Raw genomic sequence first — 114184 nt, 5'->3', positions numbered from 1 at the left:
CTAGACTGGAGTGGCCGGCAAAGCCAAGCGGGTAAATCCGGGGGTGATAAATGGCACACACGGCGGATTGTTGATGGCGGCGCGCGGCACTACACTGGCGCATCGCTCGATACCCGACAGTACAGTAAATAAAATTTGATCAAGGATTGCCCTATGCTGCGCAAACTCTCACTGGCAATTGCCGTGTCTTGTGCGTCCCACGGAGTGGCCTGGGCAGTGGATACGCCCACGACGGTGAAGACCGACCTGGTCAGCGTCTACCAGGAAGCGGTCGACAACAACGCCGACCTGGCCGCCGCCCGCGCCGATTACGGCGCCCGCCGCGAAGTGGTGCCCCAGGCCCGCGCCGGCCTGCTGCCGAACCTTTCGGCCGGCGCCGAGATGATGAGCACCCGCACCAAGCTCGACGAACCGTCGGTCACCTCCAACCGCAGCGGCAATGCCTGGAGCGCCACCCTGGCGCAGCCGATCTTCCGCGCCGACCGCTGGTTCCAGCTACAAGCCGCCGAGTCGGTCAACGAACAGGCCGCCCTGGAACTGTCGGCCACCGAGCAGAACCTGATCCTGCAGAGCGCCGAGAACTACTTCGCGGTGCTGCGTGCGCAGGACAACCTGGCCTCGACCAAGGCCGAAGAAGCGGCCTTCAAGCGCCAGCTCGACCAATCCAACGAGCGCTTCGACGTCGGTCTCTCGGACAAGACCGACGTGCTGCAGTCCCAGGCCAGCTACGACACCGCCCGGGCCAACCGGATCATCGCCGAGCGCCAGGTGCAGGATGCCTTCGAAGCCTTGATCACCTTGACCAACCGCCAGTACTCGGCGATCCAGGGCGTGGTCCACACCCTGCCGGTGCAGGTGCCCACGCCCAACGACGCCAAGGCCTGGGTCGAAACCGCCGGGCGGCAGAACCTCAACCTGCTGGCGACCAATCACGCCGTGGCGGCGGCCGAGGAGACCGTGCGCCAGCGCAAGGCCGGCCATGCGCCGACCCTCGACGCGGTGGCCAAGTACCAGAAGGGCGACAACGACAACCTCGGTTTCACCAATTCTCAGCTGCAACCGAACGTGCGCTATGGCGGTGACGTGGAGCAGACCAGCATCGGCCTGCAACTGAACATCCCGATCTACAGTGGCGGCCTGACCAGCTCCCAGGTGCGCGAGGCCTACGCCCGCCTGACCCAGAGCGAGCAGCAGCGCGAAAGCCTGCGTCGCCAGGTGGTGGAGAACACCCGCAACCTGCACCGCGCGGTGAACACCGACGTGGAGCAGGTACAGGCGCGCAAGCAGTCGATCATCTCCAACCAGAGCGCGCTGGAAGCCACCGAGATCGGCTACCAGGTCGGTACCCGCAACATCGTCGATGTGCTCGACGCGCAGCGCCAGCTGTACACCTCGGTGCGTGACTACAACAACAGCCGCTATGACTACATTCTCGACAACCTGCGTCTGAAGCAAGCCGCCGGCACCCTGAGCCCGCAGGACCTGCAGGACCTGGGACGCTACCTGAAGGCCGACTACAACCCGGACAAGGATTTCCTGCCACCGGACCTGGCGGCGGCAGCGGCGAAGAACTTCGAACGCCGGCCTTGAGCGCTGGGGCCGCTTCGCGCCCCATTCGCGGCACAAGGCCGCTCCTACAGGAGAGCGCAACCCCCTGTAGGAGCGGCCTTGTGCCGCGAAAGGAGCGCAAAGCGCTCCCTGGGACGCTTATTTCAGCAAACCTGCCAACCCATCCAACAACCGCTGCAACGCGCCCTGGTTGGCCTGCATCACCGCCCTGCCCGCCTCGCCCATGCGCCGCGCATCCTGCGGCAGCTCGACCAACCGGCGCACCGCCCCGGCCAGCCCTTCGGCATCGTCCACCTGTTGCAACGCCCCCGCCTCGCGCAGCATCGCGCTGATCTCGAGGAAGTTGAACACATGCGGCCCCATGAGCACCGGCAGCGCCAGCGCCGCCGGCTCCAGCGGGTTGTGCCCGCCGGTGGCCACCAGGCTGCCACCGACGAAGGCGATGTCGGCCAGGGCATAGAGGAACAGCAGCTCACCCATGGTGTCGCCCAGCAGTACCTGGGTCTGCGCCGTGACCGCATCTGCGCTCGAGCGGCGCACCGTGGAGAACTGCCCGGCGCACAGGTCATGCACCGCCGCAAAACGCTCGGGATGGCGCGGCACCAGGATCAGCAACGCATCGCTGTGGACCTTCAGCAGCTCACGATGAGCCTGGAGAATCAACGCGTCTTCGCCATCGTGGGTACTGGCAGCGATCCATACCGGACGTTGCTGGGCAGCCCACTGCTCGCGCAATGCACCGGCCCGTGGCAGCAGTTGATCGTCGATCTTCAGGTCGAACTTGATCGAACCGGTTACCTGCACGCATTCGTGGCGCGCACCGAGCGCTAGGAAACGCTCGGCCTCGGCTTCGGTCTGCACGGCGATCAGGCTCATCTCCTCGAGCATCGGCCGGGTCAGGCCGGCGAAGCGGGCATAGCCACGGGCCGAGCGCTCGGACAGCCGGGCATTGGCCAGCGCCACCGGAATGCCGCGCCTGGCGCACTGGTGGATATGGTTCGGCCACAGCTCGGTTTCCATGATGATGCCCAGGCGCGGGCGCACATGATCGAGGAACCGCCCGGCCGCCCACGGCAGGTCGTAAGGCAGGTAGCAGTGTTGCACCCGTGGCTCACCCTCGAACATTGCGCGGATGCGCTCGGAGCCGGTCGGGGTCATGCAGGTAAGCGTGATCGGCAGGTCCGGGTATTGCTTGAGCAGGGCCCGGACCATCGGCGCGGCGGCGATGCTCTCGCCCACCGAGACCGCATGCACCCAGATGCCGCCCTGGCGCATCGGCGGCAGCTGGCAGGCGAAGCGCTCGGCGATCCGCGCACGGTACGCAGGCGCCTTGCGCCCGCGCAGGAACAGGCGCAGCGCGACCAGCGGCAGGCCCAGGTGAAACAGCAGGGAATAGAGGGTTCTGTTCATGGCGGCGGAGTTTACTAGGAACTGGATGAAAAGGCCTGTCAGCCAATCGCCCGCAAGTGCACGGCGAAGCGCTCGGCCAGCCACTGCGCGGCCGGACCCAACGGTTCGTCGCGCCGCCAGGCCAGTTCCGCCACCAGCGCCGGCGGGCGCCACTCGCTGTCCAACTCAACCATCTGCGTCTGGTAGGTGGGGTACTGCACCACATGCCGGGGCAGCCAGGCCCAGCCCAGGCCACGCATCAGCAACTCGGCCATGGCGTAGAAACTGTCGGCGCGCCAGACCTGCGGACTGATCGCCTCACCGCCCGGGTAGCCGCTCTGCTGCGGAGTGATCAACAACTGGCGGTGGCGGGCCAGTTGCTGGCGGCTGACCTTGGCCAGGTGTGCCAACGGATGATCGATGGCACACACCGTGACCATCTCGACGCTGCCCAGGGCGCGCCGCTCCAACGAGGCGGGAATGCTTTCATGGTGGAAGAACAAGCCCAGGTCGGCGCGCCGCTCCACCAGCTTGCGCGCCACATCGCCCTGGGCGCCGCTGGCCAGTTGCACTTCCAGGTAGGGGTAGCGCGCCGCCAGCTCGTCGAGGCTGTCGATCACCGGCTGGTAGGGCATGGCCTCGTCCTGGGCCACCCGCAGCAACGCCTCCTGCCCACGCATCAAGGCCAGCGCCCGGCCATCCAGGCGCTCGCACTGGCGCAACAGCTCACGGGCGTCCTCCAGCAAGGCGGCGCCGCTTTCGGTCAGGCGCGGCTGCCGGCCGCTGCTGCGTTCAAACAGGGTCACCCCCAGATCCGCCTCGAGCAAGGCGATGGCGCTGCTGATCGCCGACTGGGCCTTGCGCTGCTCGCGGGCCACGGCGGAAAACGACCGCAGCTCGGCGGCCCGCACGAACAGACGTAGCTGCTCGAGACTCCAGTGTTCAGTCATTGCCACCCTATCTCAAAAGTAGATAGGTAATGACTTTACCGCATCCGGGGATTCCCTAGAATGCCCATCCAGCAACGGAGGACCCGCACCATGAACGCCTACACCTATCTCGCCATCGCCATCTGCGCCGAAGTCATCGCCACCGCCTCCATGAAAGCGGTCAAGGGGCTGAACACGCCGCTGCCGCTGCTACTGATGGTCTGCGGCTACGGCGTGGCGTTCTGGATGCTGACCCTGGTGGTGCGCAGCATTCCGGTGGGCATCGCCTATGCGATCTGGTCGGGGCTGGGGATCGTGCTGATCAGCATCGCGGCGCTGGTGATCTACGGGCAGAAGCTGGATGTGCCGGCGATGCTGGGCATGGCCATGATCGTCGGCGGGGTGGTGGTGATCCAGGTGTTTTCCAATACTGCCGGGCATTGATGCTTCCCTGAGGATTTTGGGGCTGCTTTGCGGCCCTTTCGCGGCACAAGGCCGCTCCTACAGGGGACCGCGTAAATCCTGGGTCTGCGCGGCCCCTGTAGGAGCGGCCTTGTGCCGCGAAAGGGCTGCACAGCAGCCCCAGGATCGCAAAGCCCACGCCGCCCCGACGCTGTATACTGCGCACCTGTCCCAGTTTTCGAGGTGCCCGCATGCCATCCGCCATTACCACTGACGTGCTGATCGTCGGCGCCGGGGTCGCAGGCCTCTGGCTCAATGCCCGGCTGCGCCGCCTGGGCTATTCGACGGTGCTGGTGGAGCGCGCCAGCCTGGGCGGCGAGCAGACCATCAAGTCGCAAGGCATCATCCATGGTGGCACCAAATACGCCCTGCACGGCGCCCTCAGCGGCGCCTCCGAGGCCATCGCCGACATGCCGCGGCGCTGGCGCGAAGCGCTGGCCGGCAACGGCGAGCTGGACCTGACCGGTACCCGCCTGCTTTCCGACGCCCACTACCTGTGGTCCCCCGGCACCCTGGCCGGCAACCTCACCAGTTTCTTCGCCAGCAAGGCCGTGCGTGGCCGGGTCGACCAGGTCAAGGGCGAGCAACTGCCGCCGGCCCTGCAGGACCGCGCCTTCAAGGGCAAGGTCTACCGCCTGGCCGAACTGGTCATCGACGTGCCCAGCCTGCTGGCCAACCTGGCGCAACTGGCGGGCGACAGCCTGCTGGCCGGCGAGCGGATCGAGCCACTGCGCGACGGCGATGAACTGGCCGGGCTGGTGGTCGATGGCCGCGAAATCCGCGCCCAACGCATCGTCCTCAGCGCCGGCGGCGGCACCGAAGCGCTGCTGCACGCCCTGGGGCTGAGCCAACCGGCCATGCAGCGCCGTCCGCTGCACATGGTCCTGGCCAAGGGCCCCAATCTCAAGCCGCTGTACGCCCACTGCCTGGGCGGCGGGCCCAAGCCGCGCATTACCGTGACCACCCACCCGGCCGCCGATGGCCAATGGGTGTGGTACCTGGGTGGCGACATCGCCGAGGCCGATGGCGTGGCCCGCGAGCCCGCCGCGCAGATCGCCGCGGCGCAAAAGGAAGTCGCCAGCCTGTTGCCGTGGGTCGACCAGGCCCAGGTGCGCTGGGCCACCCTGCGGGTCGACCGCGCCGAACCGGCGCAATCAGGCCTGGTGCGTCCGGACAACGCCTTCCTCGCCGACCAGCAGCGCCTGCTGGTCGGCTGGCCGACCAAGCTCGCCCTGGCGCCGGACTTCGCCGATCGCGTACTGGCCAGCTTCGAACGTGACGGCATCCGCCCGGCAAGCCGGCCGGACCTTGCCGACCTGCCTCGTCCACCGCTGGCGTTGCCGGCCTGGGAGCAACTGCTGCCATGACGCTACCGACCCTGCACGATCATCACCGCCCCCTGGGCAGCACGGGCCTGCGGGTATCGCCGCTGGGCCTGGGCACGGTCAAGCTTGGCCGCGACCAGGGCGTGAAATACCCCAACGGTTTCACTATCCCCGATGACGAGGCCGCCCGCCTGCTGCTCGCCCAAGCCCGCGAGCTGGGTATCAACCTGATTGATACCGCGCCAGCCTACGGCCGCAGCGAGGAGCGCCTCGGCCCGCTGCTGCGCGGTCAGCGCGAGCAGTGGGTGATCGTCAGCAAGGTCGGCGAAGAGTTCGAGGCCGGCCAGTCGCACTTCGACTTCAGCGCCGCCCACACCCGCCGCTCGGTCGAGCGTAGCCTCCAGCGCCTGGAGACCGACCGCATCGAGCTGGTGCTGGTGCATTCCGACGGCAACGACCTGGCGATCCTCGAGCAGCAGGGCGTGTACGAAACCCTCGCCGCGCTCAAGCAGGAAGGCAAGATTCTCGGCTATGGTTTGTCCGGCAAGACTGTCGCCGGCGGCCTGAAGGCGCTGGAGCAAGGTGATTGCGCCATGGTCACCTACAACCTCAACGAGCAGGCGGAGCGACCCGTGCTGGACTACGCTGCCGAACACGGCAAGGCCATCCTGGTGAAGAAGGCCCTGGCCAGCGGGCATATCTGCCTGGCGCCCGGGGTCGATCCGGTGCAGGCCAGTTTCGAGTTGCTGTTCGCCCACCCGGGCGTGAGCAGTGCCATCGTTGGCACCATCAACCCGCTGCACCTGGCCCACAACGTGGCCACCGTCGCCCGCATCCTGGGCCGGCCCTGAGCCGCCCGGGCGGGGGCCCAACGCAAGGAGGAGCCTCGTGCCGCGTACGCTGATCCGCAAGAATCCGAGCAACTTCAAGACCCTGCCGCTGCATGTCGAGGCCACGCCCGAAGGCCTGGCCTACCAGAGCATCGGCATGCCGCTGAACTTCGCCCAAACCCTGCAGCGGCGCAAGGCCATCCAGGTCGCCGACCCCGAGCACTTCGTGGCGGAACTTGCCAACCTCGGCGTGTCGGTGCGACTGACCCTGCACTGGCAGGACCGCGACTACTGGGTACTGGTCCGCCAGCGCCGCCAGGACCGTGGCGATGTGGTGCTCAAGCTGATTTCCGGCTATGTCCCGGCCCACGAGCTGAACCTGCCGCTGCACACGGCGATCCAGGAAGTGGCCGAGGAATGCCTGCTGGAAACCCCGGAGGGCTGGCTGGGCGGACGCTTCAACGACACCTGGTTGCCAGCGCCCTATGCCGACGCCCTGCACTATCGCGAGGCCCTGCCGTTCGTGCTCTCACCCGAGTCCGGTGCCGCCCGCCCGGTGCATTGCGCCAAGCTGATGCTGCTGGAACGGCCACGCGCTTATGTGCACTTGCCCACCGCATCGTTGCAGTTGATCTACGACCTGCGCCTGCAGGTGCCCAGGGAGGCCAAGTCGCTGAGCCTGTTCCATGTCGACGAGCGCCTGGAGGGCGATCAGTTGGTGGCCAGGCTCAATCGCAAGCGGCCGGACCTCTACCTGATGCCGCTCAAGGACGGCCAGCCAGTGGCCGAGCTGTACACCTTGAAGAAGGACCAACTGACACCCGCAAGCACGCGCGGACTGTGGCTGGCGGAGAGCTTCGCCCGCCAGGATGGCTGGGTGGTGCGGGATGAGCGGGTACGCTGGAAGGACTGGCTGAAGCAGCAGGGGCTGGTCGAAAGCAAGCCCGCGCCGGCGTCGCACCTGGAACGATTCGGGGACAAGGCACGGGAACTGCTGGCCCGGGCGCGGACCTCACTGCATAAATGAACGCGGGGCAAGCCCGCTCCCAGCATTTCGTGGGAGCGGGCTTGCCCCGCGATCTACAACGTATCAGTGCTTGCGGATCTTCTCGACGATCGCCGTGGTCGAGCTATTCTCCACCAGGCCCAGCACCTTCACCGTGCCGCCGTAGGCCTTGACGATATCGGCGCCGACCACCTGCTCGATACCGTAGTCCCCCCCCTTGACCAGTACATCCGGCTTGACCTGGCGCAGCAGGTTCTCCGGCGTGTCCTCGGGGAAGCTGATGACCCAGTCCACCGCACCGAGGCCGGCCAGCACGGCCATGCGTCGGTCGACGCTGTTGATCGGCCGGCCCGGGCCCTTCAGGCGGCTGACCGAGGCATCGTCGTTGATGGCAACGATCAGCCGGTCGCCCTGGGCGCGAGCCTGTTCCAGGTAGGTCACGTGACCCGCGTGAAGGATATCGAAACAGCCGTTGGTGAAGACGATCTTCTCGTTGTGCGCACGGGCATCATCGATGGCCAGCAGCAGTTGCTCCAGCCCCAGCACACCCCGCTCCGAGCCCTCTTCACGCTGGATGGCGCGACGCAGCTCGGGGGCGCTGATGGCAGCGGTACCCAGCTTGCCGACCACGATACCGGCGGCCAGGTTGGCCAGGGCGACGGCATGCGGCAGGTCTTCGCCTGCGGCAATGGCTGCGGCGAGCGTGGAGATCACCGTATCACCGGCACCAGTGACATCGAACACCTCGCGAGCGCGGGCCGGCAGGTGCAAAGCCGGGTGGCCGGTGCGCAGCAGGGTCATGCCGTGCTCGCCACGGGTCACCAGCAGTGCGCCCAGGTCCAGCTCTTCGAGCAGCTTCAGGCCTTTGGCGACCAGCTCGGTTTCATCGGCGCAACGGCCAACGATGGTCTCGAATTCGCTGAGGTTCGGGGTGATCAGGCTGGCACCGCGGTAGATCGAGAAATCCTTGCCCTTGGGGTCGGCCAGCACCGGGATGCCCTTGCTGCGGGCAGCCTGGATCAGCGCCTGATGGTTCTGCAGTGCACCCTTGCCGTAGTCGGACAGCACCAGCACCTTGATACCTTCGAGCAAGGCATCGACCTCCGCGCCCAGCGACAGCGGGTCGGTGGCGAACGGCTCTTCGAAGTCGATACGCAGCAGTTGCTGGTGACGGCTCATCACCCGCAGCTTGACGATGGTCGGCTGGTGAGCGATGCGCTGGAAGATCGAGCGTACACCGGCAGCGTGCAGGCTGTTGGCGAGGCTATCGGCGGCCTCGTCCTGGCCGGTGACCCCGACCAGCGCGGCCGGCGCGCCAAGGGCGGCGATGTTCAAGGCCACGTTGGCCGCGCCGCCGGGGCGATCCTCGATCTGATCGACCTTGACCACCGGCACCGGCGCTTCAGGCGAAATACGCGAAGTACCGCCATGCCAGTAGCGGTCGAGCATGACATCGCCGACCACCAGTACCGGGGCTTGATCGAAACGCGGCATGGACAACTTCATGGGCAACCCATTTTTGGAAAAGTGAACAGGGGCAGGATATTAGCACAGGGATGCGCAGGGCTTTATGGCCAACCGCAGCGATGCTGTATCGATTGACCGGCGAGGCCTGCCAGGCCTCGCCGTGACGCGGACTCAGGTGATGTTGGCCTTTTCGGCCTCGTCCAGCCCCATGGCGTGCAGACGGGCGTAATGGCCATTGGCCTGGAGCAGTTCGGCGTGTGTGCCGCGCTCCACCAGACGCCCCTGGTCCATGACCAGGATCAGGTCGGCCTTCTCGATGGTCGACAGACGGTGCGCGATCACCAGGGTGGTGCGCCCCTCCATCACATGATCCAGCGCCGCCTGGATATGCCGTTCAGACTCGGTATCCAGGGCCGAGGTGGCCTCGTCGAGAATCAGCAGCGGCGCATTCTTGAGCAAGGCCCGGGCAATCGCCAGGCGCTGGCGCTGGCCGCCGGAAAGCAGCACACCGTTCTCGCCGACTTCGGTATCGAAGCCCTTGGGCAACTGGTCGACGAACTCCTTGGCATAGGCATCGGCGGCGGCGGCCTCGATATCCGCGCGCGGCGCGCCGGCCAGATCGCCGTAGGCGATGTTGTTGGCCACGGTGTCGTTGAACAAGGTGACATGCTGGGTCACCTGGGAAACGTGGCGGCGCAGGTTGCGCAGGCGGTATTCCTCGATCTCCACGCCGTCGAGCAGGATCTGCCCTTCCGTATGGTGGTAGAAGCGCGGGATCAACGCCGCCAGCGTCGACTTGCCACTGCCCGAGCGACCTACCAGGGCGATCATCTGCCCGGGCTCGGCGGTGAAGCTGATATTGCTGAGCACCTGACGTTCGGTACCCGGGTAGGTGAAGCTGAGGTTGCGCACGTCCAGGCGCCCCTCGACCCGCTCTTTCTCGATGGTGCCGTTGTCGACTTCGGGCTTCTCGTCCAGTTGCTCGAAAATGCTCTCGGCGCCGGCAAGGCCCTTCTGGATGGTCGAACTGACTTCGGAGAGCTGGCGAATCGGCTTGGGCAGAAGGCCTGCCGCAGTGATGTAGGCCACCAGGTCACCCGCAGAAGCCTCGCCACGCAGGAACAGCACCAGGAACATCAGCGCGGCCATGGCGGTGTAGATCACCAGTTGCAGCATCGGCGTGTACAGCGCGCCGGTCTTGGTCATGCGCAGTTGCTTGTCGGTGTTGCTCTGGCTGGCCTTCTCGAAGCGGCGCTCCTCGTAGCTTTCGCCACCGAAGCTGCGCACCACGCGGTAACCCTGGATGGTCTCGGAGGCCACGTGGGTAACGTCGCCCATGGCCACCTGGATCTTCTTGCTCTGCTTGCGGAATTTCTTGCTGGCGGTGCTCACCATCACCGCGATCAGCGGCAGGATCGCCACCATCACCAGGGTCAGCTTCCAGTTCATCCACAACAGGTAGGCAAACAGGAACACCACCGTCAGGCCCTCACGAATGACTACCTTGATGGCATCGGTGGCGGCGCCGGTGACCATGGTCACGTTGAAGGTGATGCGCGAGATCAGGTGCCCGGAATTGTGGTTGTCGAAGTAGCGGTTGGGCAGGACCAGCAACTTGTTGAACAGCTCGACCCGCAGGTCGTGCACCAGGCACAGCGAGACCTTGGACAGGTAGTAGTTGCCGAGGAACGAACCCAGGCCCTGCCAGGCGGCAATCAGGATGATCAGCAGCGGCACCGCCTGCAGCAACTGCAGGTCGCGCAGGTAGGGCACGTCGGGGAACAGCACCGCCTGCGGATTGCTCAGCCCATCGACGAAATACTTGAGGATCCCGGCCAGCATCGGCTGGGTCGAGGCGAAGATCACGAAGCCGACGATGCTCAGCAGGAAGATGCCGATGTAGGGTTTGACATAGCCCAGCAGGCGCAGATAGATCTTCAGGCTTGCGGGGGAAGACGATTCGGGAACTGTCATGAGAATCCGTCGGGTCAAAAAGAGTCGGGATTATACCACACACGGTGTCTTGCACCGCCCGCCACAGGTTAAGATAGACGGCTGTTCCGAACCCTGGCCCCGGAGGCTTGATGCACGCACTTGACCACGCCCGTTACCTTGCCCTGCGCGAGGGCGCCCACGTCCTCGAGGCCGACGGGACTGGCGACAAGGTCCTGCGCCTGAGCGACGGTTCGATGCTCAAGCTGTTCCGCCGCAAGCGCCTGATCAGCTCGGCGGCCTGGTATCCCTACGCCCGGCGTTTCGCCGACAACTGCCAGGCCCTGGCCGAACGCGGCATCCCCTGCCCGCAGGTCAAGGCGGTTTACCGTATCGCCGAGATTGCCCGCGATGCCGTGCACTATGACCCGCTACCCGGTCATACGCTGCGCCAACTGCTGGAGCAACCCGGCAACCACCCAGGCTTGCGCGACCAGCTCGGACGTTTCATCGCGGCGCTTCATGAAGCGGGGGTGTACTTCCGCTCCGCGCACCTGGGCAACGTGGTGCTGACGCCCGAAGGCAAGCTGGGGTTGATCGACGTCGCCGACCTGCGCATGTACCGCAAGCCACTTCGCCGCTCACAACGCCAGCGCAACTTCCGTCATATGCTGCGTTACCGGGAAGATCGGGCGTGGTTGCTGGGTGACGGCGACAACGCCTTCATCGAAGCCTATCTCGCCAGCCAGCAGGTCTGCCGCCGCCAGGACCTGGCCAACGCACTGGCCTGAACGATAATGGCCGCCCGGAGGCGGCCATCTTCATCATCAGCTCGAACGTCGCTGCTGCAACCCACGGCCCAGCACCATGGCTGCCGGCAACAGGACCAATGGCCACAGCTCGTCAGGGTTGCCGATCAGCTTGCTGCCATCGAAGTTGAGCATCACCAGGGCACAGGCCAGGTACATGCCCCAAGGGTCACGAAGGCGCAAGGCCTGGACCAGGGTCATCACCACGATGACCAGGAACAGGACCAGCGAGACGCCACCGGTGTAGAGGCCCAGGGCAACGAAGATATTGTGTGGATGCTGGATCGGCATGAAGCCGCTCAGCAGCTTGTCGGTATGGAACTCGACGCCGCAGCCGACTATCCAGCCACAGTTTTGCCACTCGCCGACCATCACGTGGAACAACTCGCCACGATAGGAATCACCGCGCTCGAACAGCGAATGGAACCAGGCCATGTCCTTGACCAACCAGAGGGCGATGCCGCCAAGTACCGCGAATACCAGCAGCCAACTGCCGGCCACGCGCGGGAAGCGCCACAGCGCCCAGCACGCCCAGGCGGCAAACAGGAACGCCGCGCCGACCATCGCGGTACGCGTCTGCAGGACGAAGGTAATCGCCACCACCGACAGCGCCACGGCGGCAAACGCTTCGACCCAGCGACGACGGTGCAACCACCCCGGCATGGCCAGCGCCAGCGCACAGAGCAGCCATATACTGGTGTAGATCACGTTCTGCATGCGCGCGGGCATCAGGCTGACCCGCTCACCCAAGGCGTAGATGCCGGTCAGGTAGGCAAACGCCGAATAGCCGAAAATGTAAAGGCAGATGATCCAGAACAGCGCACGCGCGAACACTTCAGAGCGGAAGAAGCCCTGATTCGTCAGCCCTGCCACGGCAAAGACAAAGAGCGCAACATAAGCAATGTGCTTGTAGAACTGCCCATCGCCAGCAATCGCTGCGGGTACCAGGAACCACAGCAGGAATACCAGCCACACCAGCCCAAGCTTGTCGCCAAACAGCCCCGCGCCACGCTCCTTGACCAGGAACACCAGGCCAGGCAACGCGATGAAGGCGTAGAAAATGTTGTTGGTCCATTTCGATGAGGCCATCAACACGAAGCTGGCCAGGAACATGATCAGCGCAGCGCTGAAGTAACGCCTGCTCGTGCGGTTGTCGTTACCAATCCCTTCAAACATCCTTCAACACCCATCCCAGCAATAGTCCGATAACCAGCACGCCCAACAGACGAATGCGATCCATGCGCTTGCGCCGTGCCTTCTTGATTTTCTCTTCCGCCATTTCCACATGCTCGCCGAAACCGGTATGCAGCACGGCGTCGTTCTCCAGAATCAACGCATAGCGGTCGCGCTCGGCGTACAACCGCGACAAGCTCTTCTCGCCGGAATGCGAGGCGTACGGTGCATGTGCCTGGTAGTCGGCCAGCCTGCGCAGGCCCGGGTTGAACGAGAACCCCTGCCATTCCGCCTTGTGCGAGCCCAGCTTGTGGAAAGCGATGCCCTGCAGCACCTGGCGCTCCTCCAGGAACACATAGGGGCTGTGCACCTGCAGGTCATGATTGAAGCTGCGCAGCCAGACCTGCAACGCTTGCGGGTCGGCCTCCAGCAGTGCCTGGGATTCCTCGATGAAGCCCGGGCGATAGAAGGCCCAGTCATCCTCGCAATGGAACACCCAGAAGGTCTTGATCTGCGAATAGGCGGCGTCCACCGAGCGCAACTGCCCAAGCTTGGGATTGTTGACGATGAAGGTGGTGTGCTCGCGCCAGTGTTCCGGGATGCAGCCACGCACTGCCTCGTCACCGGAGTCTTCGGTGATGAAGACTTCACGGATGGGCGCCGTGTTGTAGCGGTCGAAACTTTCGAGCGTGCGCTTGAGCAGTTCGAATCGACCACAGCTGGTCACCACCAGTGTGATCTCGCTGTTTTCACTGAAGATCATGGCTTCCTCGATGTGTGTAGGGCTTAACGCGACAGGCCGATGGCCAGCAGCACACGCTCCAGCAGGCCAGGCTTCGCGGCCGGGCGCAGCGGCGCGCGCATGGCCTCGGTGATCGCCTGCCCGAGCGCGTGGAAGGTATAGCGCTGCTCGGCCAACTGCTGGCCATTGCGCGAGATACGCTCGGCCAGGGCGAGATCGCCACGCAGCCGGGCGAGCTTCTCGCGCAACTGCTCGAGGTCGCGGTAGAGCACGATATTGTGCATGTCGACGAAGCCCAGCGCCTGGTTCTCTTCCTCGCCCTGGTCATAGGCGAACAGGACGCAGCCACAGGCCATGGCTTCGAAGTTCTTGATCATGTACTCGCCCATGCCGACGTCGGCACTGACGAAAAAGCGGATGCGGCTGAGAGTCCGGCTGTACTCCTCGCCGGATTTGGTACGGGTGATCAGCAGGTTTTCCACCGCCGCAATCGACTCGAGCATCTGCTTGCGCCCGGAGTAGGCCACGCTGCGCAGGCTGCCGACGAACGCCAACTCGATATCACGCTCATGGTTTTCATTGCGCAGCAGCGCCTGGTCGTAACCCTTGGGCACGAAGATCGCGTCGAAGCCTTCGTCGCGCAGGCGTCGGGTGACCACTGCGCCGGAGGTGATGATGCGCGCCCATGGCAGCTGGCGGTAGTACTCGCTGAATTTGCCGGTGTACTTGCAGGGAATGTAATTCTGGTAGGCGTCGTGCTCGAGGATCACCAGGTTCGGGATCGTCCGAATGAAGCGTGCCTGGCGGATCTCTTTCTTGAACCGCAGGAAGAACAGGATGCGGTCGTACTGCTCGACCTGCACATGCTCGCGGAAATAGCTGCGCAGATCGGCCTGCTCGTCACCGGTCAACCAACGGATATCGCACTCGCAGTCGGCCGCGATGCCTTCGTACAGACGGTCCAGGATGGCGCGTTGCTCTTTCTGGACCAGGAACAGGACTTTCACCGTGGTTCTCTCTTGTCGATCATTGTGCCGACCCACAGCAGTTCGTGGCGCCGTACGGCCTTGCGGAAGAATTCATTTTCACCGAATGCGGGCCAGCGCCGGGCGGCGAGGCAGCGCTGCAGGAAGCGACGGATTCGGCGCTTGAGCGGGGCCGCAGGCTGCAGGTCGTGCATCATACCCAAAGCGATGGCCTTTTGCCTCTGCTCTTGCGCATCCACCCCAAGCACCCAAGGGCGCATGGGCATGCCGGCATCGAAGAAGGGTGGCAAAGGTACACCGGTACCGGCATCACCCATCGGCCAACGGTCATTGTCGTGCAGGTGGTTGGCGTAGAACAGCAGGGTTTCAGGCCGCCAGTCGGCGCTCTGCAACGCCTGCTGCAAGGCGTCATGGGCACACACATGGTCCGGGTGCGGATCGAGGGTCGGATGCGGCATCACGATGGTTGCCGGACGCGCGCGCTCGATGAGTTCGCGCAGGTCCTGGACCAGGTTGGTCCAGCTCGGCCGGCCATCGGCATCGCTTTGCAACGCGACTTCGTTGAAACGACGGAATGGCCGGGTGTCGGCCAGGTCCGCCTCGCGCGACGGGATCGATGCCTCGGGCTCGGCCTGCATGGCAGGCAACTGCATGCAGAAATAGCCCAACTGCACGGATTGACTGGAAGGCACGCCGGCCCAACGCGGCACGGCGACGCTGTCCCAGCTGCGCAATTGGCCCTTGAGCCGGGCCGCCTCGACCAGGTCGAGGCCGAAGGTGTCGCGGTAGTACTCGTTCTCGATCTCGCCAGCGGTGAGGGTCACGATCCAGCTGCTCTTCGCCTGGGAATAGGCAGCGAACGCCGCCAGCTCGGCATCGTCGGCATGAGGGGCGATAACCATCAGGGTGCCAGCCAGGTAGTCGGGGTGACGCAGCACCAGCAACTCCATCTCGGGTGCTACGCGACAATGGCGACCACTCAGGCGCAACTGTCCGGCGTTCAGCGCCTCGGCCTGCCCGCTCAGGTTCAGGTAGCGCACACCTCTCACACCCCGCTCGAAGGCCTGGTAATCGGCGACACCACCGTCGATACGTACTGCCGGATCGAACAGCCGCCCCAACCAGCCGGCGCGCAGGCTCACCCGCAACAACAGGGTCTCGCTACCGTCCAGCGTGCAATCGCCCGGCAAGGCCAGCACCCCACCCTGGCTGCGCAGCGCATGACGCTCGCTGGCTTGCAGGTCGTACTGGTAGTCGCTGCCCGGCACATAGAAGAGGTGGTCGGAAAACCAGGCCTCATGAGCCACCCACAGCAGCACCGCGAGCACGGGCGGCAGCCACAGCGCCCACAGCGCCGAGAACAGCAGCACGACCAGCGCCAGCAGCAGGATCACCCGTTTGCGCTTGCGATGGCGTTTGAGCAGTTGCTGTTTGTTGGCGCTCATGTTCAGACCTGGAAGACGTTGACGGGGTTGCACCAACGATCCTTGTACTCCCGGTCGGACCGACCGAACGAGAACCGCAGCGCCTTGCCGCGGGTATTGGCATCCTCCCAGGCGGCCTGGGTATTGAGGAAGCTCAATACGCTACCAGGGCTGAAAGCCTTGGTCTCTGGATCGACACCGCCGTTTACATATTCGACGCTGATCCATTGCGGCGCCTCGACGCGATACACCAGTTGAATGGCGATGGGCGCCCCTTCAAGGAACAGCACCGAACCGATCAGCAGCTCGCGCAGGCGCTCGACCACCTCTGCCATGCGGGCCGCGCCGGTGGCCGGGAAGCCCCAGCGACGCTGGAACAAGTCACAGTACATCGCGGCGGTCTCGGCTGCAGTGAAATCGCCGATCGGTCGCACCTGGCCACCCGCCTCTTCCAGCAGGCGCAGCTCACGACGCTGGTTGTAGCGGAATTTCTTCGACAGATCTTCATGGGGCCGCGCCATGGCCAACTGCTCAGGTTGTGCCTTCAGGCCGGCGAAACGGCCCTGGTTCAACTCCGACAGGTAGCGACCGGCGTGGCGCAGTGGCGCCCCGGCATCGGCGGCGGCTGGCAGGATGATCTCGGCATTGCCCAGGTCGAACAGGCCTTTCTTGCCTTCACGCTTGAGCACGTCCTTGGACAGCGCCAGGTGGCGCCCCCAGGTTGGCAGCGCGGCCTTGAGCTCGGCGCCCTGGAACCAGCCCAGGTAACGCACCGGGATCCCGGCCAGGTCCGCCAGTTGCTCGATCACCAACGGGTGCGTGGCGACACTGCCGCCAAAACGCTGCCAGGCTTCGTTGTAGGCGGCCGCATCGATCACTTGCCAGCCGCGTTCACGCCAGGCCTTGAGATGATTGAGCATCAGGCCTCCGCCATCAGCGCGCGGACGTGCGGCAGTTGCCAGAAGGCATCCCGCACTGCCGAGTCACTGAAGCGCTGCTGCAGGCGCTGCAGCATATGCCCGGCGCATGCCTCGCGCTGCTGCGCGTCCAGTCCGGCCATGTGCTTCAAGCCCTGGGCCAGCTGCGCGGCATCGCCCAGCGGGAACAGCACACCCACACCCTCGACCACTTCCCGGGCGCCGCCACAGGCGGTGGCCAGCACCGGCACGCCAGCGACCATGGCTTCGAGCAGGACCATGCCGAACGGCTCATGGTCGGAGCTCAGGGCGAACACGTCGAAAGCGCGGAAATAGCGGCGTGCATCCGGCACCTGGCCGAGGAAGTCGACCTGCCCGGCGATGCCCAACTCGGCAGCCAGGGCCTTGAGTTTCGCCTCGAGGCGCCCCTTGCCCAGGATCGCCAGGCGTGCACCGGCCGGCAACCCCGGCAAGGCTTCGGCGAAACCACGCAGCAGCGTGGCCTGGTCCTTGTCCGGATGCAGGCGACCGACGTTACCGACCACCCAGGCACGTTCATCCAGGCCCAAGGCCCGGCGCGCCTCGTCACGCGGCACCAGGCTGGCCTGCAGTGCCTCGACATCGATGCGGTTGTACAAAGTCTGGATACGCTCGGCCGGCCACTGGCCCAGGCAGCGTCGCATGTCGTCGCGCACCGCATCCGACACACCGAGCAGGCTCAGGCGCTTGCGGAACAGGTTGGCGAACAGCCGCCGCCCCTTGCGCTCATAATCACCGAAGGCATGGTGCACGCCGATTACCGGCAAGCCGGTCCCCAGCAGCGCAACATAGATCGGCTTGAAGCGGTGGGCGATGCAAAAGCTGAAATTGCGCTGCGCGGCGATCTTGCGCAGCGCGCGGATCGCGCCCAGCTTCAGGCCGCGCACGGCCTTGGAACTGAACTCGAGAAACAGCACCTCGTCCGAGGCACAGCCAGCCGCTACTTTCGCGTCGGCTGCCCCGGTGAGGAACACGGTAGTGACCTTGTAGCCGCTGCCCTGGAACAGGCTGGCGTATTGACGGGCACAATCGAGGAACGGCCCGTCATAGCCATGGCAGAACTGCAGGATGCGCGGTTCAGAGCGGCTGGTCATACGGCGCGGCGCCTTCCTTGACCACCAGGATGTCTTCCATGATCAGGTACTGCAGGTCCGAGCCGAAGAACATGTTCAGGGCGTCGGTCGGCGAGCAGATCATCGGTTCGCCACGGCGGTTCAGCGAGGTGTTCAGCGACACGCCGTTGCCGGTCAGGTCTTCCAGCGCCTTCATCATGTCGTAGTAGCGCGGGTTGTACTCGCGCTTGAGCACCTGGGCGCGCGAAGTGCCGTCCTCGTGGACGACTTCCGGCACGCGGGTCTTCCACTCTTCGGCGACTTCGAAGGTGAAGGTCATGAATGGCGCGGGGTGATCGATCTTGATCATCTGCGGCGCGACGGTGTCGAGCATCGACGGGCAGAAAGGTCTCCAGCGTTCGCGGAACTTGATCTGGTGGTTGATGCGGTCGGCCACGCCTTCCACGCTCGGGCAGCCAATGATCGAACGACCGCCCAGAGCGCGCGGACCGAATTCCATGCGCCCCTGGAACCAGGCCACCGGGTTGCCATCGACCATGATCTTGGCGATCTGCTCAGGCATGTTCTCGAGCTTGCGCCATTTCGGCTGGCTCGGGTGACGGGCACAGGCGGCGATCACGTCTTCGTTGGAATACGCAGGGCCGAGGTAGACATGCTCCATCTTCTCGACCGGCACGCCACGGGCGTGGGAAACGTAGGCGGCCGCACCAACGGCGGTACCGGCGTCGCCGGAGGCCGGCTGGACGAACAGCTCCTTCACATCATCACGGGCGATGATCTTCTGGTTCAGCTTGACGTTCAACGCGCAACCGCCGGCGAAGGCCAGCTTGCCGGTCTCTTTCAGCGTGTCGCCCAGGTAATGGTCGATCATCTGCAGGGCCAGCTTCTCGAACAGCGCCTGCATGCTGGCGGCGTAGTGGATGTACGGCTCGTCGGCGATGTCGCCTTCACGTTTCGGGCCCAGCCACTCGATCAGCTTGGGCGAGAAGTAGAAGCCCTTGCCCTTCTCTTTATAGCGACGCAGGCCGATAACGTTGGCGTATTCGGTGTTGATCACCAGCTCGCCGTTTTCGAAGCTGGCCAGGCGCGAGAAGTCATACTTGCTGGCGTCGCCATACGGCGCCATGCCCATGACCTTGAACTCGCCATCGAGCATTTCGAAGCCGAGGAACTCGGTGATCGCGCCATACAGGCCACCCAGCGAGTCCGGATCGAAGAATTCCTTGATCTTGTGAATCTTGCCGTTTTCGCCGTAGCCGAAGAAAGTGGTGGCGTACTCGCCCTTGCCGTCGATACCGAGGATCGCGGTTTTCTCTTTGAAACCCGAGCAGTGGTAGGCGCTGGAGGCGTGGGCCAGGTGGTGCTCGACCGGCTCGATCTTGATCTTTTTCGGATCGAAGCCCAGTTGCTCCAGGCACCAGACGATCTTCTTGCGGTAGCGCTTGTAGCGGCGGTTGCCCATCAGCAGCGCGTCCAGGGCGCGGTCCGGGGCGTACCAGTAGCGCTTGGCGTAGTGCCAGCGGGCCTTGCCGAACAGGCTGATCGGGGCGAACGGAATGGCCACCACGTCGACGTCAGACGGCTTGATGCCGGCCTGCTCCAGGCAGAACTTCGCCGACTCGTAGGGCATGCGGTTCTTCGCATGCTTGTCACGCACGAAGCGCTCTTCTTCGGCGGCGGCAATCAGCTTGCCGTCGATGTACAGGGCCGCGGAAGGGTCATGGCTAAGGGCGCCGGACAGGCCAAGAATCGTCAGTGCCAAGGGTCTAGCCTCTCAAATCGGTATGAAGTGCGCCAACGGCCATTCGGGCGGATGGCGGCTAAAGGGCGGGATTATAACGCAAAGATGGCGGACACACCGCCCCCTTGTAGGAGCGGCCTTGTGCCGCGAAAGGGCTGCGAAGCAGCCCCGGCAATTTCAGCGGCGCATATGAAATCCGGGGCCGCTGCGCAGCCCTTTCGCGGCACAAGGCCGCTCCTACAGGGTTCGTGCGGGTTATTCGGCGATCAGCCAGTCCATGCGCAAGCTGCCGGCGGTCTGCGCCAGCTCCTTGGCCAGCCACGGCAGCAGCGTCTTGAGCTCATCTTCCAGGCCCCAAGGCGGGTTGGCGATGGCCAGGCCCGAGCCGTTCAGGCCCTGTGGGCTGTCCTGGTGATGCACGTACAACTCGACCCGCAGCAGCTTCGGCGCGCCGGTGCTGGTCAGGTCCTGGTAGAAACGGGTCAGCGAGCGCTGGTCCTTGATCGGGTACCAGATCGCCGCGACAGTCTGGCGCATGCGACCGATCGCCTCTTTCATGGCCACGGTGCAGCGCTTGAGCTCGTCGGCCTGCTCGAACGGCGGGTCGATCAGCATGATGGCGCGCTTTTCCTGCACCGGCAGAAGCGCCCGCGGGATGTGCCAGCCTTCACCCAGGTGAACGGTGACCCGCGGATCCTTCTTCATGTTCTCCTTGAGCAGCGCCCCATCTTCAGGGTGCTTCTCGTTGAGCAAGGCGCGGTCCTGCTGGCGCATCAGGCGGCGCGCGAGCTCGGGCGAGCCCGGGTAGTAGCGCAGCTCGCCATCCGGGTTCAGGCGTTTGATGATGCGCAGGTAGTCTGCGGCCGCTTCCGGCAGGTCGTCGCGGTTCCACAGGCGGGCCACGCCCTCGAGGTATTCGCCGGTACGGCTCGCCTGGTCACCCTGCAGGTCGTAGAGACCCAGGCCAGCGTGAGTGTCGATGTAGGCGAACGGCTGCTCCTTGCGCGACATCAGGGCGATGAGGCGGGTGAGCACGATGTGCTTGAGGACGTCGGCGTGATTGCCGGCGTGGAAGGCGTGACGATAGTTCATGAGGACTCCTGCGGGGGCGCCAAGTTTACCTTGCCTTGCAGCCGGCAAAAAGCATCGCGGGGCAAGCCCGCTCCCACAAATGCCCGAGGACACGTGGGAGCGGGCTTGCCCCGCGATAGGGATAACGCCGATTCAGCAGGCGTTACTTCTCAGCGTGGTACGCCGCATCAGCAGTTTCAAAACGCGAAACCATGCTGTTCGACGGGCTGCCCAGCTTGCTCACCACAAAGATGGCGATGCTGGCGAACAGGAAGCCCGGAATGATCTCGTACAGACCCATGTCCACGTAGTTCTTCCACAGGATCACGGTCAGCGCACCGACCACGATACCAGCCAGCGCGCCGTTGCGAGTCATGCCCTTCCACAGCACCGAGATCAGCACCACCGGACCGAAGGCGGCACCGAAGCCGGCCCAGGCGTAGGCCACCAGGCCCAGCACGCGGTTCTCGGGGTTGGCGGCCATGGCGATGGCGATCAAGGCAACGGCCAGGACCATCAGGCGACCGACCCAGACCAGCTCGGTCTGCGAGGCATTCTTGCGCAGGAACGACTTGTAGAAGTCCTCGGTCAGGGCGCTGGAGCACACCAGCAGCTGGCAGCTCAGGGTGCTCATCACCGCGGCCAGGATGGCCGACAGCAGCACACCGGCGATCCATGGGTTGAACAGGATCTTGGCCAGCTCGATGAACACGCGCTCATGGTTCTCGGTCACCGGACCCGCCAGGTCAGGATGCGCCGAGAAGTAGGCGATGCCGAAGAAACCGACGGCGCAGGTACCGGCCAGGCACAGGATCATCCAGGTCATGGAGATGCGGCGGGCGTTGGCGATCGACTTGACCGAGTCGGCGGCCATGAAGCGCGCCAGGATGTGCGGCTGGCCGAAGTAGCCCAGGCCCCAACCCATCAGCGAGATGATGCCGATGAAGGTCGCGCCCTTGAACATGTCGAAGTGAGCCGGGTTCACCGCCTCGATCGCCAGGAAGGTGGTATCGAAGCCACCGGTGGAGATCAGCACGATGATCGGGGTCAGGATCAGCGCGAAGATCATCAGCGAGGCCTGCACGGTATCGGTCCAGCTCACCGCCAGGAAGCCACCAACGAAGGTGTAGGCGATGGTGGCCGCGGCACCGGCCCACAGAGCGGTCTCGTAGGACATGCCGAAGGTGCTTTCGAACAGACGGGCGCCGGCGACGATGCCGGAAGCGCAGTAGATGGTGAAGAACACCAGGATGACGATCGCCGAGATGATCCGCAGCAGACCGGTCTGGTCTTCAAAACGGCTGGAGAAGTAGTCCGGCAGGGTCAGGGCGTCACCGTTGTGCTCGGTCTGCACGCGCAGACGGCCGGCGACGAACAGCCAGTTCAGGTAGGCGCCGACGGTCAGGCCGATGGCGATCCAGGCCTCGGAAAGGCCCGCGAAGTAGATTGCGCCCGGCAGGCCCATCAACAGCCAGCCGCTCATGTCCGATGCGCCGGCGGAAAGCGCGGTGACCACGCTGCCGAGACTACGGCCGCCGAGAATATAGTCGGAAAGGTTCTTGGTGGAGCGATAGGCGGCGAAGCCGATCAGCACCATTGCCGCAATGTAGACCACGAAGGTGATCGTTAGTGGATTGCCCATGAGTTGTGCCCTGGCGTTGTTTTTATCTCTTGCGACCGCCGCGCACGACGGTTGCACCCAGGCGGCGCATCCTATGCAACAACATGAACGAGGTGCAACCATTTTTCATTTGCAAGTTGCACCCAGCCATGGCTTTTCGGATAAAGCCCCTTTTTTGCTCCTTTTCGGAGCAAACACAGCGTTTTACATAAGCAAAAGCAGTAAAAAAGACCGTTTTGGCTGTAAGGAAACAGCCTTCAGACGAGTTGCACCTTTACCGTGAAGAATTCGGGTTGCACCCGGTTGCACCCGAATTGTCCTACAGGCTAATCTTGCCTTCAGCTTAGGTCACATCCGTGGCCAATAACGAGGATAAGAAATGGCGACGACCACCCTTGGGGTCAAACTCGACGACCCGACCCGTGAGCGACTCAAAGCAGCTGCGCAGTCCATCGACCGCACGCCGCACTGGTTGATCAAGCAAGCGATCTTCAACTATCTCGAGAAGCTCGAGGGTGGCGCCACCCTGAACGACCTCAACGGCCATGCCGCCGCTGGCGATGACGCCGGCGAAGTCGCCGCCGACCACGCCCACCAGTGCTTCCTGGAGTTCGCCGAAAGCATCCTGCCGCAGTCGGTACTGCGCTCGGCGATCACTGCCGCCTACCGCCGCCCCGAGCAGGAAGTGGTGCCAATGCTGCTGGAGCAGGCACGCCTGCCGGCCGCCCAGGCAGAAGCCACCAACAAGCTGGCCGCGAACCTGGCCGACAAGCTGCGCAACCAGAAGAGCGCCGGTGGCCGTGCCGGCATCGTCCAGGGCCTGCTGCAGGAGTTCTCGCTGTCGTCCCAGGAAGGCGTGGCGCTGATGTGCCTGGCCGAAGCGCTGCTGCGCATCCCCGACAAAGGTACCCGTGACGCGCTGATCCGCGACAAGATCAGCACCGGCAACTGGCAGCCGCACCTGGGCAACAGCCCGTCGCTGTTCGTCAACGCCGCCACCTGGGGCCTGCTGCTGACCGGCAAGCTGGTCAGCACCCACAACGAATCCGGCCTGACCTCCTCGCTCACCCGCATCATCGGCAAGAGCGGCGAGCCGATGATCCGCAAGGGCGTCGACATGGCCATGCGCCTGATGGGCGAGCAATTCGTCACCGGCGAGACCATCGCCGAGGCCCTGGCCAACGCCAGCAAGTTCGAAGCCAAGGGCTTCCGCTACAGCTACGACATGCTCGGCGAAGCCGCGCTGACCGAGCACGACGCGCAGAAATACCTGGCCTCCTACGAGCAGGCGATCCACTCGATCGGCAAGGCTTCGCACGGCCGTGGCATCTATGAAGGCCCGGGCATCTCGATCAAGCTCTCGGCCCTGCACCCACGCTACAGCCGCGCCCAGTACGAACGCGTGATGAGCGAGCTGTACCCGCGCCTGCTGTCGCTGACCCTGCTGGCCAAGCAGTACGACATCGGCCTGAACATCGACGCCGAGGAAGCCGACCGCCTGGAGCTGTCGCTGGACCTGCTCGAGCGCCTGTGCTTCGAGCCGTCGCTGGCCGGCTGGAACGGTATCGGCTTCGTCATCCAGGCCTACCAGAAGCGCTGCCCGTACGTGATCGACTACGTCATCGACCTGGCCAAGCGCAGCCGTCACCGCCTGATGATCCGCCTGGTGAAGGGCGCCTACTGGGACAGCGAGATCAAGCGCGCCCAGGTCGAGGGCCTGGAAGGCTATCCGGTCTACACCCGCAAGGTGTACACCGACGTGTCCTACGTCGCCTGCGCCCGCAAGCTGCTGGCCGTGCCAGAAGCCATCTACCCGCAGTTCGCCACCCACAACGCCCACACCCTGTCGGCCATCTACACCATCGCCGGGCAGAACTACTACCCGGGCCAGTACGAGTTCCAGTGCCTGCACGGCATGGGCGAACCGCTGTACGAGCAAGTCGTGGGCAAGATTTCCGAGGGCAAGCTGAACCGTCCGTGCCGCGTGTACGCGCCGGTCGGCACCCACGAGACCCTGCTGGCCTACCTGGTCCGCCGCCTGCTGGAAAACGGCGCCAACACCTCGTTCGTCAACCGCATCGCCGACCACTCGATCTCCATCCAGGAACTGGTCGCCGACCCGGTCGCCAGCATCGAGCGCATGGGCACCCAAGAGGGCAGCATCGGCCTGCCGCACCCGCGCATCCCGATGCCGCGTGAACTGTACGGCAGCGAGCGGGCCAACTCGGCCGGCATCGACATGGCCAACGAACACCGCCTGGCGTCGCTGTCCTGCGCCCTGCTGGCCACCGCCCACAACGACTGGAAAGCCGCCCCGCTGCTGGGCTGCGCCGCCAGCGAACAGCCGGCCGCGCCGGTGCTCAACCCGGCCGACCACCGCGATGTCGTGGGTCATGTGCAGGAAGCCACCGTCGCCGACGTCGACAACGCCATCCAGTGCGCGCTGAACGCCGCGCCGATCTGGCAGGCCACCCCGCCGGCCGAGCGCGCCGCGATCCTCGAACGCGCCGCCGACCTGATGGAAGCCGACATCCAGCCGCTGATGGGCCTGCTGGTGCGCGAAGCCGGCAAGACCTACGCCAACGCCATCGCCGAGGTGCGCGAGGCCGTGGACTTCCTGCGCTACTACGCGGTGCAGGCACGCAACGACCTGCGCAACGACAGCTGCCGCCCGCTGGGCCCGGTGGTGTGCATCAGCCCGTGGAACTTCCCGCTGGCGATCTTCTCCGGCCAGGTGGCCGCGGCCCTCGCCGCTGGCAACCCGGTACTGGCCAAGCCGGCCGAACAGACCCCGCTGGTCGCCGCCCAGGCCGTGCGCCTGCTGCTGGAAGCCGGCATCCCCGAAGGCGTGCTGCAACTGCTGCCAGGCCAGGGCGAAACCGTCGGTGCCGGCCTGGTCGGTGACGAGCGCGTCAAGGGCGTGATGTTCACCGGTTCCACTGAAGTCGCCCGCCTGCTGCAGCGCAACATCGCCGGCCGCCTGGACAACCAGGGCCGCCCGATCCCGCTGATCGCCGAAACCGGCGGCCAGAACGCCATGATCGTCGACTCCTCGGCGCTGACCGAGCAGGTGGTGATCGACGTGGTGTCCTCCGCATTCGACAGCGCCGGCCAGCGTTGCTCGGCCCTGCGCGTGCTGTGCCTGCAGGAAGACTCCGCCGACCGCGTGATCGAGATGCTCAAGGGCGCCATGGCCGAAAGCCGCCTGGGCAACCCGGAGCGCCTGTCCGTGGACATCGGCCCGGTGATCGACGCCGAAGCCAAGGCTGGTATCGAGAAGCACATCCAGGGCATGCGCGACAAAGGCCGCACCGTCTACCAGGTGGCCATCGCCGAAGGCGAGGAAATCAAGCGCGGCACCTTCGTGATGCCGACCCTGATCGAGCTGGAAAGCTTCGACGAGCTCAAGCGCGAGATCTTCGGCCCGGTGCTGCACGTGGTGCGCTACAACCGCAAGGACCTGGACCAGCTGATCGAGCAGATCAACGCTTCCGGCTACGGCCTGACCCTGGGCGTGCACACCCGCATCGACGAGACCATCGCCAAGGTGGTGGACAACGTCAACGCCGGCAACATGTACGTCAACCGCAACATCGTCGGTGCCGTGGTCGGCGTGCAGCCGTTCGGCGGTGAAGGCCTGTCGGGCACCGGCCCGAAAGCCGGTGGCCCACTGTACCTGTACCGCCTGCTGTCGACCCGCCCGGCCGACGCCATCGCCCGCCACTTCCAGGCCGACGATGCGCGCAGCCAGGCCGACACCACCCTGCGCGACCAGCAGCTCAAGCCGCTGACCACCCTCAAGACCTGGGCGGCCAGCAGCCAGATGAGCGACCTGGCCGCGCTGTGCGAGCAGTTCGCCGAGCAGTCGCAGAGCGGCATCACCCGCGTGCTGCCAGGCCCGACCGGCGAGCGCAACACCTACAGCGTGCTGCCACGCGAACACGTGCTGTGCCTGGCCGACAACGAGGCCGACCTGCTGGCCCAGCTGGCGGCGGTACTGGCCGTGGGTAGCTCGGCGGTGTTCCAGGACGGCGAACCGGCCAAGATCGTGCGCGGCCGTCTGCCGAAAGAGCTGCAGGCGAAGATCAAGCTGGTGGCCGACTGGAGCAAGGACGAGGTGGCCTTCGACGCGGTCATCCACCACGGTCACTCCGACCAGTTGCGCGGCGTCTGCGAGCAGGTGGCCAAGCGTGCCGGCGCGATCGTCGGCGTGCACGGGCTTTCGAGCGGCGATCACCAGATCGCCCTGGAGCGCCTGGTGATCGAGCGGGCGGTGAGTGTTAACACCGCGGCGGCGGGCGGTAACGCCAGCCTGATGACCATCGGCTGACGCTGACAGTCGTTGAACGGAAAAGGAGAGCTCAGGCTCTCCTTTTTTATTAGCCCCTCGCGGGCCTCTTCGCGGGTACAGCGCGGGCCTTAAGGCACAGGTGACCACTGTGGGAGCGGGTTTACCCGCGAAGAGGCCGGCACTGACTGCACAAATCTCAGTGTTTCATGCCGAGTTCGGCATCATCCATCAATGCCTTGGCCAGGGCGCTCAGGTAATACGACGCCCAGAGCAACTGGGGCTTTTCCTCCATGATCCCGGTGATGGTCAGGTCGCGTACGCAGCCCATCAGCTCCGAGGCCTGGTCGCGGGCGTGCTGGCAGGGGATGCCGGGCTCGATGCAGAACAGCGGGTCGGTCTGGCCTTCGCCTTGGTAGAACTTGGTCTTGCCGGCGGTGGTGGGGGTGTTGTCGGTAGTCATGATTTTTCTCCCTGAAATGGTGGGTGCCTGTGCGGGCCTCTTCGCGGGTAAACCCGCTCCCACAGGTACAGCGCTGGCTCCAAGGCACAGATGAACCTGTGGGAGCGGGTTTACCCGCGAAAGGGCCCGACCAGGCAGCACATGCCTTGCGGCCTAGTGCAACGTTGGCGCCTGCGCCGGCATCTGCACCTGGATCAATGCCGCTTCGAGCAACACACGCAGCGACTCCATTTCATGCATCGACGCCATCATCAACACGGCAGCCGGCGACCTGGGTTTGAGCTGTACGGCGTGATGGGCCACGGTCAAGGCGCACAGGGCGTACTCGGTGGCCTGGATGAGGGTGTCTTCGAGGGAATGAGGGTTGTGGGGGGGATCGGGGACAATCTTCAACATAGCTACCTCTTGCTGATCAAGTGGGACCACCACCCGTTGCTGTCAAACAAGAAGGTGGCAGCTGTATATGGGTTGACAGACCGGTCAGCAAGAGCAAAACCCCGGCGCACGCGAAGTGCCCCACATACAGCCGCCATAAAGGGCAAAGCCGTTGAGTAAGCTCTTGATAATCGGCCTGTCAAAGCCGGTCGCTGATTGTGCAGCGACCGTCCGAGACTAGAGGCCAACCCGGAGCACCGCAATGGCTTGAAAGGGCTTGGGAGTATGTTTGGGAATTGGACTACATGGAATAGGGAAAGTCTTGGAATCTGCGTAGGAAACGCACTGCGGCTCGGCCATTCGAGCCATAGGTGCGACTGGAAAGCTGCGATTAATTTGAGGCCAAAACAGCCATCAGGCCGATTTCTTTTTCACCGTGAAGTCAACTTCCAGGTCGGCGTTCGCCAGAATATTCACCAGTGCATCCAGCGAGAACTTGTCTATCTTGCCATTGAGCAAGTCACTCAAGCGTGGCTGAGTCAGATGCAGTCGCCGTGCTGCGTCTTTCTGCGGCAGATCCCAGGACCGGACAATCCTGGCCAACACCCTCATCAGCTTCGCCCGAAGCCGCAGGTTCTCGGCCTCTTCCGGTGAGTCGAACAGCGCATCCCATACCGAAGTGGAGCGTTCGTTTGTCATCGCAAATCCCTCTGTGCATCCATCTCGTTCAAACACTGTCGACTCCAGCTCAGCAGGCGCCCAACAATTTGTATCGCGCTTTCGCCAGATCGATATCGCGCTTTTCCGTCTTCTCGGTCGTCTTGCGAAACGCGTGCAGGACATAAACCGCTTCTGGTCGACTCACGACGTAGAACACCCGAAACGCCCCGTCCTGACACTTGATGCGGATTTCCCGCGTCCCAGGCCCAACGCTTTCCATTGGTTTCCAGTCGAAGGGGGCCTCACCGTCCTGGATCAGCTCCAGCTGATACCCGGCCCGCTGCCTTGCCACAATCGGAAAGTCCCGCAGGTCCTGCTTGCTGCTACCCAACCATTCGATTGGCTTTTGCCCATCATGCATCCTGCACGCTCCCGCCAATGCACTCGCCTGGCTTGTCCTTATCGGAGACGTAAGCTCTCCATGAGCGGCAAAGATAAAACTATATCGATATCGATATAAGTGCAATTGCGTGACAAGGCTTTGCGACGGGTAACACCTACGCCCATACTGCCCGGCGCAACCCAAAGACGGCCTGGGCGATGGCAACTTCTGCCCCCATATCACCCAAACCAATTAACCTGTCCCCTGCCCTATTACCTTGCCTAGACTCGCTGCATCCCGAACCAGGAATGCCGCCATGTCCGAGCAACTCCTCAGCAGCCGCAACCTCGCCTTCGAACTCTACGAAGTCCTCGACGCCGAAGCCCTGACCCAGCGCCCGCGCTTCGCCGAGCACAGCCGCGAGACCTTCGACGCGGCGCTGACCACCGCCCGTACCATTGCCGAAAAGTACTTCGCCCCGCACAACCGCAAGGGCGACGAAAATGAGCCGCGCTACGTGGACGGCCGCGCCGAGCTGATCCCGGACGTTAAGCCTGCGGTCGACGCCTTCCTCGAAGCGGGCTTTCTCAACGCCAACCGCGACTTCGAAGTCGGCGGCATGCAGCTGCCCAGCCTGGTATCGCAGGCCTGCTTCGCCCACTTCCAGGCCGCCAACGCCGGCACCACGGCCTACCCGTTCCTGACCATGGGCGCGGCCAACCTGATCGAGAGCTTCGGCAGCGACGAACAGAAACGCCTGTTCCTGCAACCGATGATCGAGGGCCGCTACTTCGGCACCATGGCCCTGACCGAACCCCACGCTGGCTCGTCGCTGGCCGATATCCGCACCCGCGCCGAACCCGCGGGCGACGGCACCTACCAGCTCAAGGGCAACAAGATCTTCATCTCCGGTGGCGACCACGAGCTTTCGCAGAACATCGTGCACATGGTCCTGGCCAAGCTGCCGGACGCGCCGCCCGGGGTGAAGGGCATCTCGCTGTTCATCGTGCCCAAGTACCTGGTCAACGCCGACGGCAGCCTGGGGCCACGCAACGACGTGCTGCTGGCCGGGCTGTTCCACAAGATGGGCTGGCGCGGGACCACCTCCACCGCGCTTAACTTCGGGGACAACGGCCAGTGCGTCGGCTACCTGGTGGGCCAACCGCACCAGGGCCTGGCCTGCATGTTCCAGATGATGAACGAGGCGCGCATCGGCGTCGGCATGGGCGCGGTGATGCTGGGTTACGCCGGTTACCTGTATTCCCTGGACTATGCCCGTCAACGTCCACAGGGCCGCCTGCCGGACAACAAGGACCCGCACAGCCCCGCCGTGCCGATCATCGAGCACAGCGATGTGAAGCGCATGCTGCTGGCACAGAAGGCCTACGTCGAGGGTGCTTTCGACCTGGGCCTGTACGCTGCCCGGCTGTTCGATGACACCCACACCGCCGCGGATGCTGAGGCTCGCCGGCAAGCCTTGGAACTGCTCGACCTGCTCACCCCCATCGTCAAGTCCTGGCCCTCGGCGTTCTGCCTGAAAGCCAACGAACTGGCGATCCAGATCCTTGGCGGCCACGGCTACACCCGCGAATACCCGGTCGAGCAGTATTACCGCGACAACCGTCTCAACCCGATCCACGAGGGCACCGAGGGCATCCAGTCCCTCGACCTGCTCGGGCGCAAGCTGGCGCAGAACAACGGCGCCGGGCTCAAGCAACTGATTCGCCTGATCGCCGGCACCTGCGAGCGCGCCAGCCATCACCCGAACCTCGATCCGTTGCGCCAGCCCCTGGAGCACCTGGTCAATCGCCTGCAAAGCGTGACCCTCGCCCTGCTCGGCGACCTGGCCGCCGGCAAGGTCGCCGGCGCGCTGGCCAACTCGGCGCTGTACCTCAAGGTGTTCGGCCACTGCGTGATCGGCTGGCGCTGGCTGGAGCAGGCCATTCATGCCGAGGTCGGCCTGCTCAAGGGCAGCGACCGCGACTTCTATCAGGGCAAGCTCCAGGCCGCGCGTTATTTCCTCACCTGGGAGGTGCCGGGCTGCCATAATGACCTCGCTTTGCTCGAGGCCCGCGACGACACCTGCCTCGCGATGCAAGAGGGGTGGTTCTAGGGGGAGCCACCGCACACACGGAGATTTCCATGTTCGACTCCAGCACCCTGCTGCGCCAGCGCTTTGCCGCGCTGCGCAGCACGGCCGAACTGTTCTCGCTTCGCCATGTGAAACAATCGCACCAGTCACTGTCGGTACGGCGCAACGTCGCCGAGCCGCCCTTCTTCAGCCAGGACGAAGGCGCCATGCTCACCGTGCGGGTGGATGGCGTCGAGGCCTACGCGGCCACCGCCGACCTGTCCCAGGCCGGGCTGCAACGCGCCCTGGAGCAGGCCGAGGCGCTGGCCCGGCGGATCAAGGCCAGCAGCCTGCTCGACCTGAGCGGCCAGCCGGCCCCGGACGGGCGCCACGACCATGTCTCGCCCAACTTCGAACAGCCCCTGCCCAACCTCGCCGACTGCCTGGACCTGCTGGCCGCCGAATCGGCCAGCGTGCCACGTGACGAACGCCTGGTGGACTGGCAGGCTAGCCTTGGCATCAGCGTGGTCGAGCAGACCTACCTGAACTCCGCCGGCGCCGAGCTGCGCCATGCCCAGCGCTTCGTCTACCCGGGCCTGGGTGTCACCGCCAGCGACGGCCAGGATAGCCAGAGCCGCAGCCTGGGCCGGGAGAACTTCGGCCAACAGGGCGGCGTCGAGGTGATCGAGCGCTGCGGCCTGGTCGGCGCGGCCCGCCGCGTGGCTGACGAGGCGCTGCAATTGCTGCTGGCACCCAATACCCCGAGTGGCCGGCGCGACCTGCTGCTGATGCCCGACCAGATGATGCTGCAGATCCACGAGTCCATCGGCCATCCACTGGAGCTGGATCGCATCCTGGGCGATGAGCGCAACTACGCCGGTACCAGCTTCGTCAAAGCCGGCGACTTCGGCCATCTGCAATACGGCTCGAAGCTGCTCAACGTGACCTTCGACCCGACCCTTCGCGAGGAGCTGGCCAGCTACAGCTTCGATGACGACGGCACCCCGGCCAGCAAGCAGTTCCTGATCCGCGACGGCCTGCTGGTTCGCCCCCTGGGCGGCGCGTTGTCACAGCTGCGCTCGGGCCTGGACGGCGTGGCCAACAGCCGTGCCTGCGGCTGGAATCGGGCGCCGATCGACCGCATGGCCAACCTCAACATCGAGCCGGGCGACCAGTCGCTCGCGCAACTGGTCAGTGGCATCGAGCACGGCATCCTGATGCGCACCAACCGCTCCTGGTCCATCGACGATGCGCGCAACAAGTTCCAGTTCGGTTGCGAGTGGGGGCAGTTGATCGAGCACGGCGAGCTCAAGGGCGTGGTCAAGAATCCTAACTACCGGGGCATCTCCGCCGATTTCTGGCGCAACCTCTCGGCCGTGGGCGACAGCAGCACCTTCCAGGTGCTTGGCACCCCCAACTGCGGCAAGGGCGAGCCCAACCAGGTGGTGCGGGTCGGTCACGCATCGCCCGCCTGCGTGTTCCGCCAGATCGACGTATTCGGGGGAGACGCCTGATGAGCACGTATCAACAACGCTTCGAGGACCTGCTTGGCGCCCTTCGCGACGCGGTGCTGCCCGAGGAGCAGTTCACCCTCGGCTACAACGCCGAGCATTCGCAGTTTGTACGCTTCAACCATGCCAAGGTGCGCCAGGCCGGATTGGTCGCCCAGGCCAGCGTGCAGTTGCGATTGATCCGCGACGGCCGCCAGGCCGAGCAGCACATCACCCTGGGCGATGACGCCGGGCTGGATCGCCAGCGCCTGCACGACGGCCTCGGGCAACTGCGTCAGACCCTGCCGTTGCTGCCGGTCGACCCGTACCTGAGCCTCGATCAGAGCGCTTGGCACAGCCACAGTCTGCTGGAGCAGCCACTGCCCGAGCTGGATGACGTGCTGACCCTGGTCGAACACGACGCCGGTGACCTGGACCTGGTCGGCATCTACGCCGCCGGCCCCATCTGCCGGGGCTTCGCCAGCTCCTTCGGGGCCTTCGGCTGGCACCAGGCCAACAGCTTCAACTTCGACTGGAGCCTGTTCCACGCCAACGGCCAGGCGGTCAAGGCCAACTATGCCGGGCAGGCCTGGAGCGGCGAGACCTTCGCCGCGCGCCTGCGCCAGGCCCGCGAACAGCTCGAGCATCTGGGCCGACCGGCCGTCACCCTCAAGCCCGGCAGCTACCGTGCCTACCTGGCGCCGGCGGCGATGGACGAGATTGCTGGCATGCTCTGCTGGGGTGGTTTCTCCGCCCAGGCCCTGGCCACGGGCAACAGCCCGCTGCAGCGCCTGTACAACGGCGACGCGCAACTGAGCCCACAAGTGAGCTTCAGCGAGCAGGTCAGCGGCTCGCTGAGCCCGGCGTTCTCCGACGAGGGCTCGCCCCGTCGCGACCTGCTGCTGATCGGCGAAGGCCGTGCGCTGGAGCGGCTGGTAAGCGCCCGCAGCGCCGCCGAGTTCGCCCAGGAGGCCAATGGCGCCGACAGCCATGAGTCACCGTGCGCGCTGAGCCTGGCCCCGGGCAACCTGCCCGGCGAAGAGGTGCTGGAGCGTCTGGGCACCGGGCTGTACATCAGCAACCTGTGGTACCTGAACTACTCGGACCTGCCCGCCGCGCGCATGACCGGGCTGACCCGCTTCGCCACCTTCTGGGTGGAAAACGGCCAGATCCAGGGGCCGGTAAGCACCATGCGCTTCGACGACAGCCTGTACAACCTGCTGGGTAGCCAGCTGGAGGACCTGACCCAGGAGCGCGAGATGATCCTCTCGACCAGCACCTACGGGCAGCGCAGCACCGGGTCGAGTCATCTGCCGGGGGCGTTGCTGAAGGGGTTGACCCTGACACTGTGATCCGCAGGACCGACCTCTTCGCGGGTAAACCCGCTCCCACAGGTTTGTCGATAACCCTGTGGGAGCGGGTTTACCCGCGAAGAGGTCGGCACAGGCAACACAAAACGTAGAGGTAGCTGATGTCCGATCGCGCACCACTGGACCCCGTCACCGCCCGCTGGATCCCCTGGGTGGTGGCCATCGCCTTCTTCATGCAGTCTCTCGACGGCACCATCCTCAACACCGCGCTGCCGGCCATGGCCCGCTCCCTGGCCGAAGACCCGCTGCGCATGCAGGGGGTGATCATCGCCTACATGCTCACCGTGGCCCTGCTGATCCCGGCCTCGGGCTGGATCGCCGACCGTTTCGGCACCAAACGCATCTTCTTCAGCGCCATCCTGCTGTTCAGCTTCGGCTCGCTCTTGTGCGCCATGGCCAACAGCCTCGGCTTCCTGATCCTCGCCCGGGTCATCCAGGGCCTGGGCGGCGCGCTGATGCTGCCGGTCGGGCGCCTGGTGGTGCTGCGCGCCTACCCGCGCTCGGAACTGGTGCGGATCATGAGTTTCATCACCATCCCCGGCCTGCTCGGCCCGCTGCTGGGCCCGACCCTGGGTGGCTGGCTGGTGGAGATCCTCAGCTGGCACTGGATCTTCCTGATCAACCTGCCGGTGGGCGCACTGGGCTGCTACGCCGTGTGGAAGTTCATCCCCGACCTGCGCGGCGCCGAACGCACCAGCTTCGATGGCCCGGGCTTCCTGCTGTTCGGCGCGGCGATGGTGCTGATCACCATCGCCATGGAAGGCCTGGGCGAACTGCACCTGCCACACCTGCGGGTGATGCTGTTGCTGTTCGCCGGCATGGCCTGCCTCGCCGCCTACTGGCTGCGCGCCGGGCGTGACCCGGAGCCGCTGTTCTCGCCCTCGCTGTTTCGCGTACGGACCTTTGCCATCGGCATTCTCGGCAACCTGTTCGCCCGCCTGGGCAGCGGCGCCCTGCCCTTCCTTGTGCCGTTGCTGCTGCAGGTGGCGCTGGGCTACTCGCCGGCCCAGGCCGGCATGAGCATGATCCCGCTGGCGGCGGCGGCGATGCTCGCCAAGTCCATCGCCCGGCCGCTGATCGAGCGCCTGGGCTACCGCATCGTGCTGACCGGCAACACCCTGCTGCTGGGCCTGCTGCTGGCCAGCCTGGGGCTGGTCGACGAGCAGACGCCCTATGCCGTGCTGCTGGGGCAACTGGCGCTGCTGGGCGCGGTCAACTCGATGCAATTCACGGCAATGAACACGGTGACGCTGATCGACCTCGACGACGCCAGCGCCAGCAGCGGCAACAGCCTGCTGTCAGTGGTCGCGCAACTGTCGCTGAGCCTGGGCGTGGCCTGCGCCGGCGCCTTGCTCGGCGGTTTCACCGCGGCCGGCAGCGGCGATGGCGTGGAGAGCACGCTGGGCGCGTTCCAACTGACCTTCGTCACCATCGGCGTGATGGCCATGCTGGCGGCGGCGATCTTCCTGCAACTGGCGCCGACGGACGGAAGGCGCGCCCGTCGTCCGGAACATCACGTCGAGTCGTAGGGCGAATGGCTTTGAGGCTGGTAGACTATGCGGCATTTTTCGCTTCGCACCGCAGGCCCGCCTCGTGACCGTTGAAAACACCGCTTTTGCCACCCTACCGCTGTCCGCCGCCATGCTGGCCAACCTGGACGCCCTGGGCTACGCCTCGATGACGCCGATCCAGGCCCAGAGCCTGCCGGTCATCCTCAAGGGCCAGGACCTGATCGCCCAGGCCAAGACCGGTAGCGGCAAGACCGCCGCCTTCGGCATCGGCCTGCTCAACCCGATCAACCCACGTTACTTCGGCTGCCAGGCCCTGGTGCTGTGCCCGACCCGCGAACTGGCCGACCAGGTGGCCAAGGAGCTACGCCGCCTGGCCCGCGCCGAGGACAACATCAAGATCCTCACCCTGTGCGGCGGCGTCTCGCTCGGCCCGCAGATCGCCTCGCTGGAACACGGCGCGCACATCATCGTCGGCACCCCGGGGCGCATCCAGCAGCACCTGGACAAAGGCACCCTGGTGCTCGACGGTCTCAACACCCTGGTCCTGGACGAAGCCGACCGCATGCTCGACATGGGCTTCTTCGACGCCATCGCCAGCATCATCGGCAAGACCCCGTCGCGCCGCCAGACCCTGCTGTTCTCCGCCACCTACCCGGCCGGCATCGAGCAACTGGCCAAGGACTTCATGCGCCAGCCGCAGCAGGTCAAGGTCGAGGCGCTGCACAGCGACAGCCAGATCGAACAGCGCTTCATCGAGATCGACCCGCAGCAGCGCCTGGAAGCGGTGACCCGCGTGCTCGGCCACTATCGCCCGCAGTCCTGCGTGGCGTTCTGCTTCACCAAGCAGCAGTGCGAGGACCTGGTCACCCACCTGACCGCCAAGGGCATCGTCGCCCAGGCCCTGCACGGCGACCTGGAGCAGCGCGACCGCGACCAGGTGCTGACGATGTTCGCCAACCGCAGCAGCTCGGTGCTGGTGGCCACCGACGTGGCCGCCCGCGGCCTGGACATCGACGGCCTGGACCTGGTGATCAACGTCGAGCTGGCCCGTGACGCCGAGATCCACGTGCACCGCGTCGGCCGTACTGGTCGCGCCGGTGAGAAGGGCGTGGCGATCAGCCTGGTGGCCCCTGCCGAAGGCCACCGCGCCCAGGCCATCGAGGACCTGCAGAACAAGCCGCTGCGCTGGGAACAGCTGGACAACCTCAAGAGCAAGGGCGGCGAGCCGCTGCTGCCGACGATGACCACCCTGTGCATCGGCGCCGGGCGCAAGGACAAGCTGCGCCCGGGCGACATCCTCGGCGCGCTGACCGGCGATGCCGGGTTGCCAGGCAAGCAGGTGGGCAAGATCGCCATCTTCGATTTCGTGGCGTTCGTGGCCGTGGAGCGGGCGGTGGCCAAGCAGGCGATGCAGCGGCTGAACAGCGGCAAGATCAAGGGTCGTGCCCTCAAAGTCCGTATCGTCTGACCTATTTTTGGGGCCGCTTTGCGGCCCTTTCGCGGCACAAGGCCGCTCCTACAGGGGGATCGCGTACATCCTGTAGGAGCGGCCTTGTGCCGCGAAAGGGCTGCAAGGCAGCCCCGGCAATTCTGAAGAGGTAACACCGTGCACTCCACCGACGTGATCATCCTCGGCGCCGGCGCCGCCGGCCTGATGTGTGCCCAGCTCAGCGCCCGCCGCGGGCGCCGGGTGCTGCTGCTCGACCACGCCAACAAGCCGGGCAAGAAGATCCTCATGTCCGGCGGCGGGCGTTGCAACTTCACCAACATGTATACTGAGCCGGCCAACTTCCTCTCGCACAACCCGCACTTCTGCAAGTCGGCGCTGGCCCGCTACACCCAGTGGGACTTCATCGAGCTGGTGTGCAAGCACGGCGTGCCGTACCACGAGAAGAAGCTCGGCCAGCTGTTCTGCGATAACAAGTCCAGCGACATCCTCGACATGCTCCTGACCGAATGCGACGAGGCCGGCGCCGAGCTGCGCATGAACACCAGCATCGAGCGGATCGACAAGACCGAAAGCGGCTATACCCTGCAGACCAGCGCCGGCCCGTTCGCCTGTCAGTCGCTGGTGATCGCCACCGGCGGCCTGTCGATCCCGACCCTGGGCGCCACCGGCTTTGGCTACCAGGTCGCCCGCCAGTTCGGCCATGAACTGTTGCCGACCCGCGCCGGCCTGGTGCCGTTCACCATCACCGAGCCCCAGCTCAAGGCACTGTGCACTGAATTGTCGGGCACCTCGCTGGACTGCGTCGCCAGCTGCAATGGCACGAGCTTCCGCGAGAACCTGTTGTTCACCCACCGCGGCCTGAGCGGCCCGGCGATCCTGCAGATCTCGTCGTTCTGGGAAGCCGGCGACACGCTGGAGATCAACCTGCTGCCTGATCGCGATGCGCTGGAGTGGCTGCAGGGCCAGCAGGTCGAGCGCCCCAACAGCGAGCTGAAGACCGTGCTGGGCGAGGTATTCACCCGCAAGCTGGCCAACCTGCTGGCCGAACAGTGGTTCGTTTCGAAACCATTGAAGCAGTACACCCCGGCGGAATTGACCCAGATCGCCGAAAAACTGGCGGCCTGGCAGGTGATCCCGGCCGGTACCGAGGGTTATCGCACCGCCGAGGTGACCTTGGGCGGTGTCGATACCCGCGAGGTGTCGTCCAAGACCATGGAGTCGCTGAAAAGCCCTGGGCTGTACTTCATCGGCGAGGTGCTGGACGTGAGCGGGCACCTGGGTGGTTTCAACTTCCAGTGGGCCTGGGCTTCGGCCAACGCGGCGGCGCAGTTCGTGTAGAGTAGAATCCATTCAGCAGCACGGAACGCTTCTTGCTGGTCTGTGCTGGAGCGCCATTTATTGGGGCTGCTGCGCAGCCCTTTCGCGGCACAAGGCCGCTCCTACAGAGGGACGCGATCTCCTGTAGGAGCGGCCTTGTGCCGCGAAAGGGCCGCACAGCGGCCCCAAACGGCCTCAAAGGTATTCAACCGATCTCAGCCCAGGGCCATCATGTCATCGAGCTCGTTCCGCCATTCATTGCGTCGCCTGTGGGGCCAAGACAAGTTCAGCTACGCCATCCGCGTGACCATCGCCCTCACCGGCAGCATGGCCTGGTGCTGGTACCAGAACGAGATGAGCCTGCTGATTCCGCTGTTCCTCGGCATCATCGCCAGCGCCCTGGCCGAGACCGACGATGGCTGGCAAGGCCGGCTCAGCGCCCTGCTGGTGACCCTGGGCTGCTTTGCCATCGCCGCGCTGTCGGTCGAGCTGCTGTTCCCCTACCCCTGGATCTTCGCCGTCGCCCTGGCCCTGGCGGCGTTTTCCCTGACCATGCTCGGCGCCCTGGGCGAACGCTACGGGGCGATCGCCTCGGCCACGCTGATCCTGTCGGTCTATACCATGATTGGCGTCGACCAGCGCGGTGGTGAAGTCAGCGATTTCTGGCACGAGCCGTTGCTGCTGGTGGCGGGGGCGGCCTGGTACGGGCTGCTGTCGGTGCTGTGGCAGGCGCTGTTCTCCAACCAGCCGGTACAGCAGAGCCTGGCCAGGCTGTTCTTTGAACTGGGCAGCTACCTCAAGCTCAAGGCCAGCCTGTTCGAGCCGGTGCGTACCCTCGACGTCGAGGCCACGCGCCTGGAGCTGGCCAAGCAGAACGGCAGGGTGGTGGCGGCGCTCAACGCGGCCAAGGAAATCATCCTGCACCGGGTCGGCAACAGCCAGCCCAACTCCAAGGTCAGCCGCTACCTCAAGCTGTACTTCCTGGCCCAGGACATCCATGAGCGGGTCAGTGCCTCGCACTACCCCTACAATGCGCTGACCGACGCTTTTTTCCACAGCGACGTGATGTTCCGCTGCCAGCGCCTGCTGCGAAAGCAGGGCTCATCCTGCCAGGAGCTGGCCCGCTCGATCCGCCTGCGCCAGCCCTTTGTGCTCGCCAGCGGCTACCCCGAGGCCCTGGAAGACCTCAATGCTTCGCTCGAGCACCTGCGCATCCAGAGCAACCCGGCCTGGCGCGGCCTGCTGCGCTCGCTGCGGGCGCTGGCGGCAAACCTGGCCACCCTGGACCGACTGCTCAGCGCCGCGAGCAATCCGGACAGCCTGGCCGATGCCAGCGACAGCAGCCTGCTCGACCGCTCGCCACGCAACCTCAAGGATGTGTGGAAACGCCTGCGCACCCAGCTGACGCCGACCTCGCTGCTGTTCCGCCATGCCTTACGCCTGTCGTTGGCGCTGTCGGTGGGCTATGGCATGGTGCACCTGATCCACCCGACTCAAGGCTACTGGATCATCCTCACCACACTGTTCGTCTGCCAGCCCAACTATGGCGCAACCCGGCGCAAACTGGTGCAGCGGATTTTCGGTACCGCCATCGGTCTGACCGTGGGCTGGGCGCTGTTCGACCTGTTCCCCAACCCGATCATCCAGTCGCTGTTCGCGGTGGTCGCCGGGGTGGTGTTCTTCGTCAATCGCACCACCCGCTACACCCTGGCCACGGCGGCGATCACCCTGATGGTGCTGTTCTGCTTCAACCAGATCGGCGATGGCTACGGCCTGTTCCTGCCGCGCCTGTTCGATACCCTGGTGGGCAGCCTGATCGCCATTCTCGCGGTATTCCTGTTCCTGCCCGACTGGCAAGGCCGGCGGCTGAACAAGGTGCTGGCCAACACCCTGGCCTGCGCCAGCGAGTACCTGCGTCAGATCATGCAGCAATACGCCCACGGCAAGCGCGACGACCTGGCCTATCGCCTGGCCCGGCGCAACGCGCACAACGCCGACGCGGCGCTGTCCACCACCCTGGCCAACATGCTGATGGAACCGGGGCACTTTCGTAAGGAAGCCGATGTCGGCTTCCGCTTCCTGGTGCTGTCGCACACCTTGCTCAGCTACCTCTCGGGGCTGGGGGCGCACCGCGACACGGCGCTGCCGGCCGAGGTCCACGAGCAGCTGATCGATGGCGCCGGGCGAAGCCTGGCCAGCAGCCTCGACGAAATCGCCAATGGCCTGGCGGCGCGCTTGCCGGTGGCGATCCACAGCGACGCCGAGGAAGCCCTGGCCAATGCGCTGGAGCAGATGCCGGAGGAGCTGGACGAGCATCAGCGGCTGGTGCAGACGCAACTGGCGTTGATCTGCCGGCAACTGGGGCCGTTGCGGACCTTGGCGGGGCATTTGATCAAGGAAGGTGAGCCGGCCTGAAATTCAGCCCCCTGTACCGGCCCTTTCGCGGGTAAACCCGCTCCCACAGGGAACGCATTGCACCTGAAGACGGCTCCCGACCTGTGGGAGCGGGTTTACCCGCGAAGGCATCAACACGGTACAAGATCAGAACCCATGCTGGCGCAGCAACCGGTCGTAGCTGCCGTCGGCCTTCATCGTGGCGATGGCCTTCTCGAAGCGGGCGACGATCTTCTGGTGCTCGGGATGTTTGAGGCTGACCAGGATATGCAGGCTGTTCTCGCTCAGCGGCGGGTCGACGAACGCTACCCCCTCCCGCACCGGCTGCGGCTCGCGCTGCAGGTTGTAGCGCGCCACGTACTCATCCTCCACCGCCAGGTTGACCCTCCCGGCCGCCAGCATGCGCACGGCGGACGAGAAGTTGCGCACCAGCACCTTGTTCAGGCGCTCGTCGCTGTCGAATTCGGGGGAATAGGCGTAATCGCGCACCACGGCGATGGTGTAGGGATACAGGTCGGACTGGCGCGCATAGGCGAACGCTTCACCCTCGCGCTTGAGCAGGCGGATGCGGTTGACCAGGTAGGCGTCGGAGAACTGGCCGATCAAGGTACGGTCATTGTTGTACCAAGCGTTGATCAGCACATCGTAGCGCCCCTCGCCCACGCCCATCAGCGCCCTGGCCCAGGGCACCTCCTCGAACTCGGTGGCGTAGCCGGCGCGGGTCAGCGCCGTGGTGACGATGCTGGTGGCCAGGCCGCCCCCAGGCATGCCGGTGTCGGTAAAAGGCGGCCAGCTGTCGGCCACCAGCCGCAGCTTGCCATGGGCCAGGGCAGGCCCCGCGCACAACAGCCCGAGCAAACCAAGAACGCAAAGCAGTGGCCGCATGCTCAAGTCCTTTCGCAATTGGTAACCCACGCGGTAACGGCGATCTTAACGACTACTGTTCTGGGAGCCTACACAAGGCTGATCGTTGTAGCACGCGACAATACTGTCAAATTGCCTCTATTTTGGCCGGACTGTGGATAATTTCATCGTTCAACCGCGCAGGCGTTCGAAGACCCACTGGGCAATCTGCGTATCCTGCACCGCGACACCGGTCAGGTCGGCCAAGGTGACCTCGTACTGATCCTGACGCCCCGTTCCCTGGCCGGCCAGCACCGCGCCCAGCTCCAGCAGGCGCGAAGGTTCGAACAACCCCGCCTTGAGCGCGTGGGAAACCTCGCCATAGGCACCGCACTGGGCCTGCGAGTCGACGATGATTCGCGACATCGAAGCGACCAGCGCCGCATCCAGCTCCTGCTTGCCGATGCAGTCCGCGCCGACCGCCGTGATATGGGTACCGGGACGAACCCACTCGCGCCTGAGCAACGGCTCACGTGACGGGGTAGTGGTGACGATCAGGTTGGCCGCCTGCGCGACAGCCTGCGGCTGCCCGACCGTCTGCACGCTGAAGCCCAGCGCCCGGGCATGCTCACGGTAGTCCGACAGGCCCTGCGCACTGCGCCCCCAGACAACCACCTGGCGGCAGTTCGTCAGCGGCATCAGGTACTCCAGTTGCAGGCGGGCCTGCAGACCGGTGCCAAGCATGCCGATGGCCTCGACCTCGCGAGGCGCCAGCAGGCGGGCAACAATGCGCCCGGCCAAGGCTGTGCGCACGGCGGTCAGCCAACCCTGGTCGGCCAGCCAGGCCAACGGTTCACCGGTGCGGGCCGACAGCACCAGCATCAAGCCGTCATTGCTGGGCAGGCCTTTACCCGGATTGTCGTAGAAACCACTGGAGACCTTGACCACGAAGGTTTCGCCGCCTTCGAGATACGCCGACTTGATACAGCAATCACCATTGGCCTGGGGGAACTGGAAAGTCTGCACCGGCGGGGCCTGCACCTGGCCCGCACTGTAGGCCTTGAAACCGTCCACCAGCCGCCGCTCGATCGCGTCAAGGTCGAGGCAGGCCTTGATCGCCTGCAGGTCGTGGATCTTCATGCGATGGCCTCCAGGTATTTCTCCAGCTGGATGTTGCGCCCGCACAACACCACCGCCACCTTCTTGCCCTGGTAGTGCCCGGCCAGCTGCTTCATGCCTGCCAGCGCGACGGCGGCAGCGCCTTCGATGATCCAGCGCTCGCAAGCAGCGGCATCACGCATGGCCTGCCTGATCTCGTCCTCGCTGACCAGCACGGTGCGCGTCAGCAGGCGCTGGCAAATGGGCAAGGTGACCGCGTCCGGCTCCACGCCACCGGCGGTGCCGTCGGACAGGGTGGGCAACTCTTCCATCTCGATGATCCGGCCTTGTTCGATGGAGCGTTGCAGGGTCGGCGCGTTGGCCGGCCAGCAGCCGATGATCTGCACCGACGGCGCCAGCTTGTGCAGTGCGGTGGCGATGCCGGAGACCATCCCGCCGCCGCCCACCGCGACGTACACCGCGTCCAGGTCCGGCGCCTGCTCGAACAGTTCCATGCCGATGGTCCCCTGCCCGGCGATGACCTCCAGATCGTTGTAAGGTGAGACGAATGGCTTGTTCTGACACCCAGCCTCCTCACGAGCCAGTTGCTCCGCCCCCAGCGAATCGGCCTCCAGGACCTGCACCTGCGCCCCCAGCTGACGCATCGCCTCGATCTTGGCCGGCGAGGCTTCATCGCTGACATACACCGTCACCGGCACGTCCAGCAGCTGACCGGCCAGGGCAAGCCCTTGCCCATGATTGCCCGAGGAAGCAGCGATAACCCCCCTGCTGCGTTGCGCCTCGCCCAGCAGCCGCAGCTTGTTGCTGGCGCCGCGGAACTTGAACGAACCGGTCAGCTGGAGGTGTTCGCACTTGAGATGGACGTCGCAGCCAGTCATGGCCGAGAGCGCCAGGCTGCGTGCCAGCGGTGTCACCGGCACCTGCGGGCGCAAGGCCTGATGAGCCTGGAGAATGGACTGGTACAGCTGCTCGAGCGCCAGATCGTCGATAGGCATGGGGTGGAATCTCCTCGGAAAGCGACAGGCAGGTGCCAACGCAACATGGAATAAAAATCCACCGTAGAATATTTTTCCACCAAGCACAAGCCTGGAAACTAGGCCTCCCGAGCGAGCTTCACATACTTGTAGACCGTCGCCCTGCCCATGCCGAGGATATTGGCCACGTAGTCGAACGTACCGCCGCCGCGGAAGGCACCTTCCCCGTGCAGGGCCTCGACCAGCTCGCGTTTCTGCTCCCGGCTGAGCCCGTCGAGGCTCAAGCCATGCTGCCTGAGCCAGGCATGCAGGAAGGTGTTGATGCGCTCCTGCCAGTCATCACGGAACAGCACGTCTGGTTGGGGCAGCAAGCGGCTGGCCTGGAAGAACAGGTCCAGTGCCTGCTTGGCCTGCTCCAGCACCGAGATGTTGAAGTTGATGCACAGCAGCGCCTCGGCAGCCCCTGACTCATCGACCATGACGCTGCTGATCGAACGCACTTTCTGACCGTTCCAGTTGAGCTTCTCGTAGGGCCCCAGCGGCGTTGTGGCGCTGAGCTCGCCCGGCAGATCCTCCAGCGCCGAGTCGTCGCCCAACTGCCGTCTGGAAATATTGTTGGCGATATGCACGACCGTCTGGCTGCGCAGGTCGTGGACCACCACTTCGGCATGGGGGAACAACAGGGTCGCGACACCATCGGCCATGGCGGCGTAGTTGCTGAAGCGTGTATTGGTGGCCTTGGCAGACATCGGAACATCCTGAAAATTGGGTGTATTGCTCAAAACCTGAAAACTTGCGCAGTCCCTGTGGGAGCGGGCTTGCCCGCGAACACGGGCGTAGCCCGTGCCATACAGCGCGGTGTCTGTTTCGCGGCTAAAGCCGCTCCCACAGAGGACATGGCCTGTCAGGGATAACCCAGCACGTCGCGCAGCTGGCGCAGGTGTTGGATGATCCACTGCTTGTCGATCGCCCCCCAGTCGCGGATGCGGTAGTGCCCGGCATGGTTGCGCGCCCCGGCCTGCTGCTCGAACTCGCAGACGATATCCAGGTCGGCCAGGGCGGCGATGGTGTCCTGCGCGGTGCGCCGCGGCATGCCGGTCGCTTCCATCAGCGCCGGCACGCTGGTGGCGGTCTGGCTGTCGATCAGCCAGGCCACGTAGAGGCGGCGGTAGAAGCTGCTGCGGGTCTTGCTCACTTCCGTGGTCATGGGGTGCTTGTCCCTCAGGTATTGCCCGGCAGTTCCCGATAGGTCAGGTAGACGCGCAGGTCGAATTCAAGTTGATGGTAGTCCGGCTCCATGTGCTGGCAGAGCTGGTAGAACGCCTTGCTGTGATCGCGCTCCCTCAGGTGCGCCAGCTCATGCACCACAATCATGCGCAAAAACTGCGGCGCTGCCTCGCGGAACAACGAGGCGACGCGGATTTCCTTCTTGGCCTTGAGCTTGCCGCCCTGCACCCGCGACACCGCCGTGTTCAGGCCCAATGCACGGTGGGTGAGGTCCAGGCGGTTGTCGAACAGCACCTTGTCCAGCGGCGGCGCGCTGCGCAGGTACTGCTGCTTGATTTCCTGGGCATAGCCGTACAGCGCCTTGTCGCTCTGCACGTCATGACGCTCGGGGTAGCGCTGGCGCAGGTAGTCGCCCAGGCGATCGCTGGCGATCATCTGGCGCACCTGTTCCTGCAGGTGCGGCGGATAGGCTTGCAGGTAGCGTAAGGCGGTCATGGCAGGCGTTCGGAACGAGAAGACGCGAGTTTAGCCAATCACGACGCCCATGGGAAAACCACCGGGAAGTTGCCGGCATCGCTGGCGGTCAGCGGACGGGCGACCAGGAACCCCTGCACGTAGGCGCAGCCGGCATCCTTGAGCCATTCGGCCTGGGCCTGGGTCTCCACGCCCTCGGCAATCACCGTGATGTCATAGGCCGCGCACAGGCCGATGACGCTGCGCACCAGGGCGATGTCCGCCGCCGAGTCCGGCAGTCGCGCAACCAGGTGGCGGTCAAGTTTGAGGGTGTCGATGGGCAGGTCGCGCAGCATGCGCAACGAGCAGTCACCGGCGCCGAAGTCGTCCAGCGCCACGCGTATGCCCAGCTCACGCAGGCGGTGCACCTGCTTCACCGCCGCGTCGATGTTGTACATCAGCGACGTCTCGGCCACCTCCACCTCCAACTGGGCGGGCTGCAGCTGGTGCTTGTCGATCACCTGGGCCAGTTCATCGACCAACCCGGGCATGGTGAACTGGGCGCGGCTCAGGCTGATGCCCAGCACCAGCTGCGAACCGAATCGATCACTCCAGGCATTGCGTTGCGCGGCGCCCTTGCGATAGATCCAGCTGGCCAGGCGGTTGATCAGGCGCGCCTCTTCCAACAAGGGAATGAACAGCCCGGGCGGCACATCGCCGACACTCGGGTGCTTCCACCGTAACAGCGCCTCGAAGCCGCGCAGCCGGCCATCGGCGAACGCCACCTGGGGCTGGTAGACCAGGCTGAAGTCGTTCTGCTCGATGGCCGTGCGCACGCTGTCCTCGAGCATCAGCCGCGAGCGGGCGCGGCCATTGAGCTCCTGGTCGTAGAAGCGGTACTGCTGGCGGCCGGCCTGCTTGGCCGCATACATCGCGGCATCGGCTGCCCGCAGCAGGCCTTCCACGTTGGCGCCGCAGTCAGGGTAGGTGGCGATGCCGATACTCACCCCCAGGTTGACCTCCAGGCCGTCCACCTGCTGGAAGCTCGACATCCGCTCCAGCAGCTTCTCGGCATAGCGCCCGGCTTGCTCGGGGTACGGCAGGCCATCGAACAGCGCGGTGAACTCGTCGCCACCCATCCTGGCCAGTAGCGCCTCGCTGCCCAGGCACTCCTTGAGCTGATCGGCCACCCAGCGCAGGACCTTGTCACCGGCCTCGTGGCCAAGCAGGTCGTTGATCCGCTTGAAGCCGTCCAGGTCCATGTACATCAAGGCCTTGGCCTTGTCCGAGCGCTCGTTGCGCAGCAGCGCGCTCTCGGCGGCCTGATAGAAGCCACGACGGTTGAGCAATCCGGTCAGCGGGTCAGTAACCGCCTGGTACTCGAGCTGCTGATGCAGGCTGCGCACCACCGACATGTCCAGCACCGTCACCACCATGGCCTTCTGCTCGGCGGGCAGCGGCGCGCAGGACAGCGCCACCGGCACCAGCTGACCACCGAGGGTGCGCAACTGGGCATCGTGCACGCGAAAGATCTGCCGGCCCAGGTAGGCCTGGTAGAAGTCCGACTCATGCCACAGGTTGGCGCAGGGTAGCTGGATCAGGTCGAGCATGTGCGCGCCCTGCAGCTTGTCCACCGGGGCATCGAGCAGGCGCGAGATGGCCGGGTTGGCGAAGCCGATGCAGCCCGCCTCGTCCACCACCAGGATACCCTCGGCGGCGTTCTCCAGGATCGAGGCGTTGAAGGCCCGCGCCGACTCCAGTTCACGGGTCAGACGCTGCAGCATGCGCCGGTTGCGCTGCTGCTCCAGCAGGGCTTGGACCTTGGGCTTGAGAATCTGCGGGTCGAAGGGTTTGAACAGGTAGTCCACCGCGCCGCTGGCATAGCCTTTGAGCACAGCGGCATCGGACTGTTCGTTGGCGGTGAGGAAGATGATCGGGGTCAGCCGCGTGCGTTGGCTGCCGCGCATCAGGCGGGCCACCTCGAAGCCGTCCATCTCGGGCATCTGCACGTCGAGCAGGACCAGGTCGACTTCGTGTTCGAGCAGGGTGCTCAGGGCTTCCATCCCTGAACTGGCAGTCAATACCTGCCAATCCTGGCGGGACAACAGGGCCCGCATGCTGATGAGGTTCTCCGGATAGTCGTCTACGACCAGCAGCACCGAGCTGCTTTCCGGTGATTGTGAATAAGCGCCATCCATGCTGCTTCTCTTGGTAAGTCCAACTTCGACTTGTGATTGGATCCGATTGTTACTCTAGACTCGGCACCCGAAGACGCAATGCAGGCAGATGGCTATACGCCATCGGAATTGATGTTAGCCGACTAACGGTATAAGCGGTGGAGAGGCGACGTACGGGACGCGCAAACCAGCAGGCACAAAAAAGCCCGCATCACTGCGGGCTTTTTTTGTTGAACGGTGCCGGATCAGTTGATCTTGGCGGCCAGTTCACCCTTGGCGTAACGCTGGAACATGCCTTCCAGGGAGATCGGCTTGATCTTCGAGGCGTTGCCGGCGGTACCGAAGGCTTCGTAGCGAGCGATGCACACGTCGCGCATGGCCTTGACGGTTTCACCGAAGAACTTGCGTGGGTCGAACTCGCTTGGGTTGGTCGCCATCAGACGACGCATGGCACCGGTCGAGGCCAAGCGCAGGTCGGTGTCGATGTTGACCTTGCGCACGCCGTACTTGATGCCTTCGACGATTTCTTCGACCGGCACGCCGTAGGTTTCTTTGATGTCGCCACCGTACTGATTGATGATCGCCAGCCACTCTTGCGGCACCGAGGAGGAACCGTGCATCACCAGGTGGGTGTTGGGGATGCGCTTGTGGATTTCCTTGATGCGATCGATCGCCAGGATGTCACCGGTTGGCGGCTTGGTGAACTTGTAGGCGCCGTGGCTGGTGCCGATGGCGATGGCCAAGGCATCGACCTGGGTCTTCTTGACGAAGTCGGCGGCTTCTTCCGGGTCGGTCAGCATCTGGCTGTGGTCCAGGATGCCTTCGGCGCCAACGCCATCTTCCTCGCCGGCCTGGCCGGTTTCCAGGCTGCCCAGGCAGCCCAGCTCACCTTCCACCGACACGCCGCAGGCGTGGGCGAACGCCACGGTCTGCTGGGTGACGCGGACGTTGTAGTCATAGTCGGACGGGGTCTTGCCGTCTTCCTTCAGCGAGCCGTCCATCATCACCGAGCTGAAGCCCAGCTGGATCGAGCGCTGGCACACGTCAGGGCTGGTGCCATGGTCCTGGTGCATGCACACCGGGATGTGCGGGAACTCTTCGATGGCGGCCAGGATCAGGTGGCGCAGGAACGGGGCACCAGCGTACTTGCGGGCGCCGGCCGAGGCCTGGACGATGACCGGAGAGTCGGTGGCGTCGGCGGCTTCCATGATCGCGCGCATCTGCTCGAGGTTGTTGACGTTGAAAGCCGGAACGCCGTAGCCGAACTCGGCGGCGTGGTCCAGCATCTGGCGCATGCTAATGAGTGCCATTGTGTATCTCTCTCCCGACAAGCGTCGTTTGTTTCATGCAAGCCTGCCGCAGGGGCGGTTGCTGTTCAAGTAGTGTGGGCCATCTACGTGGCCCGGCCAGTCACGGTGCCTTGCAGCCCCGCCCAATCAGATCGTTGGTCGCCACCCAGTACACCAGGCCTTCTTCACCTTTGGTGTGGAAGGCCAGCATGCCATCGCTGTACAGCGCGCCGGAGGCACCCGGCTCGGCCTTGAGCCGATGGACCTGGTCGCCACCGCCGAGACGGACATCGACCGCGTCCTGCTGCGCGTCGGCGAATCGCCACAGCACTTCGGCCTGGCTGTCGCAGACCCAGCGGGTCCAGTTATCCGCCGGGGCGGGTTTGGCAGGCTGCAACAGCGAGCAGCCTGCCAGGGTCGCCAGGGCCAATGCGGCCAGAAGCGCTTTCATCCTAAAACCTCGTCATGGGTCCGCTGCGCGGCCCTTCGCGGGTAAACCCGCTCCCACAAGGTCAGTGCATTCCCTGTGGGAGCGGGTTTACCCGCAAAGGGCTGCGCAGCAGCCCCTCTTCCAAGACCACAAAACCCAGGCGTGGTTGCCAGCCACCCGATCAAGGGCAGCCCACGGCCTTGCGCTGGTGTTCGTCGTCGTACTTTTCCAGGCCGTCCGGCCCCAGGCGCTTGTTGATCACCGGTGCCGTCTCCGCCTGCCACTGGGACTGGTAGCAACCGCCCTTGGGCGGCTGCGCCGGATCGGCTTCGCTGCCCTTGTTGCCGGCGCAGGCGCCCAGCAACAAGGCCACGATCATCACAGGCAATTGCTTGACCATCAGGTCGCTCCCTTTGCCAGGCGCCTTCACGCTCAGGCCTTGGCCCGCTCTTCCAGGATTGCCACGGCAGGCAGGACCTTGCCTTCGACGAACTCGAGGAACGCGCCGCCACCGGTAGAAATGTAGGAGATATCGGCACCCACGCCATACTTGTCGATGGCCGCCAGGGTGTCACCGCCACCGGCGATGGAGAACGCGGCGCTGTCGGCGATGGCCTTGGCCAGGACCTTGGTGCCGTTGCCAAACTGGTCGAACTCGAACACACCGACCGGACCGTTCCACAGGATAGTCTTCGAGGTCTTCAGCAACTCGGCGAACTGCTCGGCGGTCTTTGGACCGATGTCCAGGATCATGTCGTCGGCGGCCACGTCGGCGATCGCCTTGACGGTGGCTTCGGCGCTTTCGGCGAACTCCTTGGCGACCACCACGTCCACCGGCAGCGGTACGCTGACCTTGGCGGCGATGGCCTTGGCGGTCTCGACCAGGTCAGGCTCGTACAGCGACTTGCCGACCGGGTGACCGGCGGCGGCGAGGAATGTGTTGGCGATGCCGCCACCGACGATCAGCTGGTCGCAGACCGTGCTCAGGCTGTTCAGCACGTCCAGCTTGGTGGAGACCTTGGAGCCGGCAACGATGGCCGCCATCGGCTTGGCCGGTGCCTTCAGGGCCTTGCCCAGGGCATCCAGCTCGGCTGCCAGCAGGGGGCCTGCGGCAGCGACCTTGGCGAATTTGGCGACGCCATGGGTGGAGCCTTCGGCGCGGTGGGCGGTGCCGAAGGCGTCCATCACGAACACATCGCACAGGGCGGCGTATTTCTGCGCCAGCTCGTCGGCGTTCTTCTTCTCGCCCTTGTTGAAGCGCACGTTTTCGAACAGCACCAGGTCACCGGCCTGCACCTGAACGCCGTCGAGGTAGTCGGCGACCAGCGGCACGTCGCGGCCCAGGGACTTGCCCAGGTAGTCGGCAACCGGCTTGAGGCTGTTCTCGGCAGAGAACTCGCCTTCGGTCGGGCGGCCCAGGTGCGAGCAGACCATCACCGCCGCGCCCTTCTCCAGGGCCAGCTTGATGGTCGGCAGCGCTGCCAGGATACGCGCGTCGCTGGCCACCACACCGTCCTTCACAGGGACGTTGAGGTCTTCGCGGATCAGTACGCGCTTACCTTGCAGGTCGAGGTCGGTCATCTTCAACACGGTCATGAATGCAGTCCTTCAGGGCTGTTTGCTGCGGGTTGGGTGTACGACGTGCAGATAGTGTTCGGCAACGTCGAGCATACGGTTGGCAAACCCCCATTCGTTGTCGAACCAGGCCAGCAGGTTCACCAGGCGGGGGCCTGAGACACGGGTCTGGCTGGCATCGACGATGGCCGAATGCGGGTCATGGTTGAAATCACAACTGGCGTGGGGCAGCTCGGTGTAGGCCAGCAAGCCTTTCAGCGGGCCGTCCAGGGCGGCCTCGCGCAGCACCCGGTTGACTTCCTCGGTGGTGGTATCGCGGGAAGTCTGCAGGGTGATGTCCAGGCACGAGACGTTTACCGTCGGCACGCGTACCGCTTTGGCCTGGATTCGCCCGGCAAGTTCCGGCAGCAGGCGTTCGATACCCCGGGCCAGGCCCGTGGAAACCGGAATCACCGACTGGAACGCCGAACGGGTGCGGCGCAGGTCTTCGTGGTGGTAGGCGTCGATCACCGGCTGGTCGTTCATCGCCGAGTGGATGGTGGTGATCTGCACGTACTCGATGCCAAAAGCCTGGTCCAGCACGCGCAACAGCGGCACGCCGCAGTTGGTGGTGCAGGAGGCGTTGGACACCAGCAGCTCGCTGCCGGTCAGGCAATCCTGGTTGACGCCGTAGACCACCGTGGCGTCGATGTCCGCCTCGCTGGCCATGGGCTGGGAAAACAGCACCCGCGGCGCGCCGGCGTCGAGGAAGCGCTGGCCGTCGGCACGGGTGTGGTAGGCACCGGAGCATTCCAGCACCAGGTCGATGTCCAGGGCGGCCCAGTCGATGCCTTCCGGGGTGGCGCTGCGCAGTACTTTCACGCAGTCGCCATTGATATGCAGACAGTCGCCGTCGACCTTCACCTCGCCGGGGAAACGCCCGTGGGTGGAGTCGAAGCGCGTCAGGTATTCCAGGCTGGCCTGGTCGGCCAGGTCGTTCAGCGCGACGATCTCGAAACCGGCCTTCGCCCCCCGCTCGAACAGTGCGCGCAGGACACAGCGGCCGATGCGGCCGTAACCGTTGAGTGCAACTTTGTAGGGACGCGGGTGGGGCATAGGTAGCTCTTGAACTCCGGCGGTTGAACGGGGCCGCTGCGCGGCCCATTCGCGGCACAAGGCCGCTCCTACAGGAAACGGCGTGCGCAATGCCCTGTAGGAGCGGCCTTGTGCCGCGAACGAGGGCCAAAGGCCCTCGCCTTACCTGTATCAGTCTTCCAGCAGCTCTTCGGCGGTACCCAGGATGTTGTCCAGGGTGAAGCCGAACTCCTCGAACAGCGCGCTGGCCGGGGCCGACTCGCCGTAGGTGGTCATGCCGATCACGCGGCCTTCGAGGCCGACGTACTTGTACCAGAAGTCGGCGTGAGCGGCTTCGATGGCGATACGCGCGCCAACTTCCAGCGGCAGTACCGACTGCTTGTAGGCTGCGTCCTGGGCGTCGAACACGCTGGTGCTCGGCATCGACACGACGCGGACCTTGCGGCCGTCCGCGGTCAGCTTGTCGAAGGCTTGAACGGCCAGGCCCACTTCGGAGCCGGTGGCGATCAGGATCAGCTCAGGCTCGCCGGCGCAGTCCTTGAGCACGTAACCGCCACGGGCGATATCGGCGATCTGCTGGGCGTCGCGGGTCTGGTGCTGCAGGTTCTGGCGCGAGAAGATCAGCGCCGACGGGCCGTCCTTGCGCTCCAGGGCGGCTTTCCAGGACACGGCGGATTCCACCGCATCGGCCGGACGCCAGGTGTCCAGGTTCGGCGTGCTGCGCAGGCTGGTCAGCTGCTCGATTGGCTGGTGGGTCGGACCGTCTTCGCCCAGGCCGATGGAGTCGTGGGTGTAGACGTGGATCACGCGCTGCTTCATCAGCGCCGACATGCGTACGGCGTTGCGGGCGTATTCCATGAACATCAGGAAGGTGGCGCCGTAAGGCACCAGGCCGCCGTGCAGGGCGACGCCGTTCATGATGGCGGTCATGCCGAACTCGCGCACGCCGTAGAACACGTAGTTGCCGCTGGCATCGTTGGCTTCGACGCCCTTGCAGCCTTTCCACAGGGTCAGGTTGGAGCCGGCGAGGTCGGCGGAGCCACCGAGGAACTCTGGCAGCAGCGGACCGAAGGCGTTCAGGGTGTTCTGGCTGGCCTTACGGCTGGCGATGGTCTCGCCCTTTGCAGCAACTTCGTTGATGTAGGCCTGGGCCTTCTCGGAGAAGTCGGCCGGCAGGTCGCCGGCGGCGCGGCGCTTGAACTCGGCAGCCAGCTCAGGATAGGCCTTGGCGTAGGCGTCGAAGCGCTGGTTCCACTCGGCTTCGACCTTGGCGCCAGCTTCCTTGGCATCCCACTCGGCCTTGATGTCGGCCGGGATTTCGAACGGGCCGTGGTTCCAGTTCAGTTCCTTGCGGGCCAGGGCGATTTCGTCGTTGCCCAGCGGTGCGCCGTGGCAGTCTTCCTTGCCCTGCTTGTTCGGCGAGCCGAAGCCGATGATGGTCTTGCAGCAGATCAGGGTCGGACGGTCGCTCTTGCGCGCGGTCTCGATGGCGGTCTTGATCTCGTCGGCGTCGTGGCCGTTGACGTTGCGGATCACCAGCCAGTTGTAGGCTTCGAAGCGCGCCGGGGTGTTGTCGGTAAACCAGCCGTGGACTTCGCCGTCGATGGAGATGCCGTTGTCGTCGTAGAAGGCGACCAGCTTGTTCAGGCCCAGGGTGCCGGCCAGCGAGGCGACTTCATGGGAGATGCCTTCCATCATGCAGCCGTCGCCGAGGAACACGTAGGTGTTGTGGTCGACGATGTCGTGGCCTTCACGGTTGAACTGGGCACCCAGCACTTTTTCCGCCAGGGCGAAGCCCACGGCGTTGGCCAGGCCTTGGCCCAGCGGGCCGGTGGTGGTCTCGACGCCCGGGGTGTAACCGAACTCCGGGTGGCCCGGGGTGCGGCTGTGCAGCTGGCGGAAGGCCTTGAGGTCGTCGATGGTGACGTCGTAGCCGGTCAGGTGCAGCAGCGAGTAGATCAGCATCGAGCCGTGGCCGTTGGACAGCACGAAGCGGTCGCGGTCGGCAAAGCTTGGGTTGCTCGGGTTGTGCTTCAGGTAATCGCGCCAAAGCACTTCGGCGATATCCGCCATACCCATGGGGGCACCTGGGTGGCCGCTGTTGGCCTTTTGCACGGCATCCATGCTGAGGGCACGAATGGCGTTGGCACGTTCACGACGGCTGGGCATCGCTGAGTCTCCTGGGGCTTGAAATAGGTGGTGAAGCGAAAAAAGGCGGCCATTTTCGCCCACAGGGGGGGCCGGGGGCAATGACGTATGGTCGCAGTCGGGTTTTTTTCCTGTGTTTGTTCGGCAATTTGGGTGAAAACAGCGGGATTGCCGTCGACTTCTTCGCGGGTAAACCCGCTCCCACAGGTCTGCGCGATCTCTGTGGGAGCGGGTTTACCCGCGAAGAGGCCCGCACAGGCGAACCGATCCTCCGCCCATCGACCAATATCAAAACTTTTTGATATTGGTCTTGCTAGGGTAACGATGCCTGTCTAGACTCCCGCCCCATGAACCTCAATGCGCCCATCACCCCACAACGCAGCGACGAGCTGGCCGCCCTGTGCAAGGCCGGCGGCGACCCCCTGCGCCTGAACGTGCTGCGCGCATTGGCCAATGATTCGTTCGGCGTGCTGGAGCTGGCGCAGATCTTCGACATCGGTCAGTCGGGCATGAGCCATCACCTGAAGGTGCTGGCCCAGGCCGAGCTGGTGGCGACCCGCCGCGAAGGCAACGCGATCTTCTACCGCCGCGCCCTGCCCGACAGCCAGCGCCTGGGCGGCCGTCTGCATTCGGCGCTGCTCGAGGAGGTCGACGACCTCGCCCTGCCTCAAGCAGTGCAGGCTCGCATCGCCCAGGTCCAGCAGCGTCGCGCCGCCACCAGCCAGGATTTCTTCCTGCGCGTGGAAGAGAAGTTCCGCGCCCAGCAGGACCTGATCGCCGGCCTGCCGCAGTACCGCGAAAGCCTGCTGGCACTGCTCGACAAGCTGAGCTTCGACGCGGGCGCCAGCGCCCTGGAGGTCGGCCCCGGCGACGGCGGTTTCTTGCCCGACCTGGCCAGGCGCTTCGAGCAGGTCACGGCCATGGACAACAGCCCGACCATGCTCGAGCTGGCCCGCCAGGTCTGCGAGCGCAACGAATTGAGTAACGTAAACCTGCAGTTGGCCGATGCACTGGGTGCAACGGATGTGGAAGCCGACTGCGTTGTGCTGAACATGGTCCTGCACCATTTCAGCGACCCGGCCCAGGCCCTGCGCCTGCTGGCCAGACGGGTGAAGGCGGGCGGCAGCCTGCTGGTCACCGAGCTGTGCAGCCATGACCAGGGGTGGGCCCGCGAAGCCTGCGGCGACCTGTGGCTTGGCTTCGAGCAGGACGACCTGGCCCGTTGGGCCAACGCGGCAGGGCTGGCCCCCGGGGACAGCCTCTACGTGGGCTTGCGTAACGGTTTCCAGATCCAGGTCCGGCACTTCCAGCGGACCACTGGCGACATACAACATCGGTAAATTTCAGGAACCCATCGAGATGAGCGAATACTCCCTTTTCACCTCCGAGTCCGTGTCCGAAGGGCATCCGGACAAGATCGCCGACCAGATCTCCGACGCGGTGCTGGACGCCATCATCGCCCAGGACAAGTACGCCCGCGTGGCCTGCGAGACCCTGGTCAAGACTGGTGTCGCCATCATCGCCGGTGAAGTCACCACCTCGGCCTGGGTCGACCTGGAAGAGCTGGTGCGTAAAGTGATCATCGACATCGGCTACAACAGCTCCGACGTCGGCTTCGACGGTGCCACCTGCGCCGTGATGAACATCATCGGCAAGCAGTCGGTGGATATCGCCCAGGGTGTCGATCGCTCGCGCCCTGAAGACCAGGGTGCCGGCGATCAGGGCCTGATGTTCGGCTACGCCAGCAACGAGACCGACGTGCTGATGCCGGCGCCGATCTGCTTCTCGCACCGTCTGGTCGAGCGCCAGGCCGAAGCGCGCAAGTCCAAGCTGCTGCCATGGCTGCGCCCGGACGCCAAGTCGCAGGTCACCTGCCGCTACGAAAACGGCAAGGTAGTCGGTATCGATGCCGTGGTGCTGTCGACCCAGCACAACCCTGAGGTTTCGCAGAAAGACCTGCAGGAAGCGGTGATGGAGCTGATCGTCAAGCACACCCTGCCGGCCGAGCTGCTGCACAAGGACACTCAGTACCACATCAACCCGACCGGCAACTTCATCATCGGTGGCCCGGTGGGCGACTGCGGCCTGACCGGCCGCAAGATCATCGTCGACAGCTACGGCGGCATGGCCCGCCACGGCGGTGGCGCGTTCTCCGGCAAGGACCCGTCCAAGGTCGACCGTTCCGCCGCCTACGCCGGCCGCTACGTGGCCAAGAACATCGTTGCCGCGGGCCTGGCCGAGCGCTGCGAGATCCAGGTGTCCTACGCCATCGGCGTAGCCCAGCCGACCTCCATCTCGATCAACACCTTCGGTACCGGCAAGGTCTCCGACGACAAGATCGTGCAGCTGGTGCGCGAGTGCTTCGACCTGCGTCCGTACGCCATCACCACCATGCTCGACCTGCTGCATCCGATGTACCAGGAAACCGCCGCCTACGGTCACTTCGGCCGTACGCCGCAGCAGAAGACCGTCGGCGACGACACCTTCACCACCTTCACCTGGGAGCGCACCGACCGCGCCGCCGCCCTGCGCGACGCCGCTGGCCTGTAAGCCTCCTACAGCAGTACCGGAAAGCCCCTGCCGAGTGATCGGCAGGGGCTTTTTTGTGACATATGGGCTGACAAATGCCCACCGTCGCCCACGCCGTCACCCGCCTAGGCTGAGAACTCCTTCCCGCCTTGCAAGGATGCCGGCCATGCCATTACTGCTGATAGTCGTAGCGCTGCTGTTGCACCACCCCGTTGTCCTGGCGGGTGTGTGCCCGGCCTGGGACTCGGCGCAGGCCGAGGCCGAGGTCGCCCGGCTGCGCGCCACCCTCGCCCACTGGGACGACCAGTACCATCGCCAGGGTATCGCCCTGGTGGCCGACGAACTCTACGATCAAAGCCGCCAGCACCTGCTGGAGCTTCAAGCCTGCTTTGGTCTTTCCCACGACGACGCTCCGCTGGCGAGCGCCCGCGGCACTATCCCCCATCCGATCCCCCATACCGGTGTCGACAAGCTTGCCGACGAGCAGGCCGTAGCCCGCTGGCTGCTGGGCAAACGCGACATCTGGATGCAGCCGAAGGTCGACGGCGTCGCGGTGTCACTGATCTACCGCCAGGGCCAACTGACAGGCCTGCTCAGCCGTGGCGACGGCACACTAGGGCACGACTGGAGCCGGCACATCCCGGCGCTGAGCGGTATCGTGCGACAACTTTCCCAACCTTTGGACAGTGTGTTCCAGGGTGAGCTGTACTGGCGCCTGGACCACCACGTGCAAGCAGAAGCAGGCAGCGCCAACGCCCGCGGCTCCGTCGCCGGGCTGCTGGCACGCAAGCGGATGACCGAGGAACAAGGCGCGGGCATCGGCCTGTTCGTCTGGGACTGGCCGCACGGCCCGGACAACCAGGCCGAACGCCTGGCGCAGCTGACAGCGCTTGGTTTTCCGAACAGTCAACGCTTGAGCGTGGCCATCGAGGATGTCGCCGAGGTTGCGCGCTGGCGTCAGCACTGGTACCGCTCGCCCCTGCCCTTCGCCAGCGACGGCGTGATCCTGCGCCAGGACAGCCGCCCCGCAGCACAGCGCTGGCGCGCCCAGGCGCCCTACTGGATCGCTGCCTGGAAATACCCGTTCGCCCAGGCGCTGGCGCAGGTCAGGGAGGTGCAGTTCCGAATCGGCCGTACCGGGCGCATCACACCCTTGCTGCTGTTGCAGCCGCTGACCCTGGACGATCGCCGGATCAGCCAGCTCAGCCTTAGCTCGCTGGCGCGCTGGAGGCAGCTGGACGTCCGGCCCGGTGACCAGATCGCGGTCAGCCTGGCCGGCATGACCATCCCACGCCTGGAAAGCGTGGTGCATCGCGCCGCCCGGCGTCCCGAGGTTCAGGCTCCGGATCCGTCTGTTTATAACGCCTTCAGTTGCTGGCAGGTCGACGATGGCTGCCAGCAGCAGTTCCTTGCCCGCCTGGCCTGGCTGGGCGGCAAGCAGGGACTGGACCTGCCGGGCCTGGGGACCGAAACCTGGAAACGTCTTGTCGAAAGTGGCCATATCGTGCAGTTGACCGATTGGCTGAACCTCGATCAGAAACAGCTGCTCGAGGTACCCGGGATCGCCCAGGCACGGGCCAGGCAATTGCAGACTGCTTTCTCTCAGGCCCGCCAGCAGCCGTTCAAACGCTGGCTGCGAGGCCTCGGCGTACCCGCACCGTCCAGCCTGCAAATGGGCCCCGACTGGCACACACTGGCATCCAGAAACATAGAGCAATGGCTTGCCGAACCTGGCGTCGGACCTGGTCGAGCAGAGCAATTGCAGGCTTTTTTCGCCCACGAGCGGGTTCAGGAGCTGGCCCGAAACCTGCGCACCCATGCAATCGAGGGTTTCTAATTTGCGCAGATCAAGGCAGCATTTCGTTTTCTGCTGCCCAGCCTCGAATGGAGCCCTCGATGAAACTGCTTTCGTCCCTCGCCCTGTCTACCCTGCTCGGTTTCGCCGCCAGCCCGCTGCTGGCCGCCGCAGAGCAGCCGGGCCTGACCGGTTGCGCGGCCAAGCGCCAGGCCATCAGCGAACAGATCGAACAAGCCCGCGCCCATGGCAACAGCGACCAGCAGGCGGGGCTGGAAAAAGCCTTGAGCGAAGTCACCGAACACTGCACCGATGCCGGCCTGCGCAAGGAGCGCGAGCAGAAGGTGCTCGACGCTCGCCATGAAGTGAACCAGCGCACCAAGGACCTGGACAAGGCCATGAAGAAGGGCGACGCGGAGAAGATCAACAAGCGCAAGGACAAGCTGGCCGAGGCGAAGAAGGAGCTGCAGGAGGCCGTGGACGAGCTCGAACGCTAGTCGACCGGTCTTATGTGTACGAACCGTGGGAGCGGGCTTGCCCCGCGATGACGTCAGCCCAGGCAACGTCACTGGCCGATCCGGCGCCATCGTGGGGCAAGCCCGCTCCCACGAGCCCGCACCCACAACGGCCCACTCGCTCAGTGATTGCGAAACTCGCTATGACAGGCCTTGCACGCCGCCTCGACCTTGTCCATCGGCGCCTTCACCTGCGCCACGTCCAGCGGCTGGGCACGGGTCACCGCGACCAGTTCGCCAGTGACGCCCTCCAGTTGCCGGGCCAGGTCCTGGAACCGCGCCTGGCGCTGCCAGACCTCGGCCCGCGCGCTGCTGTCACCCTCATCGCGCACCTGCGGGAAGTGCTGCCACGGCGCGTGGGCCAGGCTGTCCAGCTTCGCCGCGCCATCGGCGAACTTCACGCCGTCGAAGGGCAAGCGCCCGCGCAGCATGCCCCCCATGTCTTCGCTGGTCTTGAGCATCTGCTTGAAGATCGCCTTGCGCTGGCCCAGCGGCGAGTTGGGATCAACGCCGTCACAGGCACTCAGGGCAAGGGCGGCAAGCAGTACTACGGTCAATCGCTTGAACATCACGGTCTCTTCGGCCAGGAAAACGGGCGGCCAGTATCACCGCCTCGCGGGCAAAGACCAATAGCCACACAGAAAACAGGGGCGAATCTTCACGCTTTGCCCCACACAGGACCGACAACATGAAATCTGCATTGCGCCATCTCGCCTGGGCACTGCCTGCCCTGGCGCTCCTGGCCGGCTGCAACGGCGGCGAAAGCGCCAAGCCCGAACCCCACGCCATCGCCACCTACGTGCCCGCCAACTTCAAGGACCTGCCCCAGGTCAGCGACGACGACCTGCTGGCCGGCTTCTACGCCTGGCGCAGCGGTTGCGAGAAGCTCAGGCGCGACCCGGTGTGGGCCGCCACCTGCGAAGCAGCGGGCTCGGCCACGGCCAATGCCGCCCAGGTGCGCACCTTCCTCGAACAGAATCTACAGGTCTATGGCCTGCGTTCGGCGCAGAACAGCGCCAACGGCCTGATCACCGGCTATTACGAGCCGGTCTACCCCGGCAGCCTGGCCCGCACCGACAGAGCGCAGGTCCCGGTGTATGGCGTGCCCGAGGACATGATCGTGGTCGACCTGGCCGGCGTGTACCCCGAGCTAAAGGGCAAACGCCTGCGCGGGCGCCTCGACGGGCGGGTGCTCAAGCCCTACGACACCGCCGAGGTGATCAACCGCGACGGCGCCAAGGCGCCGGTACTGGCCTGGCTGACCGACCCGATGGACCTGCAGTTCCTGCAGATACAGGGCTCGGGCCGTATCCAGCTGGAGAACGGCCGCCAGTTGCGCCTGGGCTACGCCGACCAGAACGGCCACCCGTACCGGCCGATCGGCCGCTGGCTGGTTGAGCAGGGGCAGTTGCCGAAGGAAGAGGTGACCATGGGCAGCATCCACGCCTGGGCCCAGGCCAACCCGCAGCGTGTGCCCGAGCTGCTGGCCAGCAACCCAAGCTACGTGTTCTTCAGCACCCGCCCGGACAGCAACGAGGGGCCGCGCGGCTCGCTCAACGTGCCGCTGACCGCGGGCTACAGCGTGGCGATCGACCGCAAGGTAATCCCCCTTGGCAGCCTGCTCTGGCTGTCCACCACCCGCCCGGACGGCAGCCCGGTGGTGCGCCCGGTCGGCGCCCAGGACACCGGCGGCGCCATCACCGGCGAAGTGCGCGCGGACCTGTTCTGGGGCACCGGCCCCGAGGCCGGCGAACTGGCGGGGAACATGAAGCAGCAAGGGCAGATCTGGATGCTGTGGCCCAAGGGGCAGCCTTTGCCAGAAGTACCAAAGGTTCCTTGATGGCTGCATGCGCCCTGTAGGAGCGGCCTTGTGCCGCGAAAGGGGCGCGCTACAGACATCGCAGGGCCCGCTTCGCGGGCCTTTCGCGGCACAAGGCCGCTCCTACAACAATCAGCGCAGACCGGCAGATTTTCTCAAGTCAGATGGACACCACGAAGAACGCCACGATCAGCGCCATCCCGACGAACCACACCAGCGAGCGCAACACTGCCCAGTCGGCCAGATAGCAGATGATGTAAAGCAAGCGGCTGGTGATGTACACCACCCCAAGCACATCCTGGGTCACCTGCTCGGCATTGCCGACGATGTCGGCCACCAGAACCGCCGCGGCAAACGCGGGAAACGCCTCGTAGCCATTCAATTGGGCAGCATGGGCACGCCGTGGCAGCCCTTCGAGCTTGTCCAGAAACGCACGCGGGTCGTGATTGGCACGCAGGCCAAAATACCCGCTGCTGAGTTTGGCGATCAATGCACACAGCGGTGGCAGGACCAGCGCGACGAGAATGCACCACAGGGCAACGGTCATCTACAGGACTCCTTGTTCACAGAGGATCGGTCAGAGCTTCATCACCAGCATGCCAGCCAGGACCAGCCCGCAAGCTAGGAGTCTCGGCCCGCCAAAAGGTTCTTTGAGGTAGCGCATGCCCAGCAGCACCACGAGGATCACGCTCAGCTCACGCAGCGCCGCCGCCTCGGCGACCGACCCCAGGTGCATGGCCCACAGCACCAGAGCGTAGCTCAGCAGCACGCACAGCCCCACCGCCAACCCCAACCGCCACTGGGTGCGCCAGAACAGCGCGAATTGCGGCCCGCGGGCAACGCCGGCCAGCAGCGGGAACGGCCAGGCACTGAGCAGGGTCAGCCATACCAGGTAGTCCATGGGCTTGCCCCACAGGCGAACAGCTTGGCCATCGAACCAGGTGTAGCAACCGATGCACAGGCCAATCAGCGCCACCACCGGCAGCATCGACCAGGGCAGGCGATCACCGCCACCACCCTGCCACAGCAGGCAGGCCATACCGCAGGGGATCAGGAGGATGCCGATGATCTGCTGCTGGCTGAGCGACTCGCCGGCGAAGGCCAGGGTCAAGCCCAGGACCACCAACGGCGACAGGCCACGCATCAGCGGATAGACCAGGCCCAGGTCGCCCACTTTGTAGGCTTTTATCAACAGGTAGCGATACAGCTGTTCGGCAAGCGCCGAAGCCAGCAGCCAGGGCCAGATGCTGGCAGGGGGAAACTCGACGAACGCCACCGCCAGAACGGCGAAGACCAGTGCCACAAGGTCCATGCTGGCGATCACCAGCAGGCGTTCGGCGCTGAATTTGATCAGGGTGTTCCAGGTCGCGTGGAGCAGGGCTGCGACCAGTACCAGGGAGGTTGCCAACACGCGGGATTCCTTGCGCAAAGACCAGGCGACACCTCGCACTATAACGGTTTGCTGTTGCTTGTAGGCATCGTGGGAGCGCCTGCCGCCCGACTTGAGGAACGATTCCGACAAAACCGGTCATAAGGTGTGTCCCGAACCCCGCGCCAGGTCATCAAAGAACTGCCCGAGCCACTCGGGAAACGACTTGGAAGCCACTGTTACAGGATTCGGGATGCTTGAATTAGTTGCCGCGTTTATCTGCCTCACCACCCTCCTCACCTATGTGAACTACCGCTTCATCGGCCTGCCGCCGGCCATCGGCGTGATGGTCACCGCACTGCTGTTCTCCCTGATGCTGCAGGGCCTGAGCCTGATCGGCTTTCCTGGCCTGGAAGAGCGCGTCGAAGGCCTGATGAACCAGATCGACTTCAATGACCTGCTGATGCACTGGATGCTGTCGTTCCTGCTGTTCGCCGGCGCCCTGCACGTCAACCTCGCCGACCTGCGCAGCTACCGCTGGCCGATCGGACTCTTGGCCACGATCGGCGTGCTGATCGCCACCGTGGTGATCGGCTACCTGGCGCACTGGGTGTTCGCCCTGTTCGGCTGGAACGTGCCGCTGATCTACTGCCTGCTGTTCGGCGCGCTGATCTCGCCGACCGACCCGATCGCCGTGCTCGGCGCGTTGCGTACCGCCAACGCCTCCAAGCCGCTGAAGACCACCATCGTCGGCGAGTCGCTGTTCAACGACGGCACCGCGGTGGTGGTGTTCACCGTGCTGCTAGGCATCATCCAGCTGGGCGAGACGCCGAGCGTGTCCGACACCGCCCTGCTGTTCGCCCGCGAAGCCATCGGCGGGGTGGTGTTCGGCGGGGTGATCGGCTACGCGACCTACCGCATGATCAAGAGCGTCGAGCAGTACCAGGTCGAGGTCATGCTGACCCTGGCGCTGGTGATCGGCGGCTCGGCCATGTGCTACGAGCTGCACGTCTCGGCGCCGATCGCCATGGTGGTGGCCGGCCTGATCATCGGCAACCTGGGGCGCAACCTGGCGATGAACGACATGACCCGCCGCTACATGGACGGTTTCTGGGAACTGATCGACGACATGCTCAACGCCCTGCTGTTCGCCCTGATCGGCCTGGAGCTGTTGCTGCTGCCGTTCAACTGGCTGCACCTGGCGGCCGGTGGCGTGCTGGCGGTGGCGGTGCTGGCCTCGCGCCTGCTGACCGTGGCGCCGGCCATCGTGTTGCTGCGCCGCTGGCGGACCGTGCCGCAAGGCACCATCCGCGTGCTGACCTGGGGAGGCCTGCGCGGTGGCGTGTCGGTGGCCCTGGCGCTGTCGCTGCCACAGGGCGATGAGCGTGACCTGCTGCTGTCGATCACCTACATCGTGGTGCTGTCGTCGATCCTGGTGCAGGGTCTGACGGTCGGCAAGGTGGTACGCAAGGTCAGCACACAGCCTTGAAAAGGCCGGGACCGCTTTGCGGCCCTTCGCGGCACAAGGCCGCTCCTACAGGGGATTGCGTTCTTCTGTAGGAGCGGCCTTGTGCCGCGAAGGGCTGCAGAGCAGCCCCCGAGAATTACTCCACGGCGCTGTCCGGGAACTGATCCTGGATGTACTTGATCTCGGTACGCCCGTGCGGCGCCGGCTGGCCATCCTCGCCCAGGTTGACGAAGACCATCTTGTCTACGGTCAGGATCGCCCTGCGAGTGATCTTGTTGCGCACTTCGCACTTGAGGGTGATCGAGGTGCGGCCGAACTCGGTGGCGGTGATGCCCAGCTCGATGATGTCGCCCTGGCGCGAGGCGCTGACGAAGTTGATCTCGGAAATGTACTTGGTCACCACACGCTGGTTGCCCAGCTGGACGATGGCGTAGATCGCCGCCTCCTCGTCGATCCAGCGCAGCAGGCTGCCGCCGAACAGGGTGCCGTTGGGGTTGAGGTCTTCGGGTTTTACCCATTTGCGGGTGTGAAAGTTCATCTGTACTCCTGGCCTGCGGCCTCATGAACATCGAGCGGCGAACGGCGGATCAGCCGTCCGACCACGTCCTACATGGTAGCCCCATTGATTTGCGTCAACCATGTCCACGCCCTACGACCATTGGTCAGTATCCGCGCAACGCGGTTTGACACCCACCCCCACGGATCTAGCCTGACCCCTGTGATCCGCAGATCACTCCAGGTGGTCGGACAACCGGAACTTGGCATACCGTGCGGCAGTACCGGCATTCGCAGGAAGCGAGGCTCCGGGCAGTGCCAGTGGAGAGCGACTGAGGCTCACCATTGACCTACTCGAAATCAGTGAAAGGGAATCCACTATGTCCAGAATCATTGATGTCAGCATCAACGTCGACACTGAAACCATCCTCAAAAAGTACCCTACCGCGAGCAGGGATCCGAACAAGCCCACATTCATACCACCGGAACACATTTACATGGTCACCTATCAGGACAACGTCATCTCCGGCCAGGCCGGTGGTGAGTTGCATCTCCGGGGCCGTGTGGGCGATGTGGTCCGCTGGCGCGAGCAAAGCATCTCGTTCGGCTTCGAGCAATCGGTAATCCTCTACGGATTCGTCTCCGACGATCCCAAGCACAAACTCCTGGAAGACCCTCGCCCCCTCCACGCAGAGGTTCAATCAGCCGTACCCAACGAGAACAACAAGACCATCCCGACATGCCAGATCCTCGACAACTACTACTGGCGTGGCGATCTGCTCAAGCAAGGGAAAGTCACCTACCACTTCAAGTTCATGATCGTCGATCGCGACTGCAAGTGCTGTGGCTACTTCGAATGGGATCCGTTCATCACCATCACCAACTGATCCACGCCGCGCACCGCCGCCCCTCGGGCCGGCGGTGCGCGCCAGTCCCCGGATCACTCATTGCTGCTCAAGGAAGGAGCGCATCATGACCACGGAGAATCCCGCCCATCACGCGCTGATCATTGTCGATACTCAGGGGCTGCTCACAGCCGTCGAGCGACTCCCCAGCGATCCAGCTTCTCCCGCCGAACTCGACCCCCGCCATTTCTGCATCCTGCACTCACGCCCGGCAACGGGTGAAACGCTGCTTCTCGACACACCGGAGTTAGTCGTCGCGGCTGGGGACACCCTGCTCCTGCACACGGTCCCGGTGGCGCTGCTCGGCGAGGAGATGCTGTTCAGCCACAGCCCCGTCAGCGAGCCGCTGCTGGACATCGAGTTGGCCGAGCAACGCAACCTGCGCCTGGCCCTTCCCGATGCAGCGGCGCCGCTGCAGCCGACAAGCCGCCAAGTCGACACCTATCACTGGCGTATCCACTGCGACCAGCCGGGTGAATTCAAGTTGGCCTGGCAGGTGATGGTGCTGGCCCAGGGCTGCGAGCCGCTCGCCCACTTCACACTGCGCCTTGCCTTGCGGACCAACGGCCACTCGCAGTGAACCCGTCTTTGGCGTTTAGCCCTTGGGATGCATCGAAAGCCCCGCTATAATCGCCCGGCACTTTCGACGGTGGCTCCAGCGGCCACCGTTCCCGCCACCCATCCGAGGGGCGCTGCAGCAGGCTCGGCCTGTCAGGCTCGGTTGGGGCGTTGTCCGCGCAAGCGGACGCTCAACGCACAACGGCGCCCATTCGCACACTACGAATGGAGGCTCTCAATGAGCGCTGTAAACACGCCTGCTGGTTTTTCCGACTTCAAGGTCGCCGACATCTCCCTGGCCGACTGGGGCCGCAAGGAAGTCATCATCGCCGAATCGGAAATGCCGGCACTGATGGGCCTGCGCCGCAAGTACCAAGCCGAGCAACCGCTCAAGGGCGCGAAGATCATCGGCTGCATCCACATGACCATCCAGACCGCCGTGCTGATCGAGACCCTGGTCGCCCTGGGCGCCGAAGTGCGCTGGTCGTCGTGCAACATCTTCTCCACCCAGGACCAGGCCGCCGCGGCCATCGCCGCCGCCGGCATCCCGGTGTTCGCCTGGAAAGGTGAAACCGAGCAAGAGTACGAGTGGTGCATCGAGCAGACCATCCTGAAAGACGGTCAGCCATGGGACGCCAACATGGTCCTGGACGACGGCGGTGACCTGACCGAAATCCTGCACAAGAAATACCCGGCCATGCTGGACAAGATCCACGGCGTGACCGAAGAGACCACCACCGGCGTGCACCGCCTGCTCGACATGCTGGCCAAGGGCGAGCTGAAAGTCCCGGCGATCAACGTCAACGACTCGGTCACCAAGAGCAAGAACGACAACAAGTACGGCTGCCGTCACAGCCTGAACGACGCCATCAAGCGCGGTACCGACCACCTGCTGTCGGGCAAGCAGGCTTTGGTGATCGGCTACGGCGACGTGGGCAAGGGCTCGGCCCAGTCCCTGCGTCAGGAAGGCATGATCGTCAAGGTCACCGAAGTCGACCCGATCTGCGCCATGCAAGCGTGCATGGACGGCTTCGAAGTGGTCTCGCCGTTCAAGGACGGCATCAACACCGGTACCGAAGCCGGCATCAACAAGGACCTGCTGGGCCGCATCGACCTGATCGTCACCACCACCGGTAACGTCAACGTCTGCGACGCCAACATGCTCAAGGCCCTGAAGAAGCGCGCCGTGGTCTGCAACATCGGCCACTTCGACAACGAGATCGACACCGCCTTCATGCGCAAGAACTGGGCATGGGAAGAGGTCAAGCCGCAGGTGCACAAGATCCACCGCACCGGCGCCGGCGTGTTCGATCCGCAGAACGACGACTACCTGATCCTGCTGGCCGAAGGCCGCCTGGTGAACCTGGGCAACGCCACCGGCCACCCAAGCCGCATCATGGACGGCTCGTTCGCCAACCAGGTCCTGGCGCAGATCTTCCTGTTCGAGCAGAAGTTCGCCGAACTGCCAGCCGCCAAGAAGGCCGAGCGCCTGACCGTTGAAGTGCTGCCGAAGAAGCTGGACGAAGAAGTGGCCCTGGAGATGGTCCGCGGCTTCGGCGGCGTGGTCACCCAGCTGACCCCGCAGCAGGCCGAGTACATCGGTGTGACCGTCGAAGGTCCGTTCAAGCCGGACGCCTACCGCTACTAAGCAGCGGCGCCAGCGCCGGGTAATCGCCCTGGCGCTGGCTGGCAACGCGTCGAACCGATGTCCGAGCCAGGCCGGCCCCAACCGTCCTGGCTTTTATTTGCAGGTAGCCGCCCTGGGCGCGCCGCCGAAGGAACGAGAGATGTCACAAGAACGCCGCTACAGTTTCGAGTTCTTCCCCACCAAGACCGATGCCGGCCACGAGAAGCTGATGGGCGTCGCCCGCCAGCTGGCCAGCTACAACCCGGACTTCTTCTCCTGCACCTACGGTGCCGGGGGCTCGACCCGCGACCGCACGCTGAACACCGTGCTGCAGCTGGAAAGCGAAGTGAAGGTCCCGGCCGCTCCGCACCTGTCCTGCGTGGGTGACAGCAAGGACGACCTGCGCGCCCTGCTCGCCGAGTACCAGGCCGCCGGCATCAAGCGCATCGTCGCCCTGCGTGGCGACCTGCCATCCGGCATGGGTGCGGCCAGCGGCGAGCTGCGCTACGCCAGCGACCTGGTCGAGTTCATCCGCCAGGAAACCGGCAACCACTTCCACCTGGAAGTGGCCGCCTATCCTGAGATGCACCCACAGGCGCGTAACTTCGAGGCGGATCTGGCCAACTTCGTGCACAAGGTCAAGGCCGGTGCCGACAGCGCCATCACCCAGTACTTCTTCAACGCCGACAGCTATTTCTACTTCGTCGAGCGCGCGCAGCAGCTGGGCGTGGACATCCCGGTGGTGCCCGGCATCATGCCGATCACCAACTACAGCAAGCTGGCACGTTTCTCCGATGCCTGCGGCGCCGAGATCCCGCGCTGGATCCGCAAGCAGCTGGAAGCCTATGCCGACGACACCGCCAGCATCCAGGCCTTCGGCGAGGAAGTGATCACCCGCATGTGCGAACAACTGCTGCAAGGCGGCGCACCGGGCCTGCACTTCTACACGCTCAACCAGGCCGAACCGAGCCTGGCGATCTGGAACAACCTGAAGCTGCCACGCTGATGGTCGTGGACAAGGCTTTGGCGCAGGTCAGAGCCTTGTTCATTCGCGCTTGTAGCGCAGGCCCCCGCGACCAGTGCTCACTGGCCTTGCACGGGCTCGCAGCGTACTCTCCCGCCATGCGCACGCTCATTCTCCCTCTCCTGCTGTTGCTGCTCGCCGGCCTGAGCCCGCTGGCCCATGCCGAACGCCTGCGCATCGTCAGCGACGACTGGGCGCCGTACCTCTACCAGGAAAACGGCCAGCCCAAAGGCATCGACTACGAGGTCACCAACGAGGTGTTCAAGCGCCTGGGCATCGAGGTGCAATGGCAGTTCCTGCCCTGGCGGCGCTGCCTGGCCATGGTCGAGCAGGGCCTGGCGGACGCGGTGATGGATATTTTCCGGGTCGACTCGCGCCAGGGTTACCTGGTCTACCCGGACGAGCCCATGTCAGAGGTCGAGTTCGTCCTCTACCAGGCCCGCTCGCGCCCCCATCCGGTCGAGCGCCTCGAAGACCTGGCCGGGCTGACCGTGGGTACCTCGCCAGGCTACGTCTACGACGGCGTTTTCGCCGAATCGCCGCTGTTCCGTCGGGAGCCGGCGCCCAGCCACGAGGCCAACTTCGGCAAGCTGGCGCTCGGGCGCATCGACCTGCTGGTGACCGACCGCCGGGTGGGTGGCTATGTCAGCCGCCAGCTGGGCCTGGAGCAGACCGTCGAGGCGCTGCCCCTGGTGATCAGCCGCCGTCCGCAGTACCTGGGGCTGGCCCGCAAGCCCGGGCGCGAGCAGCTGGCACAGGCGTTCAGTGATGAACTGCGACGCTTCAAGCAGGAGCCGGCCTACGCGGCAATCAACGCCCGCTACCTGGGCAATCGCGATTTTCCTTTCGCCGTTGAGCAGCAGGAACGCAGCACACCCTGATTGCTCTGTTATACTCGGGCCTTCCCGCCAGGCTCACGCCCGGACGCTCGGCCTCGCAACAGGCATCTCGACCCGCAGCAGCGCACCTAGCGCGCCGCCCGCAGGCTCCAGGATGCGCCGTGCACGCCCAGCTGGACCGGACGCGATCGCATCCTTCCGATGCCCGTCGCGCCAGGCAGAACACCCCATCGGGCCCAGCCCCCACGAGAACAGGATTGCCCATGTCCTTTGCTTCCCTCGGTCTCTCCGAGGCTCTTGTCCGCGCTATCGAGGCAGCGGGCTATACCCAGCCCACTCCGGTGCAACAGCGGGCCATTCCCGCCGTGTTGCAAGGTCGCGATCTTATGGTCGCCGCCCAGACAGGTACTGGTAAAACCGGCGGCTTCGCGCTCCCCATCCTCGAGCGCCTGTTCCCGGGTGGCCACCCCGACAAATCGCAACGCCACGGCCCGCGCCAGCCGCGCGTCCTGGTGCTGACCCCGACCCGCGAGCTGGCCGCCCAGGTGCATGACAGCTTCAAGGTCTATGCCCGCGACCTGAACTTCATCAGCGCCTGCATCTTCGGCGGTGTCGGCATGAACCCGCAGGTCCAGGCCATGGCCAAGGGCGTCGACGTCCTGGTCGCCTGCCCAGGTCGTTTGCTCGACCTGGCCGGCCAGGGCAGCGTCGACCTCTCGCGGGTCGAGATCCTGGTGCTGGACGAAGCCGACCGCATGCTCGACATGGGCTTCATCCACGACGTCAAGAAAGTGCTGGCACGCCTGCCGGCCAAGCGCCAGAACCTGCTGTTCTCGGCGACTTTCTCCAAGGACATCACCGACCTCGCCGACAAGCTGCTGCACAACCCCGAGCGTATCGAGGTCACGCCGCCGAACACCACCGTCGAGCGCATCGAGCAGCGCGTCTACCGCCTGCCGGCCAGCCACAAGCGCGCCCTGCTGGCGCACCTGATCACCCTGGGTGCCTGGGAGCAGGTACTGGTGTTCACCCGCACCAAGCACGGCGCCAACCGCCTGGCCGAGTACCTCGAAAAGCACGGTCTGACCGCTGCGGCGATCCACGGCAACAAGAGCCAGAACGCTCGCACCAAGGCCCTGGCCGACTTCAAGGCCAACACCGTGCGCGTGCTGGTCGCCACCGACATCGCCGCCCGCGGCCTGGACATCGACCAGTTGCCCCACGTGGTCAACTTCGAGCTGCCCAACGTCGAGGAAGACTACGTTCACCGCATTGGCCGCACCGGCCGTGCCGGTCGCTCGGGCGAGGCCATCTCGATGGTCGCCCCGGACGAAGAGAAGCTGCTCAAGAGCATCGAGCGCGTCACCAAGCAGAAGATCCCGGATGGCGACCTGATGGGCTTCGACGCCTCCCAGGTCGAGGCCGAGAAGCCGGAAGTCCGCGAGCGCCAGCAGAACACTGGCCGCGGTGGCCGCAACCAGCAACCTCGCGGCGAAGGCGGCAAGGAAGGCAGTGGCGGGCGCAAGGACAAGGGCAAGGACAAAGGCCGCAACAAGCCTGCGGGCGAGAAGCAGGCCGACAAGGAAAAAGCCGGCGAGAAACAGCAGCAAGGCCAGCAGCAGCGCAAGCCGCGTGACAAGAAACCACGCCAGCAGCAGGATGCCCAAGGCCAGAACACCGCCCCGTCGAAACCCGCTAATCGTGACCCGGAAGAGTTCCTGGACGACGATGTGGATAACTTCGGCAACCGCGCCGACTACGTCAGCCCTTACCAGAATGCCAAGAACCAGGGCCGCAACCGTCGCCCGGGTGGCAATGCCGGACAAGGTCAAGGGCAAGGCCAACGCAGCGGCGGTGGTCAGGCGCAAGGTCAAGGCCGTGGCAATGGCCAACAGCGCCAAGGCCAGGGCTCGGGTGAAAAACGCCCGCGCAACGGTGGTGGCAGCAATGGCGGCGCTCGTCGTGACAACAACGGTGGCCGTAACCGCCGTGACGAATCGGCTCGCCAGGAACCCGCCGTGCGCAACCCGCGCGAGTCGCAGAGTGCGCCGGTGATCATTCGCAAGGAATCCAAGCTCGACCGTTACCCGACGCCCGAGCAACTGGACGACCTGCCGAGCCGCCCACGCGGTGAGCGTCCGGCGCTGCTGACCCGCAAGGGCTGATTGAAACACCGAGGGGCTGCTATGCAGCCCTTTCCGGCCGGTCCGACGCCTCGGCAAGGCCGCTCCTACAGGTACCGCGCTAAGCCAAAGGGCTGCACTGAACCTGTAGGAGCGGCCTTGCCGAGGCGTCGGACCGGCCGGAAAGGGCCGCGTAGCGGCCCCTCGGTCATTCAGCTAACGCTAATTACTTCTGCTTCACACCTTCGACACTGATATCCAGATCCAGGGTCTGAGAGGTCGGGCCTGGGCCTTTGATCCCGAAGTCGTTCAGGTTCAGCGTGGTCTTGGCGTTGAAGCCGGCACGCTCGCCACCCCACGGGTCCTTGCCTTCACCGTTGAACACGGCCTTGAAGGTGACCGGCTTGGTCACGCCGTGCAGGGTCAGGTCGCCAGTGACGTCGGCGGTCTTCTCACCGGTCGACTTGACGCTGGTGGAGACGAACTTGGCATCCGGGTACTTCTTCACATCGAGGAAGTCTTTGCTGGCGATGTGCTTGTCACGCTCGGCGTGCTTCGACCACAGGCTGGCGGTCTTCAGGTCGACGCTGATCTTGCTGGCCTCGGGCTTGGCGCTGTCCCAGGTGAAGTTGCCGTCGAAGTCCTTGAAGGTGCCGTGGATGAAGCTGTAGCCCAGGTGGCTGATCTTCCAGTCAACGAACGCGTGCTGGCCTTCCTTGTCGATCTTGTATTCGGCGGCCATGGCCTGGCCGGCGGAGATCAGGGCGGTACCGAGCGCCAGAGCGGCAAAAGTCTTTTTCAACATCCTTACTTCCTTCCTTTGCAATTGAGGTTGAGAGTCAAGCTTTGCGGCCCAGCATGCGGGTCAGGGTCGCGTCACGGTCGATGAAATGGTGCTTGAGTGCCGCCAGGGCATGCAGCACCGCGAAAATCACCAGGCCCCAGGCCAGCCACAGGTGGATCACCCCCGCGGTATCGGCCTGGTCAGGCAGGTCACTGATCAGCGCCGGCACTTCGAACAGGCCGAACACCGGAATGCCGACACCGTCGGCGGTGGAAATCAGGTAGCCGGCGACCATCACCGCGAACAGACCCAGGTACAGCGCCAGGTGGCCCAGCTTGGCGGCCAGGCGGGTGACCTTGCCATGGTTGGCCGGCGCCGGCGGTGGCGGGCTGATGAAACGCCAGAGTACGCGCAGCAGCATGGCGGCCAGCAGCACCAGGCCGATGCTCTTGTGCAGATCGGGCCCGGTCTTGCGCCAAGGGCTGTAGTAGTCGAGACCGACCATCCACAGGCCCAGGCCGAACAGGCCGAAGACCGCCAGCGCCACGCCCCAGTGCAGGACGATGCTGACCAGGCCATAGCGGGAAGATGAGTTGCGCAGTTGCATGTTGGCGTGTTTCCCCGTGAAAGCTGTGCACAAGACTAGCGCGTAACGCATCGAATAAAAGCGTAAAAAATTGCTTCGGATTATCTAAAAACCCGATATTTAGTGTGCAAGCTTCCTATTAAGGAAACATTAACGATAGTCGTTTGGTAGGAGCTTGCCACCGTCGGCAAATTTGTGGGAGCGGGCTTGCTCGCTCCCACAGGAGACAGGGCAATTGCCTGTCGAAAGATCAGCCGGCCTTGGCCTGGCTGTTGACCACTGGCTTCTTGGCCGGTTCCGACTTGGCGGTGGCCTTCTTCACCGGCGCCGGCTTGGCGGCGGGCTTGTGCGCCTGCTTGGCCGCAGGCTTGGCTGGGGCTGGCTTGGTGGCGGCCGGCTTCACCGGTTCCTCCTTGGCCACAGGCGCCGGAGCGACAGGCGCGGGGGCCGCGGCAGGCACCGGCGCAATCTCCTCGGCCTTGGCGATCGGCGCGGCCTTGACCTCTGGCTTGTCAGCACCACCGAACAGACGCGAGAAGAAGCCTGGCTTGTCCTGCCTGGCCTCCTCGACCTTCACAGGCTCCGCCTTGGCCGGGGCCTTGTCGGAGCCACCACCGAACAGGTTGGAGAAGAACCCGCCCTTGTCCTTCGCCACGACCGCGCCCGCAGCGGCTGCGGCGGCAACCGGTGCGGCCTTGGCCGGGTCGAAGGATTTGCCCGCAGCCAGGTCCTGAACCTGGCTCGCGGCGCGCTGGCCGCTGCGCAGGGCGCCTTCGAGGGTACCGGGGTAGAGCGCGTCGGTATGCTCGCCGGCAAAGGCAATGCGCTGAACCGGACGCTCCCACAGGCGCCAGTACTTGCTGATCTGCCCAGGGCCGTAGGCCAGGTAGGCGCCCCCCATACCGGCATCAGTGCTGTAACGGCGCACTTCGTAACCGGTAAAGGCGCCACGGGCCTGCGGGTAGAAGGCGTGCAAGCGGATCAGCACCTGGTCGACCATCTGCTTGTCACCGAAGGCCTGCAACAGGCGAGCATTGTCGCCGGACAGGTTGATCACCACGTTGGCGCCGCCCTTGAGCGCCGGTTCGATCCACAGCATGCCCAGGCCGGTGTTGGAGAAGATCTCGCCGGACATGCGCGCACGGCTTTCCCATACCGGGTTCTTGAACTTGAGCATCAGCTGATCGCGCCAGCCGTAGTTGGTGCCCTTCAAGGCGCCCAGGTGCTGGTTGTCCAGGCCCGGGGTCATCTGGATCTTGGCCAGGGCCCGCAGCGGCACGGCCATGACCAGGTAATCGGCCTTGTAACCCACGGCACCGACCTTGACCGTCACCCCGTCCTTGTCCTGGACGATGGCGGTGACCGGCGAGCTGGTCTTGATGGTCTTGAGCTGCTTGACGAACGCCTGGGCCAGCACCGGGCTGCCGCCCGGCAAGCGCGCGGCGCGCAGGTCGCGGTCGCTGACGTTGCGGTAGACACGGCTCTGTTGGGCGAAATACAACAGCGACAGGCGCGATGGCTCGTCGTAACGGGTGCGGATCTGCTGGTTGACCAGCTGACGGGCGGTCGCCGGCAGTTGCAGCTTGTCCAGCCAGGTGGACACGTTCATCTGGTCAAGGGCGAACAGGGTGCTGTTGGCCGCCGGGTTCAACGGGTCCTCGATGGAGCGGGCCAGGTCGTCGAGGGTCTTCTCATAACGCTTGAGGGCCTCGGCGGTGGCCGGTTGCCTGGTTGCGAGGTCGGCGGCGCTGAAATACTCCCCGTCGATCAGGTAGCCGGGGTTACGCACGAACTCCGGTGCCGGCAAGGTGCCGACCTTGAACTGCTCCAGATACTGGTTGAGCACCGGCTGGGTCTTGCTGTTGCCAATCCACTCGCTGGTGGCCAGCCCCGAACGCCCGCCCATCCCTGACTTGGCCTCGAGCAAGGTGACCTGCCAGCCCTTGCCTTGCAGCTCGTAGGCCGCGGTCAGGCCCGCCAGGCCACCACCGACGACGATCGCCGTCTTGTCCTTGGCCAGCGCGGCACCGCTGGACACCCCGATCAATACCAACGCGCACAGGCGCACCCAAGCAGCAGCCATGATGGCGAACTCCGGTTAGAGAAGCGATAGAAGAGACGGGGAAGAATGCCCCGGGAGAGATGCGTTAAGAATACGTCACCTCTGCCCACCCTGCCACCGCAGTGACATCAAGTGCTTTTGGCAACTGGTAATTTTGTCAGTAGCCGTTTGTCGCAAGGGCAGGCAGGCTTGGCTCGCACTCCAGAATCAGGCCGGAGAAACAGCGGTGATCTACACGGAAGATTTTGCCAGGTGGCAGCCCTTGGCACCGATGCCGGAAATCACCTGGCGCACCCCCACGGGCCTGAGCATCATCTCCAATGGCACCGCCTACAGTTCGCGCTACCAGACCGACGAAGGGCGTAGCGGTACGGAACTGGTCGTCCGAGGCCAGTGCGATATCGAGATCATCTTCGGCCAGACGGTCGATTGCCTGCTGCTCGAAGTGGAGATCAATACGCTAGGCAGCGCCGTTTCGACCGCCTACTGGCTGACCTTGCGCGACCATGACTACACCGAGTTCATGCCCGGTCCCGCCACGCTCGGCTCCTTCTGGCACGACGTGCCCGGCCCCCTGGATCGCCTGGTCCTCTCCACCCTGCCGCTGTGCACCGTGCACATACGCCAGCTGGAATGGCGCCCGGCCTGGCGTCACTGAGCGGTTGTCCTGCCTTCCGGCATTGCTTAGGCTTACGCGGTCAAACCGAGCCGTAACGCCAGGAGAAGTGCCCATGGGCCTCAACGAACAGTGGATGCAACGCGACCTCAAGGTCCTGTGGCACCCCTGCACCCAGATGAAAGACCACGAGCAGCTGCCGCTGATCCCGATCCGCCGCGGCGAGGGCGTGTGGCTCGAGGACTTCGAGGGCAAGCGCTACCTGGACGCGGTCAGCTCCTGGTGGGTCAACGTGTTCGGCCATGCCAACCCGCGCATCAACCAGCGCATCAAGGACCAGGTCGACCAGCTCGAGCACGTGATCCTCGCCGGTTTCAGCCACCAGCCGGCGATCGAGCTGTCCGAACGCCTGGTGGCGATGACACCGGCCGGCCTGGAGCGGGTGTTCTACGCCGACAATGGCTCCTCCTGCATCGAAGTGGCGCTGAAGATGAGCTACCACTACTGGCATAACATCGGCAAACCACAGAAAAAGCGCTTCGTCACCCTGACCAACAGCTACCACGGCGAGACCATCGCGGCGATGTCGGTGGGTGACGTGCCGCTGTTCACCGAGACCTACAAGGCCCTGCTGCTGGACACCATCAAGGTGCCGAGCCCGGACTGCTACCTGCGCCCCGAAGGCATGGGCTGGGAGGCGCATTCGCGAAACATGTTCGCGGCCATGGAACAGACCTTGGCCGAACATCACGCCAGCATCGCCGCGGTCATCGTCGAGCCGCTGATCCAGGGTGCCGGCGGCATGCGCATGTACCACCCGGTGTACCTCAAACTGCTGCGCGAGGCCTGCGACCGCTACGAGGTGCACCTGATCCACGACGAAATCGCCGTGGGCTTCGGCCGCACCGGCACGATGTTCGCCTGCGAACAGGCCGGCATCCGCCCCGACTTCCTGTGCCTGTCCAAGGCCCTGACCGGCGGCTACCTGCCCCTGGCCGCCTGCCTGACCACAGACAAGGTGTACCAGGCCTTCTACGACGACTACTCGACCCTGCGCGCCTTCCTCCACTCGCACAGCTACACGGGCAACCCGCTGGCCTGCGCCGCAGCCCTGGCGACCCTGGACATTTTCGCTCAGGACAACGTCATCGAGGCCAACAAGGCCCTGTCGGCGCGCATGGCCAGCGCCACCGCGCACCTGGCCGATCACGCCCATGTCGCCGAGATCCGCCAGACCGGCATGGCCCTGGCCATCGAGATGGTCCAGGACAAGGCCGGCAAAGTCGCCTACCCCTGGCAGGAGCGCCGTGGCCTGAAGGTCTTCGAGCATGCCCTGAGCCGGGGCGCGCTGCTGCGTCCGCTGGGCAGCGTGGTGTACTTCCTGCCGCCCTACGTGATCACCCCGGAGCAGATCGACTTCCTGGCCGAGGTGGCCAGCGAAGGGATCGACATTGCCACCCGTGATCACGTCAGCGTGGCTGTACCGGCCGATTTCCACCCCGATTTCCGCGATCCGGGCTAGGCCCAATGCCTTCTCACAGCCCCCTGTAGGAGCGGCCTTGTGCCGCGAAAGGGCTGCGGAGCAGCCCCAGGTTTTCAGCTTCGCAGCAGAAATTGCCGGGGCCGCTTTGCGGCCCTATCGCGACACAAGGCCGCTCCTACAGGGACGTTGCCCCCATTCCGATTCCGAGTAGAACCATGAGACTCTCCCGCTTCTTCATCGACGCCCCGCTTGGCCTCGGCGAGCACGAGCTCCCCGAAGCCCAGGCCCACTATATCGGCCGCGTGCTGCGCATGGCCGCCGGCGACGCCGTGCAGCTGTTCGACGGCAGCGGCCAGGAATACCTCGGCCAACTGCTCGAGGTGGGCAAGAAAAGCGTGCGCGTCAGCCTCGACCAGGCCCTACCCGGCCAGGCCGACTCGCCGCTGCACATTCACCTCGGCCAGGGCCTGTCCCGCGGCGAGCGCATGGACTGGGCGATCCAGAAGGCCACCGAACTGGGCGTCAACGAAATCACCCCGATCGTCAGCGAACGCTGCGAAGTACGCCTGAAGGACGAGCGCGCCGACAAGCGCCTGGCCCACTGGCGCCAGGTGGCGATCAGTGCCTGCGAACAGTGCGGCCGCTCGACCCTGCCGGTGATCCACCCGCCGGTCACCCTGGCCGAATGGCTCAAGGGCACCGAGGCCGACCTCAAGCTGGTGCTGCACCCGGTGGCAGAGCCGCTGACCAGCCATGAAAAACCCGCGAAGCTGGCCTTCCTGATCGGCCCGGAGGGGGGCCTGAGCGATGCAGAAGTCGAACAGGCCAAGGCCAGCAACTACCACGCCGCCCGCCTTGGCCCTCGCGTACTGCGCACCGAGACCGCGCCGGTAGTTGCGTTGTCGGTGGCGCAGCAGTTGTGGGGCGATTTCTAGGACACGTAGAAGAACACCGCGACGAAGTGCATCAGGCTGCCGGCGATGACGAACAGGTGCCAGATGCCATGCCAGTGGCGGAACCGGCTGTCGAAGGCAAAGAAAATGATGCCGACGGTGTAGAACACGCCGCCGGCCGCCAGCCAGGCAAAGCCGGCGCCGCCCAGGCTGTGCAGCAGCGGCTTGACCGCCACCAGCACGATCCAGCCCATCAGCGCGTAGATGACGATCGACAGGATCCGCGCCTCCGAGCGCGGCTTGATCTCCTGCAACATGCCGACCAACGCCAGCCCCCAGACCACCCCGAACAGGCTCCAGCCCCAGGGCCCGCGCAGGCTGACCAGGCAGAAGGGCGTGTAGCTGCCGGCGATCAGCAGGTAGATCGACAGGTGGTCGAGCTTGCGCATGATGCGCTTCGCCCGCCCGCGAGTGCTGTGGTAGAGGGTAGAGATGCTGTAGAGCAACAGCAGGGTGAAGCCGTAGATGGAGAAACTGACGATCTTCCAGGGATCACCCTGCAGACCGGCCACGACAATCAGCCAGACCGCGCCAATGCAGGCCAGGACCGCACCGACCAGGTGGGTCCAGGCGTTGAAACGTTCACCATGGTACATGCAAGCAAAGACCTCGCTACGCCCGTCGGGTTCCTGAAAGGCCGTTCCCACACCTTGTCGTGGGAGCGGGCTTGCCCCGCGATAGGGCCCGCCCAGACACCATCCTAGTCGGCTACAGGTTGCAGTTGCGCGTCACGCACCAATCTTTCCAACCCCGCCAGGTCAGGCACCCGCGCCACCTGTTCGCCCACCTGCACCGCCGCAAGCTCCAGCCCTGCCAACGGCACATCGACATAATTCAGCTGGCTGTCGAGCTTGCACGAGCGCGGAATCCCCTGCAGCAGCAGCGCCAGGTAGCGCAGCCCGGTATCCCCCAGGGCGTTGAGCACCACCACCCGCGCCCGCTCCCCGCAGGAAGTCTGCCCGCCACACGCGGCCTCGAAGCCGATCAGTGGCAACCGCTGTTGGCGCCAGTTCACCCAGCCCAGGTGCCAGGCCGGCTCCCCCGGTTCGCAGGCGATGACACGGTGACCGATCAGCTCGGCCACCGCCACGTTGGGCAACACCAGGGTGCGGTCGCCCAGGGGCAGCAGCAACCCGGTCAGGCTGCTGCGCTGGCCGGCAATATGCTCAAGCATGGGGCTTGCTCCAGTGGGCGATGCTCTGCAGCAGCACCGATTCCTGATACGGCTTGCCGAGGTATTCATTGACGCCGATGGCCATGGCCCGGTCGCGGTGCTTCTGGCCGGTACGCGAGGTGATCATGATGATCGGCAGCTGGCTCAGGCGTTCATCGCGGCGGATCCGCGTGGCCACTTCGAAGCCATCCATGCGCGGCATCTCGATATCCAGCAACAGCACATCCGGACGGTGCTCCTCGAGCAGCGCCATGGCATCGACGCCGTCCTTGGCCGTCAGCACGCTCATGCCGTGACGCTCGAGCAGGCGGCTGGTGACCTTGCGCACGGTCACCGAGTCGTCCACCACCATCACCAGCAATGGCCGCCGGGGCACCGGGCCAGTCAGCCCATGCGCCCCCTCGGCCACGCCCGGCAGGCGCGCCAGGCGCCGTTGCTGGCCGCGCAACTGGCCGAGCAGGTCGAGAATCAGCACCACCCGCCCGTCCCCCAGCAGGGTGGCGCCAGACAGCCCCGGCACCGCGGCGAACTGCGGGCCGAGGCTCTTGACCACGATCTCGCGGCTGGGCGACAGGCTGTCCACATGGATGGCGAACGACTGCTCGTGTGAATGGGTGAGCAGCACCGGCAGCGGCACGCTCTGCCCCAGCAGCCCGGGCTGGCCGCCGCCCTGCAACAGGTCGCCGAGGTAGCGCAGCGCGTAATCGTGGCCGGCATAGCTGTAGCGTGGCGGGTCGAGCCGGTAACAGGCCTCCAGCTCCGCCGGCGGCACGCGCACGATGCCCTCGATGGTGTTCAGCGGGATGGCGTACTGCTCGTCCTCCACGTGCACCATCAGCGCCCGGTTCACCGACACGGTGAACGGCAGGCGGATCAGGAAACGCGCGCCCTTGCCGGGGCTGGACTCGATGCTCATCGAGCCGCCCAGTTGCTTGACCTCTTCATGGACCACGTCCATGCCCAGGCCGCGCCCGGAGATCTGGGTGATCTTCTCGGCCGTGGAGAAACCGGGGCGCAGGATGAACTGCAGGATCTCGTGGTCGCTCAGGCGCGCCTGCGGATCGAGCAGACCACGCTTGATCGCCTTGTTGCGCACCGCCTCCAGCGGTACCCCGGCGCCGTCGTCGCTCATCTCGATGACGATGTCGGCACCTTCGTGCAGCAGGTTCAGGTGGATGGTGCCCTGCTCCGGTTTGCCGGCCGCAAGGCGCGCCTCGCGAGCTTCCAGGCCATGGTCGACGGCATTGCGCAGCATGTGCTCCAGGGGCGCAACCATACGTTCGAGCACGCTGCGGTCGAGCTCGCCCTCGGCGTTGCCGACCACCAGTTCGACCTGCTTGCCCAGCTCGCTGGCCACCTGCCGTACCACCCGCTGCAAACGGGGCACCAGACGCTCGAAGGGCACCATCAGGGTGGCGGTCAGGCCCTCCTGCAACTGGCTGTTGACCCGCGCCTGCTGCTGCAGGAGGCTGTAGGCTTCCTGGGCCCTCTGCAGCAGGGTTTCCTTGAGGTCGAGCAAGTCCGAGGTGGACTCGAACAGCGCCCGCGACAATTGCTGCAGCTGGGAATGGCGGTCCATCTCCAGGGGGTCGAAATCGTCATAGGCGTCACCCTCCAACTGGTGACGGCTGGAAATCCGCCCCTGGGTCTCGATGTCCAGGCGCAGCAGCTGATCGCGCATGCGCTCCAGCGTGGTCTCCATCTCGTTGAGGGCGAACTGCGCATCGTTGACCTGCTGCTCGATGCGCCCGCGGATCACCGAATGCTCACCGGCCAGGTTGCCCAGGTCGTCGAGCAGCTCGGCATCAACCTTGACCATGTCGCCCGCCCGCTCGGGAGCGACAGCCGTGGCCTCGGCGGGAGCTGGTTCGGCCTGGGGCTGGCCGGCCACGCTGTCGGTCAGCGCGGCGCTGGAGAAGTTGCGGATGTAGTCGATCAGCGCCGTGGCCGTATGCAGCGGCTCGCCCAGGCGCGCTGCGTCGAGCATGTGCGCCAGGCGGTCATGACAGTTCTGCAGCAGGCTGAACAAGGCCGGCGTCGACGGCAGGCGTCCGGCGGCCAGCAGTTCGTAGAGGAATTCAAGTTCGTGGGCGAGGTCGCCGATGGCGGTGATCTCGACCATGCGCGCGCCGCCCTTGAGCGTGTGCAGGTCGCGCAGCAGGTTCTCCACCTCGACCGTGTTGCGCGGATCGGCCTGCCAGCGCGCCAGGGACTCGGCCGCGCTCTCGAGAATATCGGAGCTCTCTTCGAGGAAGACCTCCAGCAGTTCCTTGTCGCTCTCGGTTTCTTCGTTGTCGTCCTGCGGCTCGGAGGTGACGGGAGGCGGGGCGCTGTGGCGGAACTCACGCAATTCGCCCAGCAACGCCACCGCCGACAGCGGTGCCTGGCCCTCGCGCAGGCTGCGCAGCATTTCGGCCAGGGCGTCATGGCTGCGCCGGAGCAGCTCGAACAGTGCCGGGCTGGCACCCAGCCGGCGGTCCACCAAGCCTTCGTAGAGCAGCGCCAGCTCCTGGGCCAGCACCTCGACGGCGCCGATCGCCGCCATCTGTGCCCCGCCCTTGAGGGTGAGCACATCGTGCTGCAGCGCCGACAGCGGCGACAGGCTGTCCGGATCGGCCTTCCATTGCCGCAAGGCCTGGTCGGCACCGTCAAGGATATCCCCGGCCTCTTCGAGGAACAGCTCGACCAGCGCCGGGTCCGGCAACTCGCCTGGAGCCGTAAGCACCGTGACGCCGTTCGCCCCGACCAAACCCAATGCTGCAGGGTCGAGGGCATCATCGAGCAGGCCATGCAGGGCCGCCAGGCATTCGGGCCGGGGATTCGGGTCCTGGCCGGCGGCTATCTCGTCGAACAGGTCGAGCAGCGCCTCATGGGCTTGCCGGGCAACGGCGAAGAAGCGCGGCGTGACGGCCAGGCTGCCCTCCTCCACCGCACCGTACAGGTCGAGCAGCCCTTCGCAGACCTCATCCACCTGCCACAGCTCGGCCTGGTGCGCGCCGTGACCGAGGGTGGTCATCTCCTCGAGCAGCAGGTGCAACTCATGGTGTTGCGTGGGATCGCCCTGCCAGTTGGCGAGCCGCGCCTCGGCATCGAGCAGGATATCCATGCCCATGGTCAGGAAGGTGGCCGTCAGCTGCGGATCGCGCCGGAGCCGGCGCGGCGGATGCGGCTCGGCCTGCAGTTGGGCCAACCGGGCGTCAACCGTCTGCCCGACCTGTTCGATCAGCCCGGCGGCCCCGGGGATCGGCGCCAGCGGCGTGCTGCCCAGCTGGGCCAGGCCCAGGTGCAACAGCGAGCGAGCCGCCTCCAGCAGTTCGATCTCGGCCACTTGCAGGGGTAACTGGTGCCCCTTGTATTCACGCACCAGGCGGTCGAGGGCGGTGGCCAGCTCCGCCACCGGCATCACGCCGGCCATGGCAGCGCTGCCCTTGAGGGTGTGCAGGGCGCGTTGCAGGCTGTCGTTGACCGCGATGCCCTGGCCGTCGGCCGTCTGCAGGAACCCATCGAGCCCGGCCAAATGGCCCTGGGCCTCGTTGCGGAAGATCTCAAGCAAGTGCGGATCGAGGCCATCGATACTGGCGCTGACCGGCGTGTCGTTGAGCGCCAGCGCATGCAGGTGCCCGGCCAGCTGCTCGATCTCGGCCGTGGGCGGCAACTGGCTGGCGGCGAAATCAGCAAGCAGGTCGGGCAGGCGCACGAACACCTGCTGGAGGGCCACCAGGCCTTCGGCGCTGAGCACGATGCGCCCTTCCAGCACCCGATTGAGCAGGTGCTCGGCGCCCCAGGCCAGCTCGGCCACGGCTTCGGCATGGACCATCCGCCCGCTGCCCTTGAGCGTGTGCAGTGCCCGGCGCACCTCGATCAACGCCTCGCGCAGGCCGTTGTCGGCTCGCCAGCGCAGCCATTGGCGCTCGATTTCCGGGAGCAGCTCGCCAGCCTCTTCGAGGAACACCTCGCGCAACTCATCGTCGATACCATCCAGCGCCTGCTCACCGCCCGCGACTGACGTGTCGCGCACGCACTGCACGCCCAGCGCGGACAAGCTGGCGTGGGCCATGTCGATGAAGCACTGGGCGTCGGCCAGCGGATCGGCCACCCGCCATTGCAGCCAGGCCTCGCCGGCACTCAGGGCATCGGCCAGGTGCGCCAGTTCGTCCGCTTGCGGCTCATCCTCCAGGTGCACCAGCCAGCCTTGCACATAGCCCGCGCAACCGGCGAACACCTCGGCGGCGGCTGGCAGCATCAGCATCGCCAGCGCCCCGCGCACCTGTTGCAGCAACCCGGGCAGGGCTTGCAGACGCTGGCGTGACCAGTCGGACTCCAGGCAATCGCCGATCAGGTCCTTGGACTGTTGCAGCACGTTGAGCGATTCGTTGAGCACCAGCTGGCGGATTTCGGCCAGGTCCGAGCCGGGCAGGCTGCCGGGGCTGATTTCCTCCAGCGGACCAACCATGCCGTTGAGGGTGGCCTCGACATACAGCAGTGCCCCGGCGACATCCATAAGCACAGCCTCGTCCACGCCGCCGTCTTTTTCGACCAGTGCCTGCAACGCCAGCACCTGGTCGATTATCACCCGCCGCGGCTGCTGGAAGCCAAGCACCGCCAGGGTATCGGCCACGTGCCGCAAGGGCGGCAGCAGCGACTCCAGTGACTCGCTGGGCGAACGCTCGCCGCCGACGAAGGGGTCGAGGCGATCCTTGATGCGCATCAGGTCGTCGCACAGGGCCATCACTACCGAGCGCAATGCATCGCGCCCGGCGCCGGCCTGCATGTGCTCACGCCAACTGCCCAGCGACAGGTCGAGGTTGGCCAGGTCCGCCGCGCCGGCCAGCCGCTGCCCCAGGTCACCCAGCAGGCTGCCCTGGGCCAGGGGTTCGGCGCCTCGGCAGACCCGCAGCTGGTTGAGCAGCGGCATCACCACCAACGGCAGGTCGTGGCGCGCGCCGCGCAGGCGGTCCAGGTACGGCGGCAATTGCTCGAGCCCGCGGAACAGCGCGCCCAGGCAATCGCCACGCGGGCTCACCTGGCCGTCGGCCATGGCCCGCCCGAGCAGTTCCAGCTCCTCGGCCAGGCGCATCGCGCCCGGCAGCGCGAGCATATGCAGACAGCCGTGGACCTGGTGCAGGTTGTCGACGAAGAACGCCAGCATCGACAGGTCGCCCGGCTCCGCCGAGAAGCGCTCCAGGGCCTGACGCGCCTGACCCAGGCAATCGAGGATCGGCGCCTTGGTCCAGGCCAGGGCCACCGTGTCGTGACGCTCGCCGGGCGCGTTCAGGTTCGCCTCGTTCACGAGCGCTCCACCGGTTTGGGCAAGGTGAAGCCGGACACCGAGCGGCGCATCTCGCTGGCCATGCGCGCCAAATGGCGGATGCTGTCGGCGGTGGCGCCGGAGCCGGCGGAGGTCTGCGCAGTGATTTGCTGGATCACCGCCATGGTGTGGGAAATTTGCCCCGCCGAGGAGGTCTGTAACTGGGCGGCGTCGGAGATACTGTGGATAAGTTCAGCCATGGTCTGCGAAACGCCCTCGATTTCCGCCAGGGCCACCCCGGCATCCTGCGCCAGGCGCGCGCCACGCACCACTTCGGCGGTGGTCTGTTCCATGGAAATCACCGCCTCGTTGGTGTCGACCTGGATGGTCCGCACCAGCGCCTCGATCTGCCGGGTCGCCGAGGAGGATCGCTCGGCCAGGCGCTGCACCTCGTCGGCGACCACGGCGAAGCCGCGACCGGCCTCGCCGGCCAGCGAAGCCTGGATCGCCGCGTTGAGGGCGAGGATGTTGGTCTGCTCGGCAATGTCGTCGATCAGGCTGACGATGTCGCCGATCTCCTGGGAGGACTCGCCCAGTCGCTTGATCCGCTTGGCGGTGTCCTGGATCTGCTCGCGGATGTTGTCCATGCCGTGGATGGTGTTGTGCACCACCTCGTTGCCCTTGTTGGCGATGGCCACCGAGCGCTCGGCCACCTTGGCTGACTCATAGGCGTGGGCCGAGACCCGGTCGATCGACTCGACCATGTCGCCCACCGCCTCGGAGGCCTCGCTGATCTGCTCGGCCTGGTGCTCGGAGGCCTTGGCCAACTGGCGGGCGGTGTTCTGGGTGTCCTGCACGGCGGCGGCGACCTGCTCGGCGCTGTGGTTGATGGTGGCGACCAGGTCGCGCAGTTGGTCGACCGAGTAGTTGATCGAGTCGGCGATGGCGCCGGTGAAGTCCTCGGTGACCGACACCGTGACGGTCAGGTCGCCGTCGGCCAGCTCCTCGATCTCGTCGAGCAGGCGCATGATCGCCTGCTGGTTGCGTTCGTTCTTCTCGGCGGTCTCGCGCAGCTGGCGGTGAGTGGCGCGCACCATCACCAGGCCGATGAGGATGATCGAGGCCAGCGCCAGCAGGCCGAGCACGTAGCCGCCGACGGTGTCCAGGGTGCGCCCACCGGCCAGGTTCTCGAAGCCGTTGGCCAGGTGCGAGGCCTCGTCGAGCAGGGTCTGCGACAGGCTGAAGATATTGCCGGCGGCCTCGCGCACCCGGAACAGTTCGGGTGAGGTTTCAAGGATCTCGTCCACCGAACCCGAGACAAACTGGAACAATTCGGCAATCTCGGCCAGCCGTGCCCGGGCATCGGCGTCCTCGACCCGGGTGACCTGGATCGCCGGATTGCCGGCGAGCATGCCTTCGAGCACCTGGCCGAAGCGGCTGGCGTCGCGACCGAAGGCGTCGGCGGCCTGCACCGAGGTCTCGTCGCCGGCAAGCACGGTATTGACCGAACCAAGTATGCGTTCGGCCAGCAGCAGCTGACGCTGGGCCACTGCCACCTGATTGGCCGGCGCGCCGCTCTGCAGCAGGATCTCCACCACCTTCTCGTACTCGACCTGCAATTGCGGCACGGTCTCGGCCAGGGTGGCCGCGACCTGGTGCAGCGACAGCACGGTCTGTTCGCTGGCGAGGATGGTGTCGGTGTTCTTGCGCAGGTTCTCCCAGTCCTGGCGCACCGCGTCCATCTCGTCGCGCACCGTCACCGGCGCGGGGGGCAGGCCGGTGGTCTTGTCGCCCTCGCGCAGGTAGCTCCAGCGCCGCTCGAAGTCGTTGCGCGCATCGCTGAGCAGCTTGAACGCCAGTGCCTTGCCCGCCGCCGCCTCGGTGGCGTTCTTGGCAATGCGCTGGGACAGCACGCGCAGCTCGCCGGCATGGCCGATGTACTGTTTGTCGTGGTTGGCCTGGGTGTTGAGGTAGGCGAAGTTGGCGAACAGCAGGACGATCGACAGGATCAGCACCACGAACAGCACGGTGATCTGCGCGGTGCTGCGCGGGCGCTGAGCCACGGCGGCTGGCAAAACGCCGGCGGTGGCAACGGAAGGTCCTGGCTTGTTCACGTCGAAAATCCTCTACAACGCCACATCGAGAAAACCCGGGGCCTGGGCCAGGGCGAACGGGCTGAAGATCGCCCAATTGCGTTCACGGGGGAAATGGCCCTGCACGAAGGGTGCGGCCGCGCGAATCAATGGCTGCGGCGGCGACAGCTCGAGGCTGCTCAGGGCGAAGTGCTGCAGACCCACCACCTCGTCCACCAGCAGTCCGGCGAACAACTCCTCGTGATCGAGCACCAGCACCCGCCGTTGCTTGCCCGCCGCCGCCGGGCCAAGGCCGAAAAACGCGCACAGGTCCATCACCGGCAACAGTCGCCCACGCAGGTTGGCCACCCCGCGGACCCAGGGCTGCACGCCCGGCACCCGGCTGCTGCGGGGCTCGCGCAGCACCTCGGCGACCTCGCCCATGGGCGCGACGAACCATTGCCCAGCGATGCGAAAGCCGATGCCACTCCACTGCTGCAGGCGGATGTCCTGCGGTGGCTGGTCGGCCACCAGCAGACGGCAGCGCCGGTCGATGTCCAGCAACAGCTCGAAGGCGGTCAGCGACGCGCCCTGGGGGCGGGTGGTCAAGCGCCGAGTACTTCTTGCAGCTTGGCGATCAGGGCGTCTTCTTCCACCGGTTTGGTGAGGAAGTCCCGGGCGCCCTGGCGGGTGGCCCAGATACGGTCAGTTTCCTGATCTTTGGTGGTCACCACCACCACGGGGATGGCGCTGGTTTCCGGGTCCTTGCTCAGCTGGCGGGTGGCCTGAAAACCGTTCATGCCAGGCATGACGATATCCATCAGCACTGCGTCGGGCTTCTCCTGGCGAGCCAGGGCCACGCCGTCGGCACCGTTGCTGGCCTTGAGCACCTGGTGGCCGTGTTTTTCGAGCCATTCGGTCAATCGATACATCTCTGTCGGCGAATCATCGACAATCAGAATTCGGGCCATGCTGTTTCCCCATCAGGAAATAGAGACGCCGTCCGGTGAAGGCGGCGTCAGGGTGCGTTTGGGTCCTGCGCGGCGAAACCGGGCACGCTGGCACGGATCGCGTCGAGCAGTTCTTCCTTGCTGAACGGTTTGGTCAGGAACTGGTCGGAGCCGACCACCCGGCCGCGGGCCTTGTCGAACAGGCCATCGCGGGAAGAGAGCAGGATCACCGGGGTGTCCTTGAAGGCGTTGTTGTGCTTGATGATGGCGCAGGTCTGGTAACCGTCCAGGCGCGGCATCAGCACATCGACGAAGATGATCCGGGGCTTGTGGTCGACGATCTTGGCCAGGGCGTCGAAGCCGTCACTGGCGGTGATCACCTCGCAGCCGGCCTCGCCGAGCAACATCTGCGCGGTGCGGCGGATCGTGCGGGAGTCGTCGATCACCATCACCTTCAGGGGTTGTTCCATAGTCGCACTACCATCGCTGCCGGGGCCGAAATCCTGGGGCCGCTTCGCGCCCCATCGCGACACAAGGCCGCTCCCACCTGTCCATGCGTTGCGCTGAGCAGCCATCCGACGCCGAACCCTGTGGGAGCGGCCTTGTGTCGCGATGGGCTGCGCAGCAGCCCCAGCTCTTGGAGGTACGGCCAGGCTGGAGGCCAACACAGACCACTTGTCCGGCCTTTTTAGCACACTCCCGGAGGCCATTCCATCCGCCCGCCCCTTGACCGTGGGCGCGCCCGGCGCCACCCTGAGCCACTTTTCTTTCGTGCCATCGCGGCCACCGGCCGCCAAGAGGAACTACCCCATGAGCGTTCGCCTCGGGATTGTCATGGACCCCATCGCGTCCATCTCCTACAAAAAGGACAGCTCGCTGGCCATGCTGCTGGCTGCCCAGGCCCGCGGCTGGAGCCTGCTCTACATGGAACAGCGCGATCTGTACCAGGCCCAGGGCAAGGCCCGCGCGCGGATGCGTCCGCTCAAGGTGTTCGCCGACCCGGCCCGCTGGTTCGAGCTGGACGAGGAGCAGGACAGCCCCCTGGCCGAGCTGGACGTGATCCTGATGCGCAAGGACCCGCCCTTCGACATGGAGTTCGTCTACAGCACCTACCTGCTGGAACAGGCCGAGGCCGAAGGCGTCCTGGTGGTCAACCGCCCGCAGAGCCTGCGTGACTGCAACGAGAAACTGTTCGCCACGCTGTTCCCGCAGTGCACGCCGCCGACCCTGGTCAGCCGCCGCCCGGACATCATCCGCGCCTTCGCCGCCGAGCATGGCGATGTGATCCTCAAGCCGCTCGACGGCATGGGCGGCACCTCGATCTTCCGCCACCGGGCCGGCGACCCCAACCTGTCGGTGATCCTCGAGACCCTGACCGCGCTCGGCGCCCAGCAGATCATGGCCCAGGCCTACCTGCCGGCGATCAAGGACGGCGACAAGCGCATCCTGATGATCGACGGCGAGCCGGTGGACTACTGCCTGGCGCGCATCCCGGCCAGCGGCGAGACCCGCGGCAACCTGGCCGCCGGCGGACGCGGCGAAGCCCGGCCGTTGAGCGAGCGCGACCGCTGGATCGCCGCCCAGGTCGGCCCGACCCTGCGCGAAAAGGGCCTGCTGTTCGTCGGCCTGGACGTGATCGGCGACTACCTCACCGAAATCAACGTCACCAGCCCGACCTGCATTCGCGAGATCGACGCGGCCTACAACACCGATATCGGCGGCCGCTTGATGGACGCCATTGATCGCCAGTTGCAGGCGCGCTGACCGCCGACACGTGGCAAACCCGCGGAGTGGGGTATGATGCCGGTCCTTTTCGCTGACCTGCGCCCTGTTTCGCGGTTGCTGGATACCTGATGACGCTGCCCGCCGACATCCCCGCCGACCTGCTGCCACCCCGCGTTCGCCCGGTGGACCGGCTCGGCTTCACCCTGTTCCTGGCTGCCCTGGTGCACCTGGCGCTGATCCTGGGCGTGGGTTTCACCGTGGTCAAACCGGCTGATATCCGTCACACCATGGACATCACCCTGGCCACCTTCAAGAGCGAAAAAGCGCCCGAGAAGGCCGACTTCCAGGCCCAGGACAACCAGCAGGGCAGCGGCACCCTGGATAAAAAGGCGGTGCCCAAGACCACCGAGGTCGCGCCGTTCCAGGACAGCAAGATCAACAAGATCACCCCGCCACCGGCCGCGAAACCGGAAACCCCGCCCGCACCGGCGAAGTCCGTGGTCGCCACCCAGGCGCCGAAAACCCAGAAGGTCGAGCCCAAGCCGAAGGAAAGCAAGCCGCAGCCCAAACCCGAAGCCAAGGTGCCGGACTTCGACAGCTCGCAGCTGTCGAGCCAGATCGCCAGCCTCGAGGCCGAGCTGTCCCATGAACAGCAACTGTATGCCAAGCGCCCGCGCATCCATCGCCTGAACGCCGCCTCAACCCTGCGCGACAAGGGCGCCTGGTACAAGGAAGAGTGGCGCAAGAAGGTCGAGCGCATCGGCAACCTCAACTACCCCGAGGAAGCCCGACGCCAGCAGATGTATGGCAGTCTGCGAATGATGGTATCGATCAACCGCGATGGCTCGCTGTACGAAGTGCTGGTGCTGGAGTCCTCGGGCCAGCCGGTGCTGGACCAGGCGGCCCAGCGCATCGTGCGCCTGGCGGCGCCGTTCGCGCCGTTCACCGGCGACCTGGCGGAATTCGACCGCCTGGAGATCATCCGCACCTGGCGCTTTGCCCGCGGGGACAAGCTGTCGAGCAACTAACGGCAAGGCTTGCTTGGCCCCTGTAGGAGCGGCCTTGTACCGCGAAAGGGCTGCACAGCAGCCCCGGCGATTCTGCACGAGGCCAAGATCCTTGGGGCCGCTACGCAGCCCTTTCGCGGCACAAGGCCGCTCCTACAAGGGGCACCGACAGCCACTCGCGCACCTTGCCAGCCCCGCCACCTGGCGCCACACTAGCGGACATGAAGACCCTCGCCCCCAGCTACCTCAAGCACCAGTTCCTGATCGCCATGCCGCACATGGCCGATCCGAACTTTGCCCAGACCCTCACCTACATCGTCGAGCACAATGCCCACGGCGCCATGGGCCTGGTGGTCAACCGCCCGCAGGAGCTGAACCTGGCCGACATCCTCGAGCAGTTGCGCCCGAACGACGAGCCGCCCGCCAGCACCCTGCACATTCCGATCTACCAGGGCGGCCCGGTGCAGACCGACCGCGGTTTCGTGCTGCACAGCAACGACCGCAACTACCAGGCCACGGTCGAGCTGGAGGGTCTGTCGCTGTCCACCTCCCAGGACGTGCTGTTCGCCATCGCCGCCGGCGACGGCCCGCGCAAGAGCCTGATCACCCTGGGCTACGCGGGCTGGGAAGCCGGCCAGCTGGAGGCGGAGCTGGCCGATAACGCCTGGCTCAACTGCCCCTTCGACCCCGAGATCATCTTCGGCCTGGCCAGCGACCAGCGCCTGGGCGCCGCCGCCGCGAGCCTGGGGATCAACCTCAGCTTGCTGACCAGCCAGGCGGGCCACGCCTGATGGCCGAACTGCGTCTGCTGCTGGGCTTCGACTACGGCACCCGGCAGATCGGCGTCGCCGTCGGCCAGGTGATCACCGGCCAGGCCCGCGAACTGTGCACGCTCAAGGCGCAGAACGGCGTGCCGGACTGGAACCAGGTCGAGAAGCTGATCAAGGAATGGAAACCCGACGCCATCGTCGTCGGCCTGCCGCTGAACATGGACGGCACGCCCAGCGAGATGAGCGAGCGCGCCGAGAAGTTTGCCCGGCGCCTGCACGGTCGCTACAACCTGCCGGTGCACACCCACGACGAACGCCTGACCACCTTCGAGGCCAAGGGCGAGCAGATGGCCCGAAGCGGGCGCCATGGCAGCTACCGCGACAACCCGGTCGACGCCATCGCCGCCGCCCTGCTGCTGCAAGGCTGGCTGGAGGCCAACACTTAAATCCGCTTTGCCGCCGGCTGGAGCCGGCGCCCGCCTTCCGAGGAGCACGCAATGAGCCTACCCAATCCCGCCGACCTGATCCGGCAGATGGCCGTCGACCTTCGCGCCCACCTGGCCCGCCGCGGCATCAGCGAGCCGCGCTTCATCGGCATCCGCACCGGCGGCGTGTGGGTGGCCCAGGCCCTGCAGGCCGAGCTGGGCGACCAAGGCCCGCTGGGCACCCTGGATGTGTCCTTCTACCGCGACGACTTTAGCCAAAACGGCCTGCACCCGCAGGTGCGCCCGTCCGAGCTGCCGTTCGAGATCGAAGGCCAGCATCTGGTGCTGGTGGACGACGTGCTGATGAGCGGGCGCACCATTCGCGCCGCCCTTAACGAACTGTTCGACTATGGCCGCCCGGCCAGCGTGACCTTGGCCTGTCTGCTCGACCTGGATGCCGGCGAATTGCCGATCCGCCCGAATGTACTCGGCGCCACCCTGTCCCTGGCGGCCCATGAACGGGTAAAATTGACCGGACCCACGCCGCTCGCCCTCGAGCGCCAGGACCTCGCTCCCGCTTCCGCCCTTTAAGAGTCCCCCGCGATGACGCCATTCGACGCCAAGCGCCCGCTGCAGCTCAATGACCAGGGCCAGCTGCGCCACTTCCTCTCGCTCGACGGTTTGCCCCGCGAACTGCTCACCGAGATCCTCGACACCGCCGACTCCTTCCTCGAAGTCGGCGCCCGGGCCGTGAAGAAAGTCCCGTTGCTGCGCGGCAAGACCGTGTGCAACGTGTTCTTCGAGAACTCCACCCGTACCCGCACCACCTTCGAACTGGCCGCCCAGCGCCTGTCGGCCGACGTGATCAGCCTGAACGTGTCGACCTCCTCGACCAGCAAGGGCGAGACCCTGTTCGACACCCTGCGCAACCTGGAGGCCATGGCCGCCGACATGTTCGTCGTGCGCCACTCCGACTCCGGCGCCGCCCACTTCATCGCCGAGCATGTGTGCCCGGACGTAGCCGTGATCAACGGCGGTGACGGCCGCCACGCCCACCCCACCCAGGGCATGCTCGACATGCTCACCATTCGTCGGCACAAGGGTGGTTTCGAAAACCTCTCCGTGGCCATCGTCGGCGACATCCTGCACTCGCGGGTGGCCCGCTCGGACATGCTCGCGCTCAAGGCACTGGGCTGCCCGGACATCCGCGTGATCGGTCCGAAGACGCTGATCCCGATCGGTATCGAGCAGTACGGGGTGAAGGTCTACACCGACCTCGCCGAAGGCCTCAAGGACGTCGACGTGGTGATCATGCTGCGCCTGCAGCGCGAGCGCATGGCCGGTGGCCTGCTGCCCAGCGAGGGCGAGTTCTACCGCCTGTTCGGCCTGACCACCGCGCGCCTGGCCGGTGCCAAGCCGGATGCCATCGTCATGCACCCGGGCCCGATCAACCGCGGCGTGGAGATCGAATCGGCAGTGGCCGACGGCCAGCACTCGGTGATCCTCAACCAGGTCACCTACGGCATCGCCGTGCGCATGGCCGTGCTGTCCATGGCCATGAGCGGGCAGAACGCGCAACGTCAATTCGACCAGGAGAACGCCCAGTGACCATCAGCATTATCGGCGCCCGGGTCATTGATCCTGCCAGCGGCCTGGACCGCATCACCGACCTGCACCTGGACGGCGGCCGTATTGCCGCCATCGGCGCGGCGCCGGCCGGCTTCAGCGCCAGCCGCACGATCCAGGCCGACGGCCTGGTGGCCGCCCCGGGCCTGGTCGACCTCGGTGTTTCCCTGCGCGAGCCGGGCTACAGCCGCAAGGGCAACATCGCCAGCGAAACCCGTGCCGCCGTGGCCGGCGGTGTCACCAGCCTGTGCTGCCCGCCGCAGACCAAGCCGGTGCTGGACACTTCGGCGGTCGCCGAACTGATCCTCGACCGCGCCCGCGAAGCCGCCAACAGCAAGGTCTACCCGATCGGCGCCCTGACCAAGGGCCTGGAAGGCGAGCAACTGGCCGAACTGGTGGCCCTGCGCGACACCGGTTGCGTGGCCTTCGGCAACGGCCTCAAGGAAATCCCCAACAACCGCACCCTGGCCCGTGCCCTGGAGTACGCGGCGACCTTCGACCTGACCGTGGTGTTCCACTCCCAGGACCGCGACCTGTCGCAAGGCGGCCTGGCCCACGAAGGCCCGATGGCCAGCTTCCTCGGCCTGCCGGGCATCCCGGAAACCGCCGAAACCGTGGCCCTGGCCCGCAACCTGCTGCTGGTCGAGCAGACCGGCGTACGCGCCCACTTCACCCAGATCACCAGCGCCCGCGGCGCCCGGCTGATCGCCCAGGCCCAGGCGCTGGGGCTGCCGGTCACCGCCGACGTGGCGCTGTACCAGCTGATCCTCACCGACGAGGCGCTGCGCGACTTCTCAAGCCTCTACCACGTGCAGCCGCCGCTGCGCACCGCCGCCGACCGCGACGGCCTGCGCGAGGCGGTGAAGTCCGGGGTGATCCAGGCGATCTCCAGCCATCACCAGCCCCACGAGCGCGACGCCAAGCTGGCGCCGTTCGGTGCCACCGAGCCGGGGATCAGCAGCGTCGAGCTGTTGCTGCCGCTGGCCATGACCCTGGTCGAGGACGGCCTGCTCGACCTGCCTACCCTGCTGGCACGCCTGAGCAGCGGCCCGGCGGCGGCCATGCGCCTGCCGGCCGGCGAACTGAGGGTGGGCGGCGCGGCGGACCTGGTGCTGTTCGATCCAAAAGCGTCCACGGTTGCTGGCGAGCAGTGGTTCTCTCGCGGCGCCAACTGCCCGTTCATCGGCCACTGCCTGCCGGGCGCGGTGCGTTATACCTTGGTCGACGGGCACGTCTGCCACGAGGCCTGACCACGGTTTACTCGCCCTCCTGTAGGAGCGGCCTTGTGCCGCGAAAGGGTCGCGCAGCGACCCCGGGATTTCGGGCCACACAGAAATTGCCGGGGCCGCTCTGCGGCCCTTTCGCGGCGCAAGGCCGCTCCTACACCGACCGGGCTCGACCTGAAGCCAGGAGCAACCATTCATCCAATGTGGTTGAAATCCTTCCCCCCTCCCCCCATATGAGTCTGCATCAGGCATTTTCGCCCCGCTGCGTGGAGACTCTCCCTTGACTACCATCGTTTCTGTCCGCCGTAACGGCAAAGTCGTCATGGGCGGCGACGGCCAGGTTTCCCTCGGCAACACCGTGATGAAAGGCAACGCCAAGAAGGTCCGTCGCCTGTACAACGGCCAGGTCATCGCCGGCTTCGCCGGTGCCACCGCCGATGCCTTCACCCTGTTCGAGCGCTTCGAAGCCCAGCTGCAGAAACACTCCGGCCACCTGGTGCGTGCCGCCGTCGAGCTGGCCAAGGAATGGCGCACCGACCGCTCGCTCAGCCGTCTGGAAGCCATGCTGGCCGTGGCCAACAAGGACGCCTCCCTGATCATCACCGGCAACGGTGACGTGGTCGAGCCCGAGGACGGCCTGATCGCCATGGGCTCCGGTGGCGGCTACGCCCAGGCCGCGGCCCGCGCGCTGCTGAACAAGACCGACCTGTCGGCCCGTGAAATCACCGAGGCCGCCCTGAACATCGCCGGCGACATCTGCGTGTTCACCAACCACAACCTGACCATCGAGGAGCAGGACCTGGCCGAGTGAATCAGTTGTTTTGGCGTCCCGCTCGCAGCGGGACTTTTCCACACTGATCACTCTGCTCGAGGACCACATTCATCATGTCCATGACCCCCCGCGAAATCGTTCACGAACTCAACCGCCACATCATCGGCCAGGACGACGCCAAGCGCGCCGTCGCCATTGCCCTGCGCAACCGCTGGCGGCGCATGCAGCTCCCCGCCGAGCTGCGTGCCGAAGTGACCCCCAAGAACATCCTGATGATCGGCCCCACCGGCGTCGGCAAGACCGAGATCGCCCGCCGCCTGGCCAAGCTGGCCAACGCGCCGTTCATCAAGGTCGAAGCGACCAAGTTCACCGAAGTGGGCTACGTTGGCCGTGATGTCGAGTCGATCATCCGCGATCTGGCCGACGCCGCCCTGAAGATGCTCCGCGAGCAGGAAATCGTCCGCGTGCGCCACCGCGCCGAGGACGCCGCCGAAGATCGCATCCTCGACGCCCTGTTGCCGCAGGCGCGGGTCAGCAGCTTCAGCGAGGAAGCCCAGCAGTCCAGCAGCGATTCCAACACCCGCCAGCTGTTCCGCAAGCGCCTGCGCGAAGGCCAGCTGGACGACAAGGAAATCGAGATCGAAGTCGCCGAGAACATGGGCGTCGAGATCGCCGCGCCGCCCGGCATGGAAGAGATGACCAACCAGCTGCAGAGCCTGTTCGCCAACATGGGCAAGGGCAAGCGCAAGAGCCGCAAGTTGAAGGTCAAGGACGCCCTGAAGATGGTCCGCGACGAGGAAGCCGGCCGCCTGGTCAACGAGGAAGAGCTCAAGGGCAAGGCCCTGGAAGCGGTCGAGCAGCACGGCATCGTGTTCATCGACGAGATCGACAAGGTGGCCAAGCGTGGCAACGTCGGCGGCGCCGATGTCTCCCGTGAAGGCGTGCAGCGCGACCTGCTGCCGCTGATCGAGGGCTGCACCGTCAACACCAAGCTGGGCATGGTCAAGACCGACCACATCCTGTTCATCGCCTCCGGCGCCTTCCACCTGAGCAAGCCGAGCGACCTGGTGCCCGAGCTGCAGGGCCGCCTGCCGATCCGTGTCGAGCTCAAGGCGCTGACCCCGGAAGACTTCGAGCGCATCCTCAAGGAGCCGCACGCCTCGCTGACCGAGCAATACAGCGCCCTGCTCAAGACCGAAGGCCTGAACATCGAGTTCGCCGCCGACGGCATCAAGCGCCTGGCCGAGATCGCCTACCAGGTCAACGAAAAGACCGAGAACATCGGTGCCCGCCGCCTGCACACCCTGCTCGAGCGCCTGCTCGAAGAGGTGTCGTTCAGCGCCGGCGACCTGGCCAGCACGCATGACGAGACGCCGATCCACATCGACGCCGCCTACGTGAACAGCCACCTGGGCGAGCTGGCGCAGAACGAAGACCTGTCGCGTTACATCCTGTAAGACCGCATGGGGCCGCTGCGCGGCCCATTCGCGGCACGAGGCCGCTCCTACAGGGGGGACTGCATTCTCCTTGTAGGAGCGGCCTTGTGCCGCGAAAGGGCTGCAAAGCAACCCCCTTGCACAATCTCCTGAATCTCCCGAAGCTTGCACCATCAGCTCACCAGAGATTCCACCCATGGCCCGCCTCCCCACCGCCATCAACCTGCACAAAGCCTCCAAGACCCTCACCCTCACCTACGCCCCCGGCGAGGTCTACCAGCTGCCCGCCGAATTCCTGCGCGTGCACTCCCCCTCCGCCGAGGTCCAGGGTCACGGCAATCCCATCCTGCAGTTCGGCAAGATCAACGTCGGCCTCAGCGGCCTGGAACCGGCCGGTCAATATGCACTGAAACTGAGCTTCGACGACGGCCATGACTCCGGATTGTTCACCTGGGAGTACCTCGAGCAGTTGTGCCTGCGCCAGGAGCAGCTGTGGAGCGAATACCTCGACGAATTGCACAAGGCCGGCAAATCCCGCGACCCGTCCGAATCGGTAGTGAAATTGATGCTCTAGCTCAAGGCTCGCAAGCTTTAGAGCGCATTTTCTAATCTCATCTGCTTGAATGCCTTGATGACTGCCAAAGATTGGCTGTCTTGCGCATTACACGAAAGTCGGGTAACCAATGGAGCTGGCAAGTTCCCTGCATTGCCCAGAAGGCAGGCAGGGCCAGGCCGGTATGTAGAGGTCGCGAGCGAAAGCAGGTTGTCTTCACACGCAGAAACCCACGCAGCTCATCATCGGCACGCATCCGGTCGCAGCACCGCTGTTCCTTATCACTGGTCACCCGAGTAGCAGTACCGGGCTGTCACAGCACGCCGGTACTCGTCTCAGGACAACGGAGCGTCGTAGATGAGTAACAAGAACAACGATGAGTTGCAGCGGCAGGCCTCGGAAAACACCCTGGGGCTGAACCCGGTCATCGGCATTCGCCGCAAGGATCTGCTGACATCGGCGCGCACGGTACTGCGCCAGGCGGTACGCCAGCCCCTGCACAGCGCCAAGCACGTGGCGCATTTCGGCCTGGAGCTGAAGAACGTGCTGCTGGGCAAGTCGGCCCTGCAGCCCGAAGGCGACGACCGTCGCTTCGCCGACCCGGCGTGGAGCAAAAACCCCCTGTACCGCCGCTACCTGCAGACCTATCTGGCCTGGCGCAAGGAGCTCAACGACTGGATCGGCGAAAGCGACCTGTCGCCCCAGGACATCAGCCGCGGGCAGTTCGTCATCAACCTGGTGACCGAGGCCATGGCCCCCACCAACACCCTCTCCAATCCCGCCGCGGTCAAGCGCTTCTTCGAGACCGGCGGCAAGAGCCTGCTCGACGGGTTGTCCAACCTGGCCAAGGACATCGTCAACAACGGCGGCATGCCCAGCCAGGTGAACATGGAGGCCTTCGAGGTCGGCAAGAACCTCGGCACCAGCGAAGGTTCGGTGGTGTACCGCAACGACGTGCTGGAACTCATCCAGTACAGCCCCATCACCGAGCAGGTGCACAGCCGCCCGCTGCTGGTGGTGCCACCACAGATCAACAAGTTCTACGTGTTCGACCTGAGTCCGGAAAAAAGCCTGGCGCGCTTTTGCCTGCGTTCCCAGCAGCAGACCTTCATCGTCAGCTGGCGCAATCCGACCAAGGCCCAGCGCGAGTGGGGCCTGTCGACCTACATCGACGCGCTCAAGGAGGCGGTCGACGCGGTGCTGTCGATCACCGGCAGCAAGGATCTGAACATGCTCGGCGCCTGCTCCGGCGGCATCACCTGCACCGCGCTGGTGGGCCACTACGCCGCGCTTGGCGAGAAGAAGGTCAACGCCCTCACCCTGCTGGTGAGCGTGCTCGACACCACCGTCGACACCCAGGTCGCGCTGTTCGTCGACGAGCAAACGCTGGAGGCGGCCAAGCGCCACTCCTACCAGGCCGGGGTGCTCGAAGGCAGCGACATGGCCAAGGTGTTCGCCTGGATGCGCCCCAACGACCTGATCTGGAACTACTGGGTCAACAACTACCTGCTCGGCAACGAGCCGCCGGTGTTCGACATCCTGTTCTGGAACAACGACACCACCCGCCTACCGGCCGCCTTCCACGGCGACCTGATCGAAATGTTCAAGAACAACCCGCTGACCCGCTCCGACGCCCTCGAGGTATGCGGCACCGCCATCGACCTGAAGAAGGTCGACTGCGACATCTACAGCGTCGCCGGCACCGCCGACCACATCACCCCATGGCAGTCGTGCTACCGCTCGGCGCACCTGTTCGGCGGCAAGATCGAGTTCGTGTTGTCCAACAGCGGCCATATCCAGAGCATCCTCAACCCGCCGGGCAACCCCAAGGCGCGCTTCATGACCGGCGAGGACCGCCCGGACGACCCGGTGGCCTGGCAGGACAACGCCATCAAGCATGCCGACTCCTGGTGGCTGCACTGGCAGGCCTGGCTGGGCGAGCGCGCCGGCGAACTCAAGAAGGCGCCTACAAAGCTGGGTAACCGCACCTATACCGCAGGCGAGGCCGCACCGGGAACATACGTGCACGAGCGTTGAACCGAACCGCCGCGATGGGCTTGTCGGCGCATCGCGGCGCTACCTTCACCACAGAGTCACGCGCATGCCGCAACCGTACATTTTCAGGACCGTCGAACTGGACGATCAGTCCATCCGCACCGCGGTCCGGCCGGGCAAGCCACACCTGACACCGTTGTTGATCTTCAACGGCATCGGCGCCAACCTCGAGCTGGTGTTCCCGTTCATCGAGGCGCTGGACCCGGACCTGGAGGTCATCGCCTTCGACGTGCCCGGGGTCGGCGGCTCGTCGACGCCCCGCCACCCCTACCGCTTTCCCGGTCTGGCCAAGCTGACCGCGCGCATGCTCGACTACCTGGACTACGGCCAGGTCAATGTCATCGGCGTGTCCTGGGGCGGCGCCCTGGCCCAGCAGTTCGCCCACGACTACCCCGAGCGTTGCAAGAAGCTGGTGCTGGCCGCCACCGCCGCCGGCGCGGTGATGGTGCCGGGCAAGCCCAAGGTGCTGTGGATGATGGCCAGCCCGCGGCGCTACGTGCAGCCCTCCCATGTGATCCGCATCGCCCCGCTGATCTATGGCGGCGGCTTCCGGCGCGACCCGGACCTGGCCATGCAGCATGCCTCGAAGGTCCGCTCGGGCGGCAAGCTGGGCTACTACTGGCAGCTGTTCGCCGGGCTCGGCTGGACCAGCATCCACTGGCTGCACAAGATCCACCAGCCCACCCTGGTGCTGGCCGGCGACGACGATCCGTTGATCCCCCTGATCAACATGCGCCTGCTGGCCTGGCGAATTCCCAATGCCCAGCTACACATAATCGACGACGGCCACCTGTTCCTGATCACCCGGGCCGAGGCCGTCGCGCCGATCATCATGAAATTCCTCGAGCAGGAACGCCAACGCGCGGTCATGCACCCCCGGCCCGCTGCGCGCACCTGATCCCGCTCCCATGGCCCCAGGAAAGCTGTCGTGGGAGCGGGCTTGCCCCGCGATCGGCCCGATTGCTAAACGATGGAGTGTTGGCATGAAAGACAAACCGGTGCCCGTCACCAGCATGAACGTGCAGAACGCCATCACCGGCCTGCGCGGTCGCGACCTGATCTCGACCCTGCGCCAGGTCGGCAGGATCAGCCTGCGTAACCCGCTGCACACCGCCCATCACCTGCTAAGCCTCGGCGGCCAGCTGGGCCGCGTGCTGATCGGCGACAGTGCCTATCAGCCCCACCCCCGCGACACGCGCTTCAGCGACCCGACTTGGAGCCAGAACCCGTTTTACCGTCGCGGCCTGCAGGCCTACCTGGCCTGGCAGAAGCAGACCCGCCAGTGGATCGAGGAAAGCAGCCTGGCCGACGATGATCGCGCCCGGGCGCAATTCCTGTTCAACCTGGTCAGCGACGCCTTCGCCCCGAGCAACTCGCTGCTCAACCCGCTGGCGGTCAAGGAGCTGTTCAACACCGGCGGCCTGAGCCTGCTGCGCGGGGCCAGCCACCTGCTCGACGACCTGCGCCATAACGACGGCCTGCCGCGCCAGGTGGACGAACGCGCCTTCGAAGTCGGCGGCAACCTCGCCGCCAGCCCTGGTGCTGTGGTGTTTCGCAACGAGCTGCTGGAGCTGATCCAGTACAAGCCCATGAGCGAGAAACAGTACACCCGGCCGCTGCTGGTCATACCGCCGCAGATCAACAAGTTCTACATCTTCGACCTGAGCCCGACCAACAGCTTCGTCCAGTACATGCTCAAGCAGGGCCTGCAGGTGTTCATGGTCAGCTGGCGCAACCCCGATCCGCGTCACCGCGAGTGGGGCCTGTCCAGTTACGTACAGGCCGTGGAGGAAGCGCTCAACGCCTGCCGCAGCATCAGCGGCAACCGCGATCCCAACCTGATGGGTGCCTGTGCCGGCGGCCTGACCATGGCCGCGTTGCAGGGCCACCTGCAGGCCAAGAAGCAACTGCGCAAGGTGCGCAGCGCCACCTACCTGGTGAGCCTGCTCGACAGCCAGTTCGACAGCCCCGCCAGCCTGTTCGCCGACGAGCAGACCATCGAGGCGGCCAAGCGCCGCTCGTACCAGCGCGGCGTGCTAGATGGCGGCGAAGTGGCGCGGATCTTCGCCTGGATGCGCCCCAACGACCTGATCTGGAACTACTGGGTCAACAACTACCTGATGGGCAAGACCCCGCCGGCGTTCGACATCCTCTACTGGAACGCCGACAACACCCGCCTGCCTGCCGCCCTGCACGGCGACCTGCTGGACTTCTTCAAGCTCAACCCGCTGACCTTCCCCGAAGGGCTGGAGGTGTGCGGCACGCCGATCGACCTCAAGCAGGTCGGGCTGGACAGCTTCACCGTGGCCGGCAGCAACGACCACATAACCCCGTGGGACGCGGTCTACCGCTCGGCCCTGCTGCTCGGCGGCGACCGGCGTTTCATCCTGGCCAACAGCGGCCATATCCAGAGCATCATCAACCCGCCCGGCAACCCCAAGGCCTACTACCTGGAAAACCCCAAGCTCTCCAGCGACCCGCGGGCCTGGTTCCACGATGCCCAACGCCGCGACGGCAGCTGGTGGCCGCTGTGGCTGGAATGGATCAGCGAGCGCTCCGGCACGCTGAAGGCGCCCCGCGAGGAACTGGGCAACGCCACCTACCCAGCGCTGGGCCCCGCGCCGGGCAGCTACGTATTGGCGCGCTGACCGGATGAAGACCCGCGACCGTATCCTCGAATGTGCCTTGCAGCTGTTCAACCGCCAGGGCGAGCCGAACGTCTCGACCCTGGAGATCGCCAACGAACTGGGGATCAGCCCCGGCAACCTGTACTACCACTTCCACGGCAAGGAGCCGCTGGTGATCGGCCTGTTCGAACGCTTCGAAGAGGCGTTGATGCCACTGCTCGATCCGCCCCTGGACGTGCGCCTGGACGCCGAGGACTACTGGCTGTTCCTGCACCTGATCGTCGAGCGCATGGCCCAGTACCGCTTCCTGTTCCAGGACCTGTCCAACCTCACCGGGCGCCTGCCCAAGCTGGCGCGGGGCATGCGCAGCCTGATCAACGCCCTCAAGCGCACCTTGGCGGCATTGCTGGCCAGCCTCAAGGGCCAGGGCCAGGTGACCAGTGAAACCCAGGCGCTGGGGCAACTGGTGGAGCAGATCACCCTGACCCTGATGTGCTCGCTGGACTACCAGCGGGTACTGGGGCGCGAGGGCGACGTGGGGGTGGTGGTGTACCAGGTGATGATGCTGGTGGCGCCGCATCTGCAGGCACCGGCACGCAGGGCGGCGGAGCAGTTGGCGATGCGGTATCTGGAGGGGTAGGCGCGTCAGATCAGCGTTGAAGCTTTCGCGGGTGAACCCGCTCCCACAGGATTGTGAAAAACCTGTGGGAGCGGGTTCACCCGCGAAATGGGCGACGCGGTGTCAGGCCTGGGTGGCCGCGTTCACCGGTGCCGACGGCGTGCTGCTGGCCGGGGCCGCGCTCGGGGCCGGAGCCGCGGTGGCGGCAGGTGCCGGAGCAGCCGGCTTGGCTGCCGCCGACTTGGCCGGGGCGGTTTTTTTCACAGCCGGTTTCTTGGCAGCAGCGGGTTTGGCCGCAGGCTTGGCTGCCGGTTTGGCCGCCGCGGTTTTCGCCGCAGGCTTGGCCGCCGGTTTTGCCGCGGCGGTCTTGGCCGCAGGCTTGGCTGCCGCCTTGGCCAGGGGCTTGGCCGCGGTCTTGCTGGCACCGGCCTTGGAGATCGGGGTCACCGACGCGCCGGTCAGCTTCTCGATCTGCTTGGTCAGCGAGTCGACCTGCTGGTGCAGGGCCTTGATCTCATTGCGGCTGGGCACGCCCAGGCGCGAGATGGCGCTGTTCAGGCGCTTGTCGAAGGCCTCTTCCAGCTCGCTCCACTTGCCCAGCGCACGGTCCTTCACGCCCGACACCCGGGAGTTGGTCGACGACTTGGCGCTTTCGGCCACGTCTTCGGCGGTTTTCTTCGCCTGTTTCTCGGCCTTTTCGCCATCCTTCACCAGCGAATCGAACAGCTTCGGACCATCCTGGTCGACCTTGGAGTAGATACCCAGGCCAGCCAACCAGATCTTGCGGGAGTACTTCTCGATTCCGCCGATCCAGGAGCTGCCTTCTTTCTCGGTGTTCTTCTTGCCAGCCATCCTGCTCTCCTTATGGTTTGTGCGCGACGCGCTCGAGCAGCTCGTGCAGCTGTTCAAGCTTGATGGACAACGCCTCAACGTCATGTTTAGACGGAATGCCGAGGCGATTCAAGGCGCGACCGACACGGGCGTCGAAGGCTTTCTCGATTTTGTCCAGTTGGACCTCGACCTTGCCGCGTACCCGGCTGACTTCCTGGGTGGCTTCGTCAAGATGGCCGTTGGCCGCCTCGAGCTCCTTGCCCAGGCGCTTCTTGCCGCGTTTCTCGACGCCTTCGCCGGCCTTCACCAGCTCCTTGAAGTAGTCGGAACCTTCCTGGCCGACGCGGGCGTAGGCACCGATGCCCGCCAGCCAGATCTTGCGGGCGTAGCCGCGCACCTCGCCCAGGGTACTGCCTTGGGCGTCGTCTTTCTGCTTGAGATTCACTTTGGCCATGCTCTGCACCTCATGCTCGTTCAAGGGAGGGAGGAACTGCCCTGGGAGGCAGGGCTTGAGCGTGAAGGTAGGCGGAAAAATTAGAATCCTCACCCTAAGGTGAGGTCATGCAGCGTTTGCGTTTGCGTGGGAGCGGGCTTGCCCCGCGATAGCGATTACCTGGGCTGACGCCATCGCGGGGCAAGCCCGCTCCCACAAAAACTGCTCCCACAAGGTCCGCTCCCGCAAACAGCAAGGAGCGCGCAGTGTCAGGCCAGCGCCTTGTCCAGCGCCCGCTCGATCTCGCCCTTGATGCTGCCACTCATCATCGACAGCATCATGCCCAACTTCAGCTCGACGCGGATGGTGTCCTCGCCGATGTGCACGCTGCCGTTGGCGCCGCTGCGCGTCACATCGACGCGGTCGCCGTTCCAGGTGGCCTTGAGGTCGTATTCGCGGGTCAGCTTGTCGACCAGCGCCTCGGCCTTGGCACGGGCGGCATCACGGCCGAGGGAGTGTTTGCGTTCGACGCTGATCTGGGTCATGCGGGTGTTCCTGGATATGAAGACATAATCACCATTATGCCCGCCCCCTCTGCATGACACACCCCGCCAAGACAAATCCGCCCGCAGCCCCTAGAATGGCCGTAATTTTTTTCTGGTGAAGCGATATGACCGACCAGCGCAAAGGCGACCACGCCGAACCCACTACTCACTTCGGCTACCAGGACGTGCCCGAGAGCCAGAAGGCGAAGAAAGTCGCCGAGGTGTTCCATTCGGTGGCCGCCAAGTACGACCTGATGAACGACGTGCTGTCCGGCGGCATGCACCGCCTGTGGAAGCGCTTCACCATCGAGCTGTCCGGCGTGCGCAGCGGCAATCGGGTGCTGGACATCGCCGGTGGCACCGGCGACCTGGCCGCCAAGTTCTCGCGCCTGGTCGGCCCGACCGGCCAGGTGGTGCTTGCCGACATCAACGACTCGATGCTCAAGGTCGGCCGTGACCGCCTGCTTGATCGCGGCGTGGCCGGCAACATCGAGTTCGTCCAGGCCGACGCCGAGAAGCTGCCGTTCCCGGACAACCACTTCGACTGCGTGACCATCGCCTTCGGCCTGCGCAACGTGACCCACAAGGACCAAGCCATCCGCTCCATGCTGCGGGTGCTCAAGCCCGGTGGCCGCCTGTTGATCCTGGAGTTCTCCAAGCCGACCAACAAGCTGATGTCCAAGGCCTACGACGCCTACTCGTTCGCCTTCATGCCGCTGGCCGGCAAGCTGATCACCAACGACTCGGAAAGCTACCGCTACCTGGCCGAATCGATCCGCATGCACCCCGACCAGGAAACCCTCAAGAGCATGATGGTCGAGGCCGGCTTCGACCGCGTCACCTACCACAACATGACCAGCGGCATCGTCGCCGTGCACCGGGGGATCAAGCCCTGATGCTCCTGGCCGGCCTGCTCGCCAGCGCCGAGCACGGGCTCAACCGTGTCCTGCGCCTGGACAGCACCGCCCTCCCGCGCCTGGCGGCGTTGGAAGGGCGGGTGATCGAGATCAACTGCGTGCAGCCGGCCCTGAAGCTGTTCGTGCTGCCCGACGAGGAAGGCCTGATGCTCGCCGCCCACTGGGAGAGCGAGGTCGACTGCACGCTGCGCGCCCCCGCCGGGCGCCTGGCGCAGCTGGCCCTGGCCAAGGACAAGACCGCCGTGTTGCACAGCCCCCAGGTCGAACTGCATGGCGACAGCGCCGTGCTGCTCGACCTGTTCGGCATCCTGCAGGACCTGCAACTGGACTGGGAATACGAGCTGCAGCGCTGGCTGGGCCCGGTGCCCACCGCGCTGATCGCCGGCCACCTGCGCCTGCGCGCGCGCTGGACCCGCCAGGGCCTGGCGCGCTTCGGCGAGAACCTCTCCGAGTACCTGGCCGAGGAATCCCGTACCCTGGTCGGCAAACGCGAAGCCGAAGCGGCGTTCAGCGAACTCGATGCGCTGAAGGTCGACATCGAACGTCTCGAGGCGCGCCTGCGTCGCCTCGCCCACACTCTTGATACCAGCGATAACGCATGAAGCTGCTCGCCGTCCGCCGTCTGTTGCGCATCCAGCGCGTCGTGATCCGCTACCGCCTCGATGACCTGCTGTTCGAACAGCCCCTGCTGCCCTGGTGGCTGGCCAGCCTGCGCCTGCTGATGCCCTGGCGCTGGCTGCCGCGCAAGCCCCTGGAGCTGAGCCGCGGCGCGCGCCTGCGCCTGGCGCTGCAGGACCTGGGACCGATCTTCATCAAGTTCGGCCAGTTGCTCTCCACCCGCCGCGACCTGCTGCCCACCGACATCGCCGACGAGCTGATGCTGCTGCAGGACCGGGTGCCGCCGTTCGACCCGCAGCACGCCGTGGCGCTGATCGAGGAACAGCTCGGAGCGAAGGTGGGTGAGGTGTTCAGCCGCTTCGACGTCGAGCCGCTGGCCTCGGCCTCGGTGGCCCAGGTCCATGCCGCGCGCCTGAAGAGCGGCGAGGAAGTGGTGGTCAAGGTGGTGCGCCCGGGCCTCAAGCCGATCATCGCCCAGGACCTGGCCTGGCTGTTCCTGATCGCCAAGGCCGCCGAGCGTGCCTCGGCCGATGCCCGCCGCCTGCATCCGGTGGAGATCGTCGGTGACTACGAAAAGACCATCTACGACGAGCTCGACCTGCTGCGCGAGGCGGCCAACGCCAGCCAGCTGCGGCGCAACTTCGAAGGCTCCGAGCTGATGTACGTGCCGCAAGTGTACTGGGACTTCTGCCGGCCCAAGGTGCTGGTGATGGAGCGCATCTATGGCGTGCCGGTCACCGACATGGCCACCCTGGCCGACCAGCGCACCGACATGAAGATGCTCGCCGAGCGCGGCGTCGAGGTGTTCTTCACCCAGGTGTTCCGCGATAGCTTCTTCCACGCCGACATGCACCCGGGCAACATTTTCGTCAGCACGGTCAAGCCTTGGAGCCCGCAGTACATCGCCATCGACTGCGGCATCGTCGGCAGCCTCACCTCCGAGGACCAGGACTACCTGGCCCGCAACCTGATCGCCTTCTTCAAGCGCGATTACCGCCGCGTGGCCCAGCTGCACATCGATTCGGGCTGGGTGCCGGCGCAGACCAAGGTCAACGAGTTCGAGGCGGCGATCCGCACCGTGTGCGAGCCGATCTTCGAGAAACCCTTGAAGGACATCTCCTTCGGCCAGGTGCTGATGCGCCTGTTCCAGACCGCCCGGCGCTTCAACATGGAAGTCCAGCCGCAGCTGGTGCTGCTGCAGAAGACCCTGCTCAACATCGAAGGCCTGGGCCGCCAGCTGTACCCCGACCTCGACCTGTGGAGCACCGCCAAGCCGTTTCTCGAGCGCTGGATGCGCGAGCGCATGAGCCCGAAGGCTGTGATCGGCAACCTGTACAGCCAGGCCGAGCAACTGCCGCACCTGGCCGACATGACCCGCGACCTGCTCGAGCGCCTGTCGCAACCGCATCTGCACGACGCGCAACTGCCCGAGCGGCGCCGCGCCGGCGACAACTGGGCGCTGCGCCTGCTCGGCGCCGGCCTGCTCGGTGGCGGCGCCACCCTGGCGGCCGGTGCCGTCAGCCTCAGCGCCCCGGCCGCCTGGCCGGCGTGGCTGATGCTGGCCGCCGGCCTGTACCTGATCGTGCGCCGATAGCCAGCCGCGCCGCCGGCTGGCACACTAGCGCAAAGGGGCCCGGTACGGGAGCGGGCCCGGTTTGGAGTCGACGATGAAAGACTGGCTGGACGAGATCAAGTGGAACAGCGATGGCCTGGTGCCGGCGATCGCCCAGGACCACAAGACCGGGCGCGTGCTGATGATGGCCTGGATGAACCGTGAGTCCCTCGCCCTGACCGCCGCCGAGCATCGCGCCATCTACTGGTCGCGCTCGCGGGGCAAGCTATGGCGCAAGGGCGAGGAGTCGGGCCATGTGCAGAAGCTTCACGAAATGCGCCTGGACTGCGACGCCGACGTGATCATCCTGATGGTCGAGCAACTGGGCCATATCGCCTGCCATACCGGCCGCGAAAGCTGCTTCTACCGCGTCTTCGAGGACGGCCAGTGGAAAACCGTCGACCCGGTCCTGAAGGATCCGGACGCCATCTACAGCGCAGGACACTGACATGAGCGACACCCTGACCCGCCTCGCCGAGGTGCTGGAGGAACGCAAGCACGCGGCGCCGGACAGCAGCTACGTGGCCAGCCTGTATCACAAGGGCCTGAACAAGATCCTCGAGAAGCTCGGCGAAGAGTCCATCGAGACCATCATCGCCGCCAAGGATGCCGCCGCCAGCAAGGATTACAGCGATGTCATCTATGAAACCGCAGACCTGTGGTTTCATAGCCTGGTCATGCTCAGCGCGCTGGGCCAGCATCCGCAGGCGGTGCTTGACGAGCTGGAGCGTCGGTTCGGGTTGTCCGGGCATGACGAGAAGGCTGCGCGTCAGCCTTCTGCCTGAATAATTGCGGGGGCGCGTTGCGCCCCTTTCGCGGCGCAAGGCCGCTCCTACAGGGGCCCGCGTCGCCTGACAGATTCGCAATACCCTGTGTAGGAGCGGCCTTGTGCCGCGAAAGGCTGCAACGCAGCCCAGGGTCCGAAAGACAGACACACATTTTCAGGAGCTTGAAATGGGCATTTTTGACTGGAAACACTGGATCGTCCTGCTGGTCGTCGTGGTGCTGGTGTTCGGCACCAAGAAACTGAAGAACTTCGGCAGCGACCTGGGCGAATCGATCAAGGGCTTCCGCAAGGCCATGAACGAAGAAGAAACCAAACCCGCCGAGCAGACCCCGCCGCCGGCGCAACCGGTTCCGCCGGTACAGAACACCGCGCAGCAGGCCCAGGGCCACACCATCGAGGGCCAGGCCCAGCCGGTCCAAGAGCCACAGCGGAAAGACTGACCCATGTTCGGCATCAGTTTCAGCGAGCTGCTGCTCGTCGGCCTGGTCGCCCTGCTGGTGCTCGGCCCCGAGCGCCTGCCGGGGGCCGCGCGCACCGCGGGCCTGTGGATCGGCCGCCTCAAGCGCAGCTTCAACGCGATCAAGATGGAGGTCGAGCGCGAGATCGGCGCCGACGACATCCGCCGCCAGTTGCACAACGAGCATATCCTGCAGATGGAGCAGGAGGCCAAGCGCATCCTCAATCCGCTGACACCACCGGCGCAGCCGCCGGCCAGCGCTGAAACGCCCGCCACACCCGCCGTCGAAGCCGCCCCCGCGCAGCCGACCGCGACGCCACCCTCCGAGCCGCCCCAACCGCCACGAGCCCCATGAGCGAGAATCCGGAACATGACCAGCCGATGCCGCTGGTTTCGCACCTGACCGAACTGCGCACCCGCCTGCTGCGCTGCGTCGCCGCCATCTTCCTGATCTTCGCCGGGCTGTTCTCCTTCGCCCAGCAGATCTACACCCTGGTCTCGGCGCCGCTGCGCGCGCACCTGCCGGCCAACGCGACGATGATCGCCACCGACGTGGCCTCGCCGTTCCTCACGCCGTTCAAGCTGACCATGATCGTCTCGCTGTTCCTGGCGATCCCGTTCATCCTGCAGCAGATCTGGGGGTTCATCGCCCCGGGCCTGTACCGCCATGAAAAGCGCATCGCCATCCCGCTACTGGTATCGAGCATCTTCCTGTTCTATGCCGGCATGGCCTTCGCCTACTTCCTGGTGTTCCCGCTGATCTTCGGCTTCTTCGCCAGCGCCACCCCCGAGGGCGTGTCGATGATGACCGACATTTCCAGCTACCTCGACTTCGTCATGACCCTGTTCTTCGCCTTCGGCGTCGCCTTCGAGATCCCGGTGGCGGTGGTGCTGCTGGTGTGGATCGGCGTGGTCGACGTGCAGTACCTGAAGAAAATCCGCCCATACGTGATCATCGGCTGCTTCGTGGTCGGCATGATCCTCACCCCGCCGGATATCTTCTCCCAGACCCTGCTGGCCGTGCCCATGTGGCTGCTGTTCGAGGTCGGTGTGCTGTGCGGCAGCCTGATCCGCAAGCGCAGCCACGAGCCGGACGCAGCGAACAACGACCACAACGACCAGCCGCCTGCGACCCAACCGTGAACCTGTTGCTTCTTGAAGAGGCCGACTTCGTGTCGGCCGACCGTGTCGTCCTGGCTGATCGCCGCTTCACCCATATGCAGGAGATCCACCGCGTGGCGGTGGGCGACAGCCTGCGCGTCGGGCGCATCGGCGACCTGATGGGCAAGGCCGAGGTCATCCGCCTCGAAGGCCATGAAGCCGAACTGCGGGTGGCCTTCGACCAGCCACCGCCGGCCAAGCTGCCACTGACCCTGGTGCTGGCCGTGCCGCGGCCGAAGATGCTGCGCCGGCTGTTCCAGACGGTCGCCACCCTGGGCGTGCCGCGGCTGATCCTGGTCAACAGCTACAAGGTTGAAAAGAGTTTCTGGCAGACCCCGTTCCTCCAGCCTGAAACCATCCGCGAAAACCTCATTCTCGGCCTGGAGCAGGCCCGCGACACGGTGCTGCCGGAAGTGATCATCGAGAAGCGCTTCAAGCCCTTCGTCGAAGACCGCCTGCCCGCCATCGCCGAAGGCTCCCTGGGCCTGGTCGGCCACCCCGGCCCCTACCCTGCCTGCCCACGCGCCGTGGAAGGCCCGGTAACCCTGGCGATCGGCCCCGAAGGCGGCTGGATTCCCTACGAGATCGAGTTGCTCGGCAAGGCCGGACTGGCCCCGGTGCAACTGGGCGACCGCATCCTGCGGGTGGAAACGGCGGTCACTGCCCTGCTTTCGCGAATTTTCTGACAGCAGGGTCAGGTTTTCACCATCAAGTTTCCCCGCCCCCCGCCGATGGCCTGTGCAACAGAACAATAATCCGCACTGCCACGCGCCGGGGAGTCGTCTATGTACCGTTGGTTTGCCCAGTCACTGGGAAATGTAAGCGTCAATCGCAAGTTGGGGATCGGCTTCGGCCTGGTGCTACTGCTCACCCTCGGCATCACCTTCACCGGCTGGCTGGGCATCGACAGCGTCACCAGCCGTGGCGACAAGCTCGGCAACATCTCGGTCATCCACCAGTACACCCAGGACCTGCGCCTGGCCCGCCTGGGCTATGAGCGTAACCGTGACGACGCCGCCGTGGCGGAACTGGAAAAGGCCCTGGCCAATCTCGAGCGCCAGGTACAGTTCATGCTCGGTCAGATCGAGCTCCCCGCCGACCGCCAGCGCCTGGACAAGCAGCAGGACGCCGTGCGCCAGTACCAACAGGCCTTCACCGAACTCAAGCAGGCCGGCCAGCGCCGCGAGGCCAGCCGCGCCACCCTGGGCGACAGCGCCGACAAGGCCGCCGAGCTGATCGGCAAGGTGCAGCAGCGTCTGCTGCAGGGCGGTGATATCCAGCAGTACCAGGAAGTGGTGCAGGTCGCCGCCCTGTTGCAGCAGGCGCGTTTCCAGGTGCGCGGCTACACCTACAGCGGCAAGGCCGAGTTCCAGCAGACCGCCCTCGGCGCCATCGACCAGGCCATGACCGTGCTCAAGGCGCTGCCGGGCAAGCTTGCGGCCGAGTTCGCCGCCAGCCTCGACGACGCCGCCAGCGCACTGGCCGCGTACCGCGACGCGGTAAACCAGTTCGGCAACGCCCAGGCCGCCAGCGAGCAGGCGTTGACGCGCATGTCGGCGCAAGGCCAGCTGCTGCTGGTCACCAGCCAGGAAATGAGCGTTTCACAAACCACCGTGCGCGACCAGGGCACCCAGCAGGCCAAGACCCTGCTGGCCGGCGCCACCGCCCTGGCCCTGCTGCTGGGGGTGCTGGCCGCCTTCGCCATCACCCGGCAGATCATCGTGCCACTGCGCCAGACCCTCGCCGCCGCCGAACGCGTGGCCGGCGGCGACCTGCGCCAGGACCTCAAGGCCGATCGACGCGACGAGCTGGGCCAGTTGCAGGCCAGCATGCAACGCATGACCCAGGCCCTGCGCGAGCTGATCGGCGGCATCGGCGACGGCGTGACGCAGATCGCCAGCGCCGCCGAGGAACTGTCGGCGGTCACCGAGCAGACCAGCGCCGGGGTCAACAACCAGAAGGTCGAGACCGACCAGGTCGCCACCGCCATGAACGAGATGGCCGCCACCGTCCAGGAAGTGGCGCGCAACGCCGAGCAGGCCTCGGAGGCGGCGCTGATGGCCGACCAGCAGGCCCGTGAGGGCGACAAGGTGGTGGGCGAGGCGATCAGCCAGATCGAGCGCCTGGCCGGCGAGGTGGTCAACTCCAGCGAGGCGATGAGCCAGCTCAAGGCCGAGAGTGACAAGATCGGCAGCGTGCTCGATGTGATCAAGTCGGTGGCCCAGCAGACCAACCTGCTGGCGCTCAACGCCGCCATCGAGGCCGCCCGCGCCGGCGAGGCAGGCCGTGGTTTCGCCGTGGTCGCCGACGAGGTACGCAGCCTGGCCCAGCGCACCCAGCAGTCCACCGAGGAAATCGAGGAACTGATCGCCAGCCTGCAGACCGGCACCGAGCGCGTGGCCAGCGTCATGGACAGCAGCCGCGCCCTGACCGACAGCAGCGTCGAGCTGACCCGCCGCGCCGGCGACTCGCTGGGCACCATCACCCGCACCGTGTCGTCGATCCAGTCGATGAACCAGCAGATCGCCACCGCCGCCGAGCAGCAGAGTGCCGTGGCCGAAGAGATCAACCGCAGCGTGATGAACGTGCGCGACATCTCCGACCAGACCTCGGCGGCGAGCGAGGAGACCGCCAGCTCCAGCGTCGAGCTGGCCCGTCTGGGGACGCATCTGCAAGCTCTGGTCGGACGTTTCAGGCTCTAATTCGCGGCTTGCGGGCTGTAGGCCTTGCCCTTCAGCCTGTAGCGAATTTTCCTACTCGATTTGCAGGTCCAGTCCGACGGACTCCCGGCCGATGAGCAAGGGCCATGGCGGCATTCTGCCGCCATGGCCTTCTCTCAATTGGACGGAGACCTGCCATGTTCGGATACCTTGACCGCCACCTCGGCAACCTCGGCGTCGGGCTCAAGCTCGCCCTGGGTTTCGCCGTGGTGCTGCTGCTCACCCTGGCCACCACCCTCAGCGGCTGGAGCGCCCTGGACGGCGCCATCGAGCGCTCGGAGCAGCTCGGCGACATCGGCCAACTCAACGACCTGACCCGCGACCTTCGCGCCGAGCGCATCACCTACCGGGTGCTCGCCGACGACGTCAGCAGGACCCGCATCGCGACCATCCTGGAACAGTTGCACGACCGCCTGACCCTGCTGCAGCAACGCAGCGGCGTCGATTCGTCGCGACAGATGCTGAACCAGAAACTGCAGTTGCTGCAGCGCCTGAAGGCCGACTTCGCCACCCTGCAAGGCACCGTGGACAGCCGCGAAGGCTTGCGTGTGGCGATGCAGGCGCAAGCAGGCGTGCTCGAAGCCGTGATCGACGAGCTGCAGACCCAGGCCTTGCTGAAGCTGCCGGGCGACGGCCGGCAGGGTAGCGTGGTCGGCCTCATGGATACCCTGGGCCGCCATATCGAGTCCGCCAGCCAGCAAAGCCTGGTACCGGCCTATGCCTTCTCGCCCCGGGACAACTTCGCCAGCATGGGCGATGCCGCGCTGCAGGCAGCGAACAGCAGCCTCGGCCAATTGCTGCGGGCCATCGCCCCACTGGAACTGCCCGGCACATTGACCCAACGCCCGCAGGTCGAGCTGGACCGCTACCGCGACGTCTTGCGCCAATACCGCGAGGCCGCGCTCAAGGTCGAGCAGTTGCAGGACGGCATGGAGAAGATGGGCGACGAGCTGCAAACCGTGAGCCGCGAACTGAGCGAACGCAAGGTCGAGCAGCGCGACAACGAGGCCCTGGCCGACCGCTCGCTGCTGACCAGCGTGGCCGTGCTGGCGCTGGTGTTCGGCGTCCTCGCCGCCTGGCTGATCACCCGACAGGTCACCCAACCCCTGCGCCAGGTGCTGGCCCAGGCGGAGCGCATTGCCCGTGGCGACCTCAGCCAAGTACAGACGGTGCAGCGCCGCGACGAGATGGGCCAACTGCAGACGAGCATGCGCGAGATGACCTTGAGCCTGCGCGAGCTGCTCGGCGGCATCGACCAGGGCGTCGGTCACCTGTCCCGGGCCGCGACGGTGCTGGCCGGCGCCAGCGTGGAAACCCGCGAGCGCATTGGCCAGCAACAAGAGGAGACCGACCAGGTGGCCACCGCCATGAACCAGATGAGCGCCACGGTGCAGGAGGTCGCGCAGAACGCCGAGCAGGCCTCGCAGGCGGCCACCGCCGCCGACCGTCAGGCACAGCTGGGTGACGAGGTGGTGGCCGAGGCGATTGCCCGCATCGAGCAGTTGGCCGGGCAGATGGACCACTGCCTGACGGCCATGGGTCACCTGGCCGGTGAAAGCCAGCGCATCGGTTCGATTCTCGATGTGATCAAGTCGGTATCCGAGCAGACCAACCTGCTGGCGCTTAACGCCGCCATCGAGGCCGCCCGGGCCGGCGAGGCCGGGCGCGGTTTCGCCGTGGTGGCCGACGAGGTGCGCGGCCTGGCCCAGCGCACGCAGCAGTCGACCGAGGAAATCGAACTGCTGATCGACAACCTGCACCGTGGCACCGACGAGGTGACCGGCCTGTTGGACGACAGCAAGCGCCTGACCGGGCAAAGCGTCGAACTCAGCCGCAAGGCCGGCGCCGCGTTGGGGCAGATTACCGAGACGGTGTCGACGATCCAGGGCATGAACCAGCAGATTGCCACGGCCAGCGAGCAGCAAAGCGTGGTGGCCGAGCAGATCAACCGTAGCGTGATCAATGTGCGGGATGTTTCGGAGCAGACGCGGGCGGCCAGTGAACAGACGGCGGTTTCGAGTGGGGAGTTGGAGCAGTTGGGGCAGCAATTGCGGGGCATGGTGGGACGGTTCAATCTCTAAGCCTTGCAGGCGTGCCCAGATCGCCAGGACCTGAAACCAGACCGACGGCTTTGGCTTTGGCTTTGGCGATCAGAAGATTAACACCGCAGCTCACTAGCGACAGCTGCGCCATCCCAGGCGCCGCCCGTAACTTCGCGACTTCAGGAGGCCGAACGCAGGTCTTGCGGAGGGAGGTGACGGGCATGGATGCCCGTCAAGCGCTGCGCCCCAGGATGGGGCGTTCAGCGCGGTCCTCCCGGGAGCAAGGCCGGAGTGAGGGAACCCGGAGCGAAGCGGAGGGCCGGATGAATGGAGCGAGGATTTTTTGGTTCCTTTTTGATCCTTCAAAAAGGAACTCGCCGTAAGGGCGAAAAGGTGACTATGCGTCGACATCGAAAATGAATGCACTAACAACCATTAAAACCAGCGCCGACCGACTTTGACTTTGACTTTGACTTTGACTTTGACTTTGACTTTGACTTTGACTTTGACTTTGACTTTGACTTTGACTTTGACTTTTAAAGCATGTGTTTTGAAAGCTATATGCGCATTCATTCGCGATGGTGACGCGAAGTCACCTTTCCGCCCTTACGGCGGGTAACTTTTTGAAGGATCAAAAAGTC

The 114184-nt window shown here is 65.4% G+C and carries 102 protein-coding genes and 1 riboswitch; of the genes, 55 read left to right on the top strand and 47 right to left on the bottom strand.

Annotation, left to right across the window (positions count from 1 at the left end; all coding sequences use genetic code 11):
• Window positions 1-153 precede the first annotated feature (153 nt).
• Window positions 154-1590, top strand: coding sequence for a TolC family outer membrane protein (locus NMG10_RS07555; RefSeq protein WP_203648208.1), 1437 nt, complete (start codon window positions 154-156; stop codon window positions 1588-1590).
• A 117-nt stretch (window positions 1591-1707) separates the two neighbouring features.
• On the opposite strand, the gene waaA is transcribed toward NMG10_RS07555, so the two are convergent.
• Window positions 1708-2979, bottom strand: a complete 1272-nt coding sequence (waaA, locus tag NMG10_RS07550) for a lipid IV(A) 3-deoxy-D-manno-octulosonic acid transferase (RefSeq protein ID WP_232856308.1) — start codon at window positions 2977-2979, stop codon at window positions 1708-1710.
• Between the two features lie 38 nt (window positions 2980-3017).
• Window positions 3018-3908 carry a LysR family transcriptional regulator gene (locus NMG10_RS07545; RefSeq protein ID WP_203648210.1) on the bottom strand — a complete coding sequence of 297 codons (891 nt, stop codon included), beginning with the start codon at window positions 3906-3908 and terminating at the stop codon, window positions 3018-3020.
• Window positions 3909-3998: 90 nt separating this feature from the next.
• Between NMG10_RS07545 and NMG10_RS07540 the strand changes: the two genes are divergently transcribed.
• The 4 genes from NMG10_RS07540 (at window position 3999) to NMG10_RS07525 (ending at window position 7531) form a co-directional block, all read left to right on the top strand.
• Window positions 3999-4331: a multidrug efflux SMR transporter gene (locus NMG10_RS07540; protein WP_050707183.1), complete on the top strand. Its 333-nt coding sequence runs from the start codon at window positions 3999-4001 to the stop codon at window positions 4329-4331.
• A gap of 209 nt (window positions 4332-4540) precedes the next feature.
• Window positions 4541-5716, top strand: coding sequence for an FAD-binding oxidoreductase (locus tag NMG10_RS07535; protein ID WP_232856307.1), 1176 nt, complete (start codon window positions 4541-4543; stop codon window positions 5714-5716).
• Window positions 5713-6525, top strand: coding sequence for an aldo/keto reductase (locus NMG10_RS07530; RefSeq protein ID WP_203648213.1), 813 nt, complete (start codon window positions 5713-5715; stop codon window positions 6523-6525). The genes NMG10_RS07535 and NMG10_RS07530 overlap by 4 nt, the downstream gene beginning before the upstream one ends.
• 37 nt (window positions 6526-6562) lie before the next feature.
• A complete protein-coding gene (locus NMG10_RS07525) occupies window positions 6563-7531 on the top strand; it encodes a metal ABC transporter ATPase (protein ID WP_254464095.1) in 969 nt (322 codons plus the stop codon).
• 63 nt (window positions 7532-7594) lie between these two features.
• Here NMG10_RS07525 and hldE read toward each other — a convergent pair whose 3' ends face one another.
• On the bottom strand, window positions 7595-9016 hold the full coding sequence (gene hldE / locus NMG10_RS07520) for a bifunctional D-glycero-beta-D-manno-heptose-7-phosphate kinase/D-glycero-beta-D-manno-heptose 1-phosphate adenylyltransferase HldE (RefSeq protein ID WP_254464094.1): 1422 nt from the start codon (window positions 9014-9016) through the stop codon (window positions 7595-7597).
• Between the two features lie 132 nt (window positions 9017-9148).
• A complete protein-coding gene (gene msbA, locus NMG10_RS07515) occupies window positions 9149-10951 on the bottom strand; it encodes a lipid A export permease/ATP-binding protein MsbA (protein ID WP_203648215.1) in 1803 nt (600 codons plus the stop codon).
• A gap of 110 nt (window positions 10952-11061) precedes the next feature.
• On the opposite strand from msbA, the gene NMG10_RS07510 reads away from it, so the two are divergent.
• Window positions 11062-11700, top strand: coding sequence for a phosphotransferase (locus NMG10_RS07510; RefSeq protein ID WP_234562687.1), 639 nt, complete (start codon window positions 11062-11064; stop codon window positions 11698-11700).
• 36 nt (window positions 11701-11736) lie between these two features.
• On the opposite strand, the gene NMG10_RS07505 is transcribed toward NMG10_RS07510, so the two are convergent.
• The 9 genes from NMG10_RS07505 to putP form a co-directional block, all read right to left on the bottom strand.
• The gene (locus NMG10_RS07505) at window positions 11737-12894 is read right to left on the bottom strand and encodes an O-antigen ligase domain-containing protein (protein WP_254464093.1); all 1158 of its coding nucleotides are present in this window, start codon (window positions 12892-12894) and stop codon (window positions 11737-11739) included.
• Window positions 12887-13654: a glycosyltransferase family 2 protein gene (locus NMG10_RS07500; protein WP_203648218.1), complete on the bottom strand. Its 768-nt coding sequence runs from the start codon at window positions 13652-13654 to the stop codon at window positions 12887-12889. The genes NMG10_RS07505 and NMG10_RS07500 overlap by 8 nt, the downstream gene beginning before the upstream one ends.
• A 23-nt stretch (window positions 13655-13677) precedes the next feature.
• Window positions 13678-14640 carry a glycosyltransferase gene (locus tag NMG10_RS07495; RefSeq protein WP_203648219.1) on the bottom strand — a complete coding sequence of 321 codons (963 nt, stop codon included), beginning with the start codon at window positions 14638-14640 and terminating at the stop codon, window positions 13678-13680.
• Entirely contained in the window at window positions 14637-16064 is a 1428-nt protein-coding gene (locus NMG10_RS07490; RefSeq protein WP_203648220.1) for a PIG-L deacetylase family protein, read from the bottom strand. Before NMG10_RS07490 ends, NMG10_RS07495 begins: the two co-directional genes overlap by 4 nt.
• Before the next feature lie 2 nt (window positions 16065-16066).
• Window positions 16067-16963, bottom strand: coding sequence for an antimicrobial resistance protein Mig-14 (locus NMG10_RS07485; RefSeq protein ID WP_232856303.1), 897 nt, complete (start codon window positions 16961-16963; stop codon window positions 16067-16069).
• The gene (locus NMG10_RS07480) at window positions 16963-18093 is read right to left on the bottom strand and encodes a glycosyltransferase (RefSeq protein ID WP_232856302.1); all 1131 of its coding nucleotides are present in this window, start codon (window positions 18091-18093) and stop codon (window positions 16963-16965) included. The genes NMG10_RS07485 and NMG10_RS07480 overlap by 1 nt, the downstream gene beginning before the upstream one ends.
• Window positions 18077-19834 carry a carbamoyltransferase gene (locus NMG10_RS07475; RefSeq protein WP_028688304.1) on the bottom strand — a complete coding sequence of 586 codons (1758 nt, stop codon included), beginning with the start codon at window positions 19832-19834 and terminating at the stop codon, window positions 18077-18079. The genes NMG10_RS07480 and NMG10_RS07475 overlap by 17 nt, the downstream gene beginning before the upstream one ends.
• A gap of 234 nt (window positions 19835-20068) precedes the next feature.
• Complete coding sequence (locus NMG10_RS07470) at window positions 20069-20905, bottom strand: 23S rRNA (adenine(2030)-N(6))-methyltransferase RlmJ (RefSeq protein WP_203648224.1); 837 nt, start codon at window positions 20903-20905, stop codon at window positions 20069-20071.
• 142 nt (window positions 20906-21047) lie between these two features.
• Window positions 21048-22526: a sodium/proline symporter PutP gene (gene putP, locus NMG10_RS07465; RefSeq protein WP_254464092.1), complete on the bottom strand. Its 1479-nt coding sequence runs from the start codon at window positions 22524-22526 to the stop codon at window positions 21048-21050.
• Here putP and NMG10_RS07460 point away from each other — a divergent pair.
• Together NMG10_RS07460 and putA are read left to right on the top strand one after the other, a co-directional pair.
• Complete coding sequence (locus NMG10_RS07460) at window positions 22525-22788, top strand: hypothetical protein (protein WP_232856300.1); 264 nt, start codon at window positions 22525-22527, stop codon at window positions 22786-22788. The genes putP and NMG10_RS07460 overlap by 2 nt on opposite strands.
• 96 nt (window positions 22789-22884) lie before the next feature.
• Window positions 22885-26835: a trifunctional transcriptional regulator/proline dehydrogenase/L-glutamate gamma-semialdehyde dehydrogenase gene (gene putA, locus NMG10_RS07455; protein ID WP_232856299.1), complete on the top strand. Its 3951-nt coding sequence runs from the start codon at window positions 22885-22887 to the stop codon at window positions 26833-26835.
• Window positions 26836-26992: 157 nt separating this feature from the next.
• Here the strand turns inward: putA and NMG10_RS07450 are convergent, their stop codons facing one another.
• The 4 genes from NMG10_RS07450 to NMG10_RS07435 form a co-directional block, all read right to left on the bottom strand.
• Window positions 26993-27256: a DUF3077 domain-containing protein gene (locus NMG10_RS07450; RefSeq protein ID WP_254464091.1), complete on the bottom strand. Its 264-nt coding sequence runs from the start codon at window positions 27254-27256 to the stop codon at window positions 26993-26995.
• A 153-nt stretch (window positions 27257-27409) separates the two neighbouring features.
• On the bottom strand, window positions 27410-27652 hold the full coding sequence (locus NMG10_RS07445; protein ID WP_046854291.1) for a hypothetical protein: 243 nt from the start codon (window positions 27650-27652) through the stop codon (window positions 27410-27412).
• A gap of 393 nt (window positions 27653-28045) precedes the next feature.
• Window positions 28046-28330 (bottom strand): helix-turn-helix domain-containing protein, encoded by a 285-nt coding sequence (locus NMG10_RS07440; RefSeq protein ID WP_110734806.1) that lies wholly within the window; start codon window positions 28328-28330, stop codon window positions 28046-28048.
• Window positions 28331-28379: 49 nt separating this feature from the next.
• Window positions 28380-28712, bottom strand: a complete 333-nt coding sequence (locus tag NMG10_RS07435; RefSeq protein WP_203648230.1) for a type II toxin-antitoxin system RelE/ParE family toxin — start codon at window positions 28710-28712, stop codon at window positions 28380-28382.
• 277 nt (window positions 28713-28989) lie between these two features.
• Here NMG10_RS07435 and NMG10_RS07430 point away from each other — a divergent pair, with 277 nt between their 5' ends.
• The 7 genes from NMG10_RS07430 (at window position 28990) to yccS (ending at window position 40297) form a co-directional block, all read left to right on the top strand.
• Window positions 28990-30786 (top strand): acyl-CoA dehydrogenase, encoded by a 1797-nt coding sequence (locus NMG10_RS07430; protein WP_254464090.1) that lies wholly within the window; start codon window positions 28990-28992, stop codon window positions 30784-30786.
• Between the two features lie 29 nt (window positions 30787-30815).
• A complete protein-coding gene (locus NMG10_RS07425; protein ID WP_254464089.1) occupies window positions 30816-32258 on the top strand; it encodes a TldD/PmbA family protein in 1443 nt (480 codons plus the stop codon).
• The gene (locus NMG10_RS07420; protein ID WP_254464088.1) at window positions 32258-33586 is read left to right on the top strand and encodes a TldD/PmbA family protein; all 1329 of its coding nucleotides are present in this window, start codon (window positions 32258-32260) and stop codon (window positions 33584-33586) included. The genes NMG10_RS07425 and NMG10_RS07420 overlap by 1 nt, the downstream gene beginning before the upstream one ends.
• A gap of 119 nt (window positions 33587-33705) precedes the next feature.
• The gene (mdtD, locus tag NMG10_RS07415; RefSeq protein WP_203648234.1) at window positions 33706-35133 is read left to right on the top strand and encodes a multidrug transporter subunit MdtD; all 1428 of its coding nucleotides are present in this window, start codon (window positions 33706-33708) and stop codon (window positions 35131-35133) included.
• A gap of 112 nt (window positions 35134-35245) precedes the next feature.
• Window positions 35246-36583 carry an ATP-dependent RNA helicase DbpA gene (gene dbpA / locus NMG10_RS07410; RefSeq protein ID WP_231845326.1) on the top strand — a complete coding sequence of 446 codons (1338 nt, stop codon included), beginning with the start codon at window positions 35246-35248 and terminating at the stop codon, window positions 36581-36583.
• Window positions 36584-36721: 138 nt separating this feature from the next.
• Complete coding sequence (locus NMG10_RS07405) at window positions 36722-37903, top strand: NAD(P)/FAD-dependent oxidoreductase (protein WP_232856294.1); 1182 nt, start codon at window positions 36722-36724, stop codon at window positions 37901-37903.
• A gap of 210 nt (window positions 37904-38113) precedes the next feature.
• Complete coding sequence (gene yccS / locus NMG10_RS07400; protein WP_254464087.1) at window positions 38114-40297, top strand: YccS family putative transporter; 2184 nt, start codon at window positions 38114-38116, stop codon at window positions 40295-40297.
• Between the two features lie 126 nt (window positions 40298-40423).
• On the opposite strand, the gene NMG10_RS07395 is transcribed toward yccS, so the two are convergent.
• The 13 genes from NMG10_RS07395 to tkt form a co-directional block, all read right to left on the bottom strand.
• Window positions 40424-41161, bottom strand: a complete 738-nt coding sequence (locus NMG10_RS07395) for an ABC transporter substrate-binding protein (protein ID WP_254464086.1) — start codon at window positions 41159-41161, stop codon at window positions 40424-40426.
• A gap of 150 nt (window positions 41162-41311) precedes the next feature.
• Window positions 41312-42259, bottom strand: coding sequence for an ornithine cyclodeaminase family protein (locus NMG10_RS07390; protein ID WP_254464085.1), 948 nt, complete (start codon window positions 42257-42259; stop codon window positions 41312-41314).
• Window positions 42256-43233: a threonine/serine dehydratase gene (locus NMG10_RS07385; RefSeq protein ID WP_254464084.1), complete on the bottom strand. Its 978-nt coding sequence runs from the start codon at window positions 43231-43233 to the stop codon at window positions 42256-42258. Before NMG10_RS07385 ends, NMG10_RS07390 begins: the two co-directional genes overlap by 4 nt.
• Window positions 43234-43331: 98 nt before the next feature.
• The gene (locus NMG10_RS07380) at window positions 43332-43961 is read right to left on the bottom strand and encodes a transcriptional regulator (protein ID WP_203648242.1); all 630 of its coding nucleotides are present in this window, start codon (window positions 43959-43961) and stop codon (window positions 43332-43334) included.
• Window positions 43962-44116: 155 nt separating this feature from the next.
• Entirely contained in the window at window positions 44117-44419 is a 303-nt protein-coding gene (locus NMG10_RS07375; protein ID WP_254464083.1) for a helix-turn-helix domain-containing protein, read from the bottom strand.
• A gap of 14 nt (window positions 44420-44433) precedes the next feature.
• Window positions 44434-44934 (bottom strand): M48 family metallopeptidase, encoded by a 501-nt coding sequence (locus NMG10_RS07370; protein ID WP_254464082.1) that lies wholly within the window; start codon window positions 44932-44934, stop codon window positions 44434-44436.
• 38 nt (window positions 44935-44972) lie between these two features.
• Window positions 44973-47090, bottom strand: coding sequence for a bifunctional diguanylate cyclase/phosphodiesterase (locus NMG10_RS07365; protein WP_254464081.1), 2118 nt, complete (start codon window positions 47088-47090; stop codon window positions 44973-44975).
• 224 nt (window positions 47091-47314) lie between these two features.
• Window positions 47315-48379, bottom strand: a complete 1065-nt coding sequence (gene fba / locus NMG10_RS07360) for a class II fructose-bisphosphate aldolase (RefSeq protein WP_232856288.1) — start codon at window positions 48377-48379, stop codon at window positions 47315-47317.
• A gap of 100 nt (window positions 48380-48479) precedes the next feature.
• Window positions 48480-48809, bottom strand: coding sequence for an MliC family protein (locus NMG10_RS07355; protein WP_110734782.1), 330 nt, complete (start codon window positions 48807-48809; stop codon window positions 48480-48482).
• 160 nt (window positions 48810-48969) lie between these two features.
• Complete coding sequence (locus NMG10_RS07350) at window positions 48970-49188, bottom strand: hypothetical protein (RefSeq protein ID WP_203648248.1); 219 nt, start codon at window positions 49186-49188, stop codon at window positions 48970-48972.
• A 32-nt stretch (window positions 49189-49220) separates the two neighbouring features.
• Window positions 49221-50384, bottom strand: a complete 1164-nt coding sequence (locus NMG10_RS07345) for a phosphoglycerate kinase (RefSeq protein WP_254464080.1) — start codon at window positions 50382-50384, stop codon at window positions 49221-49223.
• 12 nt (window positions 50385-50396) lie between these two features.
• Window positions 50397-51458 carry an erythrose-4-phosphate dehydrogenase gene (gene epd, locus NMG10_RS07340; RefSeq protein ID WP_110734779.1) on the bottom strand — a complete coding sequence of 354 codons (1062 nt, stop codon included), beginning with the start codon at window positions 51456-51458 and terminating at the stop codon, window positions 50397-50399.
• 150 nt (window positions 51459-51608) lie between these two features.
• Window positions 51609-53606 carry a transketolase gene (gene tkt / locus NMG10_RS07335; RefSeq protein WP_254464079.1) on the bottom strand — a complete coding sequence of 666 codons (1998 nt, stop codon included), beginning with the start codon at window positions 53604-53606 and terminating at the stop codon, window positions 51609-51611.
• Window positions 53607-53932: 326 nt separating this feature from the next.
• Here tkt and NMG10_RS07330 point away from each other — a divergent pair, with 326 nt between their 5' ends.
• The 4 genes from NMG10_RS07330 (at window position 53933) to NMG10_RS07315 (ending at window position 58406) form a co-directional block, all read left to right on the top strand.
• Window positions 53933-54925 (top strand): metalloregulator ArsR/SmtB family transcription factor, encoded by a 993-nt coding sequence (locus NMG10_RS07330; RefSeq protein ID WP_203648263.1) that lies wholly within the window; start codon window positions 53933-53935, stop codon window positions 54923-54925.
• Between the two features lie 19 nt (window positions 54926-54944).
• On the top strand, window positions 54945-56135 hold the full coding sequence (metK, locus tag NMG10_RS07325) for a methionine adenosyltransferase (RefSeq protein ID WP_186715851.1): 1191 nt from the start codon (window positions 54945-54947) through the stop codon (window positions 56133-56135).
• A gap of 145 nt (window positions 56136-56280) precedes the next feature.
• On the top strand, window positions 56281-57951 hold the full coding sequence (gene ligB, locus NMG10_RS07320; RefSeq protein ID WP_254464078.1) for an NAD-dependent DNA ligase LigB: 1671 nt from the start codon (window positions 56281-56283) through the stop codon (window positions 57949-57951).
• Between the two features lie 59 nt (window positions 57952-58010).
• Entirely contained in the window at window positions 58011-58406 is a 396-nt protein-coding gene (locus NMG10_RS07315; protein ID WP_203648267.1) for a DUF1090 domain-containing protein, read from the top strand.
• A 140-nt stretch (window positions 58407-58546) separates the two neighbouring features.
• Here NMG10_RS07315 and NMG10_RS07310 read toward each other — a convergent pair whose 3' ends face one another.
• The gene (locus NMG10_RS07310; protein ID WP_232856285.1) at window positions 58547-58993 is read right to left on the bottom strand and encodes a cytochrome c; all 447 of its coding nucleotides are present in this window, start codon (window positions 58991-58993) and stop codon (window positions 58547-58549) included.
• A gap of 119 nt (window positions 58994-59112) precedes the next feature.
• Between NMG10_RS07310 and NMG10_RS07305 the strand changes: the two genes are divergently transcribed.
• Window positions 59113-60264, top strand: coding sequence for a murein transglycosylase A (locus NMG10_RS07305; RefSeq protein WP_254464077.1), 1152 nt, complete (start codon window positions 59113-59115; stop codon window positions 60262-60264).
• A 139-nt stretch (window positions 60265-60403) separates the two neighbouring features.
• Here the strand turns inward: NMG10_RS07305 and NMG10_RS07300 are convergent, their stop codons facing one another.
• Window positions 60404-60790 (bottom strand): MAPEG family protein, encoded by a 387-nt coding sequence (locus NMG10_RS07300; protein WP_110734763.1) that lies wholly within the window; start codon window positions 60788-60790, stop codon window positions 60404-60406.
• Between the two features lie 30 nt (window positions 60791-60820).
• Complete coding sequence (locus NMG10_RS07295; protein ID WP_232856283.1) at window positions 60821-61654, bottom strand: DMT family transporter; 834 nt, start codon at window positions 61652-61654, stop codon at window positions 60821-60823.
• A 211-nt stretch (window positions 61655-61865) separates the two neighbouring features.
• Between NMG10_RS07295 and NMG10_RS07290 the strand changes: the two genes are divergently transcribed.
• Window positions 61866-63101, top strand: coding sequence for a sodium:proton antiporter (locus tag NMG10_RS07290; protein WP_232856282.1), 1236 nt, complete (start codon window positions 61866-61868; stop codon window positions 63099-63101).
• Window positions 63102-63216: 115 nt separating this feature from the next.
• Here the strand turns inward: NMG10_RS07290 and NMG10_RS07285 are convergent, their stop codons facing one another.
• Window positions 63217-63618, bottom strand: a complete 402-nt coding sequence (locus NMG10_RS07285) for an acyl-CoA thioesterase (RefSeq protein WP_186715898.1) — start codon at window positions 63616-63618, stop codon at window positions 63217-63219.
• Between the two features lie 337 nt (window positions 63619-63955).
• Here NMG10_RS07285 and NMG10_RS07280 point away from each other — a divergent pair, with 337 nt between their 5' ends.
• The 6 genes from NMG10_RS07280 to NMG10_RS07255 all read left to right on the top strand — a co-directional run bounded on the left by NMG10_RS07280 (window position 63956) and on the right by NMG10_RS07255 (window position 70693).
• Entirely contained in the window at window positions 63956-64462 is a 507-nt protein-coding gene (locus NMG10_RS07280; RefSeq protein WP_232856281.1) for an inclusion body family protein, read from the top strand.
• 85 nt (window positions 64463-64547) lie between these two features.
• Window positions 64548-65060: a hypothetical protein gene (locus tag NMG10_RS07275; RefSeq protein WP_254464076.1), complete on the top strand. Its 513-nt coding sequence runs from the start codon at window positions 64548-64550 to the stop codon at window positions 65058-65060.
• Between the two features lie 98 nt (window positions 65061-65158).
• A riboswitch (S-adenosyl-L-homocysteine riboswitch) is annotated at window positions 65159-65255 on the top strand.
• A 21-nt stretch (window positions 65256-65276) separates the two neighbouring features.
• Window positions 65277-66686, top strand: coding sequence for an adenosylhomocysteinase (ahcY, locus tag NMG10_RS07270; RefSeq protein ID WP_028688336.1), 1410 nt, complete (start codon window positions 65277-65279; stop codon window positions 66684-66686).
• Between the two features lie 139 nt (window positions 66687-66825).
• Complete coding sequence (metF, locus tag NMG10_RS07265; protein WP_203648281.1) at window positions 66826-67671, top strand: methylenetetrahydrofolate reductase [NAD(P)H]; 846 nt, start codon at window positions 66826-66828, stop codon at window positions 67669-67671.
• 116 nt (window positions 67672-67787) lie between these two features.
• A complete protein-coding gene (locus NMG10_RS07260; RefSeq protein ID WP_232856279.1) occupies window positions 67788-68570 on the top strand; it encodes an ABC transporter substrate-binding protein in 783 nt (260 codons plus the stop codon).
• Between the two features lie 221 nt (window positions 68571-68791).
• Window positions 68792-70693, top strand: coding sequence for a DEAD/DEAH box helicase (locus NMG10_RS07255; protein ID WP_254464075.1), 1902 nt, complete (start codon window positions 68792-68794; stop codon window positions 70691-70693).
• Between the two features lie 184 nt (window positions 70694-70877).
• Here the strand turns inward: NMG10_RS07255 and NMG10_RS07250 are convergent, their stop codons facing one another.
• From NMG10_RS07250 to NMG10_RS07240, 3 genes are all read right to left on the bottom strand, one after another.
• Window positions 70878-71456, bottom strand: coding sequence for a YceI family protein (locus NMG10_RS07250; protein ID WP_254464074.1), 579 nt, complete (start codon window positions 71454-71456; stop codon window positions 70878-70880).
• Between the two features lie 34 nt (window positions 71457-71490).
• Entirely contained in the window at window positions 71491-72042 is a 552-nt protein-coding gene (locus NMG10_RS07245) for a cytochrome b (protein WP_069016035.1), read from the bottom strand.
• A gap of 229 nt (window positions 72043-72271) precedes the next feature.
• A complete protein-coding gene (locus NMG10_RS07240) occupies window positions 72272-74104 on the bottom strand; it encodes an NAD(P)/FAD-dependent oxidoreductase (protein ID WP_232856278.1) in 1833 nt (610 codons plus the stop codon).
• 241 nt (window positions 74105-74345) lie between these two features.
• Between NMG10_RS07240 and NMG10_RS07235 the strand changes: the two genes are divergently transcribed.
• From NMG10_RS07235 to NMG10_RS07225, 3 genes are all read left to right on the top strand, one after another.
• Window positions 74346-74741 (top strand): hypothetical protein, encoded by a 396-nt coding sequence (locus tag NMG10_RS07235; protein ID WP_203648292.1) that lies wholly within the window; start codon window positions 74346-74348, stop codon window positions 74739-74741.
• A gap of 73 nt (window positions 74742-74814) precedes the next feature.
• A complete protein-coding gene (locus NMG10_RS07230) occupies window positions 74815-76221 on the top strand; it encodes an adenosylmethionine--8-amino-7-oxononanoate transaminase (protein ID WP_254464073.1) in 1407 nt (468 codons plus the stop codon).
• Between the two features lie 176 nt (window positions 76222-76397).
• On the top strand, window positions 76398-77117 hold the full coding sequence (locus tag NMG10_RS07225) for a 16S rRNA (uracil(1498)-N(3))-methyltransferase (RefSeq protein ID WP_203648296.1): 720 nt from the start codon (window positions 76398-76400) through the stop codon (window positions 77115-77117).
• Here NMG10_RS07225 and NMG10_RS07220 read toward each other — a convergent pair.
• From NMG10_RS07220 to pilG, 7 genes are all read right to left on the bottom strand, one after another.
• A complete protein-coding gene (locus tag NMG10_RS07220; RefSeq protein WP_203648298.1) occupies window positions 77114-77731 on the bottom strand; it encodes a hemolysin III family protein in 618 nt (205 codons plus the stop codon). The genes NMG10_RS07225 and NMG10_RS07220 overlap by 4 nt on opposite strands.
• 104 nt (window positions 77732-77835) lie before the next feature.
• Window positions 77836-78309 carry a chemotaxis protein CheW gene (locus NMG10_RS07215; protein ID WP_234561929.1) on the bottom strand — a complete coding sequence of 158 codons (474 nt, stop codon included), beginning with the start codon at window positions 78307-78309 and terminating at the stop codon, window positions 77836-77838.
• Window positions 78302-83599 carry an Hpt domain-containing protein gene (locus tag NMG10_RS07210; RefSeq protein WP_254464072.1) on the bottom strand — a complete coding sequence of 1766 codons (5298 nt, stop codon included), beginning with the start codon at window positions 83597-83599 and terminating at the stop codon, window positions 78302-78304. Before NMG10_RS07210 ends, NMG10_RS07215 begins: the two co-directional genes overlap by 8 nt.
• Window positions 83596-85632 carry a methyl-accepting chemotaxis protein gene (locus NMG10_RS07205; protein WP_254464102.1) on the bottom strand — a complete coding sequence of 679 codons (2037 nt, stop codon included), beginning with the start codon at window positions 85630-85632 and terminating at the stop codon, window positions 83596-83598. The genes NMG10_RS07210 and NMG10_RS07205 overlap by 4 nt, the downstream gene beginning before the upstream one ends.
• Window positions 85633-85683: 51 nt before the next feature.
• The gene (locus NMG10_RS07200) at window positions 85684-86238 is read right to left on the bottom strand and encodes a chemotaxis protein CheW (RefSeq protein ID WP_232856275.1); all 555 of its coding nucleotides are present in this window, start codon (window positions 86236-86238) and stop codon (window positions 85684-85686) included.
• A complete protein-coding gene (locus tag NMG10_RS07195; protein ID WP_203648308.1) occupies window positions 86235-86600 on the bottom strand; it encodes a PleD family two-component system response regulator in 366 nt (121 codons plus the stop codon). The genes NMG10_RS07200 and NMG10_RS07195 overlap by 4 nt, the downstream gene beginning before the upstream one ends.
• A gap of 47 nt (window positions 86601-86647) precedes the next feature.
• The gene (pilG, locus tag NMG10_RS07190) at window positions 86648-87049 is read right to left on the bottom strand and encodes a twitching motility response regulator PilG (protein ID WP_110734729.1); all 402 of its coding nucleotides are present in this window, start codon (window positions 87047-87049) and stop codon (window positions 86648-86650) included.
• 340 nt (window positions 87050-87389) lie between these two features.
• On the opposite strand from pilG, the gene gshB reads away from it, so the two are divergent.
• The 14 genes from gshB to NMG10_RS07120 all read left to right on the top strand — a co-directional run bounded on the left by gshB (window position 87390) and on the right by NMG10_RS07120 (window position 101441).
• A complete protein-coding gene (gshB, locus tag NMG10_RS07185; RefSeq protein ID WP_254464071.1) occupies window positions 87390-88343 on the top strand; it encodes a glutathione synthase in 954 nt (317 codons plus the stop codon).
• A gap of 89 nt (window positions 88344-88432) precedes the next feature.
• Entirely contained in the window at window positions 88433-89332 is a 900-nt protein-coding gene (locus NMG10_RS07180; protein WP_203648312.1) for an energy transducer TonB, read from the top strand.
• Between the two features lie 200 nt (window positions 89333-89532).
• Complete coding sequence (locus NMG10_RS07175; RefSeq protein ID WP_203648314.1) at window positions 89533-90102, top strand: YqgE/AlgH family protein; 570 nt, start codon at window positions 89533-89535, stop codon at window positions 90100-90102.
• Window positions 90102-90527: a Holliday junction resolvase RuvX gene (gene ruvX / locus NMG10_RS07170; RefSeq protein WP_110734721.1), complete on the top strand. Its 426-nt coding sequence runs from the start codon at window positions 90102-90104 to the stop codon at window positions 90525-90527. Before NMG10_RS07175 ends, ruvX begins: the two co-directional genes overlap by 1 nt.
• Before the next feature lie 51 nt (window positions 90528-90578).
• Window positions 90579-91097, top strand: coding sequence for a bifunctional pyr operon transcriptional regulator/uracil phosphoribosyltransferase PyrR (gene pyrR / locus NMG10_RS07165; protein WP_050707247.1), 519 nt, complete (start codon window positions 90579-90581; stop codon window positions 91095-91097).
• Between the two features lie 12 nt (window positions 91098-91109).
• A complete protein-coding gene (locus NMG10_RS07160; protein ID WP_050707248.1) occupies window positions 91110-92114 on the top strand; it encodes an aspartate carbamoyltransferase catalytic subunit in 1005 nt (334 codons plus the stop codon).
• Window positions 92111-93382: a dihydroorotase gene (locus NMG10_RS07155; RefSeq protein ID WP_232856273.1), complete on the top strand. Its 1272-nt coding sequence runs from the start codon at window positions 92111-92113 to the stop codon at window positions 93380-93382. The genes NMG10_RS07160 and NMG10_RS07155 overlap by 4 nt, the downstream gene beginning before the upstream one ends.
• 256 nt (window positions 93383-93638) lie before the next feature.
• Complete coding sequence (hslV, locus tag NMG10_RS07150; protein ID WP_011536056.1) at window positions 93639-94169, top strand: ATP-dependent protease subunit HslV; 531 nt, start codon at window positions 93639-93641, stop codon at window positions 94167-94169.
• A gap of 74 nt (window positions 94170-94243) precedes the next feature.
• Window positions 94244-95587 carry an ATP-dependent protease ATPase subunit HslU gene (hslU, locus tag NMG10_RS07145; RefSeq protein ID WP_110734717.1) on the top strand — a complete coding sequence of 448 codons (1344 nt, stop codon included), beginning with the start codon at window positions 94244-94246 and terminating at the stop codon, window positions 95585-95587.
• Window positions 95588-95762: 175 nt separating this feature from the next.
• Window positions 95763-96140, top strand: a complete 378-nt coding sequence (locus tag NMG10_RS07140; protein WP_254464070.1) for a gamma-butyrobetaine hydroxylase-like domain-containing protein — start codon at window positions 95763-95765, stop codon at window positions 96138-96140.
• A 336-nt stretch (window positions 96141-96476) separates the two neighbouring features.
• A complete protein-coding gene (phaC, locus tag NMG10_RS07135) occupies window positions 96477-98156 on the top strand; it encodes a class II poly(R)-hydroxyalkanoic acid synthase (protein ID WP_234561939.1) in 1680 nt (559 codons plus the stop codon).
• A gap of 64 nt (window positions 98157-98220) precedes the next feature.
• On the top strand, window positions 98221-99072 hold the full coding sequence (phaZ, locus tag NMG10_RS07130) for a poly(3-hydroxyalkanoate) depolymerase (RefSeq protein WP_203648324.1): 852 nt from the start codon (window positions 98221-98223) through the stop codon (window positions 99070-99072).
• 85 nt (window positions 99073-99157) lie between these two features.
• Window positions 99158-100822 (top strand): class II poly(R)-hydroxyalkanoic acid synthase, encoded by a 1665-nt coding sequence (gene phaC / locus NMG10_RS07125; RefSeq protein WP_254464069.1) that lies wholly within the window; start codon window positions 99158-99160, stop codon window positions 100820-100822.
• 4 nt (window positions 100823-100826) lie between these two features.
• A complete protein-coding gene (locus NMG10_RS07120) occupies window positions 100827-101441 on the top strand; it encodes a TetR/AcrR family transcriptional regulator (RefSeq protein WP_203648328.1) in 615 nt (204 codons plus the stop codon).
• Window positions 101442-101543: 102 nt separating this feature from the next.
• Here NMG10_RS07120 and NMG10_RS07115 read toward each other — a convergent pair whose 3' ends face one another.
• The 3 genes from NMG10_RS07115 to NMG10_RS07105 form a co-directional block, all read right to left on the bottom strand.
• The gene (locus NMG10_RS07115; protein ID WP_232856268.1) at window positions 101544-102272 is read right to left on the bottom strand and encodes a phasin family protein; all 729 of its coding nucleotides are present in this window, start codon (window positions 102270-102272) and stop codon (window positions 101544-101546) included.
• Window positions 102273-102282: 10 nt separating this feature from the next.
• On the bottom strand, window positions 102283-102705 hold the full coding sequence (locus NMG10_RS07110; RefSeq protein ID WP_110734707.1) for a phasin family protein: 423 nt from the start codon (window positions 102703-102705) through the stop codon (window positions 102283-102285).
• 248 nt (window positions 102706-102953) lie between these two features.
• Window positions 102954-103229 (bottom strand): polyhydroxyalkanoic acid system family protein, encoded by a 276-nt coding sequence (locus NMG10_RS07105; RefSeq protein ID WP_110734705.1) that lies wholly within the window; start codon window positions 103227-103229, stop codon window positions 102954-102956.
• A gap of 125 nt (window positions 103230-103354) precedes the next feature.
• Here NMG10_RS07105 and ubiE point away from each other — a divergent pair, with 125 nt between their 5' ends.
• The 11 genes from ubiE to NMG10_RS07050 all read left to right on the top strand — a co-directional run bounded on the left by ubiE (window position 103355) and on the right by NMG10_RS07050 (window position 113582).
• A complete protein-coding gene (gene ubiE, locus NMG10_RS07100; RefSeq protein WP_203648331.1) occupies window positions 103355-104125 on the top strand; it encodes a bifunctional demethylmenaquinone methyltransferase/2-methoxy-6-polyprenyl-1,4-benzoquinol methylase UbiE in 771 nt (256 codons plus the stop codon).
• Complete coding sequence (locus NMG10_RS07095) at window positions 104125-104748, top strand: SCP2 domain-containing protein (RefSeq protein ID WP_254464068.1); 624 nt, start codon at window positions 104125-104127, stop codon at window positions 104746-104748. Before ubiE ends, NMG10_RS07095 begins: the two co-directional genes overlap by 1 nt.
• Entirely contained in the window at window positions 104745-106358 is a 1614-nt protein-coding gene (gene ubiB, locus NMG10_RS07090; RefSeq protein ID WP_232856266.1) for a ubiquinone biosynthesis regulatory protein kinase UbiB, read from the top strand. The genes NMG10_RS07095 and ubiB overlap by 4 nt, the downstream gene beginning before the upstream one ends.
• Before the next feature lie 73 nt (window positions 106359-106431).
• Entirely contained in the window at window positions 106432-106824 is a 393-nt protein-coding gene (gene hisI / locus NMG10_RS07085) for a phosphoribosyl-AMP cyclohydrolase (protein ID WP_050707261.1), read from the top strand.
• 1 nt (window position 106825) lies between these two features.
• Window positions 106826-107161, top strand: coding sequence for a phosphoribosyl-ATP diphosphatase (locus NMG10_RS07080; RefSeq protein ID WP_254464067.1), 336 nt, complete (start codon window positions 106826-106828; stop codon window positions 107159-107161).
• A 169-nt stretch (window positions 107162-107330) separates the two neighbouring features.
• Window positions 107331-107603 (top strand): twin-arginine translocase TatA/TatE family subunit, encoded by a 273-nt coding sequence (locus NMG10_RS07075; protein ID WP_028688374.1) that lies wholly within the window; start codon window positions 107331-107333, stop codon window positions 107601-107603.
• Window positions 107604-107606: 3 nt separating this feature from the next.
• A complete protein-coding gene (gene tatB / locus NMG10_RS07070) occupies window positions 107607-107975 on the top strand; it encodes a Sec-independent protein translocase protein TatB (RefSeq protein ID WP_203648339.1) in 369 nt (122 codons plus the stop codon).
• On the top strand, window positions 107972-108763 hold the full coding sequence (tatC, locus tag NMG10_RS07065) for a twin-arginine translocase subunit TatC (RefSeq protein WP_203648341.1): 792 nt from the start codon (window positions 107972-107974) through the stop codon (window positions 108761-108763). Before tatB ends, tatC begins: the two co-directional genes overlap by 4 nt.
• On the top strand, window positions 108760-109467 hold the full coding sequence (locus NMG10_RS07060) for a 16S rRNA (uracil(1498)-N(3))-methyltransferase (protein ID WP_254464066.1): 708 nt from the start codon (window positions 108760-108762) through the stop codon (window positions 109465-109467). The genes tatC and NMG10_RS07060 overlap by 4 nt, the downstream gene beginning before the upstream one ends.
• Before the next feature lie 99 nt (window positions 109468-109566).
• Window positions 109567-111483: a methyl-accepting chemotaxis protein gene (locus NMG10_RS07055; RefSeq protein ID WP_254464065.1), complete on the top strand. Its 1917-nt coding sequence runs from the start codon at window positions 109567-109569 to the stop codon at window positions 111481-111483.
• A gap of 155 nt (window positions 111484-111638) precedes the next feature.
• Window positions 111639-113582, top strand: a complete 1944-nt coding sequence (locus tag NMG10_RS07050) for a methyl-accepting chemotaxis protein (protein ID WP_254464064.1) — start codon at window positions 111639-111641, stop codon at window positions 113580-113582.
• Window positions 113583-114184: the final 602 nt, after the last annotated feature.

The organism is Pseudomonas sp. DVZ6 (assembly GCF_024259445.1).
GTDB lineage: Bacteria > Pseudomonadota > Gammaproteobacteria > Pseudomonadales > Pseudomonadaceae > Aquipseudomonas > Aquipseudomonas peradeniyensis.
The sequence above is the reverse complement of the archived record's forward strand: the minus strand, read 5'-3'. Positions and strand labels throughout refer to the sequence as shown.

Coding starts and splice junctions, on each gene's coding strand:
- NMG10_RS07350 (WP_203648248.1), bottom strand. CDS start 49,188: ATGGTCAAGCAATTGCCTGTGATGATCGTGGCCTTGTTGCTGGGCGCC.
- NMG10_RS07215 (WP_234561929.1), bottom strand. CDS start 78,309: ATGCTTGAGCATATTGCCGGCCAGCGCAGCAGCCTGACCGGGTTGCTG.
- NMG10_RS07250 (WP_254464074.1), bottom strand. CDS start 71,456: ATGTTGAAAAAGACTTTTGCCGCTCTGGCGCTCGGTACCGCCCTGATC.
- NMG10_RS07490 (WP_203648220.1), bottom strand. CDS start 16,064: ATGAGCGCCAACAAACAGCAACTGCTCAAACGCCATCGCAAGCGCAAA.
- NMG10_RS07075 (WP_028688374.1), top strand. CDS start 107,331: ATGGGCATTTTTGACTGGAAACACTGGATCGTCCTGCTGGTCGTCGTG.
- NMG10_RS07540 (WP_050707183.1), top strand. CDS start 3,999: ATGAACGCCTACACCTATCTCGCCATCGCCATCTGCGCCGAAGTCATC.
- tkt (WP_254464079.1), bottom strand. CDS start 53,606: ATGCCCAGCCGTCGTGAACGTGCCAACGCCATTCGTGCCCTCAGCATG.
- NMG10_RS07195 (WP_203648308.1), bottom strand. CDS start 86,600: ATGGCCCGAATTCTGATTGTCGATGATTCGCCGACAGAGATGTATCGA.
- NMG10_RS07440 (WP_110734806.1), bottom strand. CDS start 28,330: ATGACAAACGAACGCTCCACTTCGGTATGGGATGCGCTGTTCGACTCA.
- phaC (WP_234561939.1), top strand. CDS start 96,477: ATGAGTAACAAGAACAACGATGAGTTGCAGCGGCAGGCCTCGGAAAAC.
- NMG10_RS07505 (WP_254464093.1), bottom strand. CDS start 12,894: ATGTTTGAAGGGATTGGTAACGACAACCGCACGAGCAGGCGTTACTTC.
- NMG10_RS07530 (WP_203648213.1), top strand. CDS start 5,713: ATGACGCTACCGACCCTGCACGATCATCACCGCCCCCTGGGCAGCACG.
- NMG10_RS07180 (WP_203648312.1), top strand. CDS start 88,433: ATGACGCTGCCCGCCGACATCCCCGCCGACCTGCTGCCACCCCGCGTT.
- NMG10_RS07395 (WP_254464086.1), bottom strand. CDS start 41,161: ATGCGGCCACTGCTTTGCGTTCTTGGTTTGCTCGGGCTGTTGTGCGCG.
- NMG10_RS07355 (WP_110734782.1), bottom strand. CDS start 48,809: ATGAAAGCGCTTCTGGCCGCATTGGCCCTGGCGACCCTGGCAGGCTGC.
- NMG10_RS07330 (WP_203648263.1), top strand. CDS start 53,933: ATGAACCTCAATGCGCCCATCACCCCACAACGCAGCGACGAGCTGGCC.
- metF (WP_203648281.1), top strand. CDS start 66,826: ATGTCACAAGAACGCCGCTACAGTTTCGAGTTCTTCCCCACCAAGACC.
- NMG10_RS07110 (WP_110734707.1), bottom strand. CDS start 102,705: ATGGCCAAAGTGAATCTCAAGCAGAAAGACGACGCCCAAGGCAGTACC.
- hisI (WP_050707261.1), top strand. CDS start 106,432: ATGAAAGACTGGCTGGACGAGATCAAGTGGAACAGCGATGGCCTGGTG.
- NMG10_RS07055 (WP_254464065.1), top strand. CDS start 109,567: ATGTACCGTTGGTTTGCCCAGTCACTGGGAAATGTAAGCGTCAATCGC.
- NMG10_RS07460 (WP_232856300.1), top strand. CDS start 22,525: ATGAGTTGTGCCCTGGCGTTGTTTTTATCTCTTGCGACCGCCGCGCAC.
- NMG10_RS07500 (WP_203648218.1), bottom strand. CDS start 13,654: ATGATCTTCAGTGAAAACAGCGAGATCACACTGGTGGTGACCAGCTGT.
- NMG10_RS07315 (WP_203648267.1), top strand. CDS start 58,011: ATGAAACTGCTTTCGTCCCTCGCCCTGTCTACCCTGCTCGGTTTCGCC.
- NMG10_RS07425 (WP_254464089.1), top strand. CDS start 30,816: ATGTTCGACTCCAGCACCCTGCTGCGCCAGCGCTTTGCCGCGCTGCGC.
- NMG10_RS07050 (WP_254464064.1), top strand. CDS start 111,639: ATGTTCGGATACCTTGACCGCCACCTCGGCAACCTCGGCGTCGGGCTC.
- waaA (WP_232856308.1), bottom strand. CDS start 2,979: ATGAACAGAACCCTCTATTCCCTGCTGTTTCACCTGGGCCTGCCGCTG.
- NMG10_RS07275 (WP_254464076.1), top strand. CDS start 64,548: ATGACCACGGAGAATCCCGCCCATCACGCGCTGATCATTGTCGATACT.
- hslU (WP_110734717.1), top strand. CDS start 94,244: ATGTCCATGACCCCCCGCGAAATCGTTCACGAACTCAACCGCCACATC.
- gshB (WP_254464071.1), top strand. CDS start 87,390: ATGAGCGTTCGCCTCGGGATTGTCATGGACCCCATCGCGTCCATCTCC.
- NMG10_RS07545 (WP_203648210.1), bottom strand. CDS start 3,908: ATGACTGAACACTGGAGTCTCGAGCAGCTACGTCTGTTCGTGCGGGCC.
- NMG10_RS07230 (WP_254464073.1), top strand. CDS start 74,815: ATGGGCCTCAACGAACAGTGGATGCAACGCGACCTCAAGGTCCTGTGG.
- NMG10_RS07225 (WP_203648296.1), top strand. CDS start 76,398: ATGAGACTCTCCCGCTTCTTCATCGACGCCCCGCTTGGCCTCGGCGAG.
- NMG10_RS07095 (WP_254464068.1), top strand. CDS start 104,125: ATGCTCCTGGCCGGCCTGCTCGCCAGCGCCGAGCACGGGCTCAACCGT.
- NMG10_RS07120 (WP_203648328.1), top strand. CDS start 100,827: ATGAAGACCCGCGACCGTATCCTCGAATGTGCCTTGCAGCTGTTCAAC.
- yccS (WP_254464087.1), top strand. CDS start 38,114: ATGTCATCGAGCTCGTTCCGCCATTCATTGCGTCGCCTGTGGGGCCAA.
- NMG10_RS07420 (WP_254464088.1), top strand. CDS start 32,258: ATGAGCACGTATCAACAACGCTTCGAGGACCTGCTTGGCGCCCTTCGC.
- hldE (WP_254464094.1), bottom strand. CDS start 9,016: ATGAAGTTGTCCATGCCGCGTTTCGATCAAGCCCCGGTACTGGTGGTC.
- fba (WP_232856288.1), bottom strand. CDS start 48,379: ATGGCACTCATTAGCATGCGCCAGATGCTGGACCACGCCGCCGAGTTC.
- pilG (WP_110734729.1), bottom strand. CDS start 87,049: ATGGAACAACCCCTGAAGGTGATGGTGATCGACGACTCCCGCACGATC.
- NMG10_RS07105 (WP_110734705.1), bottom strand. CDS start 103,229: ATGACCCAGATCAGCGTCGAACGCAAACACTCCCTCGGCCGTGATGCC.
- mdtD (WP_203648234.1), top strand. CDS start 33,706: ATGTCCGATCGCGCACCACTGGACCCCGTCACCGCCCGCTGGATCCCC.
- NMG10_RS07370 (WP_254464082.1), bottom strand. CDS start 44,934: ATGACCGCCTTACGCTACCTGCAAGCCTATCCGCCGCACCTGCAGGAA.
- NMG10_RS07345 (WP_254464080.1), bottom strand. CDS start 50,384: ATGACCGTGTTGAAGATGACCGACCTCGACCTGCAAGGTAAGCGCGTA.
- NMG10_RS07220 (WP_203648298.1), bottom strand. CDS start 77,731: ATGTACCATGGTGAACGTTTCAACGCCTGGACCCACCTGGTCGGTGCG.
- NMG10_RS07240 (WP_232856278.1), bottom strand. CDS start 74,104: ATGGCTGCTGCTTGGGTGCGCCTGTGCGCGTTGGTATTGATCGGGGTG.
- NMG10_RS07245 (WP_069016035.1), bottom strand. CDS start 72,042: ATGCAACTGCGCAACTCATCTTCCCGCTATGGCCTGGTCAGCATCGTC.
- ubiE (WP_203648331.1), top strand. CDS start 103,355: ATGACCGACCAGCGCAAAGGCGACCACGCCGAACCCACTACTCACTTC.
- msbA (WP_203648215.1), bottom strand. CDS start 10,951: ATGACAGTTCCCGAATCGTCTTCCCCCGCAAGCCTGAAGATCTATCTG.
- NMG10_RS07385 (WP_254464084.1), bottom strand. CDS start 43,233: ATGCCTATCGACGATCTGGCGCTCGAGCAGCTGTACCAGTCCATTCTC.
- pyrR (WP_050707247.1), top strand. CDS start 90,579: ATGAGCCTACCCAATCCCGCCGACCTGATCCGGCAGATGGCCGTCGAC.
- NMG10_RS07390 (WP_254464085.1), bottom strand. CDS start 42,259: ATGAAGATCCACGACCTGCAGGCGATCAAGGCCTGCCTCGACCTTGAC.
- NMG10_RS07285 (WP_186715898.1), bottom strand. CDS start 63,618: ATGAACTTTCACACCCGCAAATGGGTAAAACCCGAAGACCTCAACCCC.
- NMG10_RS07115 (WP_232856268.1), bottom strand. CDS start 102,272: ATGGCTGGCAAGAAGAACACCGAGAAAGAAGGCAGCTCCTGGATCGGC.
- NMG10_RS07290 (WP_232856282.1), top strand. CDS start 61,866: ATGCTTGAATTAGTTGCCGCGTTTATCTGCCTCACCACCCTCCTCACC.
- NMG10_RS07260 (WP_232856279.1), top strand. CDS start 67,788: ATGCGCACGCTCATTCTCCCTCTCCTGCTGTTGCTGCTCGCCGGCCTG.
- NMG10_RS07480 (WP_232856302.1), bottom strand. CDS start 18,093: ATGACCAGCCGCTCTGAACCGCGCATCCTGCAGTTCTGCCATGGCTAT.
- NMG10_RS07080 (WP_254464067.1), top strand. CDS start 106,826: ATGAGCGACACCCTGACCCGCCTCGCCGAGGTGCTGGAGGAACGCAAG.
- NMG10_RS07485 (WP_232856303.1), bottom strand. CDS start 16,963: ATGCTCAATCATCTCAAGGCCTGGCGTGAACGCGGCTGGCAAGTGATC.
- phaZ (WP_203648324.1), top strand. CDS start 98,221: ATGCCGCAACCGTACATTTTCAGGACCGTCGAACTGGACGATCAGTCC.
- NMG10_RS07380 (WP_203648242.1), bottom strand. CDS start 43,961: ATGTCTGCCAAGGCCACCAATACACGCTTCAGCAACTACGCCGCCATG.
- NMG10_RS07300 (WP_110734763.1), bottom strand. CDS start 60,790: ATGACCGTTGCCCTGTGGTGCATTCTCGTCGCGCTGGTCCTGCCACCG.
- NMG10_RS07430 (WP_254464090.1), top strand. CDS start 28,990: ATGTCCGAGCAACTCCTCAGCAGCCGCAACCTCGCCTTCGAACTCTAC.
- ruvX (WP_110734721.1), top strand. CDS start 90,102: ATGGCCGAACTGCGTCTGCTGCTGGGCTTCGACTACGGCACCCGGCAG.
- NMG10_RS07160 (WP_050707248.1), top strand. CDS start 91,110: ATGACGCCATTCGACGCCAAGCGCCCGCTGCAGCTCAATGACCAGGGC.
- putA (WP_232856299.1), top strand. CDS start 22,885: ATGGCGACGACCACCCTTGGGGTCAAACTCGACGACCCGACCCGTGAG.
- NMG10_RS07365 (WP_254464081.1), bottom strand. CDS start 47,090: ATGGATGGCGCTTATTCACAATCACCGGAAAGCAGCTCGGTGCTGCTG.
- NMG10_RS07535 (WP_232856307.1), top strand. CDS start 4,541: ATGCCATCCGCCATTACCACTGACGTGCTGATCGTCGGCGCCGGGGTC.
- NMG10_RS07445 (WP_046854291.1), bottom strand. CDS start 27,652: ATGTTGAAGATTGTCCCCGATCCCCCCCACAACCCTCATTCCCTCGAA.
- NMG10_RS07140 (WP_254464070.1), top strand. CDS start 95,763: ATGGCCCGCCTCCCCACCGCCATCAACCTGCACAAAGCCTCCAAGACC.
- NMG10_RS07450 (WP_254464091.1), bottom strand. CDS start 27,256: ATGACTACCGACAACACCCCCACCACCGCCGGCAAGACCAAGTTCTAC.
- NMG10_RS07305 (WP_254464077.1), top strand. CDS start 59,113: ATGAAATCTGCATTGCGCCATCTCGCCTGGGCACTGCCTGCCCTGGCG.
- tatB (WP_203648339.1), top strand. CDS start 107,607: ATGTTCGGCATCAGTTTCAGCGAGCTGCTGCTCGTCGGCCTGGTCGCC.
- NMG10_RS07310 (WP_232856285.1), bottom strand. CDS start 58,993: ATGTTCAAGCGATTGACCGTAGTACTGCTTGCCGCCCTTGCCCTGAGT.
- metK (WP_186715851.1), top strand. CDS start 54,945: ATGAGCGAATACTCCCTTTTCACCTCCGAGTCCGTGTCCGAAGGGCAT.
- ahcY (WP_028688336.1), top strand. CDS start 65,277: ATGAGCGCTGTAAACACGCCTGCTGGTTTTTCCGACTTCAAGGTCGCC.
- NMG10_RS07255 (WP_254464075.1), top strand. CDS start 68,792: ATGTCCTTTGCTTCCCTCGGTCTCTCCGAGGCTCTTGTCCGCGCTATC.
- NMG10_RS07375 (WP_254464083.1), bottom strand. CDS start 44,419: ATGACCACGGAAGTGAGCAAGACCCGCAGCAGCTTCTACCGCCGCCTC.
- phaC (WP_254464069.1), top strand. CDS start 99,158: ATGAAAGACAAACCGGTGCCCGTCACCAGCATGAACGTGCAGAACGCC.
- ubiB (WP_232856266.1), top strand. CDS start 104,745: ATGAAGCTGCTCGCCGTCCGCCGTCTGTTGCGCATCCAGCGCGTCGTG.
- putP (WP_254464092.1), bottom strand. CDS start 22,526: ATGGGCAATCCACTAACGATCACCTTCGTGGTCTACATTGCGGCAATG.
- dbpA (WP_231845326.1), top strand. CDS start 35,246: ATGCTGGCCAACCTGGACGCCCTGGGCTACGCCTCGATGACGCCGATC.
- tatC (WP_203648341.1), top strand. CDS start 107,972: ATGAGCGAGAATCCGGAACATGACCAGCCGATGCCGCTGGTTTCGCAC.
- NMG10_RS07435 (WP_203648230.1), bottom strand. CDS start 28,712: ATGCATGATGGGCAAAAGCCAATCGAATGGTTGGGTAGCAGCAAGCAG.
- NMG10_RS07175 (WP_203648314.1), top strand. CDS start 89,533: ATGAAGACCCTCGCCCCCAGCTACCTCAAGCACCAGTTCCTGATCGCC.
- NMG10_RS07470 (WP_203648224.1), bottom strand. CDS start 20,905: ATGAACTATCGTCACGCCTTCCACGCCGGCAATCACGCCGACGTCCTC.
- NMG10_RS07280 (WP_232856281.1), top strand. CDS start 63,956: ATGTCCAGAATCATTGATGTCAGCATCAACGTCGACACTGAAACCATC.
- ligB (WP_254464078.1), top strand. CDS start 56,281: ATGCCATTACTGCTGATAGTCGTAGCGCTGCTGTTGCACCACCCCGTT.
- epd (WP_110734779.1), bottom strand. CDS start 51,458: ATGCCCCACCCGCGTCCCTACAAAGTTGCACTCAACGGTTACGGCCGC.
- NMG10_RS07555 (WP_203648208.1), top strand. CDS start 154: ATGCTGCGCAAACTCTCACTGGCAATTGCCGTGTCTTGTGCGTCCCAC.
- NMG10_RS07510 (WP_234562687.1), top strand. CDS start 11,062: ATGCACGCACTTGACCACGCCCGTTACCTTGCCCTGCGCGAGGGCGCC.